Below are 112,780 nucleotides of genomic sequence, written 5' to 3' on the forward strand. Positions count from 1 at the left end.
GACAAAAACCTCAACAAAAGCGGGACAGGCCGGGCAAACCCTTGATGCGGCAGCGGATATCCGGACGGGGTATTTGCCCGCACCCGCCCTACTCCCCGCCAGAGCATGAAAAACGGGCCGAAGCTTGGCTTCGACCCGCGTTCAATCTGATCCTACATATAGGGAATCACGGCATGACCGGCAGCTTTTCCAAAGCTTGAACCAGTTCCACCTCGCTTAAACACCAATCGCTGCCCTTATCCATCACTTTGCCAAGGGAGAGCTGAAAATGCTTGCCCTTGGCCGTCATGTAGAACTCCTTGCCCAATACATATAAGGAGAGCGGCAGCAATAAGGCGTTGACCACCTTGCCCGAGCGTTGGCATGGCACGAACAAGGCGATATGTCCCGCCAGCCAAACTTGCTCAGGCGGCAAGGTAGGGTCGATCAACCTTACATCGGTTGGGCGCAATGAAGCCGCCACCGGTCTGCGGCTCAAGGTTTCAACCCCCAGATAGATCTGATCCGCCGAGTTCCGCTTCACCCGGCGCACCACGCCCAGGCTCCAACCATCCATCGATTTCTCGCGAAAGCCTATCAACGCGCCCAGGCCAACCCATTCGTTTCCCATCGCGCCCAAAGTCACGCCAAGCCCGGTTTGGCTGACATTGTCGACTTCCCAGCGCGAAAACTCTTCTTTTGCCGGTTGAGCGACGGCCTCCCCGCCCGAGGCCAGCCCCGGCATCGGCGCGCCCTTGTCCCGCTTCCGCGTGGTGACGAAGCCGTAAATACGGATATTGGCCGCATCATCGAAATTGCCGTCTTCCAGCGCGCCCGTTTGCTTGGCCTCGTCCACCACCCTAATCAAACGATGCAGCACCGGCAGACGATACGCCACCTCTATGCTCTGCCCTGAGACCGGCACCCGCTCGGCCCTCTCGAAACGCATTTGCTGGGGCGACCACTCCCGCATCAACGCGCGCAAGGTGTTGGCGTCGATGCCCGGCTCCATCATTCTTTTGATTTCAGGCGGCACTCTGCCTGCATCCAGCACGATGCTCCAGCCGTGCAGTATCTCGACCAGGTCCGTCGTCCCCCAGTAGCGTGCAGCCTCGTCCACCAGGCCGCCCGACGCCCTTGCCGCGGGATGCGGCCCCTTTAAAGAGACCACAAAGCTCGAGTGTTCCGCGCAAGCGCGAGTCAAAGACATGCGATTGCTCAGTACCTGCAACAATTGATAGGCGAAATGCAGCTGCCTGGCGCTGAGATTGCCCCCAGTCAGCACGGCCAGCATGTGCAAGATGAGGAATTGATCTTGGACCGTGGTCGCCGGTTGGCCGTCGCCGAACAAGAACACCGGGACGGAATCGCAGCCATGATGCTCGGCGAACCAATACAGCTGGTTGACCCCCAACCAAAAAGCCTCTTCCGGATTAAAGCTCCGAACCCAGTGCCAGCGGGCATGCTCGCCCAGATAGAACATCATCCGCGACAACACGATGGGCAACAGGGTCAGCACCTTGGCGCCTTCGACCGAGTCGGCGTCGACCGTCAGCACATGCTGATAGCTGTCGATAAAACATTTGCCGTACGCCAGTATCTGGCTTCTCAGTTGTGCTTCAAGCGCTTTGGGCATGCGCGTATTCAGCAAGTACTGCGCGCAGAGGTTTTCATGCAGCGACGCCGTTTCTTGGTTCAGCGCCAATAGCGCTTCGACGCGGTCCACTGAAATATTGTGCCAATCCAGCTCCAATGGCGACAGCAGCGCCACCACGCGCTCATGCGCGGCCGCGCCATGTTCCTTCTTCAAAGCCGCCACAAACTCCCTGGCTGCTTCCGCACTGGCCAATGGGTCGGAGCGACCTTTAGCCCCTCTTGAAAAAAAATCCAGCATAGCCGCCCACTCTCAAGACAATGTCAGCACATTTCAATCACTACGCGAAACAGCTTGAACGTTACATCCATTTATAGCAAGCCTCAAGCCGGACCGCTCGCCGTCGGGCAAAGAAAAAGCGCCCATGACAGGCGCTTTCGAAATTCATTGCAAACCCGCAGTTTGCTTAGATAGCCAGAGCGTCCAGGGCCTTGCCGCTGGAGATCCACTCTTGCACCCACACCGGCTTGCGGCCGCGGCCGGTCCAAGTCAGCTCCGGGCTGGCCGGGTGGCGGTACTTGGCTTCCACCGGCTTGCGCACGCCGCCGGTTTTGCCCAGCACTTCTTCCACGCTCAAGCCGTAAGCGCGAGCAAGTTCAATGATTTGTTTCTTGGCTTTGGACTTTTCTTCGCTTTCGCGGCGCTTGATTTCAGCTTCGACATCGGCGCGCAGAGCCACCAGCTGAGTAAAATCCAATTTCGACAGTTCCATTAGCATGTTCCCAAATACATTGTAAGAGTAGTGGTGCATTACAGATGATAATGTAGCCAAGCCTTTCCACTCAAGTCAAGGAAACAAAACAGAAATTATCAATTAATTCTCCAGCCCCTCATTCAAGGAATAAGGCAGGTTCCGTTGTTCAAGCCTTATTGTATGCGCCTCGTCTGCATAAATACCTTCTTCCCAAGCTTGAAATTGAACCACGGCCAAGCCTTCATATTGCTCCGACGCCACTTGGCAAACCGCCGCCACCATGCCAATCGACTGCCCCGCCACGGACGGGCTATAGAGTTTGGCGCCGATCGCTAGCGGCTGTTTAAATGCCACTTTGAACAAACGCCGCTTCAATTTCCCCAGGTACTGCGACCTGGCGACGATTTCCTGACCCGGGTAGCAGCCTTTCTTAAAGCTCACCCCGCCAATCAGTTCCATATTCGCCATTTGCGGCACAAACTGCTCTTGAGTCGCCAAACCGACCCAGGGAATGCCCGCGTCGATATCCCTCCAATCCCAAACGCCGGAGGAAATCAGGCTCGCGCCATCCGTCAGCCTTTCGCCTATTCGCTCCGCGCCCACCTCGTCCACCGCCAGCGCCCAGCCGGAGCCTGGCAGGCCGATCAGCAGACCCAACTCGACGCCAACCATTTCACGCGGCCCCGCGCTTGCCGCCAATGCGGATTCAATCGCCAGCGCATCCAGCGCCGCCGCGCCCGCAAGGCCAATCAAGGTCAGATTATCCGCAATCGACACCTTCACCTTGGAGCGCAGGACAAACATGCTCAGGCGCTTGGCCACGTAATCGGCCAAATCCGCGGATACCGCCAGGGAATAAACTCCGCCGCTACGCCAAACCAGAAAACTGGCCAGCATGCGTCCTTTGGCCGTGGAGTAACTGCTGTACTGGGCGCGGTTTTCGTCCGCCAACTCCCGCACATCGCTGGAGAGCTGGCCTTGCAAAAAGGCCTCCGCGTCTTCGCCCGCCACCTGGATGATTTTCCGATTATCCAGAACCGATATTGCGGCGCCGGCGCGCAACGCCTCCAACTGCCGCAAATGAACATTTATTTCCGCCGCATCTTTATTTGCCCGCTGCGCGCGCGCATCCAGCGTGAGCTTTCCGTCCAGATTCATTTAACCCACCTCAAAAACGCGGCTATTCCCGCATTGTCAACAAACGAAATTTTAACGCGTCGCCGCCCCCCTTCGCCAGCGGTGAATTGCCGGCGCGCGCGTCGCCTTCGCGCCGCACGGCGGGAGCGAGCGATTTTCAGCCGCGCAAGTGTTGACAGCCCGACAGGCTGAAGCTATAGTTCGCCCTCACTCAAATCCCTGATAGCTCAGTTGGTAGAGCGACGGACTGTTAATCCGCAGGTCGCAGGTTCGAGCCCTGCTCGGGGAGCCACTACGGCCCCGTTTGAGAATTGCTTGTTTTACATTCCCTGATAGCTCAGTTGGTAGAGCGACGGACTGTTAATCCGCAGGTCGCAGGTTCGAGCCCTGCTCGGGGAGCCAAAACAAGCCCGCGTTACCGCATTATGATCCCTGATAGCTCAGTTGGTAGAGCGACGGACTGTTAATCCGCAGGTCGCAGGTTCGAGCCCTGCTCGGGGAGCCAGATTTCCAAAAGCCACAATCTCAGGATTGTGGCTTTTTCCATTTCCGCTTCCGTTTTACAATCGGCCCACCCTCCCCATTGGAATAATAATGACTTCCAGACCGATTGCCTTTGCCGGCGGCGCCATCTTGCTGTGGGCCTCGCTGGCCACGCTTGGCGCCCAAACCCGCTCTCTTCCCCCTTTTTTCGTGGTCGGCGTCTGTCTGTTGATCGGCAGCCTGCTCAGCGTTCGCCGTTGCCGCGACTGGAAAGTGCCCCCGTCCACTTTGCTGGTCGGGATTTACGGCTTGTTCGGCTACCATTTCTTGCTGTTCTTCGCCTTCAGACACGCGCCGGCCATGGAGGCCAATCTGCTGAATTATCTATGGCCGCTGCTGATCGTCATGCTTTCGCCGATTTTGCTGCCCGGCACCTCGCTGCACGGCCGCCATATTCTGGCCGGCATCCTGGGCTTCTGCGGAGCGGCGCTGATTGTCAGCGGGGGCAAGCTCGCCCTGTCCGGCGGACATCTTGTCGGTTATCTGCTGGCCATCGGCGCCGCCGTGGTGTGGTCCACCTTCAGCCTGCTGACGCGCAGGTTGCCCAGCTTCCCCAATAGCGCGGTCGGCGGTTTCTGCCTGCTGTCCGGCCTGCTCTCCCTGCTGTGCCACGCGCTGTTCGAACCCAGCGTCGCGCCCAGCGCCGGCCAATGGCTGGCCTTGTTCCTGCTCGGCATCGGACCGATGGGCGGCGCCTTCTTTCTATGGGACCGCGCGCTGAAGGAAGGCGACCCCAGGCAGATAGGCTCTTTGTCCTACGCCACGCCGCTGCTGTCCACCCTGCTGCTGATAGGCTCCGGACAGGGACAGCTGAACGCCGTCGCCATGGCCGCCATCGTGCTGATCCTTGGCGGCGCCCTGCTTGGCAGCCTGCCCGTCCGCCCGCGTTCAATGGCCTGAAAACAGGCCAGCGATGGAGCTGCGGCGACTGAATGTCTTATAATGCTTAACGCTATTTAAACAGAGGTTAACCATGTCCATTATCAAAGAATTCAAAGAATTTGCCATGAAAGGCAATGTCATCGATCTGGCCGTCGGCGTGGTCATCGGCGGCGCCTTCGGCGCCATCGTCAAATCGCTGGTGGACGATGTGATCATGCCCCCCATCGGCCTGCTGATCGGCAACGTCGATTTCTCCAATCTGTTCTTCGTGCTGAAAGAAGGAAGCAAACAGCTTGGACCTTATGTGTCGGTGGCCGCGGCCAAGCAGGCCGGCGCCGTCACGCTGAACATCGGGCTGTTCATCAACGCCATGGTCAGCTTCACCATCGTGGCTTTCGCCATCTTCATGCTGGTCAAGGCCATCAACCGGCTGAAACGCGAAGCGCCCGCCGCCGCGCCGGCCCCCGCCACCAAAGAGTGCCCGTTCTGCGTATCCAGCATTCCGGAAAAGGCGTCTCGCTGCCCGCAATGCACCTCGCAACTCTAACCGCCGGATTGCCCCGCTACGCCAACTGATTTAGAATCGGCTGGTTCTGGGGGAGTAGCCTCGGCGCGATGTTCAGCGCCGGCATGCGTCAACAGGCTTGGCCGTCACGGCCATGGCGCATGCGACGATAACTTCCGTTTGGCAAGACCCATGACATGTCTGCGCAACGCGGGGCTGCGGCGCGGGCTTGTCATGGCGTATGCGCAGCCCCCGGAGTTTTCATGGAAGCCTTCCTCATTTCCACCGGCATCGTCGCCCTGGCTGAAATCGGCGACAAGACTCAATTGCTCGCGCTGATGCTGGCCGGTCGTTACCGCAAGCCGGTTCCCATCGTTCTCGGCATCTTCGTCGCCACCCTGCTCAATCATTTCGCCGCCGCCGCGGTGGGTCACTGGCTGATGAGCAAGATAGGGCCGGACCTGATGCGCTGGGGACTGGGCCTTTCCTTTCTCGCCATGGCGGGCTGGATGCTGATTCCGGACAAGCTGGATGAAGACAGCCGGCTGATGGAGCGTTTCGGCGTATTCGGCACCACCTGTATCGCTTTCTTCATCGCGGAAATGGGCGACAAGACGCAGCTGGCCACCGTCGCCCTGTCCGCGCGCTTTCCCGACGCCCTGCTGCTGGTGGTGGCCGGCACCACGCTGGGCATGATGCTGGCCAATGTGCCCGCGGTGCTCTTGGGCGAGGTGGCGGCGAAGAAGCTGCCGCAAAAACTGGTGCACACCATTGCGGCCTTGCTGTTCGCCGGCCTGGGCGTCGTCACCCTGCTGACTCCGCTGCAGATCTGACACATCGCGCAAAACAAAAACGGAGGCCGCGGCCTCCGTTTTTGTGTTCCTTCCGTCCGGCAACACCTCAGTGCCTGCCGGCTCCGCGCCCAAGCGACTCCAGCAGCTGCTCCGGGTTGAAGCCCAGGCGGAAACCGCCCCAATGCTTGCCGGACAGCATGATGGGCAGCACCACTTCCGACAACACTTCTCCGGTATCGCGGGTATAGGTCTGCAACAGGAAAGACTGGGTGCTGCGCGCCGCGCGCAGTCCGGCGCCATCGGCGAACTTGCGCTTGTCGCGGCTGTTGACCAGATCCCTGGCCGGATCCCCGCTCAAGGGCTGGCTATACCAGCTGTTGTGCGTCGGCGCGTAGCCATTGGTGTCCACTGCCAGACAGAACACCCCGCCGGGCACGGACTTGGCGGCGCGGTCGTACACCGGCTGCATCAGCTTTTCCAGTTTGGCGTCGTACTGAGTGCGGAATTTGGCCGGCTTGGCGCCGGCGATGGGCTGGTAGTTCTGATCGAACAGCGCCACGCCCGCGGCCAGTTGCGCGGCCATGACGGTTTGCAGCTCATCGCGCGCCTCGCGGGCCGTTTGCATGATCTGGTCGAACTCGCCTTCGCCCAGGATGAAGCGCGCCACCAGCTGCTGCACCTGCTCCGCCGCGCCGGACAGCTTGGTGGCCGAGTCTTCGGTATGATTCAGACGGTCCGTCACCCGGTGGCCCAGTTCGTGAATCTCCGCCACGTGCAGATTGACCTGGCCGTTGGAGGCGACAAACTCCGACATGGTGGCGGCGATCTGGCTGAGGCTGTTCGCCGTGGTTTCGAAGTCCCCCATCATCTTGCTGAAGTGCTCGGACGCCTTGGAGACGATTTCGCGCGCCGACTTGGTGTCCTCGGTGATCTGCGCGGTTTCCACCTGGGTTTCCGACACCAGCCCCAGCATGCCGTCTATATTGTGCGAAATCTCGTCGGTGGCTTTTTTGACCCGCTCGGCCAGCTTGCGCACCTCATCGGCCACCACCGCGAAACCGCGGCCGGTTTCGCCGGCGCGCGCCGCTTCGATCGCCGCGTTCAGGGCCAGCAGATTGGTTTGCTCGGACACATCCTTGATCAGGTCGACAATGGTCTTGATGCTGGAAGAGCGCTGGCTCAGGTCATCCACCGTATGGTTGAAATGGCCCACCTTCTGATTGATGTCGTAGATGCTCTCCGCCACGGACTTGAGTTCGGCGTAGGACTCCCGCGCCACATCCAGATTGGCCAGCGTAGTGGCCGAAATGGCCTGGGTCTGCTCGGTGACCTGACCCACGCCTTCGGTGCTCTGATCGCTGGCCGCGCGGACCTGGGTCGCCAGCTGATCCTGTTTGCGCGCGCCGTCCAGCGATTCGACCACGTTCTTGCGGGTGCGCGCCGAATCCATCGCGATTCTCACCGTCATCAGCCGCACATTGCTGATGATCTCGCGCATTTTCAGCAGAAAGCGGTTATACGACAGCGACAATTCGCGGATCTCATCATGGGTGATGGTGGGAATGTCTCGGGACAGATCCCCCTCGCCGGCGCCGATTTCATTGAAAATCCGGATAATCATTTTCAGCGGCCTGACGATGAGAAAACGCAAATACCAGACCATGAAGGCGATGAAGGCGACGCTGACCACCCACAGCGCCATCGTCCAAAACAACGCGCCGTCTATGCTGGATTCGATATTGGCCAACACCTGGGGCGAAGCCACCTGCCCTTTCAAGGAGCTCCGTATGTCTTCCAGCACATAATAGACATAGGCCACCATGCCCAGCTGAAACACGCTGATGAAAAAGAAACTGCACAATTTCTTGGTCAACGTATCCCAGAACGTCTTTTCCACCAGGGTATACACGCGCCAGAACCACTGCATGACTTCTCCTCTTGCTCCGCAATCCCGTTCAGCGGCTGATGCGGCTCCCGCGCCATACTGCGCTTGGGCCCGCCCGTCGCTGGTATCTAGAATTATTGTTGTTTATTGACTTCAATCAGCCATCCTAAGCGATGGCGGCCTTGTTTTTGGAATAGTTGGCGGACTATTGATTATCGTCAAACGACCAATGCCAATGTATTACAAATCCTCGTTTTCGTGTTGCCTTCTCCACACCATCCAGTATTCCTGGCCGCCGAACACCGCCACGCCGTCTTGCTGCGGATCGCAGCTCTCCAACACGAAAGCCGGCTCCAGCAGGGCGCTCAAGGCCGGCATGCTCAGGCCGAACGGCGGGCCGCGCGGCGTATCCGCGATGAAGAACACGCCCGCCAGCGCGCCGCCGGGGCGCAGCAAGCGCGCCATCTGCTCCGCGTAGCGAGCATGCAGACGAGGCGGCAGCGCGCAGAGAAAGGCCCGCTCGAACACGGCGTCGAACGGCGGCGTCTCTTCGACGGCGAAAAAATCCGCCTGCCGGATATGGGCGGCCGCCTGCGGCCATTGCCCGCGCGCGATCGCCACCGCCTGCGCGCTGAAATCGATGGCCAGCACCTGATGGCCGCAGTCCAGCAGCAAGGGCAAATCTCCGGCGCTGCCGCAGCCGGGAAGCAAGATCCGGCCAGCCGGCTGGCGCTGAAAAAATGCCAGGGCCTCGGGACTCATTCGCGCGCCCTCCCACGGCGTCACGCCATCGCGATAACGCACATCCCAAAACTCGGTCAAAGAACTGTCCTGCGCCATCTCTCCCCCTAGTTATGCTCGATCCCCGCCTGCTCGCGCAGGAAGGCGGCGACCTGAGCCGGGCTCCAGCCGGCGCAATCGCGCTGGCAAACCGTCCCCGCTTCCGCCCGCCAACGCAGGCAGTCCCCCTCCATGCGGAACCACAAGGGCAGGCAGGGCACGCTCATCCACTCGCCGTCCTGGCCTTGATGAAGCTCAGGCAGGCAGGCGAATACCGCCGCGATCTTCAATCCGCGCTGACGCGACGGCAGTTGCAGCCACACCCGCTCCCGCTCCTCCGCGTCCATGAAGCACCAATTCGAGATCTCATCGAAACTGCGCGCGCAGCCGCGGCAGATATCGTCGCCCACCGCGGTGGAACACACGGCGATGCAAGGCGAATCAGGCCGTTCCGTCGTCATGCCCTGGCCCCTGAAACAATAATGTCATATTTCTTGACGCACCAAACTAAAGTGTCAGATAAATGAATAGTCATAAAAATAAAATATCCGCTGTCATGACCCGCAACGAAACCTTGATTTTCCGCACGCTGCGCCTGCTGCAGACCATGCACATCCAATATCTGGACGAGCGCAAACTGTTTCTGGCGCTCTCGCGCGAATCCGGCGGCGAATACAGCGCGGCCGACGTCCACGAACACCTAGTCTACATGCAGCAAAACGGCTTGCTCAAACCCGTCCGCACCGCGGACAACCATACCGCCTACGCGCTGGATTGGGGCGGCTACGATTATCTGGACGCCTCCTGAAAAACAAAAGGGCAGCGCGAAGGCTGCCCGTGGCCCGCGACGCGGCGGCGCTTATAAATAATCCCGCATCCGGAAGTAAGCCATGCCCAGCACCAAGGCCGGCGTGCGCAGCCATTTGCCGCCGGGGAAGTGATTATGGCGAATCTTGGCGAACAGGTCGAAGCGCGAAGCGTCGCCGGCCACCGCCTCCGCCGCCACCTTGCCGGCCAGGCCGGTGATGTTGACCCCATGGCCGGAAAAGCCCTGCAGATAATAGACATTGCCGTCCAGCCGACCAAAATCGGGCGCGCGGTTCACCGTGATGTCGCAGAAGCCGCCCCAGGCGTAGTCGATCTTGACGTCGGCCAGTTGCGGGAACACCCGCAGCATGTCGCTGCGCATGCCGGCCGCCAGATTGGCCGGCTCGCGGCCGGAATAGCTGACCTTGCCGCCGAACAGCAAGCGGTGGTCGGCGGACAGGCGGTAGTAATCCAGCACGAAATTGGTGTCGCACACCGCCATATCGTTGGCGATCAGCGCCTCGGCCCGCTCCTTGCCCAAGGGTTCGGTGGCGATCACATAGGTGCCGGCCGGCATGATGCGCCGCTCCAGTTCCGGCACCAGCGCGCCGATGTAGGAATTGCAGGCCAGCACCACCTGGGCGCAATTGACCACGCCCCGCTCGGTCGTCAGCTGCGGCCGCGCGCCCCGCGTCAGGCGCAGCGCCGGACTTTGCTCGTAAATGGCGACGCCCGCCTCGCGCGCGGCGCGGGCCAGGCCCAAGGCGTAGTTCAAGGGATGGAGATGACCCGAGCGCGGATCGTACAAGCCGCCCTGGTAGCGGTCGCTGTCCAGGCGCGCGCGCAGTTCGGCCTTGTCCCACAACTGCATGCCGCCGTAGTCATAGACCTGAGCCGCCTCGCGCTGCCAGTCCTCCAGCTCCTGCATGTGCCGCGGCTTGACCGCCACGCTGACATAGCCGCGCCGCCAATCGCAGTCGATGCGGTGCCGGTTCACCCGCTGCTCGATGATGTCCACGGCCTCCACCGACATGTCCCACATCTGTTTGGCCAGGCCGTCGCCCAATTGCGAGCGCAGCGTGTCGACGCCGCAGGCGAAGCCGGCGATCACCTGCCCGCCGTTGCGCCCGGAAGCGCCGAAGCCTATCTGCGCGCCCTCCAGCAGCACGACGGAAAATCCGCGCTCCCGCAGGTTCAGCGCCGCCGACAAGCCCGCCAGCCCGCCGCCCACCACGCAAACATCGCAGTCGACGGCGCCTTGCAGCGCCGCCCCGGGCTCCCAGGGCAGAGCGGTGGCGGCGTAATAGGATGGCGCATGGGCTTGATGGGCAAAACGAAGCATGGAAACCTCTCATGAAAACGAATGATGCGGCGGCTGGATCAAGGGATGGACAAACGCGTCAAACCTTTCCTTTCGCGATGGAAGATGAAAAAAGCGGATGCCCGGCGGCGGGCATCCGCTTGCGGGCGCGCCTTAGCGGGTCAACACCACCGGAACATCCTGCCGCCAGCTGACGAACACCGCGTCGCCCCAGGTCGGCGCGGTTTCGCCCGCATCATACCAACGCGAAGACGGCACCACCGATTTGACGACTTTGCCGCTGGCCAGTTTCACGTGATAGATGGAATAACTGCCCAGATAGGCGATGTCCTCCACCACGCCGGCGGCGACGTTGGGGCCGGCCGGCAGCGGCTTGACGTCCAGCCGCACATCCTCCGGCCGGATGCTGGCCCAGACGTGCATGCCCTTGGGGCCGGTAATCCCGTGGTCGATGCGGATGTCACCGCCCAGCTCCGGCGAACGGACTTCGACCAGATCCGGCTCGTCCACCACCACCGCGCCCTCGAAGATATTGCTCTCGCCGATGAACTCGGCGGTGAAGCGACAGTTGGGGTAATCGTAAATTTCAGACGGAGTGCCCACCTGCAGCAAGGAGCCTTCGCTCATGATGCCGATGCGGCTGGCCATGGTCATCGCCTCCTCCTGATCATGGGTCACCATGATGCAGGTCACGCCCACCTGCTCGATGGTGTTGACCAGCTCCAGCTGGGTCTGCTGGCGCAGCTTCTTGTCCAGAGCGCCCAAGGGCTCGTCCAGCAACAACAGCTTGGGCCGCTTGACCAGGCTGCGCGCCAGCGCCACGCGTTGCTGCTGGCCGCCGGACAGCTGATGAGGCTTGCGGTTGGCGTACTTGCGCATCTGCACCAGGTCCAGCATCTTGCCCACCCGCTCTGCGATCTCCTCCCGGGACACCTTGTCCTGCTTCAGGCCAAACGCCACGTTCTGCTCCACCGTCATGTGCGGAAACAGCGCGTAGCTCTGGAACATCATGTTCACCGGCCGCTCGTACGGCTGCAGGCCCTGCATGTCCTCGCCGTCCAGAATGATGCGGCCCGAAGTCGGCGCCTCCATCCCCGCCAGCATGCGCAACAGGGTTGACTTGCCGCAGCCGGAACTGCCGAGCAGGGCGAAGATTTCATTTCTGCGGATATCCAGATCGACATGATCCACCGCGACATGGTCGCCGAACTTTTTCAGCACGCCGGCAATGCGCAGATAAGCCTTGTCTGCGTCGGTCTGCGCCTCGGCGGCCTGGACGTTTTGGGCGGAAAAAGCGGCTTGGGCCGGTTTGGCGGCAACAGCTTGCGTCATTGAGTCGTTCCCTCTATTGCAGTCCCGCAGCGGCGCGGGCCGGCTGCGTCCGCCGCGCGGCTCTCGTCTCGAGGCGGCGCGGCAGCAATCGAATGTCTTGCTTGATGGTCGCGCCGGCCGGGGCCCGCGCGCATGGATTCAAGAGTCCGTCCGGCTTCCCGCGCCGGCCGGAGGTCCCGCCGCGAGCGCGCGCGGCCATGCCGCCACCGCCTTGTCCGTTGCCAACATGATGTCTCCTCTGTGCGGCGCCGACGGCGGCCACGGCCGGGCGGCCGCGACGACGGCAAGCGCCTTTGTCGTTTTAGTCTTGAACAGAAGCCTATGCCACGTTTAATAAATTTGACAACATCTAGTGCAAGCGCTCTCGAAAAATTATCGCCGCTGTGGCGCGCGCGCCTCACCCCGACGGACCGTCCAGACCTGTCAATCCGGCCGGTGCGCGCAAGAGCGCCGGCCACCGGCGTTCAATCTTCATTGTTTAATTCGTCAAACACTTTACCCTTATCCAGGGCTTGCCGGCCGACCGCGCCGGTCGCGCGTCGGCGCGGCCCCTTCCTCTTGCGCCCGCGTCGCCAGCAAATTGCCCCGCAAGCGCCGGCTCGCTCTAGAATGAAGCATGCATGTTGACGCCGCGCAACGCCTGACCAAAGGAACAACGCCATGCCCTATGCCGAAATCGCCGGACACAAGGTCTATTACGAACTCAGCGGACAGGGCGCCCAAGTGCTGGCGCTGTTCAACGGCATCACCATGTCCACCGCGGCCTGGGCCCTGCTGCAGCCGCAGCTGGAGCCGCATTTCCAGCTGTTGCGCTTCGATTTTCTCGGCCAGGGCCAAAGCGACCGCCCCGGCGGCGACAAATACCCGCTCAGCGAACAAGCCGACCTCGCCGCCGGGCTGTTGAATCATTTGGGCATTGCCGAGGTCTATCTCACCGGCTTGTCTTACGGCGGCATGGTGGCTCAGCATTTCGCCCACCGTCATCCCGAGCGCGTGTCGCGGCTGCTGCTGGCCGCCACGCTGGCCTGGGCCGACAGCGTCAACAACCATATCAGCGACAGCTGGATTGCGGCCAACCACAGCGGCGGACTGGATTTGCGCTACGCGGTCAGCGTGCCCTGGCTGTTTTCCAGCCGTTTTCTGGCCAGCAACGCCGCCATGCTGGACGATATGAAGCTGATCGCCGGCATGGTGGATTGGGACGCGGTGATCCGTCTGATCGCCGGCGTCACCGAACACGACGCGCGCACCTGGCTGCACGAGCTGACCATGCCCTGCCATATACTGGTTGGCGACGAAGACCGCCTGACGCCCTTGTATCAAGCCGAGCTGCTGCGCGAACGGCTGCCCGGCGCGCAGCTGGAAATCCTGCCGGGCGCCGGCCATGTATTGCACATCGAGGCCGCGGACGCCTTTGTCCGCAGCATTATCCGTTTTGGCCACAGCTGAAACGCCCATCGTCTAGAACAAGGAGAACCGAATGACCGCCGAGTCCGTTTTGCTTGCCGTTGATCCAAAGGGAATCGCCACCGTCACCCTCAACCGCGCCGAGCTGCTGAACGCGCTGGACGACAGCAGCGTCGGCTTGCTGACCGCGATGCTGGAAACCCTGGCCGAAGACGCGAGCGTGCGCGCCGTGGTGCTGACCGGCAGCGGCATCAGCTTTTCCGCCGGCCACGACATCGACTGGATGCGGCGGATGGCCGGCTTCGGACGCGAAGAGCTGGAGCGCCACGCCCGCCTGCTGGCCAAGCTGCTGCGCACGCTGGACACCTTGCCCAAGCCCACCATCGCCAAAATACAGGGATCCGCCTTCGGTCTGGGCGCGGGGCTGGTCGCCTGCTGCGACGTGTCCATCGCCAGCTCGGAAGCGCTGTTCAGCTTTTCCGACGTCAAGCTGGGCGTGATTCCCGCGCTGGTGGCGCCCTATATGGTCCGCGCCATCGGCGAACGCTCGACGCGCCGCTACTTCATGACCGCGGAACGCTTCAACGCCGGCAAGGCCAAGCGCCTGGGGCTGGTGCACCAGGTGGTGGAAGGCGATGAGCTGGACATGGCGGTGGACTTCCTGATCAACCATCTGCTGATCAACGGCCCGGCGGCGATGCTGGAAGCCAAGCGCCTGCTGGCCGACATCGCCGGCCTGGGCGTCGGGGAAGAGAGCATGGAGCTCTGCATCCAGCGCATCGTCGCCATCCGCCTGAGCGAGGAAGGCCGCGAAGGCGTCCAGGCCATGCTGGAGACGCGCAAGCCCGCGTGGATGGATTAAGGCTCCGCGGACGGACGAGAACGGCGCGGCTGGCCCCGCCGCGCCATGGATGCGACAATGCGGCCAACTTCACCGCATTGTTGCCGCCATGTCCAATCACAGCTTCTTCTGGCACGACTACGAAACCTTCGGCGCCGTGCCGCGCCAGGATCGTCCTTCGCAGTTCGCCGGCATCCGCACCGACGCCGAGCTCAATGAAATCGGCGAGCCGGTCATGCTCTACGCCCGGCCGGCGCCCGATTACCTGCCGTCCCCGGTGGCCTGCCTGCTGACCGGCATCACCCCGCAATGGTGCTTGCAACACGGCGTGGCCGAACACGAATTCGCCGGCGTGATCGAACGCGAGCTGGCGACGCCGGGCACCATCGGCGTCGGCTACAACTCCATCCGCTTCGACGACGAAGTCACCCGCTTCCTGTTCTGGCGCAATCTGATGGACCCGTATGCGCGCGAATGGCAGAACCAATGCGGCCGCTGGGATTTGCTGGACCTGGTGCGCGCCACCTTCGCGCTGCGCCCGGAGGGCATCCAGTGGCCCCAGCACGAAGACGGACGCCCCAGCTTCAAGCTGGAGCACCTGAGCGCCGCCAACGGCCTGGCGCACGAAGCCGCCCACGACGCGCTGTCCGACGTGCGCGCCACCATCGCGCTGGCGCGTCTGATCAAGCGGCATCAGCCCAAGCTGTTCGACTTCTATCTGTCGCTGCGCAAGAAAGACGCGGTCAAGGTCCAGCTCAGCCTTCACGACCCCAAGCCCGTGCTGCACGTTTCCGGCATGTACGGCGCCGAACGCGGCAATATGGCCGTGGTCTGGCCGCTGGCGGCCCACCCGTACAACGCCAACGAGGTCATCGTCTGGGATTTGTCCCACGACCCTCGCGAATTGCAGGGTCTGGGCCCGGACGACATTCGCGAACGCTTGTACACCCGCAGCGAAGACCTGCCGGAAGGCGTGCAGCGCTTGCCGCTCAAGACCGTGCACGTCAATAAATCGCCGTTCGTGGTCGCCAATCTCAAGGTGCTGAGCGCCGAACGCGCCGCGCACTGGGGGCTGGACATGGAACAAGTCCATCGCCACGCCGACTACGCCGGCGCGCTGCCGGACCTGACCCCGGTCTGGCGCAAGGTCTACAAGCGCGAGACCGGCGAGCCGCGCGACGTCGACGAGAACCTCTACGGCGGCTTCGTTTCCAACAACGACCGCAAAGTGCTGACCAAGCTGCGCCGCATGTCGGCCGACCAACTGGCCGGCGAGATGGCTTTCTTCGAAGACCCGCAGCTGGCCGAACTCTTGTTCCGCTACCGCGCGCGCAACTTCCCGCGCTCCCTGTCCGGCGAGGAACAGCAGCGCTGGCAAACCTGGCGCCAGGCCAAGCTCAACGGCGGCCCCGGCCGGGATGTCCAGCAATTCCGCCAAGAAATGGCGGAAGCCCGCGCCGGCGAACTGAGCGAACAGGCACAAGGGGTGCTGGCCCAACTGGAGGCCTACGCCGCCCAGCTGTAAAGCGGGTTCCAAGCCTGGGAGGGCGCAAGGGCGAGACCAGCCCTTGCGGCTGAGAAAACGGAACGCGCACTGCGGGCTTTTGCCTTCAGACCTATAGCGTCCTCACATAACGCCTGGCGACGAACAATGCCGCCAGGCTCAAACTCACGATCACAACCATCGCCAGCGTGGATGCGCCTTCATAACCCCAATACCCGGACATGCCCTTCTCCTTAGAACCTGTTTACGATCTGCTGCACGTCGGTAGAGAGATTGTGCGATGGGCGCCGGCTTCGAAACGCTGATGTACCCCCTGTACATTCCGCTTTCTCAACCGTTTTCGCCTCGCCTCGCTCTTGTCGGCGAGGCCGCCAACCGCTTCTCAGGCCAAACCGGTCTGACGCATGCGCTCCAGCCCGAAATCGCTGACGCGATAGTTGAACAACAGGCGCGCGCCCTCCTCCTGCCAGCGCTCGCACAGCGCCACCACCAGGCCGCTGGCGCTCAGATCCGCCAGGCAGGCCCGCACCATGCCCAGCCAATAGGCGTCTTCCGGCTTGCGGTACTCCCGGCAGATGCGCCGGGCCAGCTCCACGTCCCACAAGCCAGGCTGACGGGCCAACGCCTGCAGAATGAAGCCCTTGATGTGCACCTTCATGCTCCGCCCTCCACATTGCGCACCGCGCCCGGATCGCGCTCGCTGTCCGACACCATGACGAAGCCGCCCAGAATCACCAGGGCCAGGCCAATCAGAAAATGCCACTCGGGAAAGTTCAAGGTGAACGCCGCGGTGAACAAGGTTGCGAACAGCGCGTAGAAAGCGCCTATCGCCTGGCCGCGGCCCACGCCGATCAAGGGGAAGGACTTGTACCAGGCCACCGCGCAGAAAGCGAAGCTGAGTCCGCCCACCGCCAGATAAAGCATGGGCCGCCACGACCACAGTTCGCCGGCCAGCGCATACACCGGCAAGGGGGTCAGCCAGGCCAGCGCCGGCAGAATCAGCAACACCCAATACAGCGCCTCGGCCAGATAGCGGATCGCCACCCCGCAATCGGGATCGGTCACATCCATCGCCCGTCCGACGATGGCGCCCTCCAGGCCCCAGCCCAGCGCCGCCAGCGCGCCGCCCAGATAACCCAGCCAGCGCGCGTCGCCAGCTCCGCTCAGATCGCCGGACAGGCCCGGCGCGTAAATCGCCGCTCCGCCCAGCACGATGACCGCGATGCCCAGCGCCGCGCGGGGGCCTATCCGCTCGCGATACCACAAACGCGCCAGCGCCGCGCCCACCACCGGATACAACAGGCCCGCCACCGCGGCGAACACCGCGCCGACATAGCCCATCGCCAGATAAGAGCCGAAATTGGCCATCAGGCCACCCAATACCGCGGCCAGGAAATACCATTTGGAAATGCCGCCGAAACGCCAGAGCGTGCGGAAGAAGTCGGCCAGCTTGCCCAGGGCCGCCAGCCACAATAATTGAAACGCCGCCACCAGGCAGGCGTGAAATGCCGTCAACACCGCGGCCGCCATCAGAAACCGCTCCGGCCGGCCGCCCGCCAGCCCGGCCAGCGGCGCCTCGTGCCACACCGCGGCGCCCGGCACGTACCACGCGCCCCACAGCACCGCCGCGCAAAACGCCCAGCCATAACCCCAGCGGGCCCGGCGGCGAAGATACTGCTGTCTGTGCATGCTGTTCATAGCGCGTCGGCTCCTCTTATCGGACGCCGCCGCACTCCGCGCGGCGCCCTGCTCTAGGTTCAAACGCAACAAGACTCGATCCATCCGCCTTGCCAGACGAGGAGTAAAAATTACCATAAGTTAATTTTTTTACCAATAGTAAATTTTCATCGCTCGCGCGAGCGCGCAAAAAAGCCCGCCGATAAGCGACGGGCTCTGTTCAAGCTTGGCGCACAGCCGGAATCAGCGCGGCCCCAGCGCCCCGATCAAGCGCTCCACCGCGCCGTCGCTTCCCCGCTGCGCCACCAGCGACAACACCAGCGGCAAAGTCTTGCCGCCGTCGCCATGCCACAGCACATCCAGCTGCGCGCGGCTGGAAATATTGAATATAGCCTCCAGGCTGGCCAGCCAGCCCTGCCGCGACGCGATGCGCAGACCGTCCAGCAGGCGCTGCTCGGCCGCCTCCTCCAGCGGCTCGCCGAACAACAGCCGCGCGGCCTGCGGCGACAAACGCAGCCGCCCGGCGGCGAGGTCCCACTCCCAGCTCGCCATGCCTATGGACTGCAGCGCCAGCTCGCTGCGTCGCCGGGCCTCCTCCAGCGAACGGCGCGCCGCGCGCCGCTCCGCCACCTCCTCCGCCACCGCGATCAAATGCCAGGGCTCCCCGCTCACCGGATGGCGGCTCAGCGAGACGCTGACATTCACCCAGACATGACCGCCCTGCTTGCGCAGCAGCCGCTTCTCCAGCGAAAAACTGGCCACCTCCCCGCTCAGCAGCCTATCCAGCCGCAACAGATTGTCTTCCAGGTCGTCGGGATGGGTCAGTTGCTGAAAGCTCATGCCCTCCATTTCCCCCGGCGCGTAGCCCGTCATCTCGGCCAGACGGCGGTTCACCTTGAGCCAACGCCCGTCCAGGCCCAGATGCGCCAATCCCAGCGCCGCCTGTTCGAAGATCTCGCGAAAACGCTCCTCGCTTTCGCTATAGGCCACCGCGGCCTGGCGGCTGTCGGTGACGTCCTGGGTCGCGCCTATCATCGCCTCCGCCCGCCCTTCCCCGTACAGGACCTCGCCCTCCTCGTGAATCTGGCGGCGGCGGCCGTCCGGCAACAGGATGCTGTACTCCACGCAATAGGGCTGGCGCTCGTCTATCGCCCGCCGGATGGCCTGATCGATGCGCTCTCTGTCCTCCGGCGCCATCGCGGCGAAGTAGCGCTCCATCGTCACTTTGAACGCCTGCGGCTGCCAGCCGAAAATCCGGTAGGCCTCGTCCGACCAGATGCAGTCGTCGTTGCGCACGTCCCAAAACCAGCTCCCCAGATGGGCGATGGACTGCGCCTTGTCCAGAATGGCCTGGCTCTGGCGCAGCGCCTGCTCCGCCAGGCAGCGCTGAGTGATGTCGAAGCTGACGCCTATCATCTTCACCGGCCTGCGGGCCGCGTCCGGCACGCAGGTGGCGCGCGAGGCGATCCAGCGCGTTTCGCCCGTCGGCCAACGCACGCGGAACTCCGCCTCGTAAGCGGTGCCGGCGTTCAGACAGTCCTCCAGCCGGGCGCGCAGCGCCGGCGCGTCGGCCGGATCCAGCGCCTGCCAGAAATCCGTCAACACGCGGACGGGACGGCCGAACAACTGTTCGGCGTTGGCCGAATACGCCACCGCGTCGCTCAGGATGTTCCATTCCCAGGTGACGATGCCGGACACATTCTGCGCGAACTTCATCCGCGCCTCGCTTTCCATGATCTCGGCCAGATGCTTGCGGCGGATCTCCGTCAACTGCGCGTCCGTCGTCGTCGCCGTGGCCAGGTCCAGCACCGCCTGTTCGCCGTAGCGCAGCCAGATCCAGTTCACGCCCAGAAAATCCGCCAGCACCCGCAGCTTGCGGTATTCGATCTCTCCGCCGCGCGTCCATTTGTGCACGGCGGCGGACGACACGCCCAGGGCTTCCGCCACCTGTTTGAGCATGACGCGCTTGCGCCCCAGCACATCCTTCAGACGGACGGCGAAGGTTTCCTCCCCGGCGGGAACAAGGGCTTGACTGACTTGATTTGGCGACACGGAACTGGTCGCGGCGACGGGCCGCGCCTCCTGGGTAATTGAATGCGAACAAGACGCGCGATGCGCGCGCGCCACAGCCTGCGGCTGTCGACCCGCCATGTTAACCCAGGCCGGAAAAATCCCGAAGCGAACCAAAAACGCCCGCGCCACCGCGCCGCGGCCGGTCTCCGGCCAGGTTTGAGCGCAGGCGATATAGCAAAACCAAATCAAGCGCGCGCCGCCATAGCCGATTCCGGATTGCAGCCCATCGCGAATCGACACTACAATTAAACTAAAGGTAAATTAATTTACCAATGGTTAATTTCATCTCTTGCACGAGGCTGCCATGATCTCCACCCAGCTCTTCATCGATGGCCAATGGCGCGACGCCGCCAATCGGCAAACCCGCCCGATTCTCAACCCCTGCGACGAAAGCGCGATCGCCGCCGCCGCGGACGGCGGCCGCGCCGACGCCCAGGCCGCCATCGCCGCCGCGCGCGCCGCTTTCGACCATGGTCCCTGGCGCGCCAGCACCAACCGTCAACGCAGCCGCCTGCTGCTGGACATCGCCCAATTGGTGGAGCGCGACAGCGAGGACCTCGCCACGCTGGAGACGCTGAACACCGGCAAGACTCTGAGCGAGAGCCGCACCGATATGGGCGACGTCGCCGCCACCTTCCGCTACTTCGCCGGCCTGGTCGCCACCGAGAGCGGCCAGGCCAACGCCGCGCCCGAGCATGTGATCAGCCGCACCCTGCACGAGCCGGTGGGCGTCTGCGGCCTGATCACCCCCTGGAACTACCCCTTGCTGCAAGCGGCCTGGAAGATCGCGCCGGCGCTAGGCGCCGGCAATTGCGTGGTGCTCAAGCCCAGCAGCCTGACCCCGCTCAGCAGCTGGCGCTTCACCCAGCTGCTGACCGAGCTGGACTTGCCCGCCGGCGTCTTCAATCTGGTCAGCGGCGGCGCCGAGGCGGGCGCCGAACTGGCGGAACACGTCGATGTCGATCTGCTCTCCTTCACCGGCGGCGCCCAGGCCGGGGCCAGCATCATGCGCGCCGCCAGCGGCAACTTCAAACGCATCGCCCTGGAGCTGGGCGGCAAGAACCCCAACATCGTCTGCGCCGACGCCGACCTCGACGCCGCCGTCGACTACGCGCTGAACGCCGCCTTCTTCCACGCCGGCCAGGTCTGCTCGGCCGGCTCTCGGCTGTTGCTGCAAGACGAGATCCACGACGACTTCGTGCAGCGGCTGGCGGCACGGCTGCCGCGCATCGTCGTCGGCCCCGGTCAGCAGCCGGACACCCAGATGGGGCCGGTGCAGTCGGCCCAGCAGCACGACAAGATCCTGAGCCTGATCGCCGCCGGGGTGGAGGAAGGCGCCCGCCTGGTCTACGGCGGCGGCCGCCCGGACGGCGAGCGCTACCGCCGCGGCTACTGGCTGCAGCCCACCTTGCTGGCCGACGTCCGCGCCGACATGCTCATCGCCAAGGAAGAGATCTTCGGCCCGGTCATCACCGTGGAGCGCTTCCGCGACGAGGCCGAGGCCTTGCGCCTGGCCAACGACACCCCTTACGGCCTGGCGGCGGCGGTGTGGACGCGGGACCTGGCGCGCGCCAACCGCATGAGCCGCGCGCTGCGCTTCGGCACCGTCTGGGTCAACGACTACCACCCCTACTTCCCGGAAGCGCCGTGGGGCGGCTTCAAAGCCAGCGGCATCGGCCGCGAGCTGTCCCGCATCGGCCTGGACGAGTACACCGAGCTCAAGCACAGCTACATCAATCTGGCGCCCAAGCCCATGGGATGGTTCGGCGCCTGAAACTCCATTCGTCCAGCCCCGCCATCGTTCACGTCCGAGGAGAAACAAGATGAACACCACTCAGGAATACGACTACATCATCGTCGGCGCCGGCTCCGCCGGCGGCGTGCTGGCGGCGCGGCTGAGCGAGGACAGCGACGTCAGCGTGCTGCTGCTGGAGGCCGGCGGCCCGGACTGGCGGCTGGACTGGCGCACCCAGATGCCGGCGGCGTTGGCCTACCCCCTGCAAGGCAGCACCTACAACTGGGCCTACCAGACCGAGCCGGAGCCGCATATGGGCGGACGCCGCATGGCCCAGGCGCGCGGCAAGGGCCTGGGCGGCTCCTCGCTGATCAACGGCATGGTCTATATCCGCGGCAACGCGCTGGACTATCAGGGCTGGGCCGAACTGCCCGGGCTCAGCGACTGGAGCTACGCCGACTGCCTGCCCTATTTCCGCAAGGCGGAAACCTATGACAAGGGCGCCGACGACTATCACGGCGGCGACGGGCCGCTGCACGTCACCACGCCCAAGGCCGACGTCAGCCCCCTGTTCGAAGCCTTCATCCAGGCCGGCGAACAAGCCGGCTACGCGCGCACCGACGACCTGAACGGCTACCGTCAGGAAGGCTTCGGCCCGATGGACCGCACCACCACCGCCCGGGGACGGCGCTGCAGCGTGTCGCTGGCCTATCTGGACGCCGCCCGCGAGCGCGCCAACCTTTCAGTAAAAACCCGCGCGCTGGCGGACCGCGTCCTGTTCGACGGCGCGCGCGCCGTCGGCGTGCAATACCTACAGGGCGGCCGCAGCCAGCGCGCCCGCGCCTTGCGCGAAGTCATCGTCTGCAACGGCGCGATCGCCTCGCCGCAATTGCTGCTGCGCTCCGGCGTCGGCGACGCCGCCGAGCTCGGCCGCCACGACATCGCCGTCGCCGCCCACCTGCCCGGCGTCGGCGCCAATCTGCAGGACCACCTGGAAATGTATCTGCAGTACGAATGCCGGCGACCGGTGTCCTTGTATCCGTCGCTGCGCTGGTGGAACAAGGCCCGCATCGGCGCCCAGTGGTATCTGGACGGCAGCGGTCTGGGCGCCAGCAATCACTTCGAGGCCGGCGGCTTCATCCGCAGCGACGAGCGCTTCGCCTTCCCCAATCTGCAATACCATTTCCTGCCGCTGGCGGTGAATTACGACGGCAGCCACGCCGTCAAGATGCACGGTTTCCAGTGCCATGTCGGCTCGATGCGCTCCCCCAGCGTCGGCCACGTCAAACTGGCCAGCCGCGACCCGCGCGACCCGCCGCGGCTGCAATTCAACTACATGGCCCACGACACCGACTGGCGGGAATTCCGCGCCGCGGTGCGGCTGACGCGCGAGATCATCGGCCAGAACGCGCTCTCCGCCTTCCGCGGCCGGGAAATCCAGCCGGGCGACAAGGTGAGCAGCGACAGCGAGATCGACCGCTTCGTCCAAACCCATGCCGAAACCGCGCTGCACCCGTCCGGCAGCTGCAAGATGGGCGGCGCCGACGACCCGACGGCGGTGGTCGATCATCAGGGCCGCGTGCACGGTCTGTCCGGCCTGCGCGTGGTGGACGCGTCCATCATGCCGCGCATCGTCACCGGCAACCTGAACGCGCCCACCATCATGATGGCGGAAAAGATCGCCGACCAGATCCGCCAACGGCCGCCCTTGCCGCGCTCGGACGCGCCCTTCTACCAGGCCGGCCGCGAACCCGCCGCCGCCGACGCGCAAGCGCTGCCCTTGTAAATACCGCCCCGGGAGCTTCGCCATGTACGACCTCATCGGCCTGATCGGCGTCATCAGCTATCTGGGCGCTTATCTGGGCAGCCAGCTATTGGGCCTGCGCACCTCGGAGCCGCGCTATTTCGTCCTGAACCTGCTCGGTCCGGTCTGCATCCTGATATCGCTGTCCAATCACTTCAACCTGGCCTCCTTCGTCAACCAGTGCATGTGGTTCCTGATCACCGTGGGCGGCTGGTGGCGCGCCAGCCGGCGGCGGGCGCTGCCGGCGCCCGAGTCCGGCTCCTGAGCGCGGGGCGGGCTGTCCGGGCATAGGCCGCTTATGCGACAATCCATCGATTGAACCGCAAGACCCGCTCATGAACGACCTCCCGCACGCCATCCTGTTGATGGGCCCCACCGCCTCCGGCAAAACCGGCCTGGCGCTGGAACTGGCCCGCCATTTTCCGGTGGAAATCATCAGCGTGGACTCCGCGCTGGTCTATCGCGACATGGACATCGGCACCGCCAAGCCCAGCGCGGCCGAAATGGCGCAATGCCCCCATCACCTGATCGACATCATCAGCCCGCTGCACAGCTATTCCGCCGCCCAGTTCCACGCCGACGCCAACCGGCTGATCCGAGAAATCAACGGCCGCGGCCGGCTGCCCTTGCTGGTGGGCGGCACCATGCTCTATTACAAGGCCTTGCTGGAGGGTTTATCCGACCTGCCGCGCGCCGACGCCGCGCTGCGCGCTCAGTTGGACTCCGAGGCCGCCCAGGCCGGCTGGCCGGCGATGCACGCGCGGCTGGCGCAGCTGGACCCGGACACCGCCGCCCGCCTCAACCCCAATGATTCGCAACGCATCCACCGCGCGCTGGAGGTCTGCCTGCTCAGCGGCGAACCGATGTCGCGGCTGCTGGCGCGCGGCAAGGAGGCCGCGGCGGACTTCCGCCTACTGTCGCTGGGCCTGGTGCCGGCGGAGCGCGGCTGGCTGCACCAGCGCATCGCCCAGCGTTTCGAACTGATGCTGGAGCAGGACTTCCTGGCCGAAGTGCGGCGCTTGCGCGCCGATTATCCGGCGCTGACGCTGGATCTGCCGTCAATGCGCTGCGTCGGCTACCGCCAGGCCTGGGAGTATCTGGACGGCGCCGGCGACGAGCAAAGCTTCATCGACAAGGGCGTCGCCGCCACCCGCCAGCTGGCCAAGCGCCAGCTGACCTGGATGCGCAGCCTGGACCTGGTGCCGGTCAACGCCCAGCAGCCCGGTCTGGCCGAACAGCTGGGCGCCGCCGTCGCCGCCTTCCAGGCCGGCGAGCCTGTGCCCGCCGGCCTGCGTTTCGACGGCGCCTATTAATGGCTCACCACGGCCGGCTGGCCGACGCGCACAAAGGCACCACCGGCCCGTTGCTGCCGGTGTCGAGGAAGCCGTCGCTGATCCAGTCGCCGCCGCGGGTGCGGTTCCACACATCGGTGCGGCCCCACACCCCGTCCACCGCCTCGGCGCGCACATGGCATTGCAAAGCGACGCTTTCGCCGCGATTGACCGTGCCGGTGACGCCGGCGCTCAGGCTGGGCGCGCTGCGCAGATTCACCTTCCCCTCGCCCTGAGCCGGCGTCGCTACCCCGCTGGCGCCCGCCGGCGCGCCGCCGCCGTAATTGTTCAGCAGGCCGCCGACATTGACCCGCGTCCCGTTGCGCAAGGCGTAGCCCTGGTAGGCGCGGCTGCCGGCGAAGAATTGCCAGCCGCCGAACAGCTTGCCGTTCACCGGCTCGGCCCGGCCCTGATACAGCAGGGAGAAGTGCACGTGCGGGCCGGTGGTGCTGCCGCCGCATGGCAGGCCGTTGCCTATGGTGCCGAGATAAGCGCCCGGATTGACCCGGGTCCCGTCCGCCAGCGTGTTCAGATTGATCATGTGGTAGTAGGTGGACGAGAAGCCGTTGTCGTGCACCAGCTTGACCAGGCCGCTGCCGCCGCGCACGCAGCTCTTGTAGATCACCCCGGCCTGCGGCGCCAACACCCTGCCGTCGCCGCCGGCGAAGTCGATGGAATCGTAAGGCTGGCTTTCGCCGCTATAGCCATGCGGGCCGCCGGTCATGCGCCAGGCCGCGCCCTGCCGCCACGGCAGGCCCAGGCCAGTGCTGTTGGGGGCGAACGGCTGTCCGGGCTGAGCCAGCTGGCTGCGCCAGGCGCGGCGCTCGTCCGCGCTGAGCCAGTCCGCCGGCGCCAGGGTCAGCATCGCGGCGAAGCCCGGGTTGCCTTCCAGCTCCAGCGTCCAGCCCTGCGCGTCGCGGCGCGCCAGAAACAGCCGGGACACCGGCACATGGTCCATCGCCGCTATCGTCGTCATCACCGGCAGCGGCTGGGTCACCGACCCCAACACCCAAGCGCCGTCGGCGCTGTCGCGGTTGACCTCCACCAGCATATCCAGCGCCGCCTCCCCCTTGGCCAGCGGCAAGATGGGCTGCAAGGCCTTGACCGCCGCCTGACGCAACAGCGGTTCCGCTGGTTTCGACTCCGCCTGCGCGCCGCCGGCCAAGGCCGCCAACGCGGCCATCACTAAGGCTGCTTGTTTCATTTCGGGCTCCGTTCCTGGTTGGAAAAAACCAAAGCGACGCAATGACAATGACATTGCGCCGCGACCAATAGGGTTATAGAAACGCCCATCCTTATTTCCTGCTGGCCTTTGGCCCAGCAGACAGCCGGCTAAAATCGATAAAAAAAACCCACGTCCAATGACGTGGGCGGCAGGCGGAGCGACGCGTTCTCAGCGTTCGGCCACCAGCTTGATCTCCACCTTCCAGGCCGGATTGGCCAGCTTGGCCTCCACCGTGGCGCGCGCCGGCACATGGCCGGCCGGCACCCAGGCGTCCCAGGCGGCGTTCATCGCGTCGTAGTCGGCGAGGCTGGCCAGGAAGATGGTGACGTCGACGATCTTGCTCTTGTCCGAACCCAGCTCCGCCAGCAGCGCGTCGATCTGGCCCAGCACGTTCTCGGTTTGCGCCTTGGCGTCGGCGTCGGTGTTTTCCGGCACCTGGCCGGCCAGGAAGACCAGGCCGCTGGTGACCACGGCTTCGGCCAGACGCGCGCCCTGCTTGTGACGATAAATGCTCATGCGGATTCCCCTTGGGTGAGTCGGATCAAGACCAAGATTCTAACCCGGCCGCGCCGGCTATTGCCATGCCTGGCGCAAGTCCTCGATCAGCGCCGCCTCGCCCTCTATGCCCACCGACAGGCGGATCAGATTGTCGGCGATGCCCAGCTCGCGCCGGCGCTCGAGCGGAATCGACGCATGCGTCATCGCCGCCGGCAGGCACACCAGGCTCTCCACTCCGCCCAGGCTTTCCGCCAGCGTGAACAGCTTCAGGCGCGCCAGCACCCGCCGCGTCTCCTCGGCGTCGCCTTTCAAATAGAAGGACACCACGCCGCCGAAGCCCTGCATCTGCCTGCGTGCCAGCTCATGCTGCGGATGGCTGGTCAGGCCCGGATACAACACCCGCTCCACCTGCGGCTGAGCCTCCAGCCAACGCGCCACCGCCAGCGCATTGCTGTTGTGGCGCTCCACCCGCAAGGCCAGCGTGCGCAGACCGCGCAGCACCAGGAAGCTGGCGAAGGGGTCCAGCACCGCGCCCACCGCGTTGTGCAGGAAGGCCAGCTGCTCGGCCAACTCGGGCCGCTGGCGGCTGACCACCGCCGCGCCGGCGATCACGTCGGAATGGCCGTTCAGATACTTGGTGGCGGAATGCACGACGATGTCGAAGCCGAAAGCCAGCGGCCGTTGCACCACCGGCGAGGCGAAGGTGTTGTCCGCCACCGTGATCAGGCCGTGCCGCCGCCCCAGCTCGGCAACCGCCGCCAGGTCCTCCAGCTGGGTCAAGGGGTTGGACGGCGTTTCCACCCAGATCATGCGGGTATTCGGCCGGATCGCCGCCCGCAAGGCGTCGAGGTCTTCCGAGGCCACATAGCTGATCTCCAGCTGCGCGCTTTGCTTGCGCACCCGCTCGAACAGCCGGTAAGTGCCGCCGTACAGATCATTGACCGCGATCAGATGACTGCCGGCCGGCAACAGCTCCAGCACCGTGGCGATGGCCGCCAGGCCGGAGGGGAAGGCGTAGCCGCGCGCACCGTCCTCCAGCTCCGCCAGCGCGCGCTCCAGCGCCTCCCGCGTCGGGTTCTGCGAGCGGGAATACTCGTAGCCGCTGTGTTCGCCCGGCGCGTGCTGCCGATAGGTGGAGGTGGCGTAGATAGGCGGGATCACCGCGCCGAACGCATCCTGATGCAGGCCGGCGGTGATGGACAAAGTGTTGAAATCGGTCATCGCGTGTTCTCTCAATGCGAATGGCCGGCCCGGTTCGGGCCGGCCTGGGTTGGGGCGGGCTTAAATGGAGCGCGAGCGCGGCTGGCGGCGCCAGAACGCCAGCAGATCCGCCTGGGTGATCAGGCCCAGATAGCGTTCGCCGTCCACCATCAGGGCGACGTGGCCGTCGTTGAAAATATGCAGCAGATCCTGCAGCGAAGCGCGCGGCGACAGGGTGCGCACCTCGCTGGTCATCGCGCTGCGCACGTTCTGACGGAAGTTTTCCGGCTCGCCGTGAACCGACAACAACAGGTCCCACTCGTCCAGGATGCCGACCACCTTGTCGTCGGCCAGCACCGGCAACTGCGACACATCGTGCAGACGCATGCGCTGGTACACCACGTTCAAGGGCTCGTCCGGGAGGCAGGAGACGGTGCTGCCGTCGGCGTGGCGGCGCACGATCAGATCGGTCAGATCGCCCAGCCGCGGCAGTTCCACCAGGCCGTTGTCCACCAGCCAGTCGTCGTTGTACATCTTGGACAGATACTTGTTGCCGCTGTCGCACACCAGCGTCACCACGCGCTTGGGCTCGGTCTGGGCGCGGCAATAGCGCAAGGCCGCCGCCAGCAGCGCGCCGGACGAGGAACCGGCCAGAATGCCCTCCCGGCTCAGCAGCAGCCGGGCGCTGTCGAAGCTTTCCTGATCGCTGATGCGGTAGGCGCGCTTGACCAGGCTGAAATCGGTCTGCGGCGGGATGAAGTCCTCGCCTATGCCTTCTATCAACCAGCTGCCGGCCTCGCCGTGGCGTCCGGTCTCGACGTGGTCGGCCAGCACCGAGCCCACCGGGTCCGCCAGCACGATTTCCACCTGCGGCGCCTCGCGGTTGAAGAAACGGGTCAGCCCGGTCAGCGTGCCGCTGGAGCCGACGCCCACCACCACCGCGTCCAGCTCATGGCGCGTCTGCTCCCAGATCTCCGGCCCGGTGCCGGTTTCATGCGCCAGCGGATTGGCCGGGTTGTTGAATTGGTCGATGTAGTAAGCGTCCGGCGTTTCCCTGGCGATGCGCGCGGCCAGGTCCTGGTAATACTCCGGATGCCCCTTGCCCACGTCGGAACGGGTCAGCACCACTTCCGCGCCCAAGGCCTGCAGATGCAGAATTTTCTCCCGGCTCATCTTGTCCGGCACCACCAGCACCAGCCGGTAGCCTTTTTGCGCGGCCACCAGCGCCAGGCCCAGGCCGGTGTTGCCGGCGGTGGCCTCGACGATGGTGCCGCCCGGCTTCAGCTTGCCCTCGCGCTCGGCCGCGGCAATCATGGACAACGCCACCCGGTCCTTGATCGAACCGCCCGGATTGTGGCTTTCCAGTTTCAAATACAGCTCGCACAGGCCGGTGTCCAGATGCGCCACCTTCACCAGCGGCGTGTTGCCGATCAAGGACAAAACGGATTGGTCTTGCATATTGAAATCTCCTAGCTACCGCATATAAATATTGTTTTTAACAACTTGTAGTTATATCGAAAATAAAAAAAACGCCGCCTCACACCACGGCGGTGGCTTGCAGAAAACTATAGAAAAACACCAGCTCGGGATTGCTGCGCAACTGTCTCAGCTCCCGCGTCATCGCCGCCACCAAGGCGGCGTCCACCCGGCCCGCCTCGATCAGCTGATCCGCGGCCGACAGCAGCAGCTCGGTCCAGTAATCCAGCACTTGCTGGCGGCGGTGCGGATCGCGGCTGTCCAGATGCCAGGTCTTGACCTGGGTTTCGACATGGCGGAAGCCCAGCCGCAGCAGCATATTGCCCAGCTTGGCGCCGACGAAGGGATCGCCGCCCACCGCCAGCTGATGGTCGTTGAAGGCCAGCCAGTATTGCTGCAGATGAGAGGAATACGGCGACAGGAAGAAGGAGGCGTTCATCGCCTCGGTGGCGTACAGCCGCGCGCCCGGCTTCAAGACGCGGCGCACCTCGGCCAGCACCCGCTCCGGCGACAGCACATGCTCCAGCACCCAGCACAGAAAGGCGGCGTCGAAGCTGGCCGGCTGGAAATCCAGGTCCTCGGCGTCCATATGCAACAGCCGGGCGCGGTCCTGCCACGGGCTGCCTTGCAAGCGCTGACGCGCCACCGCCAGCTGGCGCTGGCTGAAGTCGACGCCGGTGACTTCCAGGTCGGGGTAACGCCGCAACAGGATCTCGGTCTGCGCGCCGACGCCGCACCCCACTTCCAGCAGTTGGCCGACGCCGGAGAAATCGATGTCCCGGTACACCACGGACTCGGAGAAGCGCGCCTGGCGCACCAGCCGCGCCTGCTCGGTGGCGGAAAAACCATGAATATAGGGCAGATCGCTCGCCCCCTCGGTCAATTGCAGTGTGGCCATGTCCATCTCGCAGAGTTGCATCAACATGGCCACATTATATTTCCAATTATTATTACAAATATAAATTTTATTTCTTATTTTTATATAAAAAACGAGTCTATCCGTCCGCTTCCTCCAGCCCGCGCGGACGCAAAAAAACCCGCAGCGCGCTGCGGGTTTTCATCTAGCCTAAGCGGCTTAAACGATCGCGGCCTGACGCAAGCTCATCGAGAAGCGCTGCAAGGCGGCGATGCCGGAAGCCTCGGCGCGGGTGCACCAATCCTGCAGCTCCTTGAGCAGTTGCTCGCGGCTCAGCGTGGAGCGCTCCCACAAACGGGTCAGTTCCTGGCGCATCGAATACACCGTGGCCAACACCTGGCTGTGCTCCAGCAAGGTGGCCAACTGCAGGCGCTCGGTCTCCGGCGTGTCCTTGGCGTCCTGCTTCAGCCACACCTTCATCTTGCCGCTCAGCTTGTTGCAATCCGGCAGATTGATCTTGTCCAGCTCGCTGCGGTACACCTCCTTCAACTCCCGCGCGTAACGGGAAGCGATGGCGTAGCGATTGGAAATGATGGCCTGCAGATGCTCCAGATCCAGCTGCGGACGCGAAGCGTCCTCGGCCAGCCGCGGCGCCACCTTGCGCACCTTGGCCAGGCCCAGGATTTCCAGAATGCGGATATACATCCAGCCGATGTCGAACTCGTACCATTTATACGACAGCTTGGCCGAGGTGCCGAAGGTATGGTGGTTGTTGTGCAGCTCCTCGCCGCCCACCAGGATGCCCCAGGGGAAGATATTGGTGGACGCGTCCTCGTTCTCGAAGTTGCGGTAGCCCCAGAAGTGACCGATGCCGTTGATCACCCCGGCCGCCCAGAACGGAATCCAGATCATCTGCACCGCCCAGATCGTCAGCCCCGCCGGCCCGAACAGCACCAGATTGATGATCAGCATCAACACGATGCCCTTGGCGCTGTGGCGGGTGTAGACATTGCGCTCCAGCCAGTCGTCCGGCGTGCCGTGGCCGAACTTGTCCATGATGGCCTGATCCTTGCAAGCGCCGCGGTACAGCTCAGCGCCTTCCCACAACACCTTCTTGATGCCCAGCACCTGCGGGCTGTGCGGATCGTCCGCGGTCTCGCACTTGGCGTGGTGCTTGCGGTGGATGGCCGCCCATTGCTTGGTGACCATGCCGGTGGTCAGCCACAGCCAGAAACGGAAGAAGTGGCTGGGGATGGGATGCAGATCGAGCGCGCGGTGCGCTTGGTGACGATGCAGAAAGATGGTGACCGATGCGATGGTGACGTGGGTCAGCGCCAAAGCGACCACGATATAGCCCCACCAGGGGAGGTCAAGCACGCCGTTTATCCAATTCATGTACTAATCGCGCCTCGTAAATCAATCTAGAAGAAAGACTCTATTCTATACAAGCGGTCCGCCGATGTCAGACCGTTTTGCGGTTGTTCCGGCGGCCCGCCGCCGCAAACGCGAATTTGGACCGCGCAAACGCCCCTCGGTTCACGCGCCGCCAGTAACGCAAGCGCCGGACGATGGTGTACCATAGGGCCTCATTCCATCCTAGTTAAGAAAAAGCGCTAGTGTTGCCAAATCGTCGTCTGATCATTGCCGGCGCCACCCTCGGTGGCCTGTTCGTTCTGTATGGAGGCGCGACCCTGTGGGCCGGCGTCAAGGCGGAGCAGACCTTGCAGGAACAGCACAAGATGCTGGCCGACCTGCCGCTGTTCAAAGTCAAATCCCACAGCTACCAACGCGGTTGGTTCTCCTCCACGGAAACCACGGAACTGGTGTTCAACCGCCACTTGTCCGGCCCGTATGAAAACATGCTGCCCGACAATGTGAAGCCCTTGTTGAACGCCACCATCAAGTTCACCAACCACGTCAAGCACGGCCCCCTCCCCGGCATCGGCGATTTCGACTTCCGGCCCGGCCGCGCGCTGGTGCGCACCGAGTTCGCGATGAGCGACTCCACCCGCAAGACGCTGGCCAGCTTCTTCGGCGACAAGGAACCCATCACCATCTTCAACCGCCTGGGCTTCGGCGGCGGCGGCGAACTGGACGTCAAGGTCCCCGCCTTCGACTACGAGGAAGCGCTGTCAGGCGTGAAGATGAAATGGAAGGGCTTCGACCTGAAGCTCGACTACGCCAACGGCTACAAAGAATACAAGACCGAGGCGCTGTCGCCCGGCTTCCTGCTGGAAGCCGCCAGCAAGGGAACCGTCGCCTTCGACGGCGTGCGCTACGTTTCCGACATCCGCCCTGGCAGCACCGGCGTCAAGCTGGGCACCAGCGAGCTGACCGTGGGCAATGTCCGGCTCAACTCGCGCGAAAGCGTGCCCTACAGCATCAAGCTCAATGAGCTGGTCTATCTGATGACCCGCGTGCGCGTCGGCGAATTCATCAACCCCTCCGGCGAATTCAAGCCGTCGGCCGTGACGCTGAAGGATTTCCGCTACCAGATCGTCACCAGCGAGCAGGACGACTACGTCAACACCCGCGGCAAGCTGAACTTCGCCGAGTTCAACTTCAACGACCACCGCTACGGTCCGATGCGCCTGGACATTTCGGCCAACCATCTGCACGGCCCGACGCTGGTCAAGCTGGACCAGGCCATCGGCCAGATCCCTTTCGAAGGCGTGGACCCGGCGCTGCTGCGCAAGCAATACATCGACACCATCAAGAAGAACGGGATTCCGCTGCTGCAGAACGACCCCAAGCTGGTGATCAACGAGTTCTACCTGAAAATGCCCAACGGCGAAGCCAAGCTGGAAGGCAGCCTGGGCGTCAAGGGCCTGCAGCCGGCCGATCTCAACGACGCCGCGCAGTTCATCAGGCGCTTCGAAGTGGACGCCAAGCTCAGCCTGCCGCGCCAGACGCTGGAAGACCTGGTGATCGCCCAGGCGCGCACCCTGTTCACCGTCGACCAGAGCGCCGAAGACCAGCCCAATATGAAGGAAGTGGAAGACCTGGCCAAGAACCTGCTGGACAGCCAGTTGGCGCAGTGGAAGAGCGAACAGTACCTCGTGGAGGACAAAGGCCAGCTCAACACCGAACTCAATTACGGCGGCGGCGTGCTGACCATCAATAAGAAGAAAGTGGCCTTGCCCTGGGAGGAAATCGAGGCGGAAGCGCCGCGCGACGCCTCTCAGCCCAGCGCCGACAAGAGCGCCGGCAAGAAGAAATAAGGCGGCGGACGCCGCACGCAAAAAGGGCTGTCTTGCGACAGCCCTTTTTCTTTTCCGACCCGGTCTAAACCCAGCGGCGCTCAGTCGTTGTCGTGCATCTGGCTTTGCAGGTAGTTCTGCAGGCCCACGCTTTCGATCAGGCCCAGCTGCGTCTCTAGCCAGTCCACGTGCTCTTCCTCGCTCTCCAGGATGTCTTCCAACATGTCCCGGGTCACGTAGTCCTTGGCGCTTTCACAGTAGGCGATGGCTTCGCGCAACAAGGGCAGCGCGTCCATCTCCAGCTTCAGATCGCACTCCAGCATTTCCTTCGGATTCTCGCCGATATGCAGCTTGCCCAGGTCCTGCAAATTCGGCAAGCCCTCCAGAAACAGCACGCGCTCGATCAAGGTATCGGCGTGCTTCATCTCGTCGATGGACTCGTGGTACTCGTGTTCGTTGAGTTTCTTCAAACCCCAGTTCTTGTACATGCGGGCATGCAGGAAGTACTGGTTGATCGCGGTCAGTTCGTTCTTGAGGATCTGGTTCAGATACTTGATAACTTTTTTATCGCCTTGCATCGCGCTCTCCGGGAAGAAATGATTCTTCCATTATGACATAGCGCGCGCCAGTCTCAAGTTGTCAAAGCCAAAATAAGGGACTTCGCCCCGCTTGACGCGGTGCGTGGGGGATTTGCAGTTCGCCCGGCCTTGGCCGAGACTAAGCAACAGGCGGGGGTCAGGAATTAAGCGGCGCTGCGCGCGGTCGAAGCCGGACCAAGCGCGTGGACAGCCTCCTTGCGAAGTTGGTTAGCCATGCAGGCGCATTTGCCGCAATCGGTCGCCACCCCAAGCTCGCGGCTCAGATCGCACATGCGGGTCGCGCCGTTGTGCACCGCTTCGCGGATTTGCTTGTCAGTTACGGCGTGGCAGAGGCAAACGTACATGGCAGTTCCGGTGGTGAATTAACTCGTGATTGAGTTAAAGTAATCGAGAATCGTTATCAACGAATATAGATTCAAACAAGAATCATTGTCAACAAGAAAGCGCAGACCATGACGCAGTGGAAACCAAATGCGACAGTTGCGGCAGTCATTGAGCTGGACGGGCGCTACCTGATGGTGGAGGAGCTGACCAGCGACGGCATCTGCTTCAACCAGCCCGCCGGCCACCTGGAATACGGCGAAACGCTGGAAGACGCGGTGAAGCGCGAAGTGCTGGAGGAAACCGGCTGGCACTTCCGGCCCTTGGGCCTGGTGGGCATTTACCTGGTGGACCGCCCCAACAGCGACATCACCTATCTGCGCTTCGCCTTCTACGGCCACCCCTTGCGCCGCGAGGACTACCCGCGGCTGGACGAGGGCATCCTGTCCGCGCAATGGCTGAGCCACGAGGACATCGTCGCGCTGCGCGGCCAGCATCGCAGCCCGGTGGTGCAGCAATGCCTGGACGACTACCGCTCCGGCAAGCGCCACCCCTTGGCGCTGATCCACCATCTGGGCCGTTAGCGGCCGCCTCAGCCCACCGCCCGGAGCCGGCATGTCCTTGAGATCATTGTCTTTCCTATTGGCTCTGCTGGCCGCCTTCCCATGGGCCGCGCAAGCCAGCGCTATCAATATCTGCTACCATTACGGCTGTTCCAGACATGCCTACGTAGACATCTCCGCCGAGGCCGACGCCTGGCTCGCCGCCCGCCTGTCCGCCGCCGACAGCCCGGAAACCGAACGTTCCGCCGTCAGCGACGCCGTCACCGCGCTTTACCACATCGCCGCGCGCACGCTGCCGATCTGGCAGGACAAGGGCGGCAATTTCCGCGACGGGCCCGCCGAAGGCCGCATGGACTGCGTGGACCACAGCAGCAACGTCACCACCTTCCTCACCTATCTGCAGGATCACGGCTGGCTGCAATACCACACGGTGGGCAAACCGGCCTGGCGCGCGCCGCGCCTGCTCGACCTGCATTACACCGCGGTGCTGCGCGACATGCTCTCCGGCCAGGACTGGGCGGTGGACAGCTGGTTCAAGGACTTTGGGCAAGCCCCGGTGGTGCTTGCCCTCGATATTTGGATGGAAGGATATTCCCCGTGACGGGTAAGAAAAGAATTGTCGTCGGCATGTCCGGCGGCGTGGACTCCTCGGTGACCGCCTCGCTGCTGAAGCAGCAGGGGCACGAGGTGATCGGCGTCTTCATGCAGAACTGGGAAGACGACAACGACGACGAGTACTGCTCGATCAAGCAGGACGCGCTGGACGCGATGAGCGTGGCCGACATCGTCGGCATCGACATGGAAATCGTCAACTTCGCCAAGGAGTACAAGGACCGCGTGTTCTCCTACTTCTTGAAGGAGTACTCCGCCGGCCGCACGCCCAATCCCGACGTGCTGTGCAACGCCGAAATCAAGTTCAAGGCCTTCCTCGACTACGCGATGGAACTGGGCGCCGACTGCATCGCCACCGGCCACTACGCGCGCAAGTTGGAACAGGACGGCACCCACTATCTGATGAAGGCGGTGGACCACACCAAGGATCAGAGCTACTTCCTGTACCGGCTGCAGCAGCATCAGCTGGCCAAGGCCATTTTCCCGCTAGGCGACATCCGCAAGACCGAGGTGCGCAAGCTGGCCGAGGAAGCCGGCCTGCCCACCGCGGCCAAGAAGGACTCCACCGGCATCTGCTTCATCGGCGAGCGGCCGTTCCGCGAGTTCCTGCAACGCTATCTGCCCACCAAGCCCGGCGAGATGATCCTGCCGGACGGCAAGGTGGTGGGCGAGCACATCGGCCTGATGTATTACACCCTGGGCCAGCGCAAGGGGCTGAACATAGGCGGCGCGCGCGACGGCACCGGCGAGCCGTGGTTCGTCGCCGGCAAGGACATTCCCGGCAACAGACTGATCGTGGTGCAAGGCCATGACCACCCGCTGCTGCTGAAGCCGACGCTGGCGATGGCGGACCTGAGCTGGACGCTGCCCGCGCCGCCGGCGGCCGGCGAATACGCGGCCAAGAACCGCTACCGGATGGCCGACGCCGGCTGCAATCTGTCCGCCATCGTCGACGGCCAGGCCACGCTGACCTTCCGCGACAAGCAATGGGCGGTCACCCCCGGCCAGTCCGCCGTGCTCTACGACGGCGACGTCTGCCTGGGCGGCGGCATCATCCAGTAAGCCTCCCGCATGTCAAAAAACCCCGCGCCGAATCATCGCCGCGGGGTTTTTCCGTTTTCATCATCAAGCTTGCGGCAAGGGCTGCAGCCGCCGCAACCCCAGGCTGATCGCCAGCATCGCCGTCAGGCTGGCCGCCAGCACCGCGGCCACGCCCTGCCAGCCGCCCCGCCCCCACATCAGGCCGGACAAAGACCCCACCAGGCTGGAGCCCAGATAGTAGGCGCTCAGATAAATGGCCGAGGCCAAGGCCCGCCCCTGCCGCGCCCGCAGCCCCACCCAGCTGCTGGCCACCGAATGGCCGGCGAAGAAACCGAAGGTGAACAGGGCGATGCCGGCCACCAGCGCAACGATGTGGTCGCTCAAGGTCAGCGCCAGCCCCAGCAACATGGCCAGCACCATCAGCCACAGCACATTGCGCCGGCCCAGACGGTCCGACAACTTGCCGACCCAGGCCGACGACCAGACGCCGACGATGTACAGCGAGAACACCAGCCCCAGCAGGCTCTGGCTCATATTGAACGGCGCGGCCAACAGACGGAAACCCAGGTAGTTGTACAAGCTGACGAAGCAGCCGGACAACAGAAAGGCGCTGACGAACAGCCAGGGCAGACCGGCGTCGCGGAACAAGGCCTTGGCTTCCCGCCACATGCGGCCCAGATCGTGCCGGCGCGGCTGGAAATGGCGCGACGGCGGCAGGTTGCGCCAGAACAGCCAGGCGCCGGCCACGCCGAGCAAGGCCAGCGTCAGCAGCGCCCAGCGCCAGCCCAGGTGATCGGCCAGCAAGGAGGCGATGAAACGGCCGCTCATCCCGCCCAGCGCGTTGCCGGCGATGTACAGGCCCATCGAGTGGCCCAGCGATTTGGCGTCCACCTCTTCGCTCAAATACGTCATCGCCACCGCCGGCAAGCCGGCCAGGGCCACGCCGAAAGCCGCGCGCAGCCACAGCAAATGCTGGAAGCTGTCCGCCAGCGCCGACAACAGCATCAGCAACGCGCCCAGCGCCAGCGCCGCGTTCATCAAGGGCCGTCGGCCCAGCCGGTCCGCCAGCAGGCCGGCGGGAATCAGGCTCAGCGCCAGGCTGCCGGTGGCCAGGGACACCACGCCGCTGGAGGCGGCCGGCGACAGGGCGAAATCCTGGGCGAACATGGGCATCAGCGGCTGAGCGCCGTAGAGCATGGCGAAGGTGCAATAGCCGCCGACGAACATCGCCCGCGCCGTGGCGCGGAATTCGGCGGTGCCGGCCTGCAGCTTGACCGGGGGAAGACGAGGTTCGGACGACGGCGGCGCGACGGCGCAAACGCAGGAAGAAGACGAATCGGCGGACATGAAAAGCTTTCAATGCGAAATATGACTTCGAGCTTAGTCTTGGCTTGAGACGCAGTCCAATATATATTTACCCATCATTTGATACGTTTAAAATATCAATTATGGAACTACGCCATCTGCGCTACTTCGTCGCCGTGGCCGAAGAGCTGCACTTCACGCGCGCCGCCCAGCGCTTGCACATCGGCCAGCCCCCGCTCAGCCAGCAGATCCAGGCGCTGGAAGCGGAATTGGGCGTGCGGCTGCTGCGCCGCCACCAGCGCAAGGTGGAGCTGACCGAGGCCGGCCGCCAATTCCTGGGCCGCGCCCAGCGCATTCTCGCCGACGCGGAATTGGCCGCGATGGAAGCCCGGCGCGCCGCGCGCGGCGAGATCGGCGAGCTGAGCATAGGCTTCACTTCCTCGCTGCCCCTGTCCCCCATCCTGCACGCCGGCCTGCACGACTACCGCCAGCGCTTTCCTGAAGTGCGGCTCAAACTGCGCGAGATGTTCACCGCCGACCAATACCAGGCTTTGCAGCAACGGCGGCTGGACATAGGCTTCGTGCGCTTCAGCGGCCTGGAGCTCATGGCGGACATCGCGGTGGTGGAATTGCAGCGAGACGCGCTGCGGGTGGTGATCAGCGCCGACCATGCCCTGGCCGGCCAGCCGGCGCTGCGGCTGGAGCAATTGCGCGGGGAAAGCCTGATCGGCTACCCCCAGGAGGCCGGCACCGGCTTGAACACGGTGCTGCGCGAACTGGCGCGCCGCCAAGACATGGATTGGCGGCCGCGGCAGGAGGCAGGCGAAGCGATCACCCAGATTGGCCTGGTGGCCGCCGGACTCGGCATCGCCATCCTGCCTTCGCCGCTGGAATGCGTGCGGCTGCCCGGCGTGCGCTATGTGCCGCTGCTGGACGAAGGCGCGTATCTGGCGATGGGGCTGGCCACCCGTCAGGACGAAGACGCGCCGCTGGTGACCCAGTTTCTGAACTTGATGCGCGAGCGCTGGCTCAGCGACCGCCGCTGACGTCCAGCAGGCTGCCGGTGCAAAAGGAGCTGGCGTCGGACAACAGCCAAACGATGGCGGCGGCCACTTCCTCGGCCTCGCCGCCGCGCCCCATCGGCACGCTGCCGGCCAGACGCTCCACCCGGCCGGGCTCGCCGCTGGCGGCATGAATGCCGGTATGGATCAGGCCCGGGCGCACCGCGTTGACGCGGACGCCTTCGGCGGCCACCTCGCGCGCCAGGCCCAGGGTCAGGGTATCGATCGCGCCCTTGCTGGCGGCGTAGTCGACGTACTCGCCGGCCGAGCCCAGCCGCGACGCGGCGGAAGAAACGTTGACGATGGCTCCGCCTGCGCCGCCGCGACGGGTGGACATCCGGCGCACCGCCTCGCGGCAGCAGAGAATGGGGCCCAGCACATTGCTGCGCAGCACCCGCTCCACCCGTTCCGCCGAATAGTCCTCCAGCCGCCCTATCGGCGCGGTGACGGCGGCATTGTTGACCAAGGCGTCGAGGCGGCCGTAATGCGCCGCCACCGCGTCGAACAAGCTAACGATTTCCGCCTCCAGCGCGACGTCGGCGCAAAACACGGCGGCATCGGCGCCCGCGCTCTGCAGCTCGGCCGCCACCGCCTCCGCTCCGGCCCGGTCGCTGCGGTAATTGACGGCGACGCGCCAGCCCTCCGCCGCCGCCAGACGCGCGGTCACCGCGCCTATGCCGCGCGACGCGCCGGTGATCAACACCACTTTGCCGTCCATGTTCAGCCCTTGCGCATGAATTGCTGATGCCAGCGCGTGCGCGCGCCGCGCGCCGCGCCGAAGCGTTCCGCCAGCCGCTCGCCGTCGCCGGCCGCCAGCAGCTGGCGCAATTGGTCCAGCCCGGCGCGGTAGCGGTCCAGCTCCTCCAACAGCGCCTCGCGGTTGGCCAGGCTGATGTCGGTCCACATTTCCGGATGGCTGCCGGCGATGCGGGTGAAATCGCGAAAACCGGTGGCGGCGAAATCGAAGCAACGCTCGGCGTCGGCCTTGCCCGCCACCATGTCCACATAGGCGAAGGCCAGCAAGTGCGGCAGGTGGCTGACGGTGGCGAACACCGCGTCGTGCTCCTCTGCCGTCATCTGATGGATTTCCGCGCCGCAGGCGCGCCACAGCGCCGCCACTCGCTCGGCGACGGCAGGCTGCGTCTCCGGCAAGGGCGTCAGCACCACTTTGCGGTTTTCGTACAAACCGTACTGCGCGGCGGTGGCGCCGGACAGATCGGAGCCGGCAATGGGGTGGGCCGGCACGCAATGCGCCAGTTGCTTCGGCAAATGCCGACGGTACAACTCCACCACGTCGCCCTTGGTGCTGCCGGCGTCGGTAACCACCGCCTCCGGCCGCAGCCGCGGCGCCATCGCCGCCATCAGCGCGCCCATCTGGCCTACCGGTGAAGCCAGCAGCACCAGATCGGCGCGTTCGGCCACCTCAGCCAGATCCTGGCTGATCTCGTCCACCACGCCCAGCTCCAGCGCCCGCTCCAGGTTTTCCCGGGTGCGTCCAACGCCGATCACATGCCGCGCCAAGCCCGCGCGCTTCAGCGACAAGGCGAAAGAGCCGCCGATCAGGCCGACGCCCACCACCACCAGGGTATCCATCCCTTGCTGCACCGCTTCTCCTCTATCCATGGCCTTGGAACACAGAACAGCTATCATACCTGCCTAACGATGGCTGACAACCATGCTGTTGCGGCGCGATGGCGTCCGCCCCACCCAAGGAGCCCGGAATGAGCCACAGCTTGTATTGCTATTTCAAGACCGACGCCGGCGACGCGGCGCTGCTCGCCCGCCTGCGGACGCTGCAGTCCGCGCTGCTGACGCGCACCGGCGTCGCCGGCCGCCTGCTGCGCCGCCGCGACGACGCCAGCACCTGGATGGAAGTCTACGAGGGGATAAGCGACGCCGACGTTTTCCGCCGCGTCTGGCTGGAAGCCAGCGCCGAGTGCGGGCTGGCGGCGCTGAGTCGTCATGAGGAGTGGTTTCAGCCGCTGAATTGAGAACCTGTTTACGCTCCGCTGCGCGTCGTGAGACCTTGCACGGCGAGTAGCGCTTCGAAATGCGCATCTACTGTAAGACAGCTGTTTTCGCCTTGCCTCGCCTTAGCTCGCGAGACTTTGAACAGGCTCTAAGAACTAGGCCAGCTCAGGCTGTCCGCCGGCCGCGCCAGATGGAAGCCCTGGACGAAGTCGCAGCCGGCGGCGCGGGCGATGTCCAGCTGCATCTCGCTTTCTATGCCCTCGCCCACCACCTTGGCGCCGTGCAGCTTCAGGATGGCCACCAGCTCGGCCAGCTTGTCGCGCAGCGCGGGACGCATCAGCGCGCGCCGCATCAGCACCTTGTCCAGCTTGACGTAGTCCGGCTCCAGCAGCCACACCCGTTCCAGATTGGACGCGCCCTGGCCAAAATCGTCCAGGGAGATCAGGAAGCCGAGGTCGCGATAGCGCTGCACCGCGCCGTGCAGCCGCACTGGGTCGCTGACCGCGTCCTCGACGATTTCCAGGCAGACATGGCGCGGCTCCACGCCCAGCAGCTGCAAGGCCTCGGCGAAGAACCGTCCGTGCGCCTCGCTGACGTTCACCAGGTGCTGGGCGTTGACGTTGAGCGACAGCACCAGGCCCGGCGGCGGCGCCTGCAGCAGGAAATTGAGCAGATGCAGACAGCGCAGCTGCCGGTCCACGTAGACGGTGCGGCGCGGCGTGGTTTCCGCGGCGAACAGCACCGTGGGGATCAGCTGGCCGCCAAAGCGGTCCGACACCCGCGCCAGCGCTTCCACCGACCACAGCTTAGGCTCGCCGTCCTGCAAGCGGTACACCGGCTGGAACACGCTGCGAAAACGCCAGTCCTCGTGGCGGCCGCGCACGCGCGCCTCGCGCCAGGACAAGGGCTCCGCCTCGAAGCCGTGCCGCGCCAGCATCTGATTCAGCTGCGGCAAGGCCGCCTGCACGCGCTGCGCGCCCAGATCCCAAACCGCCGCCTCACACTCCGCCATCGCCGACATCGCGCCTCCCGGCATGCGCCAAGAAAACCAAAACAAGAAAAAGGGCCGAACATCGTTCGGCCCAAACAGGATACGAGAGAAACCTGCATGCGGTTCCGTTGAACCGGCAAACAAAAAGAGGCCGGCTTCCCGGCGACAGCGCCGCCGAAGCCGCCAGCGCTCTACTGCGCCAGAAAGACCCGCTCAATATACATGGCTCTCTTTATCTCTAAAAATAATTAAATGCTCGTTGTATAGTTCACATAAATCTATGAATCGGATTCAGGCCTGCTGCGAAGCCGGCTTGGCTTCCGCCTCCTCCGCCGGCCGGCCCATGATGCGGTCCAGCCACAGCGCGATCACGCCGTCGCCGGTGACGTTGCAGGCGGTGCCGAAGCTGTCCTGCGCCAGATAGAGCGCAATCATCAGAGCCAGGCTGGCTTCGGGGAAATGCAGCATGCTGGCCAGGATGCCCAGCGCCGACATCACCGCCCCGCCCGGCGCGCCCGGCGCCGCCACCATGGTCACGCCCAGAAGCAGGATGAAGGGGAACATCACGTCCCAACTCGGCACGTCCAGGCCGGCCGTCATCAGCATCACCGCGGTGGCGCAGGTGACCAGGGTGATGGTGGAACCGCACAGGTGAATGGTGGCGCACAGCGGCATCACGAAATCCGCCACCGGGCCGGACACCTTCATCTGCTTGGCCGAACGCAGCGCCACCGGAATCGTCGCCGCCGACGACATGGTGCCCAGCGCGGTCAGATAGGCCGGCAACATATTGCGGATCAAGGACCAGGGATTGCGGCCGCTGGCGAGACCGGTCACCGTGTACAGCAGGGTCAGCCAGATCCAGTGCATGGCGATGGCCAGCACCAGCACCACGCCGAAAGTTTTCAGCGTGGAAAACACCGAGCCGTCCGCCGCCATCTCGGCGAAGACGCAGGCGATATAAGCCGGCAACAAGGGAATCAGCACCTTGGCCAGCACCAGCTCCACGATGTCCTTGCCCTGGTCCACGACTTCCTTGAGACGCTGCGCGCGGGTGACGGCGATGCCGAGACCGAACACGAAGGCCAGCATCAAGGCGGTCATCACGTCGAACAGCGGCTTGATCTCCAGGGTGAACAAGGCCTTGATCGCCGCCGGCTTGTCGGTGGCGTGCACGCCCTGGGCGATCAGCGACGGCAGCGCGCCGGAAGCGACGGCGAAAGCCGCCAGTCCGGACAGGATGGTGGAGCAGTAGGCCAGGCCCACGGTCCAGCCCAGCATCTTGCCGGAGTTGGACTCCAGCGCGGCGATGCCGCTCATGATGTAGAACACGATGATCAGCGGAATCATGAAGCCGATGAACTGCCCGAACAGGGCTTTGAAAGTCATCAGCAGGGCCAGCGGGCCGTCGGGGGCCCATAGCCCCAGCGCCAGGCCAACCGCCATGCCGGCCAGTAGTTTAAGGATCAATTTCACGGCAACCTCTCTGAGCTTGGTCTAATGTTGTTCGCGATCCGCGCGTGCGCTTGCCGCCATGCCCGGTCCGGACACGGCGCGCCAGTCGGAAGAATGGAGATCCGCCCGGCAAGGGCGGCATGGGACAAGGGAACAGACGCGGTCTGGGCAGGCCTGCCTGCGGGCCGGGAACTGCCCTCCCGGCGCCAAGCTTCAGCCTTCAGGCTTGAAGCGACAGGCTGTGTTGCAGGGCGCGCAGCAGCGGATGAGGAGTCCAACCGCGTTCGCCCAAGCGGGTAATCTGCCAGATACCCATTAGGCTATTGGAGAGAAACACCGCATCGGCGTCAATCAAGCGCCGCGCGGAAAGTCGCGTTTCAGTAAAAGGGCGTCCGATATCCAAACAATGCGCGGTCAACCAATCCCGCACCGCGCCGTTGACGCCGCAGCGGTCCAGCCTGGGCGTAACGATCGCCTCGCCTTCCAGTAGGTAGACATTGCTCATCGTGCCTTCCGCCACCCAGCCTTCCATGTCCAGCATCAGGCCTTCGGCGATGGCGGGATCTTGCCACTCCGAGCGCGCCAGCACGTTCTCCAGCCGGTTCAAATGCTTGATCCCGGCCAGCGCCGGCTGCAAGGCCAGGCGGGTTTCGCACCAGCGCGCCGTCACGCCCTGTTCCTCCCGCTCCCGCGGATAGCCGTTCCAGGCCGCGGCGCTGACGATGCGGGTGCACGACGCCGTCTCCGGCATCGCGTAGCCGCGCGCGCCCGCGCCGCGGGTCAGCACGATCTTGGCCGCGGCGCGCGACATGCCCTCGCCCGCCGCCGCCAACTCGGCCAACAGCAAAGCCTCCTCGGGCGGCGGCAGCCGCAGCCTGCGCGCGTCCTCGCACAGCCTCGCGTACTGCCAGGTCCACAAGCGCGGCCGGCCGTTCAGCAGCTCCAGGGTGCGGAACACGCCGTCGCCGTAGGCCAGGCCGCGATCCGCCGCGGCTATCCTATCGTCGGGCCGGCCGTTGATCAGCATCGCCATCAGGCCTGCTCCACGCCCAGCGCCCGCAGCAGGCCCCGCGCCTTGTGGCGGGTTTCCTGCAGTTCGCGCTCGGGGTCGGAATCGGCGACGATGCCGCCGCCGGCGCGAAAACGCAGCGCGCCGCCCTCTTGCATGAAGGTTCGGATCAGGATGTTCAGGTCCATGCTGCCGTCGCGGTTGAGATAGCCCAGGCTGCCGGTATAGGCGCGGCGCGCGCTGTTTTCCAGCTCGCGGATGATTTGCATGGTGCGCACCTTGGGACAGCCGGTGATGGTGCCGCCGGGAAACAAGGCGCGCAGCGTTTCCGCCGGGCCGACGCCGGGGCGCAGGCGGCCGCGGACGTTGGATTCGATGTGATGGACATAGGCGTAGCTGGCCACCGCCATCAATTCATTGACCTCGACGCTGCCGGGCTGGCAGATGCGGCCCAGGTCGTTGCGCTCCAGATCGATCAACATCACGTGCTCGGCCCGCTCCTTGACGCTGGAGATCAGCCGCTGCTTCAAGGCGGCGTCTTCCGCCGGGTCCGGCGAGCGCGGATGGGTGCCGGCGATGGGCCGCGTTTCCGCCCAGCCGTCGCGCACCCGCACCAGCCGCTCCGGCGACGAGCTGACGATCTGCGCGTCGCCGAAATCCGCCAAGGCGGAAAACGGCGCCGGGTTGGCGCGGCGCAGGGCGAAGAACAGGTCGGCCGCGGCGATGCCGGTTTCCAGCTCGGCGCGCCAGCCGCGCGAAATATTCACCTGGAACACATCGCCTTCGTAGATGTAGCGCTTGAGGCGAACCACCGCGTCGGTATACCACTGCGGCGGATCTTCCTCCAGATCCCGCAACACCACCGGGCGCGGCGCGAAGGCCGGCGCCGCCTGGGCCAGGCTCAAGGCCCGCTGCCACAATTCGGCGCTTTCCGCCACGATCCAGCCGCAGCCCTCGCGGCGGTCCACCAGCACCGCCGCCGGGGTGCGCGCCAGCGCCGCCAGCGGAAAGCTGTCCGGCAGCGCCTCGGCCACGCTGGGCTCGAACTCGGACAGCAGGTCGTAGCCGAGGTAAAGGAAATGCCCGCCGACAAAGGGCAGTTGATGGCGGTTGTCGACCGGCTGCGGCTTGAACTCCGCCAAGCGGCGCATGAAATCGCCGCCCTCGCCGGCGTAAAACAGCTCGCGCCCTTCTTCCAGCAGCAACAGGTCCCAGCCGGCCTCGCCGGAGGACATCATCAAGTACGGAAAGGTTTGCGGATCCGCCGCATGCATCGCCAGCAGGTCCGGCGCAAAATCCAGTTTCTGAGTGAACATCGAGAAGTCCCGGGCCGGCAGCCCGGCGCAGCTTGCCGCCCGCTTTCAGGGCGGACGACGTGAAAACAAAGAAAAACCGCTGCGAGTGTAGCGCAGCGGTTCGGACTGTCAATCGACAAGACGGCGATCAGACGCGCTTGAACACCAGCGTGCCGTTGGTGCCGCCAAAACCGAAGGAGTTGGAGATGCCGATGTCGATCTTCATCTCGCGCGCGGTATTGGCCACATAATCCAGATCGCAGCCGGCCTCCACATCCTGATCGTGCAGGTTGATGGTGGGCGGCGAGATTTGGTTATGCACCGCCAGAATGGTGTAGATCGCCTCTACGCCGCCGGCGCCGCCCAGCAAGTGGCCGGTCATCGACTTGGTGGAGTTGACCACCAATTTCTTGGCGTGGTCGCCGAAAGCCATCTTGAGCGCCGTGGTCTCGTTGGCGTCGCCCAAGGGCGTGGACGTGCCGTGAGCGTTCACGTACTGCACCTGGTCGGCGTTGACGCCGGCGTCGCGCAGCGCGTTGCTCACGCCGCGCGCCGGGCCCTCGGCGCTGGGCGCCGTGATGTGGTGCGCGTCCGAACTCATGCCGAAGCCTATCAGCTCGGCGTAGATCTTCGCGCCGCGCTTGACCGCGTGCTCGTAGTCTTCCAGCACCAGCACGCCGGCGCCCTCGCCCATCACGAAACCATCGCGGCCCTTGTCCCAGGGACGCGAGGCCGTGGCCGGGTCGTCGTTGCGCGTGGACAAGGCCTTCATCGCGGCGAAGCCGCCGATGCCCAGCCGCGAAACCGCGCCTTCGGCGCCGCCGGCCACCATCACGTCGGCGTCGCCGTACTGGATCATCCGCGCCGCGTCGCCGATGCAGTGCGCGCCGGTGGTGCAGGCGGACACGATGCCGTAGGTCGGACCCTGATAACCTTTCAGGATGGAGACCTGGCCGGCGATCAGATTGATCAGCGAGCCCGGGATGAAGAACGGACCGATCTTGCGCGGGCCGCCTTCTTGCAAGGCCACGCCGGTTTCCTCGATCAGCGGCAGGCCGCCGATGCCGGAACCGATGTTGACGCCGACCCGGGTCTTGTCCAGGCTCGGAATGTCGTCCAGGCCCGCGTCCGCCACCGCCTGCAAGGCCGCGGCGATGCCGTAGTGAATGAACAGGTCGTTGCGGCGGGCCTCCTTCGGCGAAATATAGTCGCTGATCTCAAAGCCCTTCACTTCGCCGGCGATCTGGCAAGCCATGTCGCTGGCGTCGAAACGGGTAATCTTGGCGATGCCGCTGTTGCCGGCCAGCAAATTGGCCCAACCGGTGGCGACATCATTGCCGACCGGGGACACATGGCCCAGGCCGGTTACTACAACTCTGCGTTTTGACACGAAGAATCTCCGTGAGAAATGGGAGGGCAGTCTCCCCCACGAGACCGTCCGCGCATTGCGATGCCCTGCGGTTTGGCAGGGATCAAACGCGCGTTTGGCATCCTCTTGGCAAAAGACCTCTGCGAAGAGACCAGAAGGCTCCGGGCAGAGGTCCTAATACCCCTCGAAAGGGAAGGAATTACTTGTTCAGGTGGGCAGTGACGTAGTCGACGGCTTGCTGAACGGTGGTGATCTTCTCGGCCTCTTCATCCGGAATTTCGCACTCGAACTCTTCTTCCAGAGCCATTACCAGCTCAACGGTGTCGAGGGAGTCGGCGCCCAGATCGTCCACGAACGAAGATTCGATTTTCACTTCGGCTTCGTTCACGCCCAGTTGTTCGGCAACGATCTTCTTAACGCGCGCTTCGATGTTTTCCATTTGTTTAAACCCTTGACCTTTCTGATTCGGGATAACAAAACCCCGGTATTCTACAAAAAAAAATTAGAGCAGCCTACCTAAATCTCCAGGCGGGCCGCAAGCTCGTTCACGGCATCAACATGCCGCCGTTGACATGCAGCGTCTGGCCGGTGATGTAGCCAGCGCGATCCGACGCCAAAAACGCGGCGGCGTCGGCGATATCCTTGGCGTCGCCCAGGCGACCCAGGGCGATCTGTTCGACCAGCGCCGCGCGTTGCGCCTCCGGCAGCGCGCGGGTCATGTCGGTGTCGATGAAGCCGGGAGCCACGCAATTGACGGTGATGTTGCGGCTGCCCACTTCGCGCGCCATCGACTTGGTGAAGCCGATGATGCCGGCCTTGGCCGCCGAGTAGTTGGTCTGACCCGGATTGCCGGACACGCCCACCACCGAGGCGATATTGATGATGCGGCCGAAGCGCGCCTTCATCATGCCGCGCAGCACCGCCTTGGACGCCTTGAACACCGATTTCAGATTGGTGTCCATGATGTCGTCCCAGTCCTCGTCCTTCATCCGCATCAGCAAGCCGTCGCGGGTGATGCCGGCATTATTGACCAGGATCGCGATCGCGCCGAATTCTTTCTCGATGGCTTCGACCAGCGCGTCGATCGCGCCGGCCTCGGTCACATTCAACACCCGGCCGGCGCCGCCCTGTGCGGACAGACGCTCGTGGATGCTCGCTGCGCCGGCCTCGCTGGTCGCGGTGCCGATCACCACGGCCCCTTCGGCGGCCAGCGCCGCGGCGATCGCCGCGCCGATGCCGCGCGACGCGCCGGTGACCAATGCCACTTTGCCTTGCAGGCTCATTGCAGTCTCCTTATCGTTATCCCGGCCCCGTCTTCGCGAGGCCGCATTGCATTCAGTTCAGTTCGCCGCGGGCGGCTTCCAGCGCCGCCACATCGGTCAGCGCCAGGCATTTGACGTTGCCGTCGATGCGCTTGGCCAGGCCGGCCAGCACTCTGCCCGGACCGCATTCCGCCATCTGCGTCACGCCGTCGGCGGCCAGCTTCTGGATGGTTTCGGTCCAGCGCACCGGCATGTACAGCTGGCGGGTCAGCGCGTCGCGAATCTGCGCCGGCTCGTTGTAGCTGGCCACGTCGGCGTTGTGCAGCACCGGGATGGCCGGCGCGCTGATGTCCGCCTGCTCCAGCGCCGCGGCCAGTTGTTCCGCCGCCGGCCGCATCAGCGCGCAATGCGAAGGCACCGACACCGGCAAGGGCAGCGCGCGCTTGGCGCCGCGGGCCTTGCACTGCTCCATCGCCCGCTCCACCGCCCCTTTATGGCCGGCGATCACCACCTGCCCAGGCGAATTGAAGTTGACCGCTTCCACTACTTCGCCCTGAGCCGCTTCCGCGCAGGCGGCGCGGATGTCCTCGTCGGACAGGTTCAGGATGGCGGCCATCGCGCCGACGCCGACCGGCACCGCGGACTGCATCGCCTCGGCGCGCAGGCGCACCAGCTTCACCGCTTCGGCGAAGGGCAAGGCCGCCGCCGCCACCAGGGCGGTGTATTCGCCCAGGCTGTGGCCGGCCACCAGCGTCGGCTGCCGGCCGTTCAACTCCTGCCAGGCCAGATAAGTGGCGTAGCCGGCGGCCAGCATGATGGGCTGGGTGTTGACGGTGGCGTTGATCTCGTCGGCCGAGTCCGCCTGCAGCATCGCCCACAGGTCGACGCTCAAGGCGTCCGATGCTTCGTCAAAAGTGTGTTTCACCACGGGCAGGTCGGCAAAGCCGTCCATCATTTTCAAGCTTTGCGAGCCTTGGCCCGGGAACAGAAATGCAAACGCCATAGTCGACTCCTGAGAATTCGACGCAAGAATGACGCAAACCGGCGACGTCTGCCAAGCCTAACGATCAAATATCGCTGAGGCTAGTGACCTCACGGTCAGCCGTCGGCGGCTTGCGCGCCAATGTTTGGATCAGATCTTCAACAATACAGCGCCCCAGGCGAAACCGCCGCCTATGCCTTCCAGCAATACGGTCTGGCCTGGACGAATGCGCCCGTCGCGCACCGCGCAGTCCAAGGCCAGCGGAATCGACGCGGCGGAAGTATTGCCCTGTTGCGGCAATGTGACGATCACCCGTTCCATCGGCAAGCCCAAATGCTTGGCGGTGGATTCGATGATGCGCAGATTGGCCTGATGCGGCACCAGCCAGTCCACTTCGCTCTTGTCGACGCCGGCTTCCGCCAGCGTCTTGGCGGCGATGTCGGACAAGGCCTTGACCGCGAATTTGAACACCGCCGGGCCGTCCATGTGCAGATAGGGCATGCCCTGGATCTTGCCGCCGGAAATCTGGGCCGGGGTGTTGAGAATGTCCTTGTAGCGGCCGTCCGCCGCCAGCTTGGCGTGCAGGATGCCCGGCTCCTCGGAGTCGCCGAGAATCACCGCGCCGGCGCCGTCGCCGAACAGCACGCAGGTGCGGCGGTCGTCCCAGTCCAGCACCCGCGACATGATTTCCGCGCCCACCACCAGGGCGCGGCGGGCCATGCCGCTCTTGATGTAGTTGTTGGCGGTCACCAGCGCGAACATGAAGCCGGCGCACACCGCCTGCACGTCGAACGCCGCGCAGCCGGGAATGCCCAGCTTTTCCTGCAACAGACAGGCGGTGCTGGGGAAGACCATGTCGGGCGTGGTGGTGGCGACGATGATCAGATCGATCTCGCGCTTGTCGATGCCCGCGCTCTGGATAGCGGCTTCCGCCGCCTTGAGCGCGAGATCGCTGGTTTTGTGTTCTTCTGCGGCAATATGGCGCGCGTGGATGCCGGTGCGCGAGACTATCCACTCGTCGCTGGTATCCACGCGTTCGGCCAACTGCGCATTGGTGAGCACCTGCTCGGGCAGAAAGCTGCCGGTGCCTAGAATGCGGGAATAGCCCATGGTTGTCAGTTCGCTTCCGCCTCGGACTGCTTGAGATTGTTTAATTGGTGCGCAATCCGGTCGGCGATGTGACCAATCACGTCGGAGCCGGCTTCCTCGCAAGCCTGCTCCAGCGCGTAACGGAATCCTGTGACATCGGTCCCGCCGTGGCTTTTCACCACGATGCCGCGCAGCCCCAGCAAGCTGGCGCCGTTGTAGCGACGGGGATCGATGCGCTTCTTGAACAGTTTTAGCACCGGCAGCGCGGCCAACGCGCACAAACGCGTCCACCAACTACGGCCAAACTCTTCGCGCAGGAACACGGCGAACATGTGAGCCAGCCCCTCAGCTGTCTTCAAAGCCACGTTGCCGGTGAAACCGTCGCAGACTACCACATCCACCGTGCCTTTACAGATGTCGTCGCCCTCCACGTTGCCGTGGAAATTGAGTTCGGACTGGCGCAGCAGTTCTGCGGTCTTCTTGATGTTGTCGTTGCCCTTGATGTCTTCCGAGCCGATGTTCAGCAGGCCGACGCTGGGACTGGCGTTGCCGCTGAGGCACACCACCAGTTCGGACCCCATGATGCCGAACTGCAACAGTTGTTCCGGGGTGCAATCGACGTTGGCGCCCAAATCCAGCACGCAAGACGAGCCCTTGACGGTGGGCAGCATTTTGGCGATGGCGGGACGGTCGATGCCGGGAATGGTCTTGAGCACGAAACGCGCGGTCGCCATCAGCGCGCCGGTGTTGCCGGCGGACACGGCGGCCTGAGCCTCGCCCTCTTTGACCAGATTGATGGCCACCCGCATCGACGAATCTTTCTTGTTCTTCAAGGCGAGCTGAGGCGCCTCATCCATGCCCACCACTTGGGTGGCGTGCTGGATGCGGATGCGTTCACGCGCGACGCCTTGATGCGCGTCCAGTTCCGCCTCTAGGGCCGGCTGGTCGCCAACAAGAATCAAACGGGTGTCGGGATGGTTCTGCAGGAATTGGATCGATGCAGGGACGGTAACCTTGAGGCCAACGTCACCGCCCATTGCATCAACCGCGACGGTGATAGTCATCAACGAGTGCGGTAATAGTGCTGCCTAATCAGTGGGGAAAGTAGGAAAACGGGGAGATTACTCGCCCTTGGTCTTCACAACTTTGCGGCCGCGGTAGAAACCGTTCGGGCTGATGTGGTGGCGCAGATGCGCTTCGCCGGTGGTGGCTTCTACAGCCAATGCCGGGGCGGTCAGAAAATCGTGTGCACGATGCATGCCGCGCTTGGACGGGGACTTTTTGTTCTGTTGAACAGCCATGGTCGACTCCTAAGAAATTCAAGTAGATTCGGTTCGAATCCGGGTTTTACTCGGACTTGGGTCTCTTAAGCGCCGCCAGCACCGCAAACGGATTGGGCTTGTCAGCCTTGGCGAGCGAGAGAGTTTCCCTGCCGCAGTCGTCGTGTTTCGGCGATAGCGGCAAGCCCATAATGATTTCGTCTTCGATCAGCGCCGTCAGGTTCAGTTCCGGTTCGGCGATGATCGCGTCCAGCTCTTCGTCTTGCTCGCAAGCTTCTTCCAGCTTGTCCGGGTCGGTAAACAAGGTGACCACCGAATCGGTGTCCAGGCTGTAAGGCATGCTTTCCATGCAGCGCTGGCAGGTCACTTTGAGTTCCGCCGACAAATGAAGACGCAGCGACAAACGGTTCAACCGGTCGCGAAAACCGTCCAGGGCGTATTCCACGTCCCCGGAGGTGTCGGACAGGTCGCTGTGCACACGCTCATCCAGCTCGCCAACCGGCAGTTTGCCGGCCTGCGAACGCCCTTCCCGGGCGAACTTGAGCGGATCGATCAAAATCGGTTTAGACATAAACCTCGCATGGTACAATCCATTCCCCTGATTTGTCAAAAGAAACAAGGAGCCCTCCGCGCGCGCCGTCAGGCCGCCCCGGCTCCGCAACAAGCGACGTCCACATCATGCAGATCGTACTGGCCTCCACTTCCCGCTACCGCCAAGAAATCATCGCCCGCCTGGGCCTGCCCTTCCACGCCGAACCGCCGGTGTGCGACGAAACCCCGCTGCCGGGCCAGACCGCGCTGGAAACCGCGGTGAGGCTGGCGCGCACCAAGGCGCAATCGCTGGCGGACAAGCACCCGCAAGCGCTGATCATAGGCTCCGACCAGGTGGCTTTGCTTGACGGACAGCAGATAGGCAAGCCAGGATCGTTTGAAAACGGCGTCAAGATGCTGCAATGGATGAGCGGCCGCACCGTGGTCTTCCACTCGGCGCTGGCCTTGTACAACAGCGCCGAGGACCGCCTGCAGGAAGCGGTGGGCATCACCCGCGTCACGCTGCGCGAACTGAACGAAGCGCAGATCCGCAACTATCTGGAACGCGAGCCGGACGCGCTGCACTGCGCCGGCAGCGCCAAGAGCGAGGGCCTTGGCGGCTCGCTGCTGGAACGCGTGGAATCCGACGACCCCAACGCGCTGATCGGCGTGCCGCTGTTCAAACTGATTACGATGCTGGCCAACGAAGGCGTGGAGATTTTGCGATGAGCGGCACCCTGTTTCTGATCCCCGCCCCCTTGGGCGACGAATCCATCGCCTGGCTGCCCGAAGCCGAGCGCGCCAAGGTGTTGCACCTGACCCGCTTCGTGGTGGAAGCCGAAAAAACCGCGCGCAGACATCTGAAGGCGCTGGGCGTCAGCGCGCCCATCCGCGAACTGGCCATGAGCACGCTGAACGAGCACACCCCGGCCGCCGACGTCGCCGCCCTGCTGCAGCCGCTGCTGGACGGCCACGACCTGGGCCTGATTTCCGAAGCGGGCTGCCCGGCGGTGGCCGACCCCGGCGCGCAACTGGTGGCGCTGGCGCACGAGCGCGGCTTGCGGGTGGAGCCCTTGATCGGCCCCTCCTCCATCCTGCTGGCGCTGATGGCCAGCGGCGCCAACGGCCAGTGTTTCGCCTTTCACGGCTATCTGCCGGTGGACGCCGCCGACAAGGCCAAAACCGTCAAGGAGCTGGAGCAGCGTTCGCGCCAGCGCAACGAGACCCAGGTCTTCATTGAAACGCCGTACCGCAACAACGCGCTGCTGCAACAATTGCGCGACACCCTGTCCCCGGCCACCCGGCTGGCGGTGGCCTGCGACCTGACCCTGCCGAGCCAGACCATCGTCAGCCGCCGGGTCAAGGACTGGCCCAAGGACGCGCCGGACCTGCACAAGCGCCCGGCCATTTTCATCATTCACGCCGCCTGAGCCCGACCATGGCCAAGATTCCGCCGCTGATCCACTCCCTGCTGGACACTGACCTTTACAAGTTCACCATGCTGCAAGTGGTGCTGCACCAATTCCCCGCCTCCCACGGCGAATACGAGTTCAAGTGCCGCAACCGCCCGGACATGCCGCTGACCCAGTTGAAGAAGGAATTGGAAGCGCAGCTGGACTGGCTGTGCCAGTTGCACTTCACTCAGGAAGAGCTGGCCCACCTGCGCACGCTGCGCTTCATCAAGAGCGATTTCGTCGATTATCTGGAGTTGTTCCATCTGCAGCGGCGCTTCATCACCGTGTCCTGCCAGGATGAGGAGCTGGTGATCCGCATCAAGGGCCCGCTGGTGCAGGCGATGTTCTTTGAAATCTTCGTGCTCGCCATCGTCAACGAGCTGTATTTCCGCCGCCTGGATTCGGCCGAGGTCCGCGCCGAGGGCCTGCGCCGGCTGGAAGCCAAGATCGCCGTGCTGGAACGCTTCCGCGACGGCGAGGCCGAGCGGCAGCGCTTCCCCTTGCTGATCGCCGACTTCGGCACCCGCCGCCGTTTCAGCCGGGAATGGCAGCAACACGTGGTGGAGCGCCTGAACAACGCGCTGCCGGACATCTTCCGCGGCACCAGCAACGTCTACCTGGCCTGGAAGCTGGGCATCACCCCGATAGGCACCATGGCCCACGAGTTCTTCCAGGCCTTCCAGGCGCTGGGGGTGCGGCTGCGCGATTTCCAGAAGGCGGCGCTGGAGTCCTGGGTGCAGGAATACCGCGGCGACCTCGGCATCGCGCTGACCGACGTGGTGGGCATGGACGCCTTCCTGGCCGACTTCGACCTCTACTTCGCCAAGCTGTTCGACGGCCTGCGTCACGACAGCGGCGACCCCTATCAATGGGGTGAAAAGGCGATCGCGCATTACCGCAAGCTGCGCATCGATCCGGCCACCAAGATGCTGACCTTCAGCGACGGCCTGAGCGTGGACAGCGCGCTGGACCTGCACCGCCATTTCAGCCCGCACATCCAGGTCAGCTTCGGCATCGGCACTCATTTCACCAACGACATGGGGCTGGAGCCGCTGCAAATCGTGCTCAAACTGGTCAGCTGCAACGGCCAGCCGGTGGCCAAGCTGTCCGACAGCCCGGGCAAGACCATGTGCAGCGACGAAACCTTCCTCGCTTACCTGCGCCAGGTGTTCAAGGTGGGTCTACCGGCCTGAGAGCCCATTCAAAGCCTGCTGCGCGTCGGAAGGGAAATGGTGCGCTGAGTGCCGGCTTCGAAACGCTCATGCAGCACTCGCGCACTCCGCTTGCTCGGCCGTTTTCGCCTTGTCTCGTCCTAGCCCGCGAGACTTTGAACAGGCCCTGAGTCCTCCGCGGCCCCCAACGCGCTCAGCACTTGCCGGCGCGCCGGCTCGGACAGGCGCTCGCCGGCCAGCGCCGCCGTCTGCCGGCCCAAGGCTTGATAGACGGCGCGCAAGCCCTCGTCGTCCAACACCTGCAGATGCAGCGCCACCGTCGACGCGTCGCCGCGCGCGATGGGCCCGGTCAAGGCCGCTTGCGGCCCCAAGGCCAGCGCGTTCTCCAAGGTCTGCCGCATCAGGCCGCCCAGCAAGGGCGTAATCAATTCTTCCGGCACGCCGCCCTGCCCGGCCAAGTGCCGCGCAATGGCGGTCAGCGTCACCAGATAATTGGACGCCACCGACAAGGCCGCGTGATAGGCCGGCTTGCCGCCGTCGGCCAGTTCAAACGGCCGCCCGCCTATGGCCTGCGCCAACTCTCGCAAAGCGGCGCACGCCTCGGCGTCGCCCTCCAGCGCGCACAGCACGTCGGAAAAATTCTCCAGCGCGACAGCGGGATCGGCGAAGGAGAACGCCGGATGCAGGCTGCCGATGTGCGCGCCGCGCGCCGCCGCCGGCCGCAACAATTCGGAGCCGCTGACGCCGCTGGCGTGGAACACCACGGCGCCGGCCGGCACGCCCGCCGCCGCCAGCCGCTGCGCGCAATCGGCGATCGCCGCGTCCGGCACCGCCAGCAAATAAAGATCGGCGGCGGACACATCCGCCCACTCGGTCACCGCTCGGCCCATGCCGATGAAGGCGCAGGCGGCGGCGGCGGAATCCGCGCCGCGCGTCATCACGTCCTGCACCCGGTAGCGGCCGGAACGCCGCGCCAGCGCCGCCAAGGTCTTGCCCAGACGCCCCGCGCCTATGATGTTGATCCGAATCACGCTTCCCCCTGCAAATTCCAAACCGCCCGCGCGAGGTCGAATCCGGGCGCAGACAAAAAAACGGCCTTGCACGATAATGCCGGCAAGGACGCCGCGCATCGGCGACGCCTGCCTCCGGAGAGACCCATCATGCAGCTCGCCGTTTTTCTCGGCGTCATCGCCGTCGTCTTTCTCTACCTGATCACGCTTTACAACGCGCTGGTCAATTTGAAGCACCAGTTGACGCAAAGCTGGGCCAATATCGACGTCATCCTCAAGCAGCGCCACGACGAACTGCCCAAGCTGGTCGAGGTGTGCCGGCAATACGCCCAGTTCGAACAGGAAACCCTGAGCCAAGTGATGGCCGCCCGCGGCGCGGTGGCCGACTCCGCCCGCGCGCGCGACCCGGAAGCCCTCGGCGCCGCGGAAGGCCGCTTGCACGGCCTGATCGCTCAGCTGTACGCGGTGGCCGAGGCCTATCCGGCGCTGCAGGCCGATCAGCAATTCTCTCAACTGAGCGCGCGCATCAGCCAGCTGGAAGAAGCGCTGGCCGATCGCCGCGAACTGTACAACGAGGCGGTCAAACTCCACAACGCCCGCATTGAACAGTTCCCCGATGTGCTGCTGGCCCGCCTGTTCCACTTCCCGCCGGCCCGGCCGCTGCGCTTCGCCGCCGCGGAAACCCGCGACGTGGACATGAAAGCGCTGTTCGCGCGCCACTGACATGCCGGCGCCGTCCTCCCTGCTGCCGGGCCTGGGCCTGGCCCTATATTTGTTGGCCGTCGCCGCATCGCTCCTTGGCGGCGAAGCTCGCCACGGCCTGCTGATCGCCGCCGCGGTCGGACTGATAGGCTGGCGACTGAATTACCGCCATTATCGCCAAATAGCGGACACGCCCACCTCCAGGCTGGCCAGCGCGGCGCTGGGCCAGGTCGAATTATGCGGCCAGGCCCGCTGCCATCCGGGCGCGCCCAACCACAGCCCCTTGAGCGGCCGGCGCTGCGCCTGGTACCGCTGCTGGCGCATAGACGAGCGCGGCAAGCTGGATTGGGAAGACTGGCTGACATGGGCCATGCAACGCTCCAACCGGCTGGCGACCCGCACCAACCCGCCAGCGGTCAGCAGCGACGACAGCTTCCTGCTGGTGGACGGCGACGCGGAAGCCACCATCCTTCCCGAGGCAGCGCAAGTGGCCGTCCGCCGCCGGCGCCGCTGGCACGAGGACGGCATGCTGCTGATAGAGGAATGGATAGACGAAGGCGAGGCCATCTATGTCCGCGGCCAGCTGCGCCGGCTGGAGCCCCGCGCCAGCGCTCTGGACTTGCGCCTGGACATCGGCGCCAAACTGGCGGAATGGAAACACGACAAGGAAGACCTGCTGCGCCGCTTCGACCTGGACGGAGACGGCCAGCTCAGCGAGCAAGAGTGGTCGCTGGCGCGCGCCGCGGCGCAAGGCGAAGTCCTCGCCCTGCAGCAGGAGCTGGCGCGACAGCCCGCCTCCCTCTTGCTGCAGGGCGACGACCAAGGCGGGCCCTTGATCATCACCACCCTGTCGCCGCAGCAGAGCGCCCGACTGTTCCGCCGCCGCGCCTGGCTGCACGCCGCCGTGGCGCTCGCCTGCGCCTTGGCTTGGCTCAAGCTGACGCGGTTCTGAACCGCTATACTGAAACAAGAGCACTCGCCACGCGGCAGGAGCGCACATGATCCGCCTGATCTACAGCAGCGCAGCCCAACACCCGGTTTCCGCCGAGACCATGCAAAACCGCATCCGTCGTTTCCGCGACCACAACCGCAGCCAGGGCGTCGTCAGCGTGCTGCTGATGCTGAACGACGACTTCCTGCAAATCCTGGAAGGCCCGGAAGACATCATCGACGCGCTCTATCAACGCATCGCGCGCGACCCGCTGCACCATCAGCTGACCTTGTTGTCGCGCGAGGAAATCGACCACCCTATGCTGGCGAACCACCCGCTGGAATACCTGGCCCCTACGCCTCAAGCCGACGGCAAGCCGCTGTCCGCGGCCGCCATCGCCCGAGACGCCGGCTGGACCCTGCACGGCAAGGTCCAGCAAGTAATCCAAAGCTTTCTCGACGGCAAATGGCACCACCACCTGCCCAACGGCATGAATCCGCAAGTGCTACGCCGCGGCTGAGAACCTGTTCACGATCTGCTTCGCCTCCGAAGCGCGACACGGCGAGCCCGGCGTCGCAATGCTCATGCATCCTCAGCGCATTCCTCTTTCTCAATCGTAAACAAGTTCCCACAAAGGCTTAAGACGCGGCAGCCGCCAGCGCCTGGTCGACATCGGCCAGGATGTCGTCGATGTGTTCGATGCCTATCGACAAACGCACCATTTCCGGCCGCACCCCGGCGCGCAATTGCTCTTCGGCCGACAACTGGCGATGGGTGGTGGTGGCCGGGTGGCAGGCCAGCGACTTGGCGTCGCCGATATTCACCAGCCGGGTCACCAGTTGCAAGGCGTCGATGAAACGCCCGCCGGCGGCCGCGCCGCCGCGGACGCCGAAGGACAGTACGCCGGAAGCCTTGCCGCCGAAGTAACGCCGCGCCAGCCCGTGGTCCGGGTGATCCTCCAGCCCGGCGTACTCGACCCACTCCACCGCCGGATGAGCCCGCAGATGCGCGGCCACTTGCAGCGCGTTGGCGCAGATGCGGTCCATGCGCAGCGCCAGCGTTTCAATCCCCTGCAAGATCAGGAAGGCGTTGAACGGCGCCAGCGCCGCGCCCATATTGCGCAAGGGCACCACCCGCGCCCGCGCGATATAGGCCGCCGCGCCCAGCGCTTCCACATAGTTGACGCCGTGATAGCTGACGTCCGGCGTGTTCAAGCGCGCGAAGCGCTCAGCGTGCTCCGCCCAGGGAAAGCGGCCGCTGTCGACGATGGCGCCGCCTATGCTGTTGCCGTGCCCGCCCAGATACTTGGTCAGACTGTGCACCACGATATCGGCGCCGTGCTCGAACGGCCGGCATAGATAAGGAGACGGTACCGTGTTGTCGACGATCAGGGGCAGACCATGACGATGCGCCTGCTCGGCGAAGGCGGCGAAATCGACCACATTGCCCAGCGGATTGCCGATGGACTCGCAGAACACCGCCTTGGTGCGCGCGTCCACCAACTCCGCGATCTGCTCCGGCCGGCGATAGTCGACGAAGCGCACCTCGATGCCCAGTTGCGGCAAGGTGTGGGCGAACAGATTATAAGTGCCGCCGTACAAGGTACTGGTCGCGATGATGTTGTCGCCGGCCTCGGCGATGGTTTGTATCGCATAGGCGATCGCCGCCATGCCGGAAGCCACCGCCAAGGCGCCAATCCCGCCTTCCAACGCCGCCACCCTCTTTTCCAGCACGTCGGTGGTTGGGTTCATGATGCGGGTGTAGATATTGCCCTGCACCTTGAGATCGAACAGATCCGCGCCGTGCTGGGTGCTGTCGAAAGCGTAGCTGGTGGTTTGGTACAAAGGCACCGCCACCGCCTTGGTTGTCGGATCCGGCGCATAGCCGGCATGCACCGCCAGGGTTTCCAGTTTCATCTCGTCAGTCCTTCCTTCTATAGAGTGAGTCGCGCGGCGTCCGCCTATGCCACCCGCCTACCTTAACCGGGAACCGAAACCAACAAAAGAAGCGAAACCTAAAACCGCCAAACCAAACAATCTATGCGGAAGCGAGCACAGACAATAGCCAAGGCATTGGTCATCAACCAGACCAAACAAATCAAATTATATTTTTGCAAACAAGGAGTTAGCGCTCACACACGAAATCACAGCGATGCGTAAAAACGTCGGACCTCAAGCTATTTACATAGCCAATGCTTTCTATTATGATTCAGATACGAATTCATTTTGATGTGCTTCTTGCAGCATCGTGAATTCTCTTCAAGTCACGTTGATTTTTGAGCCCGCCTCCCGCGGGCTCATTTTTTTTCACGCCACACACTGCTTTCCTCTCATCCAAACCCCGGCATACCCGCACGTCATCACGCTTTCCGCTTGATAGTGTTTTTTTACAACAGTGACCGCCAATGAGTGAATTTCATAATTTCCCCATTTGCTTCATTGACTTATGCAGACATTCGCATGTAAAACCACACATACAAAGCAACAATTGGTTGTTGATTTGCAACACAGCGTTTACCGAAAAGTTGCATTTAAACAACTTAGCCAATAGCATTTGCTCACATTCCTAAACCCATATAAAAGGATGACTTGACCATGAAAAAGAGTCTGATCGCCCTGCTGGTAGCTACTCTGCCGGCTGCAGCTTTCGCTGACGTGACCATCTACGGCAAAATCAAAGGCGGCGTTGAATACGTTGACGATGGCGCTACCAAGACCACCAACATCGACGATCTGGGTTCCCGTATCGGCTTCAAAGGCAAGGAAGACCTGGGCAACGGTCTGAAGGCTATCTGGCAAGTTGAAACCGGCTTTGGCATCGACGGCCAAACCCGTACCGGCTCCAGCAGCGGCACTTTCGCTAACCGCAACTCCTTCGTGGGCCTGCAGAGCGATCTGGGCACCCTGCGTCTGGGCAACGTGTCCAACTTCCTGGACAGCGATATGGGCATCGTTGACAGCTGGGAATACAACAACAACGCACTGGGCCTGGGCGTGTTCACCCGCGACGGCACCCGTCTGAAGAACTCCGTGCGTTACGACCTGCCGAGCATCGCTGGCTTCAGCGCCGCTCTGCAATACGGCACCAAAGAATCCAAAGGCGGCCTGACCAATGATCGCGAAACCAGCATCGTTGGCCTGGGCTACGAGAACAGCGGCTTCTTCGGCAAATACGCTTACATTCACGAAAGCAAAGCCGTTTCCAAAGTTGCTAGCCCGATCGCTAACGTAACCGTTAAAGATTCCGCTAACGACAAACATCGTCTGGAAGTTGGCTACAACGCCAACAACCTGCTGGTTGCTTTCGGCTACCAGCAAGCCAAGGGCGGCGTTGATGTAGTAGGTGCTGACTGGGTTGGCTACGTTTCCAAAGGTCTGCCGGCTGTAGCTACTCCGATCTCCGTAGAAAAAGTGAAAACCCGCGAATACGCTCTGACCGCGGCTTACACCATCGGCGCTTTCACCCCGAAATTCACCTACGCTCACGGCGACAAGGTTGAAGTTGGCGGCGAAAAACTGAACGACAGCGGCTACAACCAGTACATCCTGGGCGTTGACTACGCGATCTCCAAACGCACCACCTTCGGCGCGCAATACGGCCAGATCGACGTTAAAGGCGGCGTGAACAACGCCAACAAGGATCTGAAGGCTTTCGGCCTGAACATGATCCACGCATTCTAATTTGTCGGTTCGACGCAAGAACCCACGAACAGAATGAGAAAAAGGCCCGCGCAAGCGGGCCTTTTTCATTGCTTCAAAAGCGCCCCAGCCGCCCACACACCCGCATCCGGCAAAGTGGAGACAGCCTCGGGAAAAACATAAGAAGATCAACGCGAATACAGCTGCAGCGGCGCACCCTTGCATCCATTTCACCATGTGGGACAAAACTTGCCCCACTCTCACCCCGCCAAAGCCTCATAAGCAAAAGCGCCGCCAAACCTTGCTGCGGAAGAAGAGGCGCACACAACTCACGGACATTCTTGACGACGGGCTCAACGCCCTAGCCCCATCCCGCCACAGCGCAGCGGACATAGAATAGGCTCTTCGCCCCAAGTTGCAGGATGCGACCTCCCGGCCTTCCCCTGCATGCGGGCGCAAAAAAGGGCAAGCTTGGCTTGCCCCCGATCTAACAACTACCGCAACACCCTCAAGCCGAAGCGGCCTCGAACGCCCAGGTGTCCTCCAGCCCGAACTCCGCCCAGCACTCGCCGTTAGACCTGGCTTGCTGGCCAAAGGCGCGCAAACGCAGATCGCCGTGCTGCAACAGGTATTCCCAGCGGTCGCCCAGATACATCGATGCGATCAGGCGCGCCGGCAGGCTGTTGCCGCCGGGCTCGTCCTGCACCCGCAGCCGCTCCAGCCGGATCACCGCCTCCGCCTGCTGCCCCACCTGCAATGCCTGCCGTGCGGTGGCTCGCAGCTGCCAGCCCTCGCCCTGCAGGATCACGCTGTCGCCGTCCCGGGCCGCCACCTTGGCTTGCAGCGTGTTGTTGGCGCCCATGAATTGCGCGGTATAAAGGGAAGCCGGCGCGGAATACAGCTCGGTGGGACTGCCGGCCTGCTCGATGCGGCCGTTCTTCAACAACAAAATCTGGTCCGACATCGCCATCGCCTCGCCCTGATCGTGAGTGACGCACAAGGCGGACAAATTCATCGACACGATCAATTCGCGCAGCCAGGCGCGCGCCTCTTCGCGCAGCTTGGCGTCCAGATTGGACAAGGGCTCGTCCAGCAGAATCACCGGAGGGTTGTAGACCAGCGCGCGGGCGATGGCCACGCGCTGCTGCTGGCCGCCGGACAGTTGATGCGGATAGCGCTCGGCCAAATGCCCGAGCCCGAGCTTGTCCAGAATCTGCCTCACCCGCGCGGCGATTTCCGCCGACGGAGTCTGACGCAGCTTCAAGCCGTAGCCGACGTTCTGCGCCACGGTGCGATGCGGCCACAAGGCGTAAGACTGGAACACCAGGCCCAGCGAGCGTTGCTCCACCGCCAGATTGCAGCCGGCGGACGCGTCGTACAAGGGGCGGCCGTCCAGCAGGATTTGGCCGGCCGACGGCTGCTCCAGCCCGGCGATGGCGCGCAGCAAGGTGGTCTTGCCGCTGCCGGAAGCCCCGAGCAGGGATACGACCTGGCCGGCGGCCAGATCAAAGGAAACGCCCTTCAAGATTGGATTCTGCTCGTAATTCAGATGCAGATCGCGCACGCTCAGCTTAGTCATGAAGTTTCACTCCCAGACGCAAGGCCAGCGCCAAGCCGGCGCCCACCATCAAGATATTGATCACAGACAGCGCCGCCACCTGGTCCACCGCGCCGGTGGCCCACAGGGACACCAGCAGGGAACCGATCACCTCGGTGCCCGGCGACAGCAAATACACCGCGGTCGAATACTCCCGCTCGAAAATCATGAAGATCAGCAGCCAGCTGGACAGCAGGCCGAAACGGATCAAGGGCAGCGTCACGTCCAGGCTGGTCCGCCGCTGGCTGGCCCCCGCGGTGCGGGCGGCCTCCTCCAGCTCCGGCCCCACCTGCAGCAAGGCGCTCTGCACCAAGCGCATGCCGTAGGCCAGCCAGACCACGGTGTAGGCCAGCCAGATCGACAGCATGCTGTTCTTGGCGCCCTGCAAGCCGGGCACGAACAGGAACACCCACAGGAAGGCCAGACCGGCCAGGATGCCCGGCACGGCGCGCGGCAACAGCACCAGATAGTCCAGCAGACGCGCGCCCCAATCGTGGCGGCGGTGGCCGGCGAAACCGACCAGGGTGTAGAAGCCCACCGCCAGCGCGCCGCCTATAATACCGACGCCCAGGGTATTGACGATGGCGCGGACGATGTTGTCCTCCTCGAACACCAGCGCGTAATGATCCAGCGTCAGCGTTTCCAGCAAGGACACGCCCTCGCCCCAGTGGCTGACCACGGAGCGCAGCGCGATGCCGGAAATCGGCACCACCACGGTGAGGAACAGCCACAGCAGCACGATGGCCAAGGCCAAATAGCGCCACGGCCCCAGCGACAAGGGGTGCTGGCGGCCGGCCTTGCCCTTGAGCGCGACGAAACGCTGGGCGCTGCGCAACAGCCGGCGCTGCAACAAGACCAGCGGGAAGGTGATCGCGATCAGACATACCGCCACCGCCGCCATCAGGTGATAGGACGGCACCCCCAGTTTATTGGTCAGCTTGTACAGATAGGTGGCCAACACCAGATGCCCTTCCGGATCGCCCAGCACCAGCGGCAGGCCGAACACCTCGAAACCGAGGAACACCACCAGCACGCCGGCGAACAGCATCGATGGCATCACCATGGGCAAGCTGACGTCGCGCGCCACGCGGAAGGGGCTGGCGCCGGCCACCCGCGCCGCCTCCTCAACGTCCGAGCCCAGATTGCGCAGCGCCGCCGACGCGTACAGATAGACATGCGGCACATGGGTCAGGCCCGCCACCACCGCGATGCTGAGCAGGGAATAAATATTCCAAGGCACCTCTTCCACGCCGAACCACTGCTTGAACCACAAGGAGTAAAAGCCCACCGGACCGGCCGCCACCACATAGCCGAAAGCCAGCACCATCGGCGACACGAACACCGGCGTCAGCAGCAAGGGCTCCAGCCAGCGCCGGCCGGGCAAATCGGTGCGCGCCATCACAAACGCCAGCACGCCGCCCAGCGGGATGGCGATCAAGGCCATGCCGGCGGCGATCACCAGCGAGTTGCCGAGCGCGGACCAGAAATCGGGGTCGGCGAACACAAAGCGGTAAGCGGCCAGCCCCATGCTCTTGTCCGCCATGAAGAAAGGCTGATCCAGCAGGCTTTGGTAGATCACCAGCGATAGCGGGGCCAGCACCAGCAGGGCCAGCGCGCCCAAGACCAGCCAGCGGCCGGCGGCGCTCCAACCCGGCCGGCCGCCGTGCGCGGCGGCGCCGACGGCCACTGCGGGGGCTGTCGGATTAATGGAGGAATTCATGCTTGCTCCCAGGCCTGCGCGCAGGCCTCTGCGCCGTCCGCGCGCGGCGGACGGCTGATTGAGTCATCGGAAACGCCGGCCGCGGCGGCCGGAGGGAGTCGCTACTTCTTCAGCGCCTGCTGCCAGCTGCGCATGAAGTCCAGCCGCTTGGCCTGGTCCAGATAGACCAGCAGGCCGGTGCCCACCTGAATGGGCTTGGCGCTGCCGCCCAATTGCTGATTCAGGGCGGCGATGGAGGTCGCGCCGCTCACATCGCTGCGCAGCGAGAACAGATCCGACTGGTTGGCCAGCACGGTCTGGCCGCGCTTGGACAATAGATAGTCCAGCCACAGCCGCGCCGCGCTGGGATTGCGCGCCTTCTTGGAGACGATGGCCAGCCGGCTGACCACCTGGGTGTAGTCCTTGGGATAGACGTAGCCGATGGCCGGGTCCTTCTTCGCCTTGGCGTAAGCGTAGGAGCCGAGGATGTTGTAGCCGATCAGGTTCTCGCCCGAGGAGATCCGCTCCATCATCGCCCCGGTGGACGTTTGCAGCTTGACGCCGCTGGCGCCCAGCGTACGCGCCAGTTCCCAGGCGCCGTTGGCGTTGTGACGCACGTCCTGGGTCAGGAAGTTGAAACCGACGCCGGACTTCTCCACATCGTAGGTGGTGACCTTGCCCTTGAAGCGGGCCGGGTTCGCCTTGAGGATGCGCACCAGGTCGGCGCGGGTCTGCGGGATTTCTTCCGGCTTCAGCAAGCGCTTGTTGTAGACGATGGCCACCGGCTCGTAGGTGGTGCCGTAGGCCTGCTGCTGATAATGCGCCCAGGACGGCAGATTGGCCGCCTCCGGCGAAGCGTAGCTGGCGGCGTAGCCGTCATTGACGAACTTCACCTGCAGATCCATCGCCGAACTCCACACCACGTCGGCGCTGGCGCTGTTGGCCGCGTTCTCGCTGATGAAGCGGTTGTAGATCTCGGTGCTGTTCATATCGTGGTATTCCACTTTGACGCCGGGATACAAGGCCAGGAAGTCCTTGATCAAGGGCCGCGCCGCGGCGCTGTCGGTGGCCGAATACACCACCACCTTGCCTTCCTTGACGGCGGCGTCCACCAGGTTCTGGTAACTGGCGGGATAGCCGGCGGGCAATGCGGCCCAGACGGCGGCGGAACCCAGCGCACAGCACAGCGCGGACAGGCTTCTGACTCTATTCATGGTGTTGCTCCTAGGTAGATGAAGATGTTGGCGACATCTTTCGAATCGCGCGGCTCTATTGGCTTCGCTTGCCCAGCCATGATATTAGAGTAAAGCTTTCAATCCGCTTTCAGTGACTCAACCATGCGCCTGCTCTTGGTGGAAGACAATCCGGCCTTGTCCGAATCGCTGGCCCAGGCCTTGCGCCAGGCCGGCTTCGCCGTGGACTGCATGCTCAACGGCAGCGACGCCGACCATGTGCTGCGCACCCAGGACTACGCGCTGGCCATCCTGGATCTGGACCTGCCCAAGCTCAACGGCTGGGAGGTGCTGCGCCGGCTGCGCGGCCGCAAGCAAACGCTGCCGGTGCTGATCCTGACCGCGCACGGCTCGGTGGAAGAACGGGTGCGCGGCCTGGATCTGGGCGCCGACGACTATCTGGCCAAGCCCTTCGACCTCAACGAGCTGGAGGCGCGGGTGCGCGCGCTGATCCGCCGCAGCCACGGCCGCGAAAGTCCGCTGCTGCAGCTCGGACCGCTCAGCTACGACAGCGTCGGACGCCAGTTTCAACTGAACGGCGACGCGCTGCACCTGACCCCGCGCGAGCACGCGGTGCTGGAAGTGCTGATGCTGCAAGGCGGCAAGGCCATCGGCAAGAACCAGTTGTCGGAAAAAATTTTCGGCCTGGACGAAACCGGCAGCGCCGAAGCCATCGAAATCTATGTGCACCGCTTGCGCAAGAAGCTGGCCGGCCAGCCGGTTTCCATCGTCACCTTGCGCGGGCTGGGCTATCTGCTGACCTCTCCGTAAATGCGAACCGCCCTCTCCCGTTTCAAACCCGCCAGCTTGCGCAAGCAATTGCTGCTGGGCCTGTCCGTTCCGCTGCTGCTGATGCTGGCGCTGGACGGCTGGATGACTTACGACCGCGCCCTGCAGGCGGCCAACACCGCCTTCGACCGCATGCTGCTCAGCTCCGGCCGCGCCATCGCCGACGGCGTCGCCGCCCATGACGGCGCCGTCAGCGTGGACATTCCCTATTTCGCCCTGCAGATGTTCGAGTCCAACGCTTCCGGCAAGGTGTTCTATCGCGTCAGCCGCGCGGACGGCGCGCTGCTCACCGGCTACGACGATTTACCGTTGCCGCCGCCGCGCCGGCGCGAGGCCATCCGCTACCAGCCCGATTACATGGACATCCCCTATCACGGCGAAACGCTGCGCTTGCTGACCCTGCGGCTATCGGTGCGCGACATGAGCACGCTGCGCAGCCAGGACGTGTGGATACAGGTGGCGGAAACGCCGGAATCGCGAGAGCAACTGGCGCGCACCCTGCTCGTCGGCTCCCTGGCGCAGGAAGCGCTGCTCGGCGTCATCATGCTCGCCATCGTGCTGCTGGCGGTCGGCCATAGCCTGCGTCCCTTGCGCCGCCTGTCGCGCAATGTGGTGGCGCGCAAGGAAACCGATCTCAGCCCCTTGCCCAGCCGCGAGCTGCCCACCGAGCTGACCCCCTTGGTGGAGGCGCTGAATCAACAAGGCGTGCGCTGGCATAAATTGCAGGCCGCGCGCCGCCGCTTCATCGACGATGCCGCTCATCAATTGAAAACGCCGCTGGCGGTGATGCGGACGCAGGCGGAACTGGCGCGGCGCCAGGCGCCGGAGCCCTCGCTGCGCCAGCAACTGGACAAGCTGCTCGCCTCGCTGGACAGCGCCAGCCACGGCGTGCACCAGCTGTTGCAACTGGCTAGAGTGGAGCCGGACAACGGCCAGGCCATCGAGCTGGACGACATGGACCTGGCCGCCTGGGTCAGGGAATGGGCGCTGGAGCAAGCGCCCTGGGCCCATGGCCAAGGCGCGGATCTGGGCTACGAGGGAGAGGAAACGGTATGGATACGCGGCAACGCCGGCCTGCTGCGCGAATTGCTGGGCAATCTGCTGGACAACGCCATCCGCTACCACCCAAAAGAGAACGGCGCTCGCGTCACCATCGCGGCCGGCGCGTTGCCGGCACCGTGGCTGCGCGTCGACGACAACGGCCCCGGCATCCCGGAGGCGGAGCAAGACAAGGTATGGCTGCGTTTTTACCGCGTCGCCGGCGCCGCCAGCAGCGGCAGCGGCCTTGGGCTCGCCATCGTCAGGGAAATCGCCCACCGGCACGGGGCGACGGTGGAGCTGAGCCGCAACGCCGGGGGCGGCCTCAGCATCAAGCTGCAGTTTCCCCCCGCCGGCGGCGGAACGGCCTAGACCCGCCCCCCCTTGATCCTTACGGGTACTGCCTGCGTCGGCGCGCCCTGACTCAGCTTCGCTGCGAGGTTTTGTCAGCGGCTCTTGGAGCCTGTTCACGGTCTGGCCCGCGTCGTGAAACGCGGCATGGCGAGCGCGGCGTCGAAATGCTCGCGCAGCGCGCGCGGCGCAATCTTCAGCCGCTCTCGCCTTGTCCCGCCCTAGCCTGCGGGCTTTGACGGGCGCTTTAGAACGGCAGCTGGTACAAGGGGTTGCGGCTGTCGGCGCCTTCGGCGCGAATGCGCTCCAGCTCGCTGCGCAAGGCGGTTTGCAACCACTGTTCCCGCATTTTGTCGCCTTCGGGATGCTCGTTCAGCATCCGGTACAAGGCCATGCCGTGGAAGGTGGTCATCATGGTCAGCAAGGTGGCGAAGAAGCCGGTGGAGATCGCGTATCGCGGGAACAGCGACGCCATCAGCGCGACGAAGCGGTCGCGGAAATAGTTGCTGGAACTGGCCAGGAAGATCTCCCTCAGATCCGCGGTGGTGCGCGCCGCCATCAGCAACTCCATCAGCACGATGTGGCGCGGCGACAGCACCAGGGCCTTCATCAGCGCGACGATCCGCTCCTCCTCCGGCATCGTGCTGGGCATTTCCGCCGCCAGCTTGAGGCCGGCTTCGAAAATATCGTCGACCACCTTGCGGCCCACCGGCAACATCAGTTCGTTCTTGGTGGCGAAATGACGGAATAAGGCCCCCTGAGAGACGCCGGCCCGGCTGCAGATCAACTGCACGCTGGTGCCGTGATAGCCAAACTCCAGCAGACACTCGATGGCCGCTTCCACCAGTTTCCCAATGGTGGACTCCCTACGACTTTGTTGTGTTCGTCTAGTTTGCATTATATTCTTATGTCATGTTTATCCCAACCAAGGTTTGATGATACGCGAAACTTTTGCCATAAGCGAGGGTGAGCGCACGCTAAATAGGCCAGTGAGTAGTTTCAACTAGGGACATGTGGAAAAATGCTGTTCTTTTTAAGATTACTTCCCATTAATACTTAAAAAGAGGTCGCAAAAATTAAAATAATTATTATTAAATTGCGTAGTTCTGATGGTTTGGAACATTTTGCGCGGCCTACTGTCTTTTCAGCCGCCGGAATCCAGCTCGCGCGCCCGGCGTGGCGTCCGCGCAACGTCGGAAAATAGCGGCAAGATCACCGCCGATGTTGGCAGAATCCGGCCAGCGCGACGACGATGGCCGACAGCGCTCCTTGATGTTTCCGCATTCTATCCACCGCTCTTCCGCGCTTGGCGGCCAGTCTCAAGATAACAAGCAAGCACTCAAGCAATCTCGCCCTTAGGAAGCAGCCGGTTTCTAATCGAAAAAATAAATACGCTAAAACAACATTTCAACAAAAATACGCGGTTGAATTACTCCGGACGGGAAAATATGCACGGCCAAGTTCGTATTCGAACATTACCCGGCATTTCCCGTCCGATGCTGACAAAAACTGACGGCCCGGCCGCAAGCGGCCGGCCCGCCGGGTTCAATTCAACTGCGCGCGTCCAAAGTCCACCCGCCCGAACGGGCTGACCGCGTAAGCGCTCAAATCCTTGCTCGCCAAGGCGTAAGCGGTGGGGTGCGCCAAGGGCAGCCACAGCGCCTGTTCCTGAATCAACTTCTGCGCCGCCAGATACAGCTTGGCGCGCTGCGCGAAATCGCTGCTCTTCTTGCCGTCGCCGATCAGCTTGTCCAGCTTCGCGTCGCAAAAACGCGCGAAATTGGTGCCGGACTGCACCGCGGAGCAGGAAAACTGCGGGGTCAGGAAATTGTCCGGGTCGCCGTTGTCGCCGGCCCAACCCATGAACAATAGCTCATGTTCGCCGGCCTTGGCGCGCTTGATCAGCTCGCCCCACTCGATCACCTTGATCTGCACCTTGACGCCTATCTTGGCCAGGTCTGACTGCAGCAGCTCCGCGCCGGCTTTGGGATTGGGGTTCAGCGTGCTGCCGCTGGGCCGTACCCACACCGTGGTTTCGAAACCGTCCGGATAGCCGGCCTGAGCCAGCAGCTTCTTGGCGCGCGCCGGATCGTAAGGATAGGGCTTCGCCCCCTTGTTGTAGCTCCAGGTGTTCGGCGGATAAGGCTGGTCCGCCGCGATGGCGGTATTGTCGAACACCGTCTTCAGATAGCTGTTCTTGTCGAAAGCCAGGTTGAGCGCCTGCCTCACCAGGGGATTGTTCAGCGGCTTTTTCTGGCTGTTGAAGGCGACGAAGGCGGTCATGAAGGCCGGCGTCTGCAAAACCCGCAGCTTGGGATCGCCCTTGGCCGCCAATACGTCCTGCGGCTTGGGCGACAAGGCCAGCTGGCACTCCCCGGCCTTCAGTTTTTGCGCGCGCACCGCCGAATCCGGGGTGATCGCGTAGATCAGCGCGCCTATCTTGGGTTTGGCGCCCCAATAGCCGGGGTTGGGCGCATAGCGCACCACCGCGTCCTTCTGGAAGCTGCGGAAAACGAAGGGACCGGTGCCTATGGGCTTGGCGTTCAAGTCCGCCTGGCGGCCGGCCGCCAGCAACTGCCCCGCGTACTCGGCCGAATAGATGGAGGCGAAACCCATGGTCAGGCTGGACAGGAAGGTGGCTTCCGGATAGTTGAGCTCGAAGCGCACGGTATTGGCGTCGACCTTCTGCACCGCCTTGATCAGCTTGGGAAACTGCATCGATTGCGCGTGCGGATAGCCGTTGGGCGCGCTCTTGTGCCAAGGATGCGCCGGATTGAGCATGCGCTCGAAGGTGAACACCACGTCGTCCGCCGTCAGCTTGCGGCCAGGCTTGAAGTAATCGGTGGCGTGAAACGCCACATTGGGGCGCAGCTTGAAGGTGTAGCTGAGTCCGTCGTCGCCGATCTGCCAGCTGGCGGCCAGGCCGGGCACCACTTTGCGGGCGGCCGGATCGTATTCGACCAGGCGGTTCATCAGCACGTCCGCCGACGCGTTGGTGGTGACCAGGGAGTTGTACTGCACCACGTCGAAACCTTCCGGATTGGCGTCGGTGCACACCGTCAACGGGCGAGCGGCCAGCGCCAGGGTCGGCGCCAGGGCCAAGGCCAACAACGTCAATTGCTTGTTCATCGGCATTTCCTTATCAAACTGCATGGCATCTTCGGTATCAGAAACGAAGGTTAAGCGAATAAGCGGAAAAAACAAACCATCGATTATGCATATTCATATTCGCGCCGCGGGCAAGGACGGAATTTGAGCCTGGCGCAAATTGCCGCTACAGTCAAAGCGGACAGCCAGAATACAAAGCGCCATCGACATGACACGCCGCCACTGCCTGCTTGCCCTGTTTTTGACCTGCCTCGCCGTCGCGCAAGCGCGGGCCGCGCCGGGCCCCGCGCTGGACATCCTGACCGAGGATGACCCGCCGCTGACTTTCGAGCAAGACGGCAAGGCCGCCGGCCTGGTGGTGGAAGTGGTGCAAGGCATTCAGCGCCGCGTCGGCAACCGCGACCCCATTGCGGTGGTGCCCTGGGCGCGCGGTTACCGCCAGGCGCAACAGCAGCCGAACACCGTGCTGTTCAACACCAACCGCACCCCGGAACGGGAGCGCATGTTCAAGTGGGTGGGCCCGGTCACCGAAACCCTGGGCTGCCTGTTCGTGCGGCGCGACAGCCCGATCAAGCTGCAGACGCTGGACGACGCCCGCAAACTGCCACAGATCATGGTGGTGCGCGACTGGTATCTGCAGCAGTTGCTGAGCGCGCAGAACTTCTCCAACCTGGCCACCGTGGCCACGCCGGACCAGTTGCTGAACATGTTGATGCGCAAGCGCGCCGACGTCATCGTCAGCGAAAACACCACCCTGCCCCACCAGCTGCGGCAGCAGGGCTTCGACCCGTCCCAGGTGCGCAAGGCGCTGACCTTCTCCCACACTTACGGCTACATCGCCTTTTCCCGTCAGACACCGGACGCGGTGATCAAGGCTTGGCAGCAGGCGCTGGACGAGATGAAGCGCGACGGCAGTTTCGCCGCGCTGTACCGGCGCTGGCTGCCCGGCGAGGCGCCGCCGGGCATCAACCCGCCTTCGCCGTGAGTCACTCGAAACGGCCGCGCCACCAGGACACCAGCTCCTCGGGCGGCAAGGAGCGCGAATACAGATAGCCCTGGGCGCTGTGGCAGCCGCGCGCCAGCAGCAAGGCGTGCTGGGATTCGGTCTCCACGCCCTCGGCCAGCACTTGCAGGCCCAGGCTCTCCGCCATGGACACGATGGCCGCCACCATCGCCAGGTCGCGCTCGTCGCTGTCCAGCCGCATGATGAAGCTGCGGTCTATCTTCAATTCATCGATGGGCAGCCGCTTGAGGTAGGACAGCGAGGAAAAGCCGGTGCCGAAATCGTCGACGCTGATATGGAAGCCCATGCGCTTGAGCGTCGGCAAGGCCTTCATCGCGCTGTCCGCGTCCATCAGCGTGCCCTCGGTGATTTCCAGGCACAGCTGATCCGGCGGCGCCCCGCTTTCCTCGGCGATCGCTCGCAAGCGCGCGACGGCGTCCGGCAGGCCGAAGAAGCGCGCCGACAGATTGACGCTGACGCGCCAGGGCGGCAGGCCCTGTCCTCTCCAGGCCATGACCTGGGCGCAGACATTGCGAAACACATACTCGTCGATATCGATGATCAGGCCGGTTTTTTCGGCGATGGCGATGAACTCCGCCGGCGACTGCTTGCGCCCGTCCAGCTCCCAGCGCAACAGCGCCTCCATCCCCAGCATGTCCTGGCCGCGCAAGGTCAGCTGCGGCTGGTACTCCAGCCTCAGTTCCCGTCGCTGCAAGGCCTGACGCAAGCCGGTCTCCACTTGCAGGCGCTGGCGCACGCCGTCGGCCATGTCCTCGGAGAAGAAGCAATAGCCGTTCTTGCCCGCGTACTTGGCGCGGTACATCGCCATGTCCGCGTCGCGCATCAGCCCTTCCGGCGTGTCGGCGTCGCCGGGATAGCAACTGATGCCTATGCTGGCGGACAGGAAATAACGGTGCTCCCCGTCCTGATACGGCGCCGCCAGAGCCGCCAGCACTTGCTCGGCCAGGCTGTCGGCCGCGCCGTCGGCGGCGTTCTCGGCCAAGGCGACGAATTCGTCGCCGCCGATGCGGAACAGGCTATCGCGGCCGCTCGCGCAGGCGCGCAGCCGTTCGGCCACGATGCGCAGCAGGCGGTCCCCCACCTCATGCCCCAGGTTGTCGTTGATGAAACGAAAGTCGTCCAGATCCACCAACAGCAAATACAGGCGCTGGCCCGAGCGCTGATGCTGCCCCAAGCTCCATTGCAGCCGCTCATTCAGCTGCACCCGGTTGGGCAGCTGGGTCAGACTGTCGTGCTTGGCGAGAAACTCGATATTGAGCTGAGAACGCTTCAGCGTGGACACGTCGCGGGCAAAACCCATCGCCCGCCGCGGCCGTCCCGCCTCGTCCCGCCACAGGCTGGCGCTCACCTGCATCCACACCGGATCCTCGCCCGGCATGGAGATCCGGAACTGACATTCGTGCAGGCTTTCGCCGGCCACGGCCGGCAGGCCCTGCCAGCGCCGGCGCAGTTCGTCCAGGTCCTCGGGATGGATTTGCCCCAGCAAGGCGTCCAGGCTGTCGTGGCGGTAATCGTCGGCCCGCCCGAAAATCCGCCCCACCGGCCCCTCTTCGTGCAACACCCCGTCGCTCAGGTCCAGCTCCCAGGCGATTTGCTCCGCCGCGTACAGCGCCTGCGTCAAGCGCAGCGCCGAGCGGCGGCGCTCTCCGATCAAGCGGCCCACCCGCGCCAGCAGCTCCGCCACCGAAAACGGCTTGAACAGGAACTCCTGCACGCTGTTCTGCAGCATGCGCAGCCGCAGCGAATCGTCGGCGCGCGCCGACAGCATCACTACAGGAATGTCCTCGGTCTGGCGGTTGCCGCGCAGCGCGGACACAAACGCTTCTCCGCCCATCCCCGGCATCATCAGGTCGCTGATGATCAGGTCAGGCTGCTCGCTCTGCGCCAGCTGCAGGCCGCGGCCGCCTTCCGGCGCCGTCATCACCCGGTAATGCCTGCCCAAGGCTCCGGCGATGAAGGCGCTCATATCCGTGTTGTCCTCCACCAGCAAAACCAGCGCTTGCGCGCCCATGTCCGGCAAGCCTCCGGCCTCGCCCTGCTGCGACGCGGGCGCGGGCACGGCGCCGCCGGCCAGCAAATCGTCCAGGCGCAGGTCTTCCGACTCTATCGGCGTTCCCGCCGGCGCCCGCAAGGGCAGGCTGAGACGGAACAAGGCGCCGCCGCCCTCGGCGGCGGACAAGCGCACCTCGCCATGGTGCAGCTCGATGAACTCCTTGACGATGGCCAGGCCAAGCCCGGTGCCGCCGTGTCGGCCGTAATCGCCGTCCTCCACTTGCACGAAGCGCTCGAAAACCTTGTCGCGCATCTCGGCCGGCACGCCCGGCCCGTTGTCCTGCACCCGGATGCCGGCTTGCGCCCCCCGCAGCTCCAGCGCGATCTGGATATGGCCGCCGTCCGGGGTAAACTTGAAGGCGTTGGACAGCAGGTTCAGCAAGACTCGCTGCAACTTGATCGCGTCCACCTGCGCCGACGCCGTTTTCGGCGCAGCCACTTGGTAATCGATGCGCCGGTCGCTGGCCAGAGAGCCGAAGTAAGAGGCTACGTGGCGCACCAGTTCGGCCAGGTCCAGCTGCACATAGCGCAGCTTCAGCTCCCCGGCGTCCAGCTTGGCCACGTCCAGCAAATCGTTGACCTGCTGCAGCAACATCCGCGCCTGTCGCTGGATCAGCAATAGATTGGGGCTCTCCCCCGGCTCGACCTGCCCGGACAGAAAGCGTTCGACCTGCCCCAGGATCAGGGTCAGCGGCGTGCGCAACTCATGGCTGACATTGGCGAAGAAACGGGTTTTCATCTGGTCCAGCTCGCGCATCTGCTGATTCAGGCGCGCCAGTTCGCTGTTGGATTCCTTTAGATCGGTGTTGGCGCGAGCGATCTGCGCGTGCTGGTTCACCATTTCCGCTTCCAGCGCCGCCGCGTCCATTGCCCGCCATTCCGCCGGCTGACTCTGCTGCGGCTGGCTCCGTTTTAGCCGCACAAATTCGCTGACGTCCTGCGCGCTGTGGATGATGCAGGCCACGCTGCCGTCTGCACGCTTCACCGGCCAGTTGGTCGGGCTCCAATAGCGCTCTTCAAAACTGCCGTCCTCTCTGGGAATATCGTATTTCTGCATGGCCATGCTGTCTTCCTGCCCGGTGGCCAGCACCCGTTGCAGGGAAATGCGCAGATTGCGCGAGCCCTCGCCTTCCGGTTCGTCGGGATTGACCGGAAAGATGTCAAACATATTGCGTCCCAGAATGGACTCGCGCCGAGTCAGCGTCGCCTGCAGATAAACATCGCTGGCGGCGAGAACGTTGAAATCGGTATCCAGCACCAAGTACAGGCCGGGAGCCCGTTCGAACAGCAGCTGAAAATCCGGGGCGGCAATCGCAGCCTGCGCGTTCAACACCAACGCAGCCTCCTATGAATAGGGTTCGCGGACCAACGGCAGCCAGACTGCCGTCATATTCTTCATTAAATATGATAGCCGTATATCCGCTCAACTCCAGTGCCCGATCGCCAGCCATGGGCGTAAAAAAACCCCGACCTTGGCCGGGGTTGCTTGGCGCGGGTCCGCGCGCTCAGGCGTAGCTGTCGGTGGACGGGCAGCTGCACACCAGATTGCGGTCGCCATAGACGTCGTCGATGCGGTTGACGCTGGGCCAGAACTTGTTTTCCAGCACATAGGGCAAGGGGAACAGGCCGGTTTCGCGGCTGTACGGGCGCTGCCAATCGCCGGCGATGTCCGCCTTGCTGTGCGGCGCGTTGCACAAGGGATTGTTGTCCGCCGGCCACACGCCGCTCTGCACTTGGTCGATCTCCTGGCGGATGGCCGCCATCGCCGCGATGAAGCGGTCCAGCTCGGCCTTGGGCTCGGATTCGGTCGGCTCGATCATCAGCGTGCCCGGCACCGGGAAGCTCATGGTCGGCGCGTGGAAGCCGTAATCCATCAAGCGCTTGGCCACGTCCACCTCGGTCACGCCGCTGGCGGCCTTGAGCGGGCGCAGGTCGATGATGCATTCGTGGGCCACCCGGCCGTTGGCGCCGGTGTACAACACTGGGAAGTGCTCGGCCAGCCGCGTCGCCACGTAGTTGGCGGACAGCAGCGCGTTCTCGGTGGCCTGCTTCATGCCTTCCGCGCCCATCATCGCGATGTACATATAGGAAATGGGCAGGATGGAGGCGGAGCCGAAAGGCGCCGCCGACACCGCGGTCTGGCCCGGCTGGGCGGTGGGCACCGAAGCCACCACGTGGTTGGCGATGAACGGCGCCAGATGCGCTTTCAGGCCGATCGGCCCCATGCCCGGGCCGCCGCCGCCGTGCGGGATGCAGAAGGTCTTGTGCAGGTTCATGTGCGACACGTCGGCGCCGATGTCGGCCGGACGGCACAAGCCCACCTGGGCGTTGAGGTTGGCGCCGTCCATATACACCTGGCCGCCGTGCTGATGGATGATCGCGCAGATTTCGCGGATAGGCTGCTCGAACACGCCGTGGGTGGACGGATAGGTGATCATCAGCGCCGCCAGCTGCGCCGAATGCTGCTCGGCCTTGGCCTTCAGATCGGCGACGTCGACGTTGCCGGCCTCGTCGCAGTCCACCACCACCACCTGCATATTCATCATCTGCGCGGTGGCCGGGTTGGTGCCGTGGGCGGAGCGCGGAATCAGGCAGATATTGCGCTGGCCGTCGCCGCGCGACTCGTGGTAGCGGCTGATCGCCAGCAGGCCGGCGTATTCGCCCTGGGCGCCGGAGTTGGGCTGCATCGAAATGATGTCGAAGCCGGTGATCGCGCGCAGCTGGGTTTCCAGGCCGGCGATCATTTCCAGATAGCCCACCGTCTGTTCGCGCGGCGCGAACGGATGCATATTGGCGAATTCCGGCCAGGTGATCGGGATCATTTCGCTGGTGGCGTTCAACTTCATCGTGCAGCTGCCCAGCGAGATCATCGAATGATTCATCGCCAGGTCGCGGCTTTCCAGCTTTTTCATATAGCGCAGCATCTCGTGCTCGCTATGGTGGGTGTTGAACACCGGATGGCTCATGAAGGCGGATTCGCGCTTCAAGCCGGCCGGGATCGCGTCGGCGGCCGCGGCGTCCAGCGCGGCGATGTCGGCGCTCTTGCCGGTGAAGATTTCGATCAGGCGCTCCAGATCGGCCTCGCTGGCCGCCTCGTGGAAGGCCACGCCCAGCACATTGCCGCCGGCGCGGCGCAGATTGTAGCCGGCGGCCAGCGCCGCCTGATACACCGCGTCGGCCTTGGGCGCGTCAACTTGCACCGTGTCGAAGAAGCGGTCGAACACCAGCTTGCCGCCGGCGGCCTTGACCGCGTACGCGAAAATGGCGGCCAGCCGGTGGATGCGGGCGGCGATGCGCTTGACGCCTTCCGGGCCGTGGTAGACCGCGTACATGCCGGCGATATTGGCCAGCAGCACCTGGCTGGTGCAGATATTGGAGTTGGCCTTTTCGCGGCGGATGTGCTGCTCGCGGGTCTGCAGCGCCATGCGCAGCGCGGTCTTGCCCTTGGCGTCGACCGACACGCCGATGATGCGGCCCGGCGCCGAGCGCTTCATCTCGTCCTTGAACGCGAAATAGGCGGCGTGCGGGCCGCCGAAGCCCATAGGCACGCCGAAACGCTGGGTGTTGCCGATGGCCACGTCCGCGCCCATCTCGCCCGGCGACTTCAAAGCCACCAGCGCCATGATGTCGGCGGCCACCACCGCCACCGCGCCCTTGGCCTTGACCGCGGCGATGTGCGGGGTCAGATCGATCAGGTCGCCGGCTTCGCCCGGATACTGGAACAAGGCGCCGAAGTATTCGCCCTTGCCCGCTTCTTCCGGGTGGCCCAGCACCAGCTCGAAGCCGAAATACTTGGCGCGGGTGCGCATCACGTCCAGGGTTTGCGGCAGCACGCGGCTGTCGACGAAGAACTGGCCGGACTTGGCCTTGGACACCCGGCGCGCCATCGCCATCGCCTCGGCGGCGGCGGTGGCCTCGTCCAGCAGGGAGGCGTTGGCCAGCTCCAGGCCGGTCAGATCGATCACCATCTGCTGGAAGTTCAGCAAGGCTTCGAGACGGCCCTGGGCGATCTCGGCCTGGTACGGGGTGTAAGCGGTGTACCAGCCCGGATTTTCCAACAGATTGCGCAGGATTACCGTCGGGGTCAGCACCGGGTAGTAGCCCTGGCCGATGAAGGATTTGTTGACCACGTTCTTGGCGGCGACGGCCTTCAGCGCGGCCAGCGCCTCGGCTTCCGGCATCGGGTCCGGCAGCTCCAGCTTGCGGTTCAGACGGATGTCGGCCGGCAGCGTCTGCGCCACCAGCTCGTCGATGGAGGCCACGCCGACGGCGGCCAGCATTTGCTCGCGCTCGGCGTCGGACGGGCCGATGTGGCGGGAGAGGAATTCTTTGCGGTTGAACAGTTCGGAGAGAGACATGAGTACGGGACCTTCTATGCTTGCCGTCCGCGCCGCGGCTTGCGCGGCCAATCGGGTGTTGCTGGATATCCGGGCGAAAAAAACGCCTCGCTGCCGATTAGGGCTGCGAGGCGGTTTTCACCATCAGGCGCCAATTTCCTTGGCGTAGGCGGCGGCGTCCATCAGGGCGTCCAAGTCCGCCGGATCGACCGGCTTGATCTTGAAGAACCAGCCGGCGCCGTAAGGCTCGCTATTGGCCAGGTCCGGCGCGGCCTCCAGCTCCTCGTTGACGGCCAGCACTTCGCCGGCGATCGGACAGTAGATGTCGGAAGCGGCCTTCACCGATTCCACCACGCCGGCCTGCTCTTCCTTGGCCAGCTTGGCGCCCACTTTCGGCAGTTCGACGAACACGATGTCGCCCAGCAGTTCTTGCGCGTGCTCGGTAATGCCCACGGTCACGGAGCCGTCGGCTTCCAGGCGCAGCCATTCGTGGCTTTCAACGTATTTGAGTTCGGCGGGGATGTTGCTCATGAGTGTCTCCAGTCAAATCCAGGTCTTAACGATATTCCCGGCCGCGTCGCGCGGCCTGCCAGGCCAATCGGCTCAGGCGAAAACTTTCTTGCCGTTGCGCACAAAGGGCATCTTGACCACGCGCACCTCGGTCAGGGTGCCGCGCAGGTCCACCAGCGCCTTGTCGCCGGTGCCCGCCGGCACGCGCGCGATCGCGATGGAGTGCTTGAGGGTGGGCGAGAAGGTGCCGCTGGTGATCACGCCTTCGCCTACGCCGTCCACCACCACCTTCAGGCCTTCGCGCAGCACGCCGCGCCCTTCCAGCACCAAGCCCACCTGCTTGCTCTTCACGCCGGCGGCTTTCTGCGCCTCCAGCGCCTTGCGGCCGATGAAGTCGCGCTCGGCCGGCTCCCAGGCTATGGTCCAGCCCATGCCGGCTTCCAGCGGAGACACGGTTTCGTCCATGTCGTGGCCGTAAAGATTCATGCCGGCCTCCAGGCGCAGGGTGTCGCGCGCGCCCAAACCGATGGGGGCGACGCCGGCGGCCTGCAATTGCTGGAAGAAGGCCGCGGCCTCAAGGCCGGGCAGCATCACTTCCAGGCCGTCCTCGCCGGTGTAGCCGGTGCGGGCGTAGAACCAGTCGCCGACGGGCTGGCCCTGGAACGGCTTCAAGGCCTGGATGACGGAGGCGAGCTCGGGCTTGACCGCACAGACCTTGGCGATGGCTTGCGGGCCTTGCACCGCCAGGATGGACAGATCGCGGCGCACTTTGATGTCCACGTCGAAGTCCGCCTTGCGCCCTTCCATCCAGGCCAGGTCTTTGTCGGTGGTGCCGGCGTTGACCACCATGCGGTAGCCGTAGGAAGTCAGGTAGACGATCAGATCGTCCACCACGGTGCCGTCGGGGGTGAGCATGCCGGAATACAGCGCCTTGCCTTCGAAGCCTAGCTTGGCCACGTCGTTGGCGATCAGGCGCTGCAGCCAGACCTTGGCGTCCGGGCCGCTGATGTCCAGCACCGTCATGTGGGAAACGTCGAACATGCCGGCGTCGCTGCGCACGATTTCATGTTCCTTGAGCTGGGAGCCGTAGTGAATGGGCATTTCCCAGCCGGCGAAATCGACCATCTTGGCGCCGGCGGCGATGTGGGAGTCAAACAGGGGGGTGCGTTTCGGGGCCGTCATCGGTGCGTCCTTAGCAAAAGCGTGTAGTGTTGCTCTATTCCCTACACCCCTCTGTCCCTGCACCTGAGATTTTCCGGCCTTGCGGCCGTTAGCCCCTTCGGTGGGCATCCGCGGATGCCGCTCTCCAGATTCGGCGAACTGGCTGCGGCCAGTCCGATGATGCAGTCCTTTTGCCTGAGCGATTGCGGGTGCGCTTGCGCCTTCGGCGGTGGCGCGGGCGGCCACTCTCTCCTGCATGACGAGCCAGATTATGGTTGCTGGGCCGGGGCTTGGCAAGCCGTGTTTATCTTCAACTTAAACAAAGACTTGAAATATTCGAAACCGCAAAACATTGAACTGACATTGCTTCGTTTCAGAGCGATTACGAACATATTTTGCTTCTTTATCGATCATCCCATCGACAAACTCCCCGTCCGGCCGGCGCTGATCGTAAGATGACATCCGTCTTGACCAAGCACGATCTCTATCCGATATGGAAAGGAAGCCGCGATGCGAAAACTGATCAACGATCCGCGCCATGTGGCGCGGGAGATGCTGGAAGGTCTGGCCGACACCCTGCCCGGCCTGGCGCTGCTGGAAGAGGAAAACGTCTTGCTGCGGGCGGACCTGCCGGCCGGCGGCCTGCGCGACAAGGTGGCGCTGATCTCCGGCGGCGGCAGCGGCCACGAGCCGGCCCACGCCGGCTATATCGGCCACGGCATGCTGGACGCCGCCGCGGTGGGCGATGTGTTCACCTCGCCCAGCGTAGACACCGTGCTGGCGGCGATCCGCGCCGTCGCCGGCCCCCGGGGCGTGTTGCTGATCATCAAGAATTACACCGGCGACCGGCTGAATTTCGGCCTGGCGGCGGAGCTGGCCCGCGCCGAGGGCATCGCCGTCGACAGCGTGGTGGTGGCCGACGACGTGGCGCTGCGCGACACCGTGGAGCCGGCGCGCCGCCGCGGCATCGCCGGCACGGTGCTGGTGCACAAGATCGCCGGCGCGGCGGCCGCCGCCGGCGCCGGCCTCGCCGAAGTCGCAGCCGCCGCGCGACGGGCGGCGGAACAGGTGGCCACCATGGGCGTAGCGCTGGGCGCCTGCACGGTGCCGGCCACAGGCCGCCCCGGCTTTCAACTGGACGAGGACGAAATCGAGCTGGGCCTGGGCATCCACGGCGAAGCCGGCGTGCGCCGCGCGCCGCGCCAATCCGCCGACGCCTTGTGCGCGACGCTGCTAGACGCCATTGTCCAGGATAGGGATTGGCGGCCCGGCCAGCGGGTGGCGATGCTGGTCAACGGCCTGGGCGGCACCCCGCCGATGGAGCTGGCCATCGTGGCGCGCAGCGCGCTGGCCTCGGCGCGGCAGCGCGGCTTGCGAGTGGAACGGCTGTGGAGCGGCAATTTCATGACCGCGCTGGAAATGCCCGGCTGCTCGCTGTCGCTGCTGGCGCTGGACGAGCAGCGCCTCAGCTGGCTGGATCAAGCCACCCAGGCTCCGGCCTGGCCCGGCTCCGGCCGCCTGCCGGCGCAACGCCAGCTGCGGCCGGCGCCGCCGCGCGCCGAAACGGCCCCCTCCTCCGCCAAGGCCGACCCCAGGCTGCGCGCCGCGGCTTGGGCCGCGGCCGACGCGCTGGACGCCGCCGAAGCCCTGCTGACCGAGCTCGACGGCGCCGCCGGCGACGGCGATCTGGGCGTCAGCATGCAGCGCGGCGCGGCGGCGATCCGGGCCTTGCCGGACAGCGCCTGGAGCGAGCCCGCCACGGCGCTGCGCGCGGTCGGCCAGGCCTTGCGCCAGGCCATTGCCGGCAGCTCCGGCCCGTTCTACTCCACCGCCTTGCTGCGCGCGGCTCGGCGCTTGGACGCGGCGAGCGCTCCCGGCCCGCGCGACTGGGCCGCCGCCTTCCAGGACGGCGTCGCCGCCATCGCGGAACTGGGCGGCGCTCAGCTGGGCGACCGCACCATGCTGGACGCCTTGTCCCCGGCCGCCGACGCCTTCGCCTCTGCGCTGGACGCCGGCCAGGACCCCGCCTCGGCCTGGCGCTCGGCGCTGGAGGCGGCCGAGCGCGGTTGCGCCGCCACCGCCGCCATGCGCCCGCGCCTGGGCCGGGCCAGCTATCTGGGCGAGCGGGCGCTGGGCGTGCCCGACGCGGGCGCCAGCGCCGCGCTGGTCTGGCTGAAGGCGCTGGCAGGCTAAGGCTTGACGATGGGCCGCCGCGCCGGCGCGGCGGCCATCTCGATCAGGCCGGCTCGGCCTCCATCGACGGATAGATCCAGTCCACGCCCAGCGCCTGGCCCCACAGGCAGTCGCCCAGATCGTAATGCCACCATTCCTCGGCGTAATTGCTGAAACCGGCCTGCTTCATCAGATTGAACAAGACGCGGCGATTGTGGCGCGCCGTCAGCCAGCGTTCGGACGAAAAGCCCTGCGCCGGATCGTGCGGCGCCTCGAAGAAGTCGGTGCGCGACGCCGGCTCCGCCGCGTCGAAGCCGGTGCCGAAATCGCAGATCTCGCCGCTGTCCCGCCGGCAGATGGCCAGATCGATCGCGCCGCCGGAGTTGTGCGGCAACACCGCGAAGCGGGCGGTGTCGTCCGGGTGGGCGGCGAACAAGCGCGCCTGCCGCTCCACCGCCGCCGCGTCCCAGTCCGGATGCGCGGCGCGCACATCATCCAACACCATCTGAAACAGATCGGCCTGGGTCTCGCGGCTGCGGTAGGCGTCGAACAGCAACAGGCCGTACTCCGGCGCCAGCCGCGCCGCCGCCTCGCGCAAGCGGCGCGCGACGAAGGCCCGCGCCGACATCCCTGCGGCGCAGCCTTTGCGGCCGGCGCGGTAATAGCTGTTTTCCGGAAACAAACCGTCCGCGCGCTCCAGCGCGCAAGGCTGGCTTTCCGCCCGCATCCGCTCCAGCGTCCGCGCGTCCGGCGTCGGATAAGCGAAATCGATGGCGACAAGCAGGCTATCGGCGGCGGCAATCCTCATGACAACTCCCAGTCTGAAACCAAAGCGCCCTAGTAGGCCACCAGCCGGCGGCATAGGCAAGCCCATTTCGCCATGACGACAGCCTTGCGCCCAAAGAAAACGCGGCCTGAGCCGCGTGTTGGATTCCGGATCGCCGCAGGTTCACGAGGGATCGGCGTAACGCTCCTTCACCTGCCAGACATAGACCGGCAGACCCAGCAGCAGCAAAATCATGCCCCACATCACGATGTCGGCGCCGGACCCGTACAAGGCCCACACCGAATAGGCGAAGCCCACGCCGGCGAAGCACAAGGGCGCCAGGTAGTCCTTGCGCTGGAACTGCTGGGGCCGCATCAACATGATGGCCAGCAGCGCCATCGAACAAAAGGCGTAAGGCAGCAAGGTGGTGGCGGTGGCCAGCAGAATGATGAACTCGAAAATCTTGACGCCGCCGTCGCCGCCGGCGTACTTCATCGCCATCAGCACCGTCACCAGCCCGCTGGACAGCAGCAGGCCGAAAATGGGCACGCCTTCGCGGTTCATCTGGGCGAAGCGACGCGGGAACAAGCCGTCGTGCGCGGCGGCGGCCGGCACGTGCGCCTGCATCAGGCTCCAGCCGTTGAGCGCGCCGAAGCAGGAAACGATGGCGCCGAAGCCCACCAGGTAATAGCCCCAATCGCCCCACATCAGCCTGGCGGCGTCGGCGAACGGCGCCTGGGAGGCGGCCAGCAGCGCCGGCGGCATCAAGCCCATCAAGGCCACCGTGGACAGAATGTAGAGCACGGTGGCGATCAGGGTGCCCAGCACCGTGGCGCGCGGAATGGTTTTTTCCGGCGCGATCACGTCGCCGGCCGGCACCGACGCCGACTCCAGACCCAGGAAGGCCCACAAGGTCAGCGCCATGGTGGCGGACACCGAGCTGAGCAGGGGCTTGTCGTGGGGATTGAACACGATATTGTCCGGCTGCAGGTGGAAAAAGCCGAAGAAAGTGACGGCGGCCAGCGGCAGCAGCTTCAGCAAGGTGGTCGTCACCGCCACCAGGCCGGAGCTGCGCGCGCCGCGGCTGTTGATCCAGGTGACGATCCAGATCAGGCTGATGGCGAACACGCCGGCCAGCAGATTATTGTGCCCCAGCGCCGGAACGAAGACCTGCATATAACTGGTGGCGGCCACCGCCAGCGCCGCGTTGCCGGCCCACAGCGCGATCCAGTAGCCCCAGGCGATCCAGAAACCGGCAAAGCCGCCGAAAGCCTCATGGATGTAAGCGTACGGGCCGCCCTCCTTGGGCAGGATGGACGCCAGCCGCGCGAACACCAAGGCCAGGCAGATCGCGCCGGCGGCGGTGAGCAGCCAGCCTATCATCGACACGCCGCCGAACGGCGCCAGCGACGCCGGCAGCAGGAACACGCCGGAACCGATCATATTGCCCACCACCAGGGCGGTGCACATCCATACGCCCAGCGCCCGGGTCTTGGGCTTGCTGTCTAAATTGGTATTGCTCAAGGCTTGGTCTCCATCGGCCCTGCCGATTGACGAGCGCGCCGCGCGCGCGTGTTTCTACGATCATGCGATGGCGCCGGCGGAACGGGCTTGGCCGATTCCGTTCGCATTCAGACTGATGCGGCTGAAAAAGCGCCCATGATAGAGGGCGACGCTCGCAAGCCGGGCATGCTTTCTTCAGACCGCTTGACCGGAGTCAACTGAAGCGGGACTTTGCGCCAGTGCGCGCGCATGAAAAAAAGGCGGCATTAGAACACAAATTCGACATAAAAACATGTCGCATTTTCCGCATGTCAACGGGAAGGCGATGGCGGCCCGTTTGCCGCGGCCGATGATGCGCAACAAGCGCGTGCGCAGATGCCAATATAGGCCAGCCGGGATGGAAAAAAAGACGTCAAACGCATAATTTTGGCATAAAACAGCGCAATTCAGCCGACGACCACCGGTCCGGCCGGCACCCGCGCCAGCGACCAGTGCGCGCGCGCCCACTGCCACAACTCGGCCAGGCCGCCGCACTCCTCCGGCGGCGCGTGTCCCAAGCGGCCCAAGGCCAGGCGCAGCGCCGCGGCGGCGTCCTCCGCCGCCACCGCCGGCGCCAGCGTCTGCTTGGACAGCTTCTCCCCCGCGGCGTTGACCAGCACCGGCAGATGGCAATAAGCGGGCGCGGCCACGCCCAGCGCCCGCTGCACCGCGAGCTGGCGCGGCGTGGACACCAGCAGGTCGGCGCCGCGCACCACATCGTTCACCCCTTGCTCGGCGTCGTCCACCACCACCGCCAATTGATACGCCCAATAACCGTCAGCGCGCAGCAAGACGAAGTCGCCGATGTCCGTCGCCAGATTCTGCCGGTACGGTCCCTGCAGGCGGTCCTCCACCACGGTGTCGCCGGGCGCCACCCGCAGCCGCCAGGCGCGGCCGCCCTCTTCCGGACGCCGCTGCCGGCAATGGCCGGAATACACGTAGCCGTCCAGGCCGCGCAGCGAGGTTTCGGCGATCTCCTTGCGCGTGCAATTGCACGGATAAGCGTGGCCGGCGGCGATCAGCCGCTCCAGCGCGTGCCGGTACAAGTCGTGGCGGCGGCTTTGGTACGCCACTTCGCCGTCCCATTCGAAGCCGTAGGCTTCCAGCGTGCGCAGGATGGCGTCGGCGGCGCCGGCCACCTCGCGCGGCGGGTCCAGGTCCTCCATCCGCAGCAGCCACTCGCCGCCGCGCGCGCGCGCCTCCAGATAACTGCCGACGGCGGTGCATAGGGAGCCGGCGTGCAACAGGCCGGTGGGGCTGGGGGCGAAGCGCCCGCGATAGGGAGAAGCGTTCATGAGGGATAGGAAATTTACGGCGGCGATGCGTTGTGAAGGGAATTTCTGGCTAATAATATTGACTGATACGCTCAAATCCTCGCCCCGCCGCCGCGCCAAACGGCGCCGCCGACTTTCGACGACCAAGGAGCCGAACATGGCCTACGTTGTAACCGATGCCTGCATCAAATGCAAATACACCGATTGCGTCGATGTCTGCCCGGTGGACTGCTTTCACGAAGGCCCCAATTTCCTGGCGATCGACCCCGAGGAGTGCATAGACTGCACGCTGTGCGTGGCAGAATGCCCGGTGAACGCGATCTACGCGGAAGACGACGTGCCGTCCGGACAAGAAGGCTTCGTCGCGCTCAACGCCGAGCTGTCCCGGCTCTGGCCCACCATCACCGAGAAGAAGGATCCGCTGCCGGATCACGCGGACTGGGCGGAGGTCGAAGGCAAGCTGCAGCACCTGGAGCGCTGAGAACCCGCTCACAATCTGCCGCGCGTCGTGAGCCGTCAGATAAACAGCTCGATATCCCCGGACTTGCCGGCCCCCTCCGGCCGCATCACCTGCTCGCGATAGCGGTTTTCCTCGCTGATCAGGCTGCGGCTGCGCTTAAGCTTCTTGACCAGCACCTTGCCGCTGTCGGTGAAGAAATACACTTTGCGCGCGCAGTCGCCCAGCAGGTCTTCGGCCAGGATGGGGATCCTCTCCGCGTCCAGATAGCCGTGGATGAAGCGGCGATTGCGCTCGCCGACGTTCATCACCGACATGCCCTCCAGCACATTGCCGCCGCCGAACACCTTGGCCTCCATCCGGTGGCGCATCGCGCCCAGCTTTTGCATCTCGGTGATCATCAACTCCATCGCATGCACGCCGAAACGCGCGGCGGACGCGCCCTCGCCCACCTCGATGCTGCCCTCGGGCAGCAGGAAATGGTTCATCCCGGCCACATTGGCCGCCCGGTCCAGCATGCACACCGCCACGCAGGAACCCAGCAGCGTCACCAAGAGCTGAGGCTGGCTGGTGACGTAGAAGCCGCCGGGAAACACTTTCACCGCCGGGCTTTGAAAATGCTTGTCGAAATAGGAATGGCTGCTGAAATGCACCGCGCCGTTCTTCATAACATCGCCTTTTCCGCCTTGCCGTACAGGCAGGCCATGATTTTGGAGGACAGCGCTTCCAGCGGCCACTCCTGTTGCACCCCGCCGGCCTTCATCGCCTCGCGCGGCATGCCGTACACCACGCAACTGGCTTCGTTCTGGCCGAAAGTGACCGCGCCGGCGTCGCGCATCTTGCGCAGGCCGTCCGCCCCGTCCCGCCCCATTCCGGTCAGGATCACGCCGACGGCGCGCTTGCCCAGGCAGCGCGCGGCGGAGTCGAACAGCACGTCCACCGACGGCCGGTGCCGGTTCACCTTGTCGCACTGCTCCAGCTCGATGCGGAAGCCATCCGCGGCGGCCTGCACCCGCATATGCCAATCGCCCGGCGCGATGTAGGCCACGCCCTGCCGCACCGGCTCGCCCGCCTCGGCCTCCTTCACCCGCATCGGACAGCTCGCGTTCAAACGCGCGGCGAAGCTGGCGGTGAAATGCTCGGGCATGTGCTGCACCACTAGGATGGGCGGGCATGTCGCCGGCAAACCGCTGAGCAGGGCCCGGATCGCCTCGGTGCCGCCGGTGGAGGCGCCGACGAACAGCATCGCCTGCTGAGCGCCCCCCGGCAGCGGCGGCGGCGGACTCGCCTCGGCGGCGCGATGAAAACGATGCGGCGCCCGCACCTTGGCCGCGGCGGCGGCGCGGATCTTGTCGCGGATCTCGTCGGCGTAATCGCCCATGCGCCTGGCGATATCGTGCGCCGGCTTGGACAGGAAGTCGATGGCGCCCAGCTCCAGCGCCGTCAGCGTCGCCTCCGAGCCTTGCTGGGTCAGCGAGGAGATCATCAACACCGGCGTCGGACGCAGCCGCATCAGCCGGCGCAGAAACTCCAGGCCGTCCATGCGCGGCATTTCAACGTCCAGCGTGATCACGTCCGGGTCCAGCGCGCGGATGCGCTCGCGCGCGATCAGCGGATCGGAAGCGGTGGCCACCACTTCCATGTCCGGCGCTTCGTCGATGATGGAGGTCAGCAGATTGCGGATCAGGGCCGAATCGTCCACCACGATCACCCGAATTTTCTTTTCAAGCGCCATCCACGCTCCCGGATCGATAAACAAGGCTCACAAACACGCGCCGCGGCGGCCTCACGCAAAGCAGGCGTGAACTAGGCCAGCCGGTAACTGGTCTTGCCGCAGGGGACGAAGGCGTCGCTCAGGTGCAGGATGTTTTCCGAATGCCCGAGCAACAGCAAGCCGTCGGGAGCCAGGTGCCGCGCCATATGATTGAGTATGGCCGCCTGCGTCGGCTTATCAAAATAGATCAGCACATTGCGGCAGAAAATGACGTCGAACTCCCCTAGCGGCGGCCATTCCTCCGCCACCAGATTCATCTGGAAAAACGTCACCGCCTCGCGCAAGCGCTTCTTCAGCCTCACCTTGCCGTCATTGGCGCCCACGCCCTTGTCGAAGAAGCGGCGCAGCTGCGGCTCCGGCAACTGGCTGACGCGCTCGCGCAGATACACGCCGCGCATCGCCTGCTGCAGCACATGGGTGTCGATGTCGGACGCCAGCAACTCGCAGGGGAAGGGCCGCAAGGACTCGGCCAGTTCCGCCATGGTCATGGCGATGGAGTAAGGCTCCTCCCCCGTCGAAGACGCCGCGCTCCACACCCGATACGGCCGGCCGCGTTTTTTCCAGCGCTCGGCATGCGCGCGCAACATGCCGAAATGATGCGGCTCCCGAAAAAACGAGGTCAGATTGGTGGTCAGCGCGTTGACGAAGTTCTGCCACTCGTCCGACAGTTCGTCGCGATCCAGCCGGTCCAGGTACTCGGCGAAGCTTTTCAAGCCCAGCGAGCGCACCCGCTTGGCCAGCCGCGCGTACGCCATATGGGTCTTGCTGTCGTTGAGGGCGATGCCGACTCGCCGATACACCATGTCGCGGATGCGGCGGAAATCCTCGGGCGTGAACTTGAGGTCCAACTCCAGCCCCGTCAACGCGGCCCCCTAGGCGCCGCGTCCGGCCCAGGCCGCGTCAAAACTCCTCCCACTCGCCGTCGCTCAGGTCCACCTGCGGCCGCAGCCGTTCCGGCACCACGATCTTGCCGGCCGGCTTGGGCGGCGCGGTCTTGACGCCGACGGCGTGCGCGACGTGCTCCGCCGCGGGCGCGGCGCGCGCCAGCGCCGGCGCCGGCCGCGGGCGCTGGCCGTGCTCGCCCAGCTTGAACACCTGCACCGCGTCGTCCAGATAGCGCGCCTGCTCTTCCAGCGACTCCGCCGCCGCGGCCGCCTGTTCCACCAGCGCGGCGTTCTTCTGGGTGTTCTCGTCCATCTGCGTCACCGCCAGGTTGACCTGCTCGATGCCCGAGCTTTGCTCGATCGACGCGGCGGAAATGTCGCTCATGATGTCGGCGACGCGGCGGATGGAAATCACGATCTCGTCCATGGTGCTGCCGGCCTCGTCCACCAGCTTGGAGCCGGATTCGACCTTGGCCACCGAGTTGCCGATCAATCCCTTGATCTCCTTGGCGGCGGCGGCGGAGCGCTGCGCCAGATTGCGCACCTCGCTGGCCACCACGGCGAAGCCCCGTCCCTGCTCGCCGGCCCGCGCCGCCTCCACCGCGGCGTTGAGCGCCAGGATATTGGTCTGGAAGGCGATGCCGTCAATCACGCTGATGATGTCGACGATCTTGCGCGCGCTGTCGTTGATCTCGTTCATGGTGGCCACCACGTCGCCCACCACCTTGCCGCCGCGCGCGGCGATGTCGGAGGCGCCGGTGGCCAGGGTGTTCGCCTTCTTGGCGTTTTCGGCGTTCTGCCGCACCGTACTGGTGATTTCCTCCATGCTGGAGGCGGTTTCCTCCAGGCTGGCCGCTTGCTGCTCGGTGCGGCTGGACAGATTGGCGTTGCCGGAGGCGATCTCGCGCGCGGCGGTGTTGATCGCGTCGGTGGATTCCTTGATATTGGACACGATCTCCTTCAGGCGCTCCACCGTGGTGTTGGTGTCGTTCTGCAACTGGCTGAATAGGCCCTGGTAATCGCCCTTGATCGCGTGCGTGAGATCGCCCTTGGCCAGCGCCGCCAGCACGGTGGCGATGTCGCCCAGGCCCTGGCTGGTCACCGCCAGCAGCTGGTTGACGCTTTCGCCCAGCTGACGGAAAAAGCCGTCCTTGCCTTCCAGATTGATGCGGCGGTCGAAATCGCCGGCCGCGGCCGCGGAGATGATGCTGGCCACCTCTTTCTCTATCTCCACCTCCCCGGTGCGGTCCTTCCATTCCACCACCGTGCCCAGCCGGGAGCCGTCGGTGCCGAACACCGGATTGGCCACCAGGCCGAAAATGCGCTCGCCGATGGTGATCTGCGCGCGATAGGTGGACCGCAGATTGGCCAACAAGTCGCGCTGATGCGCCGGATTGCTGTGGAACACGTCCATATTGCCGCCCAGCAAGGCGCGCGCGTCGAAATTGGGCAAGGCCTTGCGCAGATCAGCCTCGGCGCGGCGCATCATCTCCAGTACGCTGTGATTGGTGTAGATGATGTTGCGATCGTTGTCGGCGATCATCACATTGGTGGAGGCGTTGTCCAGCGCGTTGCGCACCCGGATGTTCTCGATCGCCTTCTCCGCCAGCAAGCTCATCGACGCGAACAGGCTGTGCTTGTCGCCCGGCTTGACCTTGATCTCGGAGCGCACCTGGCCCTCGGTCAGCTCTCGCATCACCTTGACCAGTTCCGCCGGCTCGCCGCCCAACTGGCGCATCAAGGAGCGGATGATGAAGGTGCCGAAGCCTATGCCTATGACCAGCGCCAGCAGGGTGAACGCGAACAACAGCTTGTAGGCCTGCCGGGAGTCGTCGCTGGCGTCCTGGCCCGCCTTGCGCATCAGCCCTTCTTCAAACGCGATGTAGCGGTCGATCGAGGCCATGTACTTGAGTTGGGTGTCGCGCAGGGTGACGAACAGGTAGTCGCGGGCCTGCACGTCGCGGCCCTGCGCCTGCATGCGCCTAAACACGTTCAGCTCGGAACGGTAATTGGCCTCGTCGGAACGCATCGCCTCGAACAGCGGCCGGCCGGCGCTGCCGACGTTCGGCTCCAGCGCCGTCATCCGCTGCGTCAGATTGGCCAGGCTGTCGTCGATCTGCTGGTTGAATTCCTTGACCAGCTGAGCGTCCTTGGTCAACAACAGGTTGCGCACGTCCCGCGACGCCAGATCGACATTGGCGGCGATCTTGTGCGCGGCGCTGACCTGAGGAATATGCACGCCGGAGATATTGACCAGATCGCCGGCCAGCCCCTGCAACTGCCTGACCGCCAGCGACATCGCCACCGCCAGCAGCAGGATCAGCAGACCGAAGCCCAGCACCAGTCTATGGATCACTTTCATATTGTTCATTCTTCGCCCCTAAAACACGCTTACGCCCGGCCCGCGGCGTCAGTCAACGCCATTTCCTCGCTGCCCATCAAACGCTCGATATCGACCACGATGATCATGCGCTCGTCCAGCGTGCCCAGTCCTTCGATATAGGCGGTGTCCACCGCCGCGCCAAACTCCGGCGCGGCGCGAAGCGCTTCCCGCTCCAGCTGAATCACGTCCGACACCCCGTCCACCACCGCGCCGATCACCCGCCCACACACGTTCAGCACGATCACCACGGTGAACTCGTTGTACACCGGCGCCCCGATGCCGAACTTCAAGCGCAAATCCACGATGGGCACGATGTGGCCGCGCAGATTGACCACGCCCTTGATGAAGTCCGGCGCGTTGGCGATGCGGGTCACCGCGTCGTAGCCGCGGATTTCCTGCACCTTCAGAATATCGATGCCGTATTCTTCCGCTCCCAGCGTGAACACCAGCAGCTCATTGCCCGAGCGTCTTTGCGCCAGCCCCGGGCCGTCCCGTTCCGCCACCATTTCTTTTCCTTGTTGTTTCATGCGTCCAGCGCCATCCGCTGGTTGTGCCGCGCAATCGCGGCGATGTCCAGGATCAAGGCCACCTGGCCGTCGCCCAGAATCGTGGCGCCGGAAATGCCGTCCACCTTGCGGTAATTCGTTTCCAGGTTTTTCACCACGAACTGCTGCTGGCCGATCAGATCGTCCACCAGCAGCGCCAGCTGGCTGTTGCCGGCCTCCACGATCACCAGGATCGCCTCGCTCGGCGCCTGCTTCGCTTCCGGAATGGAGAAAAAACGGCCCAGCGGCACAATCGGCAGGTATTCGCCGCGAATGCCCACCACCATGCCGCGGGCGGCCACCGTCTTGATGTCGTCCGGCGCCGGCTGCAGCGACTCCAATACCGCGCCCAAGGGCATCACATAGGTTTCCGCGCCGATGCGCACCGACATGCCGTCCATGATCGCCAGCGTCAGCGGCAAATGGATGCTGATGGTGGTGCCGATGTCGGCCATGGAGTCGATTTCCACGCGGCCGCCCATGCTCTGGATATTGCGCTTGACCACGTCCATGCCCACGCCGCGGCCGGACACTTCGGTCACCTCGGCGGCGGTGGAGAAGCCGGCCTCGAAAATCAGGTTCCACACCTCGGCGTCGCTGAGCGAATCCGGCGCCGCCAAACCGCCTTGCCGCGCCTTGGCCAGGATGCGCTCCCGGTTCAGGCCGGCGCCATCATCGCTGACTTCGATGACGATATTGCTGCCCTGATGAAAGGCCCGCAGCGTCAGACGCCCCACCGGGTCCTTGCCGCCCGCCTGCCGCGCTTCCGGGGATTCGATGCCGTGATCCAGGCTGTTGCGCACCAGATGGGTCAGCGGATCGGACAGCTTCTCGATGAAGCCTTTGTCCAGCTCGGTGCTCTCGCCCATCATCGTCAGTTCCACCCGCTTGCCCAGCCGGCCGGCCAGATCGCGCACCACGCGCGGAAAGCGATTGAACACGAAGGCGATCGGCGTCATCCGGATCGACATCACCGCCTCCTGCAATTCCCGCGCGTTGCGCTGCAAGGCGCCGATGCCGCCGAGCAGACGCTCGTGCTCCACCGGGTCCAGCCCCGCGCCGGACTGCGTCAGCATGGACTGGGTGATCACCAACTCCCCCACCAGATTGAGCAGCAGGTCCACTTTGTCGATATTGACCCGGATCGAGCTCTCGCTCAGCGCGCCGCCGCGCGCGGCCGGTTTGGCGGCGTCGGACTCCTGCGCCGGCGACAGCGCCTCGTCCCGCTTCGCCGCCTCGGCAGGCGGCGGCTCGAACAGGCCGAATCCGTCGCCTTCCAGCCAGACCGAGGCGTCCGGTTCCGGCTCCGCCTCGAGAAACAGGCCGAAGCTGCCTTCCTCCTCCACGCCGTGATCGACGTTGATGCGGAAGCGCTCCTGCGGCAGCGCGAACGCCAGCGACTCCGCCACCTCGGCGGCGTCCAGCTGCGAGGTGAACACCGCCACCCAGGGCAGCTTGTCGGCCTCCTCGCCGCGCTGCACCACGCTCAAATCGCCGTGCTCGGCCAGCGACTCCAGCAAGGCGTCGATGTCTACGCCGTCCACCACGTCGATTTCCAGATACAGCGTCCAGTGCCGCGCTTCCTCCGGCGCAGCCCGTCGCGCCGCCGCCTCCGCCGGCGCCGCGGCCAGCGCCTCCAGTTGCGCTTTCAGCTCGCCGGCCTGCGCCGCGTCGGCCTCGCCCTTGCCCTTGTGCGCGGCCAGCATTCCGTACAGCACGTCCTTGGCCCGCAACACCAGGTCCACCAGATCCGAACTCAAGGCGCGCGCGCCGCGCCTCACCTCGTCCAGCAATCCTTCCAGCACATGGGTCAAATCCGCCATGTCGGCGAAGCCGAAGGTGGCGGCGCCGCCCTTGATCGAATGCGCGGCGCGAAACACCGCGTGCAAATCCTCCTGCTGCGGACAGGATTGATCCATGCCCAGCAGCAGGCTCTCCATGCTGGACAAATGCTCATCCGCCTCATCAAAGAACACTTGATGAAACTGCGACATGTCGATTGCCAAAAACTCGCTCCTCGCCGTGCTCTGAATCAGCCGATCACGCGCTTGACCACATCCAGCAGCTTCTGCGGATCAAAAGGCTTGACCAGCCAGCCGGTGGCGCCGGCCGCGCGGCCGAGCGCCTTCATCTGATCGCTGGACTCCGTGGTCAGCATCAGGATGGGCGTCGTCGTATACGACGGCAACTTGCGCAAGGAGCGGATCAAGGTCAGGCCGTCCATGCCGGGCATGTTCTGGTCGGTCAGCACCAGATTGAACTGCCCGCCCTGCGCCTTGGCCAGGCCGGCGTTGCCGTCCCCGGCCTCCACCACCTCGTAGCCGGCGCTTTTCAAGGTGAACGACACCATCTGTCGAATCGAAGCGGAATCGTCAACCGTCAGTATTTTTTTGTGCATAACATCCCCGTATCAGGAAGCCGCCCGACGCGGCGCGCGCTTCCCATTCTTTACCTTGCTCACTCGCCGCCTCGTTCCGCCACGGAGAAACGGCCAACTCGCCCAAGCGCTGAAATTTGCGCAGATATTAATGATTGATCAACTAAAAAGCCCGCCGATTCAAGCCGGAATCCGCGCGGGGCCGACGCCCGCGGCCAAGCTTCCTCAAGCCGGCGACGCCGGCGACGGCACGGCGAAAGCCAGCGACGACATGTCGTCATTGTATGGGCTGCTGAAGCCTAGCGGAATCGACGGCAAGGGGCCATAGCCCAACGCGCCGGCCGGCGAAACGCTGGACCAGCGCAGCAAACGCGACAACAGATAGGGCAGATCGGACTCCTCCATGCCGTCGCTGTGCGCCAGGAAATGCTGGCCCTCGGCCCAGGGCAGCGCCAGCGGCCGCCGCAACTCGATGTCGGCGCGCAGCCCCAGCGGACTGCACATGGAGGAAAAACGCTGCTCAAGCCGGGTGGACAGGAACAGCAAGACGTCCGGCATGCCGGCGTTGACCAGCCTCACCTCGCGGACGCGCCAGTCTATCTCCAGCAAGGCGCTGCCGACGTAGCGCCCGTCGGCCACGTGGCGATGCATGAAAGCGTTGAGCTCCCGCAGCGCCGACAAGGACAGCGGCTGCCCCAGCAACACCCGCGACGCGCCCAGCGCCAGCAGCGCGGCGTCCAGCGCCGAACCCTGGCCATGGCCGGAGGCGTCGCCCAGTATCAGCAAAGTCCGTTCCGGCAAGTCCGCGCGCAGCACCACGTCGCCGCCCACCGCCTCCACCGGCTTGACCGAGACCTCCAAGGGAAACACGCGGACCGGCGCCTGTTTCGACGGACGGTACAGGGACATGGCGCCGTTGACGACGTCGAAGGCCGCCGCGCCGAACAAACACGGGCAGAGCGCGTGTTGCTGCCAATGCCAGGCCAGCAGGCGGCTGCGTAACAAGTCCGCATCGAAATCGCCGCGCAGGAAATGAATATTGGGCGTGGCCAGCCAGGGCGCCGGGCGTCCCGACGAAAACACCCACAAGGGCTTGTCGCCCTCCCACTGCTCGAACAGCGCGGCGGGAGCGTCCGCCAGATTCGTCAGCCAAAGATCCTGCTTGCCGCCCACCGCGAAGTCGGCGCCACCGCAAAACCACCAATCCAGCGCCGACAACCAAGGATCCCCACGAACCCGTGCCTCGGCATCAGCGGACAACCAGGCCCGGATGCGCACAGACGCTCCAATGCTTGAACTTACTTAATGGTGAACATCTTGTTGAAGCAGGCGATTTCGAACACCTGCATCACCGCTTCGCGACAATTGATCAAGGTCATGCTCTTCTTCTGCCCGGCCGCGCGCTCCTTCAGCAACAGCAACATGCCCAGCGCGGAACTGTCCAGAAACGGCACCTGGTCGAAATCGATCTCGATCTCCTGCACTTCCGGATTGTCCAGCAGCTCCTGGCTGGCCTGACGGAATTCCCGATGCAGGTTGAAGTCGAACTGTCCGATCAGGATCATCTTCCCAACTCTGCCCTCTACTTTGACAATGGGTCTCATGCGGCGTCCTCGGCTTTCTTCTGAATAAACGGCACATCCATCACGATTGCATCATCGGAAGGCTGAGCTCGAAACAGGCCCCGCCCTCCCCCTTGTTGAAACAACGCACTTGCCCGCCCAGCTCGTCCACCACCTTCTTGACGATGGCCAAACCCAGGCCGGTGCCGCCCGGGCGGGTCGTGAAGAAAGGCTCGAACATCTTCTCCAGCTCCTCCGGGTTGAATCCGGGACCCGAGTCCTCCACCCGAAACAGCAAGGCCGTCTCGCCTTCCTCCACCGATAGACGCACCACATCGCCGGCCGCTGAAAAATGCCAGGCGTTCTCCAGCAGATTCACCAGGGCCCCCTGCAGCGCTTTGCGGTCCACCAAAACCTTTATGGCAGATGACACCACCACATTGCAATCAAAAAGCACACCTTTTTCATGACATTGTGGTTGCATGACCGCACGCAAATCCTCCAGCAAACCGTCCAGTTCCAAAGGCTCCAGCGTCGTCACCTGGCCGCGGACGAAACCCAGCATGTTCTGGATCAGGCTCTCCAGCGCCCGCATCCTGGCCAGGCTCTTGTCGACGAAGCGCGCGCGGTCCTCCGCCCGCGGGATGTCCTGCTTCAGATTCGCCGTGTACAGCATCGCCGTGGCCAGCGGCGTGCGCAGCTGATGCGCCAATGCCGCCGCCATGCCGCCCATGGACGCCAACTTCTGCTGGCGGGCCAATTCTCCGGTCAATTGATGCAAACGCGATACATCGTGAATAAGCACAATCTGTTCGCCTACGGACGGTAGATCCTGGCATTGCATCGTCAACACCAGACCCGGTTCGCCATGCCGATGGCAATAGGTGCCGTCCAGCTCCGAGCGCGCCAGCCCCTCCAGCATGTCCCGCCATAAAGCGCCTACAGAACAACCATTTAGCATCCGACTGGCGGCCGGATTCACCGCGGTGACCGCGCCTTCGGCCGAGACTTGCACCACGCCCGCGGGCAGCGCCTCCAGCAACAAGCCCAGCCGCTCGGCCAGCATCGCGTTCTCATCGCGCTGTTTGCGCAGCTGATTATTGGCTTCGTCCAGCTGCGCGTTGAGAACTGTCACTTGGCTCTCAAGTTGTCTATATGCATCAATAAGTTGGCCGGACACCGCATTGAATTGCTCGAACGCGGCTTCCAGCTGCTGCTGATCTTTGAGGCTTGAAACCATATGCCGAATCGCTTGCGAGTTATTTGTAAAAACCACTTAAACAGTATGATAATGAATGGGTATCGCTGAGCCAAGCTGTTATCTGGCATGCAGCTCAGCAAAAAAAACCGGGCAAAACCGATATCTGGCGTATAAAGGGTAGTAGTACGCCACTTCAAAAGAATGCAGCGGAGGTTTCTGTGTCAGAGCTTCTCAAAAAAATCGACGCCAGGACGAAACTGGCCGGCACCAACAAGCTGGAAATCCTGCTGTTCTCGTTGGGCCAGGATCAGCGCACGGGGCGCAAGGAAATCTTCGGGATCAACGTGTTCAAGGTGCGCGAAGTCATGCGCACGCCGGAAATCACTTCCGCGCCTGAAATGCCCTCCTCGGTGGAAGGCATGGTCAGCCTGCGCGGCGCGCTGGTTCCGGTCATCGACCTGGCCAAATACACCGGCGTCGTCACCAGCAACAAGCCGGAAATCATGATCGTCACCGAGTACAACGCCCACACCCAGGGCTTCCTGGTGGAGGCGGTGGACACCATCCTGCGTCTGGACTGGTCCGCGATGCGCGTGCCGCCGGAAATGATCACCAACCGCATGGCAGGTCTGGTGACGGCGGTGACCGAACTGGACAACGGCACGCTGGTGATGATGATGGACGTGGAAAAAGTGCTGGCGGAAACCACCATCATCGACGACGGCCACACCTTCCTCGGCATCGAGCCGGTCAAGGAACCGCGCCGAATCTTCTTCGCCGACGACTCCGCCGTGGCGCGCAAGCAGATCGAACGCACGCTGGAAGCGATGAACATCCAGTACACCTCCGCCATCAACGGCATGCGCGGCTGGGAAGAGCTGCAGAAGATGGCCAATCAGGCCGATTTGGCCGGCAAGAAGCTGTCGGACTCGCTGCACCTGGTGCTGACCGACGTGGAAATGCCGGAAATGGACGGCTATATGCTGACCAAGATGATCAAGAGCGATCCGCGTTTCAACGGCATTCCGGTGTTGATGCACTCCTCCCTTTCCGGTTCCTCGAATCAGAAGCTGGGCGAATCGGTCGGCGTGGATTCCTACGTCGCCAAATTCGAACCGCAGAAGCTGTCGATGAAACTGCGCCAGATGCTGAATCTGGAACCCAAAGACTAAAGATCAAGTAAGCAAAAGCATTAAGGGAGAGGGACAGATATGGCAGCCACAGACGCCTCCTTGCTTGCAACCGTTGACGCCAGAACCAAGCTGGCGGGTTCCAACAAAATGGAGATTCTGCTGTTTTCGCTTGGAACGCGGGAAACCTTCGGCATCAACGTTTTCAAAGTGCGCGAGGTGTCGCAGACCCCCGCCATCACCAAAACGCCGAACATGCCGTTTGGCGTGGAGGGCGTGCTGTCGCTGCGCGGCAATATCATCCCGGTCATCTCGCTTGGCAAGTTCATCGGCGCCGATCAAACCCGCAGCTACGAAACCATGATCGTCACCGAGTTCAACAAGAGCACCCAGGCCTTCCTGGTCGACTCGGTGGACCGCATCATCCGCGTGGACTGGGACAAGGTGCGCGCGCCGGAAAACATGATGGCGGCGAGCGGCACCAATCAGAACCTGATCACCGCGATTACCGAACTGGAAAACGGCAAGCTGGTGTCCATTCTGGACGTGGAGCAGATCCTGGCCAGCGTGGTCGGCGAACCACGCCTGCCCGACGTGCCCACCGCCCAGCTGGAAAACGACCAGTACATCTTCTTCGTCGACGACTCGGTCGTCGCCCGCAAGGAAATCACCGGCGTGCTGGAAAAAATGGGCATCAAATTCCAGCAGGCCACCAACGGCCGCGAAGCCTGGGACCGGCTGCAAACGCTGGCCAACCGCAATTTCGGCGAGGACGAGTGCCTGCACGACCACCTGAAGATCATCCTCGTGGACGCCGAGATGCCGGAAATGGACGGCTATGTGCTGACCAAGCTGATCAAGTCCGATCAGCGTTTCCGCGGCATTCCGGTCGTGATGCACTCCTCGCTGTCGTCCAACGCCAACCGCGCGATGGGCTCCAGCGTGGGCGTGGACGCCTACGTCGCCAAGTTCGACCCCGGCGTGCTGGCCGAAACTTTGATTCCATTCCTGCAGAGGTAGTCGCTACAATATGCGGCTCGATGAATTTCAGATAAATCAGGACACACCTCAATGGCAGACAAGAATATTCGCTTCCTAGTCGTAGACGACTTCTCCACCATGCGGAGAATCGTGCGCAACCTTTTGAAAGAGCTAGGATTCACCAATGTCGACGAAGCCGAAGACGGCATGGTTGCGCTGCACAAGCTGAAGACCCAGCACTTCGACTTCATCGTTTCCGACTGGAACATGCCCAATATGACCGGCATCGAGCTGCTCAAGGCAGTCCGCGCCGACGCCCAGCTCAAACACCTGCCCTTCATGATGATCACCGCGGAAGCCAAGCGCGAAAACATCATCGAAGCGGCCATGGCCGGAGCCAGCGGTTACATCGTGAAGCCTTTCACTGCCGCCACCATGGAAGAGAAAATGAGCAAGATCTTCCAGAACATGAATAAACCAGCCTGAGTGCCGAAAAAAAACGGTCTGCGTCAGTATTGAGGAGGATTTACCGTGTCCAATCACATCCTGGAAAGCGGGGATAACCCGGAGCTTGAGGCTCTGTTCGACAGCATTTCGATGCAGCAGAGCGAAGCCCCTCCGGCGCCGGAGCCCGCCGCCGCCGCGCCCGAAGCCGCGGCAGCCGCTCCGCAGCCGACCGGGACTGCCGGCAGTCCTACCTCGATGTACGAACAAATTGGTCAGTTAACCCGCAAAATGCATGATGCGCTACGCGATCTAGGCTACGACAAATCTCTGGAAAAAATGGCGGACGCGATTCCGGACGCCAAAGACAGGCTGACCTATATCGCCACCCTGACGGAAAACTCGGCCGAACGCGTGCTCAACGCCACCGATCTGGCCAAACCGTATCAGGACCAGCTGGAAAGCAAGGCGCTGGAGTTGTCCTCGCGCTGGGAACGGCTGTACGCCAATCTGTTGACCGTGGAAGAGTTCCAGCAACTTGCGGCCGACACGCGCGGCTACTTAAATGAAGTGCCGGCCCAGACCCAGGCCACCAGCACCCAGCTGCTGGAAATCGTCATGGCTCAGGACTTCCAGGATCTGACCGGCCAGGTCATCAAGAAGATGATGGGCATGGTCAAACTGCTGGAAAGCGAGTTGGTCAACTTCCTGATCGAGTTTTCGCCCGAGGCGAAAAAAGAAGAATTGGGCATGGGCACCAATCTGTTGAACGGCCCCGTGATCAATCCGGAAGGCCGCACCGATGTGGTCAGCAGCCAGCAACAGGTCGACGACCTGCTGGAAAGCCTGGGCTTCTAACGAACAACACGCAGAACAAAGCACGCGAGCAAGGCGTGGCGGGAGTGGAAAATGAGCGAATTTGCCGGCATGGAAGAGCTGCTGCAAGACTTCTTGATGGAGTCTACGGACCTCCTTTCCGATGTAGACAATAAATTGGTCGAACTGGAAAAACGTCCGGAAGACAAAGCACTGCTGAACGACATTTTCAGAGGTTTCCACACCATCAAGGGCGGCGCGGGCTTTCTCAACGTCGGTCCGATGATCAATCTATGCCATCGCACCGAAAACCTGTTCGACAAGCTGCGCAACGGCCAGTTGCACATCACCGCCGGCATCATGGATGTGATTCTTGACGCCACCGGCATTGTGCGCGACATGTTCGGCACCATGGGCCAGGGCCTGATGCCCAGCGAAGCCGACCCGCGCATCCTGGCGGCCTTGGACGCCGCGCTGGCTGGCGAGGAACTGTCCGAGAATGCCGCGGCAAGCGCGCCGGCAGCTGCCCCTGCCCCGGCGGCAGCGCCTGCGCCGGCCCCCGCCGCCGCAACCCCGCCCGCCGCCGGCAACGGTCAAGGCCCGGACTGGAATCAGTTGTATCAGGCCGTCGCCCCCGGCGGCGCGCCGGCGGCTCCCGCTGCTGCGCCGGCCGCCGCGGCGCCCGCGCCCCAAGCCGCTCCGGCGGCGGCGCCAGCTCCCGCTCCGCTTGCGGCGGCCCCGGCGGCCAAGCCCGCGGCCAAACCCGCGCCGAGCAAACCGGCCGCCAGCGCGCCCAGCAGCAGCGGCCCGCAGGAAAACACCATCCGGATCGACACCGTACGCCTCGACATGGTGCTCAACCTGTCCGGCGAAATCGGCCTGACCAAAAACCGCCTGACCACGCTGCGCACCGAAATCCTGCAAGGCAACCGCGACACCAATACCCTGCGCTCTCTGGACGAGGCGATCAGCCAGCTGGACCTGCTGGTCGGCGATCTGCAGAACGCGGTGATGAAAACCCGCATGCAGCCGATTGGCCGCCTGTTCCAGAAATACCCGCGCTTGGCGCGCGACCTTGCCCGCCAGTTGGGCAAGGAAGTCGAACTGGTGCTGTCCGGCGAAGAGACCGAGCTGGACAAGACCATGATCGAGGACTTGAACGATCCGCTGGTCCACTTGGTGCGCAACGCCGTGGACCACGGCATCGAACAGCCCGAAGACCGCATCGCCGCCGGCAAGAAGCCGCAGGCGCTGGTGCAACTGACCGCGGAGCAGGTGGGCGACCACATCCTGATCGAGATCACCGACGACGGCAAAGGCATGAACGCCGACGCGCTGCGCCGCAAGGCGATCGAAAAAGGCCTGATCGACCAGGAAAGCGCCAACTCCCTGGATGAGAAGCAGTGCCTGCAGCTGATCTTCTTGCCCGGCTTCTCCACCAAGGATCAAATTTCCAGCGTGTCCGGCCGCGGCGTGGGCATGGACGTGGTGCGCACCAACATCCAGAAACTGAACGGCCGCATCGACATCAACTCGGTGCCGGGCGAAGGCACCCGCATCAGCATCTCGCTGCCGCTGACCCTGGCCATCCTGCCGGTGCTGGTGGTGCGCGCCTGCAACCAGCCGTTCGCGGTGCCGCTGGCGATGGTGCGCGAAATCATCACCATCGATCCGAACGCGATCCAGGAAGTGTCCGGCAAGCCCACCATCGTGGTGCGCGACGAAATCCTGCCGCTGAAGACCCTGGCCGGCCTGCTGGGCTGGGAGCCGACGCAAAAGCCTTACTTCGGCGTCTTGATGCAGTCCGCGGAAAAGTCCTTCATCCTGGCCATCGACTCCTTCGTCGGCCGCGACGACGTGGTGATCAAGCCGCTGCAAAACATTCGCCCGAAAGGCGTGGCCGGCGCCACCCTGTCCGGCGACGGCTCCGTGGTGCTGGTGCTCGACATGGAAGACCTGCTCTCCTCCAGCGAAGCCAGCAACACCGTCACCCGATCCGCGGACCTGATCGCCACCTGAGCAAAGGCATACCGGGACAATGACCTCGACGAGCGCCTTCATAGGCAGGCAGGCCGTTCTCAACCGCAACCAGCAGCTCATTGGCTATGAGCTGCTTTTTCGTCCCAGCGGCGAGGCCTCCGGCGTCGGCAAGCACACCGAGCTGCAAGCCGACACCCAGGTGCTGGTCAACACCCTCAACAATATGGGCACCAGCTGGCTGATCGGCAGCAAGCTGGCCTTCATCAACATCGGCGAAGCCATGCTCAGCAGCGAGTTCCTCGAGCTGCTGCCGCCGCGCCGGGTCATTCTCGACATCTCGCCGCGCATCGTGCCCTCCAACGAACTGCTGTCGCGCGCGCGCCATCTGCGCTCGCTGGGCTTCGGCATTTCTTTGGACGACTTCAGCTTCGAATCGCCGGCAGCGGCGTTTCTGGAACTGGCCAACTACGTCAAGCTGGACATCCAGCACCAGGACACCAACCGCTTCCAGATGCTGGCGTCGCGCTTGCGCAGCTACCCGGTGATCCGCATCGCCGAACGCGTGGAAACCCACGCCCAGTTCCATCTGTGCAAGGAACTGGGCATGGACGGCTTTCAGGGCTTTTACTTCGCCCAGCCGGAAACCTTGTCCGCCAAGGTCATCCACCCATCCTTCCGCAACACCCTGGAGCTGCTCAACCTGCTGCGCCTGGACGCCGACATCCGCGACGTCGAGCAAGTGCTCAAACGCGACCTGGCCTTGTCCTACAAGCTGCTGCGCTACGTCAACTCCGCCGCGGCCGGCCTGAACACCAGCATCAGCTCCTTCTCCCACGCCGTCACCGTGCTGGGCTATCAAAAGCTCTACCGCTGGCTGACCCTGCTGCTGGTCACCGCCTCGGACGAGGGCCACGCGCCGCCGGCGCTGCAAAAAACCGCGGTCACCCGCGGCCGCTTCATGGAGCTGCTGGGCAAGGCTCACGGCGAGCGCCACGACACCTGCGACAATCTGTTCATCATCGGCATGTTCAGCTTGCTGGACGTGCTGTTCGACATGCCGATGGCCAACATCATCGAACACCTGCAGCTGCCGGAAGCCATCACTGAAGCCCTGCTGCACGAAAAAGGCACGATGAGCCGCTTCCTCAAGCTGGTCAAAGCCTGCGAGGACGGCCAGCTGACCGGCGTGCCGGAACTTTGCGCCCAACTGAACCTCAGCAGCGAGCAGTTCAACCAGGCCCATGTCTCCGCGCTCGCCTGGGTGGAAGAACTCGGCTTATAATTCGCAGTCTTGCAGCACGCGCTAAAGCTTGAGACCGAATTCCCCGATGAAATTGCTTGCCATTGATTGCTCCACCTCGTTTCTATCCCTAGCCGTTGACAACGGTTCGCGCATTTTCTCCTTCCACGAGAAAGTCGAGCAAAAGCACGCCGAGCGCGCGTTGCCGGAATTGGCTCGCCTGCTGGAACAGGCGGAACTGCGCCTGGAGCAACTCGACGCCATCGCCTTCGGCCAAGGCCCCGGCTCCTTCACCGGCTTGCGCATCGCTTGCGGACTGGCCCAGGGCCTGGCTTTCTCCGCCGGCGTTCCGGTGATAGGCATTCCCACGCTGGACAACGTCGCCCAACAAGCCGGCGCCGGCACGGTGCTGGTCTGTCTCGACGCCAGGATGCAACAGGTTTACAGCGCCGGCTATCGCGTCGCCGACGGCGGCGCGCCGGAGCGCCTGGGACCGATAAGCGTCGGCGCGCCGGAAGCCGTGCTTTGGCCGGAGCGGGCGGACATCGCCGCCGGCGACGGTTTCGAACGCTACCCCGCCCTGCGGGAGCACGCCGGCGACGCCATCGTCCGCGCCGACTTGCTGCCCCATGCCGCCGCCTACTTCCCGCTGGCGCGCAGCGACCGCTATCCGCAAACCCATCCGCGCGAAGCGGAGCTGCTGTACGTACGCAATAAAGTCGCCCTGACCGCGCAGGAACAACAGCAGGCGCGCCAGAAATGAGCCCGGACTACCGCACCTTCCTGCCCGACGACGCCGCGCTGCTGGCCGAGCTGGAGAGCCGCGCCTGCGCTCACGGCTGGTCCGCCGCCCAATACCGGGACTCCGTGCGCTGCGGCCACCAGTTCCACGGCCTGTTCGCCGCGGAACGGCTGCAGGGGTTCGCCGTTACCCAGAGCGTGCTGGACGAGGCGGAACTGCTCAACATCGTGATAGACCCGCAATGGCAAGGCCAAGGCCTGGGCAAGCGACTGCTGCGGGAGCTCCGCGCCACCCTGGCCGCCGCCGGCGCGCGACGCCTGTTTCTGGAGGTGCGGGCCGGCAACGCCGTCGCCCGCGGCCTGTACGCCGGCCAAGGCTTCGTCGAAAACGGCCGCCGCAAGAATTACTACCCCTGTCCCGACGGCCGCGAAGACGCCATCCTGATGGAGACCGAGCTATGAGCCGCGCCGTGCTGATTCAAAGCGTGATCGGACTGGGCCCCGGCTGGGAAGCCCGCCCCGGTTGGTTCGACCAGCACCCGGCGGCCTTGAGCCGCCAGCTGGCCGCGCCGACGGAAACCGATCTAGAGCCGGCGGAGGCGCTTGCCCCGCCGCGCCCGGAAGTCGCCGCGCCGCTCCAGCCGGCCGCGCCCTTCCTTCCCCCGCCCGCCGCCGACATCGCTCCGCCCGTCGCCCCTCCCCCGCCCAGCATCCCGGCCTCGCCGCTGCTGGAATGGGACGCGCTGGAACGCGCGGTGCGCGACTGCAGCGACTGCCGGCTGTGCCAAACCCGCACTCAGACCGTTTTCGGCCGCGGCAACAAGCAGGCGCGCTGGCTGTTGATAGGCGAAGCGCCGGGCGAGCAGGAGGACAGGCAAGGCCAGCCCTTCGTCGGCCGCGCCGGCCAGCTGCTGGACAATATGCTGGCAGCCACCGGGCTGGACCGCGACCGCGACGTCTACATCGCCAACGTGCTCAAATGCCGTCCGCCCGGCAACCGCAACCCCAGCGGCGACGAGATCGCCGCCTGCCAGAACTATCTGATCCAACAGATTCGCCACATCCAGCCCACGCTGATCCTGGCGCTCGGCCGCTTCGCCGCCCAAACCCTGCTGCAGACGGAAAAGGGCATCGGCCAATTGCGCGGCAAGCTGCACAGCTATCAGGAGATTCCGCTGATCGTCAGCTACCACCCGGCCTACCTGCTGCGCAACCAGCCGGACAAGCACAAGGCCTGGCAAGATCTGGTGTTCGCCAAAAACACCTTCGGCCGCCTAAGCGGCGATTGAACGCGAAAAACCCCGCCAAGCGAAGCTGGCGGGGTTTTTTGTTCAAGGACGCGCCGCAAATAAAAAACCCTTCTCCGTGCACCAGAGAAGGGCTCTTTAGCTTTACGCGTTCCCGCGGAAACCGGCTTATTTCAGCTTGGTTTCTTTGTACAGAACGTGTTTGCGAGCAACGGGATCAAATTTTTTGATCTCCATTTTTTCCGGCATCGTACGCTTGTTCTTCGTAGTCGTATAGAAATGGCCGGTGCCAGCAGTGGACTCAAGCTTGATTTTATCGCGCATGTTATTACCTCAGTAGCTTTCTGGTTGACCGCAATCAGATCTCGCCGCGAGCGCGCAGATCAGCCAGCACTACATCGATGCCAACCTTGTCGATGGTACGCAGTGCCGCGTTGGATACGCGCAGACGCACCCAGCGGTTTTCGCTCTCAACCCAGAACTTGCGATATTGCAGGTTGGGCAGGAAACGACGTTTAGTCTTATTGTTGGCGTGGGAAACATTGTTCCCGGTCATCGGACGCTTGCCGGTGACTTTGCAAACACGCGCCATGTTAAACACTCCCAAAACCGGTAAAAGCTGGCTTTATATCATAGACAAAGCCAGACACTCAAGCAGAAAACGCACCCTTTTGCAGCATGGGCGCGATCGTGTATAAAACAGTCGGCGGCAATTGTACCGTATTCGCCACAGAGATGCGAGCACTTCTTTGCCAAGCGGCGCGACGCGTCCGGCGGCCGGCGCTCGGGGACGGCGGCGCCACTTGCAACAACATGGTTCGAAGCGATTCAAATCGCAACGATTTCAGGGTAGAATCCCGGATTCCCATAGAGCCGTAATCTCATGACCAAGTACATCTTCGTAACCGGCGGTGTGGTGTCCTCCCTGGGTAAGGGCATTGCCGCTGCGTCCATCGCTGCCATCCTCGAGTCTCGCGGGCTGAAAGTCACCATGCTGAAGCTCGATCCCTACATCAACGTCGATCCGGGCACCATGAGCCCCTTCCAGCATGGCGAGGTGTTCGTCACCGAAGACGGCGCGGAAACCGACCTCGACCTGGGCCACTACGAGCGCTTCATCCACGCGAAGATGAAGAAAAGCAACAACTTCACCACCGGCCAGGTGTACGAGTCCGTGATCACCAAGGAGCGCCGCGGCGACTACCTGGGCGGCACCGTGCAAGTGATTCCGCACATCACCGACGAAATCAAGCTGAAGATGCATGAAGGCGCGGCCGACGCCGACGTCGCCATCGTCGAGATCGGCGGCACCGTGGGCGACATCGAATCGCTGCCTTTCCTGGAAGCCATCCGCCAGATGCGCTCCAACCTGGGCCGCAAGAACACCCTGTACGTGCACCTGTCCTACGTGCCCTACATCGCCACCGCCGGCGAGATCAAGACCAAGCCGACCCAGCACTCAGTGAAAGAGCTGCGCGAGATCGGCATTCAGCCGGACGTGCTGCTGTGCCGGATGGACCGCGAACTGCCGGAAGACGAAAAACGCAAGATCGCGCTGTTCTGCAACGTGGAGGAAAACGCGGTCATCGGCTGTTACGACTCCGACTCCATCTACAAGGTGCCGGCTATGCTCCACGGCCAGGGCATCGACGACATCATCGCCGAACAGCTGCAGCTGGACCTGCCCAAGGCGGATCTGTCGGTGTGGGGCCGCATCATCGACGCGATCGAGCACCCGGACCACAGCATCAACATCGCCATGGTCGGCAAATACGTGGACCTGACCGAGTCCTACAAGTCGCTGACCGAGGCGCTGAAACACGCCGGCATCCATACCCGTACCAGCGTCAACATCATCTACGTGGACTCCGAGGAAATCGAGCGCGACGGCGCCGACTCGCTGAAGGACATGGACGCCATTCTGGTGCCGGGCGGCTTCGGCAAGCGCGGCGTGGAAGGCAAGATCAAGGCGGTCAAGTTCGCCCGCGAGAACGATATCCCCTACATGGGCATCTGCCTGGGCATGCAGATCGCGCTGATCGAATACGCTCGCGACGTGGCCGGCATGGCCGGCGCCAACTCCACCGAATTCGACCTCGACACCAACTTCCCGGTGGTGGCGCTGATCGACGAATGGGTCAACCACGACGGCAAGGTGGAAAAGCGCGATGAAAACTCCAACCTGGGCGGCACCATGCGCCTGGGCGGCCAGCAGTGCGACCTGGTTCCGAACTCCCTGGCGGCGAACATCTACGGCGACAGCGAGATCGTCGAACGCCATCGCCACCGCTATGAAGTGAACAACTACTACATTCCGCGCCTGGAACAGGCCGGCCTGACCATCAGCGGCCGCTCCGCCGGTCATGAGAAGCTGGTCGAAACCATCGAACTGGCCAATCACCGCTGGTTCTTCGCCTGCCAGTTCCACCCGGAATTCACCTCGACGCCGCGCGACGGCCACCCGCTGTTCATCTCCTACGTGAAAGCGGCGCTGCAATACCAAGCGGACAAGCAAGGACCCAAGGCATGAAACTGTGCGGATTCGAAGTCGGCCTCAACCAGCCGCTGTTCCTGATCGCCGGCCCCTGCGTGATCGAGAGCGAACAGATGGCGATGGACACCGCCGGCCAGCTCAAGGAGATCACCGCCGAACTGGGCATCAACTTCATCTACAAATCGAGCTACGACAAGGCCAACCGCTCTTCCGGTTCCTCCTTCCGCGGCTTCGGCATCGATGAAGGCCTGCGCATCCTCTCGGAAGTGAAGCGCCAGATCGGCGTGCCGGTGCTGACCGACGTGCACAGCGAAAACGAAATCGTGCAAGTCGCCAGCGTGGTCGACGTGTTGCAGACCCCGGCTTTCCTGTGCCGCCAGACCGACTTCATCCGCGCCGTCGCCCAATGCGGCAAGCCGGTGAACATCAAGAAGGGCCAGTTCCTGGCTCCGGGCGACATGAAGAACGTCATCGACAAGGCCCGCGCCGCCGCGCAAGAGGCCAACCTCGAACCGGACAGCTTCATGGCCTGCGAACGCGGCGTGTCCTTCGGCTACAACAACCTCGTGTCCGACATGCGTTCGCTGATGATCATGCGCGACACCCAGTGCCCGGTGGTCTACGACGCCACTCACTCGGTGCAGCTACCCGGCGGCCAAGGCACATCGTCCGGCGGCCAGCGCGAATTCGTGCCGGTGCTGGCGCGCGCCGCAGTGGCCTCCGGCATCGCCGGCATTTTCATGGAAACCCATCCGGACCCGGCCTGCGCGATGTCCGACGGCCCCAATGCCTGGCCCTTGCCGCGCATGAAGGAACTGCTGACCACGCTCAAGGCGCTGGACGAGTTGGTCAAGCACAATCCCTGGCCGGAACACACCCTGTAAACCGGCAGGCGCAGATCGCAACCGGCTTCGGCCGGTTGCGCGCCCTCCGCCCGAACACAACCCAGCCTTTGAAGGAAATGTAAATGAGTTCGATCATCGATGTGGTAGCTCGTGAGATTCTGGATTCGCGCGGCAATCCGACCGTGGAAGCAGACGTATTGCTGGAATCCGGGGTCATGGGCCGCGCGGCGGTGCCCAGCGGCGCCTCCACCGGCGAAAAAGAAGCGCTGGAACTGCGCGACGGCGATAAAAGCCGCTACCTGGGCAAGGGCGTGTTGAAGGCGGTGGAAAACATCAACACCGAAATCTGCGAAGCCATCATCGGCCTCGACGCCAGCGACCAGGCCTTCATCGACAAGACCCTGATCGAGCTGGACGGCACCGAAACCAAGTCCCGCCTCGGCGCCAACGCGCTGCTGGCCGTGTCCATGGCCGTGGCCCGCGCCGCCGCCGAAGACGCCGGCCTGCCGCTGTACCGCTACCTGGGCGGCGCCGGTCCGATGGCCCTGCCGGTGCCGATGATGAACGTGATCAACGGCGGCGCGCACGCCAACAACACCCTGGACATCCAGGAATTCATGATCATGCCGGTGGGCGCGCAAACCTTCCGCGAAGCGCTGCGCTGCGGCGCCGAAATCTTCCACAGCCTGAAGAAGATTTGCGACCAGAAAGGCTACGCCACCACCGTGGGCGACGAAGGCGGCTTCGCGCCCAACCTGAAGAGCCACGAAGACGCGATCAAGCTGATTCTGGAGGCCATCGACGCCGCCGGCTACGTGGCCGGTCAGGACGTGATGCTGGCGCTGGACTGCGCCTCCTCCGAGTTCTACAAGGACGGCAAATACCAGCTGACCGCCGAAGGCCTGCAGCTCACTTCCGAGCAGTTCGCCGACTATCTGGAAACCCTGGTCAACAACTACCCCATCCTGTCGATCGAAGACGGCATGAGCGAACACGACTGGGACGGCTGGAAACTGCTGACCGATCGCCTGGGCTCCCGCGTGCAGATCGTCGGCGACGACCTGTTCGTCACCAACCCCAAGATTCTGGCCAAGGGCATCGAAGGCGGCCTCGCCAACTCGTTGCTGGTCAAGGTCAACCAGATCGGCACGCTGTCGGAAACGCTGAAAGCGGTTGATCTCGCCAAGCGTTCCCGCTATACCAGCGTTATGAGCCATCGTTCCGGCGAAACCGAAGACAGCACCATCGCGGATCTGGCCGTTGCCACCAACTGCATGCAGATCAAGACCGGCTCGCTGTCCCGCTCCGACCGCATGGCCAAATACAATCAGTTGCTGCGCATCGAAGAAGAATTGGGCGACGCCGCTTACTACCCGGGCAAAGCTGCCTTTTACCACCTGAAGTAATCGTATGCGCTGGCTGACCCTGACTCTGGTGACAGTAATACTGGCCCTGCAATGGCCGTTGTGGTTTGGCAAAGGTAGCTGGCTCAGAGTCTGGCAGCTGGACAAGCAACTACAGGAACAGCGGGCGACCACCCAAAAGCTGGTGGCCCGCAACGCCGCGCTGGACGCGGAAGTGCGTGATTTGAAACAGGGGACGGACGCCATTGAGGAGAGAGCCCGCAATGAACTTGGCATGATTCGGAATGGTGAAGTATTTTTCCAATTGCTGGATCCGGTGAAGCCAACGCCTCGCTAAATATCCGCCCGGACCGCACTGTAGAGCTGAACAGACAACAAGAATGACGTCCGGTCTAAAAAAGTCCAAGGTTTGGGCAATGACAACACAAAACCCCATCGAAGTCGCACGAGAAACGCTCAAACAGCTGACGGTGCGCAAGCTGTTGCCGACGCCGGAAAACTTTGAGCGGGTCTATCACGAGCTGACGCAAACGCCGGTCGATCGCGACAACAAGCTTGCGGTGCTGCTGCTGCGCGCATTGGAAACCCTGCCTCAGGAAAGCGTGCAGGCCAAAGTCACCCTCACCCGCCTCAAGCAAGTCTGCGACGAAAACCGCTGGGAACAAGCCCCGCAACTGATCATCGACTTCCTGCGCGCCTCGCTCAGCGCTAGCCAGCAGCAGCACAGCTGGGGCACGCTGATCCAGAACCTGATCCGCAACTGGGACCTGCGGCTGCCCAATATGCCGCAGCACCACAAGCAGTCCACGCTGGAGCGGGTGCTGATCAATTACGGCAACCAGCCGGACGAGCTGAACCAGAAACTGGCCACCCTGATCCAGAACTGGACCCAATCCGCGCCGCCGTCCAACGGCAACGGCGCCGCCGCAGAAGCCCCCGCTCCGACAGCCGCCTCCGACGAAGACGGCGCCGACGCCCCCAACGACAGCTGGCTGGCCTGGCAGCGCACGCTGAGCTTCGCGCTCAAACACGGCCTGGAGCCGCGGCTGATCAACTACCCGGAATTGGTGGACGCGCTTGAAGCGCTGCTGAGCGAATTGAACCAGGTGGCCGACGACCCCGCGCTCAACGCCTACATGCCCAAGCTGCGGGCCTTCATGATCAAGCTGGAACTGCAATCGCAGCAAGACGACCGCCTGGTGTCGGCGATGACCAATCTGCTGCGCCTGCTGCTGGAAAACATCGCCGAGCTCAACCACTCGGACACCTATCTGGTGGGCCAGGTCCATTCGCTGCAGGACATCCTCAGCCACGAGCCGCTGTCCATGCAGCAGGTCTACCAGATGGAGTCCAGCCTCAAGGACGTGATCCGCAAGCAAGGCCAGCTGAAAACCTCGCTGGACGAGGCGGCCAGTTCGCTGCGCTCCTTGCTGGACCGCTTCATCTCGCGGCTGGCGATGATGACGGACAGCACCGACGATTTCCAGAACAAGATCAAGGACCACAGCGCCCGCATCAAGCAGTCGCAGAACGTCGAAGAGCTGGGCAACATCATCGGCTCCCTGATGGAAGACACCTCGCTGATGCAACTGGATCTGACCCGTTCCCGCGACGAACTGTTGTCCGCCAAGGAACAGGTGGAGGCCGCCGAACAAAGAATCGCCGAACTGGAAACCGCGCTGGAGGCCGCCAGCGCCAAGGTGCGCGAGGACCAGCTGACCGGCGCCTTCAACCGCCGCGGCCTAGCCGAACATTTCCAGCGCGAGATCAGCCGCGCCGAGCGCACCGGCGCGCCGCTGTCGGTCGCCCTGCTCGACGTGGACAACTTCAAGCAGCTGAACGACAAATACGGCCACCTGGCCGGCGACGACGCCCTGAAATATCTGGTGGACACCATCAAGCACAGCCTGCGCCCGGCCGACATCGTCGCCCGCTTCGGCGGCGAGGAGTTCGTGATCCTGATGCCGGACACGCCGGAAGAGGAAGCCGTCGCCACCGTGCAGCGGCTGCAGCGCGAGCTGACCAAGACCTTCTTCCTGGCCAACAACGACCGTCTGCTGATCACCTTCAGCGCCGGCGTCGCCAAATGGCATCTGGGCGAACAAGAGGCCGACGTGCTGGAGCGCGCCGACCAGGCGATGTATCAAGCCAAGCTCAACGGCAAGAACCGCGTGCACTCGGCGGAGGAACAACCGCCTTCCCTGATGGCGCCTCAGCTATAAAGCCTGAGTGGCGCTTAAGCATCCTCTCGGCGGCGGCTAGTCAGCGCCGCCTTTTTTCATCTGCTTGCCGGCCTCGGCGCGTTGACGCCTTACCGTTTTAGGATCGGCGATCAAGGGTCGATAAATCTCCACCCTGTCATGCTCGCGCAGCAAGGCGTCTTCCTTGACCGCCTTGCCGAATATCCCCAGCTTCAGCGGCGCGGCGTCCAACGACGGCAAGCTCGCCAACAAGCCGGACAGCTCCGCCGCCTGACGCGCCGTCGTGCCCGGCGCCACCTGCAACACCACCAGCTCTTGGCGTTCGGGCAGGGCCAGCGCCACTTCCACCTGCAAAGTCTCAGTCATCGCCGTACACCTTGTCCGCTTCCTTGATGAAGGCGTCCACCAGCGTGCCGGAAATATGCCCGAACACCGGACCGATGATCATTTCCAGTATCTTGCTGGAAAACTGGTAGCTGAGGCGGAACTCCACCTTGCAGCCGATCTCGCCCAGAGGCTTGAAATGCCAGCGTCCTTCCAGGTGCTCGAATGGGCCGTCCACCAGTTCCATCAGAATGGATTCACCCGCCTGATTGGTATTGCGGGTGGTGAAATGCTGCTTCACCTTCAGGTAATCGATGTGCAGGCTGGCCACCACCTGATCGCCCTCGCGCGACAA

At 64.1% G+C, this 112,780-nt stretch carries 105 protein-coding genes, 3 tRNA genes and 3 riboswitches (1 of these 111 cut by a window edge); of the genes, 46 read left to right on the forward strand and 62 right to left on the reverse strand.

Annotation, left to right across the window (positions count from 1 at the left end):
* Positions 1-166: 166 nt before the first annotated feature.
* The 3 genes from VK98_RS15660 to VK98_RS15670 form a co-directional block, all read right to left on the reverse strand.
* On the reverse strand, positions 167-1,873 hold the full coding sequence (locus VK98_RS15660; RefSeq protein WP_048414937.1) for a hypothetical protein: 1,707 nt from the start codon (positions 1,871-1,873) through the stop codon (positions 167-169).
* Between the two features lie 166 nt (positions 1,874-2,039).
* Positions 2,040-2,345, reverse strand: a complete 306-nt coding sequence (locus tag VK98_RS15665) for an H-NS family nucleoid-associated regulatory protein (RefSeq protein WP_048414938.1) — start codon at positions 2,343-2,345, stop codon at positions 2,040-2,042.
* A 102-nt stretch (positions 2,346-2,447) separates the two neighbouring features.
* The gene (locus tag VK98_RS15670) at positions 2,448-3,485 is read right to left on the reverse strand and encodes a folate-binding protein YgfZ (protein WP_048414939.1); all 1,038 of its coding nucleotides are present in this window, start codon (positions 3,483-3,485) and stop codon (positions 2,448-2,450) included.
* 195 nt (positions 3,486-3,680) lie between these two features.
* On the opposite strand from VK98_RS15670, the gene VK98_RS15675 reads away from it, so the two are divergent.
* The 6 genes from VK98_RS15675 to VK98_RS15700 all read left to right on the forward strand — a co-directional run bounded on the left by VK98_RS15675 (position 3,681) and on the right by VK98_RS15700 (position 6,227).
* Positions 3,681-3,756 (forward strand) — tRNA-Asn (locus tag VK98_RS15675).
* 34 nt (positions 3,757-3,790) lie between these two features.
* Positions 3,791-3,866, forward strand: a tRNA-Asn gene (locus tag VK98_RS15680).
* 27 nt (positions 3,867-3,893) lie between these two features.
* A tRNA-Asn gene (locus VK98_RS15685) sits at positions 3,894-3,969 on the forward strand.
* A gap of 89 nt (positions 3,970-4,058) precedes the next feature.
* Positions 4,059-4,907: a DMT family transporter gene (locus VK98_RS15690; protein WP_048414940.1), complete on the forward strand. Its 849-nt coding sequence runs from the start codon at positions 4,059-4,061 to the stop codon at positions 4,905-4,907.
* A gap of 73 nt (positions 4,908-4,980) precedes the next feature.
* Complete coding sequence (gene mscL, locus VK98_RS15695; RefSeq protein WP_048414941.1) at positions 4,981-5,436, forward strand: large conductance mechanosensitive channel protein MscL; 456 nt, start codon at positions 4,981-4,983, stop codon at positions 5,434-5,436.
* A 37-nt stretch (positions 5,437-5,473) separates the two neighbouring features.
* Positions 5,474-5,654: riboswitch (yybP-ykoY riboswitch) on the forward strand.
* 3 nt (positions 5,655-5,657) lie between these two features.
* Complete coding sequence (locus VK98_RS15700; RefSeq protein ID WP_048414942.1) at positions 5,658-6,227, forward strand: TMEM165/GDT1 family protein; 570 nt, start codon at positions 5,658-5,660, stop codon at positions 6,225-6,227.
* A 67-nt stretch (positions 6,228-6,294) separates the two neighbouring features.
* On the opposite strand, the gene VK98_RS15705 is transcribed toward VK98_RS15700, so the two are convergent.
* The 3 genes from VK98_RS15705 to VK98_RS15715 form a co-directional block, all read right to left on the reverse strand.
* Complete coding sequence (locus tag VK98_RS15705) at positions 6,295-8,115, reverse strand: methyl-accepting chemotaxis protein (RefSeq protein ID WP_048414943.1); 1,821 nt, start codon at positions 8,113-8,115, stop codon at positions 6,295-6,297.
* 198 nt (positions 8,116-8,313) lie between these two features.
* The gene (locus tag VK98_RS15710; RefSeq protein ID WP_048414944.1) at positions 8,314-8,913 is read right to left on the reverse strand and encodes a methyltransferase domain-containing protein; all 600 of its coding nucleotides are present in this window, start codon (positions 8,911-8,913) and stop codon (positions 8,314-8,316) included.
* A gap of 8 nt (positions 8,914-8,921) precedes the next feature.
* Positions 8,922-9,314, reverse strand: coding sequence for a DUF1289 domain-containing protein (locus tag VK98_RS15715; RefSeq protein WP_082159066.1), 393 nt, complete (start codon positions 9,312-9,314; stop codon positions 8,922-8,924).
* Between the two features lie 95 nt (positions 9,315-9,409).
* Between VK98_RS15715 and VK98_RS15720 the strand changes: the two genes are divergently transcribed.
* Positions 9,410-9,661 carry a hypothetical protein gene (locus tag VK98_RS15720; protein ID WP_048414946.1) on the forward strand — a complete coding sequence of 84 codons (252 nt, stop codon included), beginning with the start codon at positions 9,410-9,412 and terminating at the stop codon, positions 9,659-9,661.
* A 51-nt stretch (positions 9,662-9,712) separates the two neighbouring features.
* Here VK98_RS15720 and VK98_RS15725 read toward each other — a convergent pair whose 3' ends face one another.
* Positions 9,713-11,002, reverse strand: coding sequence for an FAD-binding oxidoreductase (locus VK98_RS15725; protein WP_048414947.1), 1,290 nt, complete (start codon positions 11,000-11,002; stop codon positions 9,713-9,715).
* A 132-nt stretch (positions 11,003-11,134) separates the two neighbouring features.
* Positions 11,135-12,313: an ABC transporter ATP-binding protein gene (locus tag VK98_RS15730; RefSeq protein WP_082159067.1), complete on the reverse strand. Its 1,179-nt coding sequence runs from the start codon at positions 12,311-12,313 to the stop codon at positions 11,135-11,137.
* A 660-nt stretch (positions 12,314-12,973) separates the two neighbouring features.
* Between VK98_RS15730 and VK98_RS15735 the strand changes: the two genes are divergently transcribed.
* The 3 genes from VK98_RS15735 to sbcB all read left to right on the forward strand — a co-directional run bounded on the left by VK98_RS15735 (position 12,974) and on the right by sbcB (position 16,086).
* A complete protein-coding gene (locus VK98_RS15735) occupies positions 12,974-13,762 on the forward strand; it encodes an alpha/beta fold hydrolase (protein WP_048414948.1) in 789 nt (262 codons plus the stop codon).
* 31 nt (positions 13,763-13,793) lie between these two features.
* Positions 13,794-14,582 (forward strand): enoyl-CoA hydratase-related protein, encoded by a 789-nt coding sequence (locus VK98_RS15740; RefSeq protein WP_048414949.1) that lies wholly within the window; start codon positions 13,794-13,796, stop codon positions 14,580-14,582.
* A gap of 88 nt (positions 14,583-14,670) precedes the next feature.
* Positions 14,671-16,086: an exodeoxyribonuclease I gene (gene sbcB / locus VK98_RS15745; protein ID WP_048414950.1), complete on the forward strand. Its 1,416-nt coding sequence runs from the start codon at positions 14,671-14,673 to the stop codon at positions 16,084-16,086.
* Positions 16,087-16,447: 361 nt separating this feature from the next.
* Here the strand turns inward: sbcB and VK98_RS15750 are convergent, their stop codons facing one another.
* The 3 genes from VK98_RS15750 to VK98_RS23440 all read right to left on the reverse strand — a co-directional run bounded on the left by VK98_RS15750 (position 16,448) and on the right by VK98_RS23440 (position 19,794).
* A complete protein-coding gene (locus VK98_RS15750; protein WP_048414951.1) occupies positions 16,448-16,723 on the reverse strand; it encodes a hypothetical protein in 276 nt (91 codons plus the stop codon).
* Complete coding sequence (locus VK98_RS15755; RefSeq protein WP_048414952.1) at positions 16,720-17,763, reverse strand: DMT family transporter; 1,044 nt, start codon at positions 17,761-17,763, stop codon at positions 16,720-16,722. Before VK98_RS15755 ends, VK98_RS15750 begins: the two co-directional genes overlap by 4 nt.
* Before the next feature lie 222 nt (positions 17,764-17,985).
* Positions 17,986-19,794, reverse strand: coding sequence for a PAS domain-containing protein (locus VK98_RS23440; protein ID WP_156187904.1), 1,809 nt, complete (start codon positions 19,792-19,794; stop codon positions 17,986-17,988).
* Positions 19,795-20,119: 325 nt separating this feature from the next.
* On the opposite strand from VK98_RS23440, the gene VK98_RS15765 reads away from it, so the two are divergent.
* The 4 genes from VK98_RS15765 (at position 20,120) to miaA (ending at position 24,667) form a co-directional block, all read left to right on the forward strand.
* Positions 20,120-21,589, forward strand: a complete 1,470-nt coding sequence (locus tag VK98_RS15765; protein WP_048414953.1) for an aldehyde dehydrogenase family protein — start codon at positions 20,120-20,122, stop codon at positions 21,587-21,589.
* A 49-nt stretch (positions 21,590-21,638) separates the two neighbouring features.
* On the forward strand, positions 21,639-23,336 hold the full coding sequence (gene betA, locus VK98_RS15770; RefSeq protein ID WP_048414954.1) for a choline dehydrogenase: 1,698 nt from the start codon (positions 21,639-21,641) through the stop codon (positions 23,334-23,336).
* A 22-nt stretch (positions 23,337-23,358) separates the two neighbouring features.
* The gene (locus VK98_RS15775; protein WP_048414955.1) at positions 23,359-23,619 is read left to right on the forward strand and encodes a hypothetical protein; all 261 of its coding nucleotides are present in this window, start codon (positions 23,359-23,361) and stop codon (positions 23,617-23,619) included.
* 70 nt (positions 23,620-23,689) lie between these two features.
* On the forward strand, positions 23,690-24,667 hold the full coding sequence (gene miaA / locus VK98_RS15780) for a tRNA (adenosine(37)-N6)-dimethylallyltransferase MiaA (RefSeq protein WP_048414956.1): 978 nt from the start codon (positions 23,690-23,692) through the stop codon (positions 24,665-24,667).
* A 4-nt stretch (positions 24,668-24,671) separates the two neighbouring features.
* On the opposite strand, the gene VK98_RS15785 is transcribed toward miaA, so the two are convergent.
* The 6 genes from VK98_RS15785 to VK98_RS15810 all read right to left on the reverse strand — a co-directional run bounded on the left by VK98_RS15785 (position 24,672) and on the right by VK98_RS15810 (position 31,335).
* Entirely contained in the window at positions 24,672-25,889 is a 1,218-nt protein-coding gene (locus tag VK98_RS15785) for a M23 family metallopeptidase (protein WP_197083071.1), read from the reverse strand.
* Between the two features lie 189 nt (positions 25,890-26,078).
* Positions 26,079-26,426, reverse strand: a complete 348-nt coding sequence (locus VK98_RS15790; protein WP_048414958.1) for a RidA family protein — start codon at positions 26,424-26,426, stop codon at positions 26,079-26,081.
* 57 nt (positions 26,427-26,483) lie between these two features.
* Entirely contained in the window at positions 26,484-27,629 is a 1,146-nt protein-coding gene (locus VK98_RS15795; RefSeq protein WP_048414959.1) for a PLP-dependent aspartate aminotransferase family protein, read from the reverse strand.
* A gap of 60 nt (positions 27,630-27,689) precedes the next feature.
* Positions 27,690-29,066 (reverse strand): cystathionine beta-synthase, encoded by a 1,377-nt coding sequence (locus VK98_RS15800; protein WP_048414960.1) that lies wholly within the window; start codon positions 29,064-29,066, stop codon positions 27,690-27,692.
* A 79-nt stretch (positions 29,067-29,145) separates the two neighbouring features.
* On the reverse strand, positions 29,146-30,009 hold the full coding sequence (locus tag VK98_RS15805; protein WP_231589297.1) for a class I SAM-dependent methyltransferase: 864 nt from the start codon (positions 30,007-30,009) through the stop codon (positions 29,146-29,148).
* A 150-nt stretch (positions 30,010-30,159) separates the two neighbouring features.
* Positions 30,160-31,335: a fatty acid desaturase gene (locus tag VK98_RS15810; RefSeq protein ID WP_048414961.1), complete on the reverse strand. Its 1,176-nt coding sequence runs from the start codon at positions 31,333-31,335 to the stop codon at positions 30,160-30,162.
* A 221-nt stretch (positions 31,336-31,556) separates the two neighbouring features.
* Between VK98_RS15810 and VK98_RS15815 the strand changes: the two genes are divergently transcribed.
* Positions 31,557-33,161 carry a YdgA family protein gene (locus VK98_RS15815; RefSeq protein ID WP_048414962.1) on the forward strand — a complete coding sequence of 535 codons (1,605 nt, stop codon included), beginning with the start codon at positions 31,557-31,559 and terminating at the stop codon, positions 33,159-33,161.
* An 80-nt stretch (positions 33,162-33,241) separates the two neighbouring features.
* On the opposite strand, the gene bfr is transcribed toward VK98_RS15815, so the two are convergent.
* Positions 33,242-33,718, reverse strand: coding sequence for a bacterioferritin (bfr, locus tag VK98_RS15820; RefSeq protein WP_048414963.1), 477 nt, complete (start codon positions 33,716-33,718; stop codon positions 33,242-33,244).
* A gap of 164 nt (positions 33,719-33,882) precedes the next feature.
* Positions 33,883-34,083: a bacterioferritin-associated ferredoxin gene (locus VK98_RS24500; protein WP_019103980.1), complete on the reverse strand. Its 201-nt coding sequence runs from the start codon at positions 34,081-34,083 to the stop codon at positions 33,883-33,885.
* Positions 34,084-34,191: 108 nt separating this feature from the next.
* On the opposite strand from VK98_RS24500, the gene VK98_RS15830 reads away from it, so the two are divergent.
* From VK98_RS15830 to mnmA, 3 genes are read left to right on the forward strand one after another with little or no spacing between them, the layout of a single operon-like run.
* Positions 34,192-34,644, forward strand: a complete 453-nt coding sequence (locus VK98_RS15830; RefSeq protein ID WP_048414964.1) for an NUDIX hydrolase — start codon at positions 34,192-34,194, stop codon at positions 34,642-34,644.
* Positions 34,645-34,675: 31 nt separating this feature from the next.
* Entirely contained in the window at positions 34,676-35,224 is a 549-nt protein-coding gene (locus VK98_RS15835) for a hypothetical protein (RefSeq protein WP_231589299.1), read from the forward strand.
* The gene (mnmA, locus tag VK98_RS15840) at positions 35,221-36,297 is read left to right on the forward strand and encodes a tRNA 2-thiouridine(34) synthase MnmA (protein ID WP_048414966.1); all 1,077 of its coding nucleotides are present in this window, start codon (positions 35,221-35,223) and stop codon (positions 36,295-36,297) included. The genes VK98_RS15835 and mnmA overlap by 4 nt, the downstream gene beginning before the upstream one ends.
* A 63-nt stretch (positions 36,298-36,360) precedes the next feature.
* Here mnmA and VK98_RS15845 read toward each other — a convergent pair whose 3' ends face one another.
* Positions 36,361-37,623 (reverse strand): MFS transporter, encoded by a 1,263-nt coding sequence (locus VK98_RS15845; protein ID WP_048414967.1) that lies wholly within the window; start codon positions 37,621-37,623, stop codon positions 36,361-36,363.
* A 101-nt stretch (positions 37,624-37,724) separates the two neighbouring features.
* On the opposite strand from VK98_RS15845, the gene VK98_RS15850 reads away from it, so the two are divergent.
* The gene (locus tag VK98_RS15850) at positions 37,725-38,627 is read left to right on the forward strand and encodes a LysR family transcriptional regulator (protein ID WP_048414968.1); all 903 of its coding nucleotides are present in this window, start codon (positions 37,725-37,727) and stop codon (positions 38,625-38,627) included.
* Here the strand turns inward: VK98_RS15850 and VK98_RS15855 are convergent.
* Together VK98_RS15855 and VK98_RS15860 are read right to left on the reverse strand one after the other, a co-directional pair.
* Entirely contained in the window at positions 38,611-39,360 is a 750-nt protein-coding gene (locus VK98_RS15855; protein WP_048414969.1) for an SDR family oxidoreductase, read from the reverse strand. The genes VK98_RS15850 and VK98_RS15855 overlap by 17 nt on opposite strands.
* Positions 39,361-39,362: 2 nt before the next feature.
* The gene (locus tag VK98_RS15860) at positions 39,363-40,265 is read right to left on the reverse strand and encodes a prephenate dehydrogenase/arogenate dehydrogenase family protein (RefSeq protein ID WP_197083072.1); all 903 of its coding nucleotides are present in this window, start codon (positions 40,263-40,265) and stop codon (positions 39,363-39,365) included.
* 98 nt (positions 40,266-40,363) lie between these two features.
* Here VK98_RS15860 and VK98_RS15865 point away from each other — a divergent pair, with 98 nt between their 5' ends.
* The gene (locus VK98_RS15865; protein WP_048414971.1) at positions 40,364-40,633 is read left to right on the forward strand and encodes a DUF4936 family protein; all 270 of its coding nucleotides are present in this window, start codon (positions 40,364-40,366) and stop codon (positions 40,631-40,633) included.
* 128 nt (positions 40,634-40,761) lie between these two features.
* Here the strand turns inward: VK98_RS15865 and VK98_RS15870 are convergent, their stop codons facing one another.
* From VK98_RS15870 to VK98_RS15925, 12 genes are all read right to left on the reverse strand, one after another.
* A complete protein-coding gene (locus VK98_RS15870; protein ID WP_053077424.1) occupies positions 40,762-41,634 on the reverse strand; it encodes an EAL domain-containing protein in 873 nt (290 codons plus the stop codon).
* A 261-nt stretch (positions 41,635-41,895) separates the two neighbouring features.
* Positions 41,896-43,080 (reverse strand): dicarboxylate/amino acid:cation symporter, encoded by a 1,185-nt coding sequence (locus tag VK98_RS15875; RefSeq protein ID WP_048414972.1) that lies wholly within the window; start codon positions 43,078-43,080, stop codon positions 41,896-41,898.
* A gap of 199 nt (positions 43,081-43,279) precedes the next feature.
* A complete protein-coding gene (pabC, locus tag VK98_RS15880) occupies positions 43,280-44,092 on the reverse strand; it encodes an aminodeoxychorismate lyase (RefSeq protein WP_048414973.1) in 813 nt (270 codons plus the stop codon).
* Entirely contained in the window at positions 44,092-45,384 is a 1,293-nt protein-coding gene (locus tag VK98_RS15885) for an aminodeoxychorismate synthase component I (RefSeq protein WP_048414974.1), read from the reverse strand. Before VK98_RS15885 ends, pabC begins: the two co-directional genes overlap by 1 nt.
* Before the next feature lie 127 nt (positions 45,385-45,511).
* The gene (gene fabF, locus VK98_RS15890) at positions 45,512-46,753 is read right to left on the reverse strand and encodes a beta-ketoacyl-ACP synthase II (RefSeq protein ID WP_048414975.1); all 1,242 of its coding nucleotides are present in this window, start codon (positions 46,751-46,753) and stop codon (positions 45,512-45,514) included.
* Positions 46,754-46,931: 178 nt separating this feature from the next.
* Positions 46,932-47,171, reverse strand: a complete 240-nt coding sequence (gene acpP / locus VK98_RS15895) for an acyl carrier protein (RefSeq protein ID WP_019103041.1) — start codon at positions 47,169-47,171, stop codon at positions 46,932-46,934.
* 106 nt (positions 47,172-47,277) lie between these two features.
* Positions 47,278-48,015 carry a 3-oxoacyl-ACP reductase FabG gene (fabG, locus tag VK98_RS15900; RefSeq protein WP_048414976.1) on the reverse strand — a complete coding sequence of 246 codons (738 nt, stop codon included), beginning with the start codon at positions 48,013-48,015 and terminating at the stop codon, positions 47,278-47,280.
* A gap of 52 nt (positions 48,016-48,067) precedes the next feature.
* Positions 48,068-48,997, reverse strand: a complete 930-nt coding sequence (gene fabD / locus VK98_RS15905) for an ACP S-malonyltransferase (protein ID WP_048414977.1) — start codon at positions 48,995-48,997, stop codon at positions 48,068-48,070.
* Positions 48,998-49,126: 129 nt separating this feature from the next.
* A complete protein-coding gene (locus tag VK98_RS15910) occupies positions 49,127-50,086 on the reverse strand; it encodes a beta-ketoacyl-ACP synthase III (RefSeq protein WP_048414978.1) in 960 nt (319 codons plus the stop codon).
* Between the two features lie 5 nt (positions 50,087-50,091).
* Entirely contained in the window at positions 50,092-51,129 is a 1,038-nt protein-coding gene (plsX, locus tag VK98_RS15915; protein ID WP_048414979.1) for a phosphate acyltransferase PlsX, read from the reverse strand.
* Between the two features lie 57 nt (positions 51,130-51,186).
* Positions 51,187-51,366 carry a 50S ribosomal protein L32 gene (rpmF, locus tag VK98_RS15920; protein WP_048414980.1) on the reverse strand — a complete coding sequence of 60 codons (180 nt, stop codon included), beginning with the start codon at positions 51,364-51,366 and terminating at the stop codon, positions 51,187-51,189.
* Positions 51,367-51,412: 46 nt separating this feature from the next.
* Positions 51,413-51,916, reverse strand: a complete 504-nt coding sequence (locus VK98_RS15925; RefSeq protein ID WP_048414981.1) for a DUF177 domain-containing protein — start codon at positions 51,914-51,916, stop codon at positions 51,413-51,415.
* A gap of 107 nt (positions 51,917-52,023) precedes the next feature.
* Between VK98_RS15925 and VK98_RS15930 the strand changes: the two genes are divergently transcribed.
* The 3 genes from VK98_RS15930 to pncB are packed head-to-tail and all read left to right on the forward strand — an operon-like array spanning position 52,024 to position 54,523.
* Positions 52,024-52,605 carry a nucleoside triphosphate pyrophosphatase gene (locus tag VK98_RS15930; RefSeq protein ID WP_048414982.1) on the forward strand — a complete coding sequence of 194 codons (582 nt, stop codon included), beginning with the start codon at positions 52,024-52,026 and terminating at the stop codon, positions 52,603-52,605.
* Positions 52,602-53,306: an SAM-dependent methyltransferase gene (locus VK98_RS15935; RefSeq protein WP_048414983.1), complete on the forward strand. Its 705-nt coding sequence runs from the start codon at positions 52,602-52,604 to the stop codon at positions 53,304-53,306. The genes VK98_RS15930 and VK98_RS15935 overlap by 4 nt, the downstream gene beginning before the upstream one ends.
* A gap of 17 nt (positions 53,307-53,323) precedes the next feature.
* Entirely contained in the window at positions 53,324-54,523 is a 1,200-nt protein-coding gene (pncB, locus tag VK98_RS15940) for a nicotinate phosphoribosyltransferase (RefSeq protein WP_048415106.1), read from the forward strand.
* 119 nt (positions 54,524-54,642) lie between these two features.
* Here the strand turns inward: pncB and VK98_RS15945 are convergent, their stop codons facing one another.
* Positions 54,643-55,533: a Rossmann-like and DUF2520 domain-containing protein gene (locus VK98_RS15945; protein WP_048414984.1), complete on the reverse strand. Its 891-nt coding sequence runs from the start codon at positions 55,531-55,533 to the stop codon at positions 54,643-54,645.
* A gap of 129 nt (positions 55,534-55,662) precedes the next feature.
* Here VK98_RS15945 and VK98_RS15950 point away from each other — a divergent pair, with 129 nt between their 5' ends.
* The 3 genes from VK98_RS15950 to VK98_RS22895 are packed head-to-tail and all read left to right on the forward strand — an operon-like array spanning position 55,663 to position 57,665.
* Positions 55,663-56,235 carry a LemA family protein gene (locus tag VK98_RS15950; protein WP_048414985.1) on the forward strand — a complete coding sequence of 191 codons (573 nt, stop codon included), beginning with the start codon at positions 55,663-55,665 and terminating at the stop codon, positions 56,233-56,235.
* Position 56,236: 1 nt separating this feature from the next.
* Positions 56,237-57,166, forward strand: coding sequence for a hypothetical protein (locus VK98_RS15955; RefSeq protein ID WP_053077425.1), 930 nt, complete (start codon positions 56,237-56,239; stop codon positions 57,164-57,166).
* 46 nt (positions 57,167-57,212) lie between these two features.
* Complete coding sequence (locus tag VK98_RS22895) at positions 57,213-57,665, forward strand: BLUF domain-containing protein (RefSeq protein ID WP_053077426.1); 453 nt, start codon at positions 57,213-57,215, stop codon at positions 57,663-57,665.
* Between the two features lie 118 nt (positions 57,666-57,783).
* On the opposite strand, the gene VK98_RS15965 is transcribed toward VK98_RS22895, so the two are convergent.
* Positions 57,784-59,061: an O-acetylhomoserine aminocarboxypropyltransferase/cysteine synthase family protein gene (locus VK98_RS15965; protein WP_048414986.1), complete on the reverse strand. Its 1,278-nt coding sequence runs from the start codon at positions 59,059-59,061 to the stop codon at positions 57,784-57,786.
* Positions 59,062-59,739: 678 nt separating this feature from the next.
* Between VK98_RS15965 and VK98_RS15970 the strand changes: the two genes are divergently transcribed.
* Complete coding sequence (locus VK98_RS15970) at positions 59,740-60,825, forward strand: porin (protein ID WP_048415109.1); 1,086 nt, start codon at positions 59,740-59,742, stop codon at positions 60,823-60,825.
* Positions 60,826-61,291: 466 nt separating this feature from the next.
* Here VK98_RS15970 and VK98_RS15975 read toward each other — a convergent pair whose 3' ends face one another.
* The 3 genes from VK98_RS15975 to VK98_RS15985 all read right to left on the reverse strand — a co-directional run bounded on the left by VK98_RS15975 (position 61,292) and on the right by VK98_RS15985 (position 65,293).
* Positions 61,292-62,362: an ABC transporter ATP-binding protein gene (locus VK98_RS15975; RefSeq protein ID WP_048414987.1), complete on the reverse strand. Its 1,071-nt coding sequence runs from the start codon at positions 62,360-62,362 to the stop codon at positions 61,292-61,294.
* The gene (locus tag VK98_RS15980; RefSeq protein WP_082159070.1) at positions 62,355-64,100 is read right to left on the reverse strand and encodes an iron ABC transporter permease; all 1,746 of its coding nucleotides are present in this window, start codon (positions 64,098-64,100) and stop codon (positions 62,355-62,357) included. The genes VK98_RS15975 and VK98_RS15980 overlap by 8 nt, the downstream gene beginning before the upstream one ends.
* Before the next feature lie 101 nt (positions 64,101-64,201).
* On the reverse strand, positions 64,202-65,293 hold the full coding sequence (locus tag VK98_RS15985; RefSeq protein ID WP_048414989.1) for an ABC transporter substrate-binding protein: 1,092 nt from the start codon (positions 65,291-65,293) through the stop codon (positions 64,202-64,204).
* A 123-nt stretch (positions 65,294-65,416) separates the two neighbouring features.
* On the opposite strand from VK98_RS15985, the gene VK98_RS15990 reads away from it, so the two are divergent.
* Both VK98_RS15990 and VK98_RS15995 read left to right on the forward strand, forming a co-directional pair.
* The gene (locus VK98_RS15990; RefSeq protein WP_048414990.1) at positions 65,417-66,082 is read left to right on the forward strand and encodes a response regulator; all 666 of its coding nucleotides are present in this window, start codon (positions 65,417-65,419) and stop codon (positions 66,080-66,082) included.
* Positions 66,083-67,510 carry a sensor histidine kinase gene (locus tag VK98_RS15995; protein WP_048414991.1) on the forward strand — a complete coding sequence of 476 codons (1,428 nt, stop codon included), beginning with the start codon at positions 66,083-66,085 and terminating at the stop codon, positions 67,508-67,510.
* Between the two features lie 226 nt (positions 67,511-67,736).
* Here VK98_RS15995 and VK98_RS22900 read toward each other — a convergent pair whose 3' ends face one another.
* Positions 67,737-68,333: a TetR/AcrR family transcriptional regulator gene (locus tag VK98_RS22900; protein WP_053074441.1), complete on the reverse strand. Its 597-nt coding sequence runs from the start codon at positions 68,331-68,333 to the stop codon at positions 67,737-67,739.
* Positions 68,334-69,034: 701 nt separating this feature from the next.
* Positions 69,035-70,618: an ABC transporter substrate-binding protein gene (locus VK98_RS16005; protein WP_048414992.1), complete on the reverse strand. Its 1,584-nt coding sequence runs from the start codon at positions 70,616-70,618 to the stop codon at positions 69,035-69,037.
* Positions 70,619-70,805: 187 nt separating this feature from the next.
* Here VK98_RS16005 and VK98_RS16010 point away from each other — a divergent pair, with 187 nt between their 5' ends.
* A complete protein-coding gene (locus VK98_RS16010) occupies positions 70,806-71,582 on the forward strand; it encodes an ABC transporter substrate-binding protein (protein ID WP_082159071.1) in 777 nt (258 codons plus the stop codon).
* Between the two features lies 1 nt (position 71,583).
* On the opposite strand, the gene VK98_RS16015 is transcribed toward VK98_RS16010, so the two are convergent.
* The 4 genes from VK98_RS16015 to gcvT all read right to left on the reverse strand — a co-directional run bounded on the left by VK98_RS16015 (position 71,584) and on the right by gcvT (position 79,702).
* The gene (locus VK98_RS16015) at positions 71,584-75,003 is read right to left on the reverse strand and encodes an EAL domain-containing protein (protein WP_231589300.1); all 3,420 of its coding nucleotides are present in this window, start codon (positions 75,001-75,003) and stop codon (positions 71,584-71,586) included.
* A gap of 175 nt (positions 75,004-75,178) precedes the next feature.
* Positions 75,179-78,031, reverse strand: coding sequence for an aminomethyl-transferring glycine dehydrogenase (gcvP, locus tag VK98_RS16020; protein ID WP_048414993.1), 2,853 nt, complete (start codon positions 78,029-78,031; stop codon positions 75,179-75,181).
* Between the two features lie 123 nt (positions 78,032-78,154).
* Positions 78,155-78,541 (reverse strand): glycine cleavage system protein GcvH, encoded by a 387-nt coding sequence (gene gcvH, locus VK98_RS16025; RefSeq protein WP_048414994.1) that lies wholly within the window; start codon positions 78,539-78,541, stop codon positions 78,155-78,157.
* Between the two features lie 72 nt (positions 78,542-78,613).
* Complete coding sequence (gene gcvT, locus VK98_RS16030) at positions 78,614-79,702, reverse strand: glycine cleavage system aminomethyltransferase GcvT (RefSeq protein ID WP_048414995.1); 1,089 nt, start codon at positions 79,700-79,702, stop codon at positions 78,614-78,616.
* A 41-nt stretch (positions 79,703-79,743) separates the two neighbouring features.
* Positions 79,744-79,840, reverse strand: a riboswitch (glycine riboswitch).
* 14 nt (positions 79,841-79,854) lie between these two features.
* Positions 79,855-79,946: riboswitch (glycine riboswitch) on the reverse strand.
* 245 nt (positions 79,947-80,191) lie between these two features.
* Between gcvT and VK98_RS16040 the strand changes: the two genes are divergently transcribed.
* Positions 80,192-81,874 (forward strand): dihydroxyacetone kinase family protein, encoded by a 1,683-nt coding sequence (locus VK98_RS16040; protein WP_048414997.1) that lies wholly within the window; start codon positions 80,192-80,194, stop codon positions 81,872-81,874.
* Between the two features lie 43 nt (positions 81,875-81,917).
* On the opposite strand, the gene VK98_RS16045 is transcribed toward VK98_RS16040, so the two are convergent.
* The 3 genes from VK98_RS16045 to gluQRS form a co-directional block, all read right to left on the reverse strand.
* Positions 81,918-82,661, reverse strand: a complete 744-nt coding sequence (locus VK98_RS16045) for a M15 family metallopeptidase (RefSeq protein WP_053077430.1) — start codon at positions 82,659-82,661, stop codon at positions 81,918-81,920.
* Between the two features lie 141 nt (positions 82,662-82,802).
* Complete coding sequence (locus tag VK98_RS16050) at positions 82,803-84,143, reverse strand: amino acid permease (RefSeq protein WP_231589301.1); 1,341 nt, start codon at positions 84,141-84,143, stop codon at positions 82,803-82,805.
* 425 nt (positions 84,144-84,568) lie between these two features.
* Positions 84,569-85,456, reverse strand: a complete 888-nt coding sequence (gene gluQRS, locus VK98_RS16055) for a tRNA glutamyl-Q(34) synthetase GluQRS (protein WP_048414998.1) — start codon at positions 85,454-85,456, stop codon at positions 84,569-84,571.
* A 136-nt stretch (positions 85,457-85,592) separates the two neighbouring features.
* Between gluQRS and fdxA the strand changes: the two genes are divergently transcribed.
* Positions 85,593-85,916, forward strand: a complete 324-nt coding sequence (gene fdxA / locus VK98_RS16060) for a ferredoxin FdxA (protein ID WP_048414999.1) — start codon at positions 85,593-85,595, stop codon at positions 85,914-85,916.
* A 35-nt stretch (positions 85,917-85,951) separates the two neighbouring features.
* On the opposite strand, the gene cheD is transcribed toward fdxA, so the two are convergent.
* The 10 genes from cheD to VK98_RS16110 all read right to left on the reverse strand — a co-directional run bounded on the left by cheD (position 85,952) and on the right by VK98_RS16110 (position 96,657).
* On the reverse strand, positions 85,952-86,560 hold the full coding sequence (cheD, locus tag VK98_RS16065) for a chemoreceptor glutamine deamidase CheD (protein WP_048415000.1): 609 nt from the start codon (positions 86,558-86,560) through the stop codon (positions 85,952-85,954).
* The gene (locus VK98_RS16070; RefSeq protein WP_048415001.1) at positions 86,557-87,627 is read right to left on the reverse strand and encodes a chemotaxis response regulator protein-glutamate methylesterase; all 1,071 of its coding nucleotides are present in this window, start codon (positions 87,625-87,627) and stop codon (positions 86,557-86,559) included. Before VK98_RS16070 ends, cheD begins: the two co-directional genes overlap by 4 nt.
* 71 nt (positions 87,628-87,698) lie before the next feature.
* Entirely contained in the window at positions 87,699-88,529 is an 831-nt protein-coding gene (locus VK98_RS16075) for a protein-glutamate O-methyltransferase CheR (RefSeq protein ID WP_048415002.1), read from the reverse strand.
* Between the two features lie 37 nt (positions 88,530-88,566).
* Positions 88,567-90,921 carry a methyl-accepting chemotaxis protein gene (locus tag VK98_RS24445; protein ID WP_197083073.1) on the reverse strand — a complete coding sequence of 785 codons (2,355 nt, stop codon included), beginning with the start codon at positions 90,919-90,921 and terminating at the stop codon, positions 88,567-88,569.
* A 20-nt stretch (positions 90,922-90,941) separates the two neighbouring features.
* Positions 90,942-91,460 (reverse strand): chemotaxis protein CheW, encoded by a 519-nt coding sequence (locus VK98_RS16085; RefSeq protein ID WP_231589302.1) that lies wholly within the window; start codon positions 91,458-91,460, stop codon positions 90,942-90,944.
* Positions 91,457-93,472 (reverse strand): chemotaxis protein CheW, encoded by a 2,016-nt coding sequence (locus tag VK98_RS16090; protein WP_231589303.1) that lies wholly within the window; start codon positions 93,470-93,472, stop codon positions 91,457-91,459. The genes VK98_RS16085 and VK98_RS16090 overlap by 4 nt, the downstream gene beginning before the upstream one ends.
* A gap of 38 nt (positions 93,473-93,510) precedes the next feature.
* Complete coding sequence (locus VK98_RS16095; protein WP_048415005.1) at positions 93,511-93,876, reverse strand: response regulator; 366 nt, start codon at positions 93,874-93,876, stop codon at positions 93,511-93,513.
* Between the two features lie 204 nt (positions 93,877-94,080).
* Positions 94,081-95,073 (reverse strand): SpoIIE family protein phosphatase, encoded by a 993-nt coding sequence (locus VK98_RS16100; protein ID WP_048415006.1) that lies wholly within the window; start codon positions 95,071-95,073, stop codon positions 94,081-94,083.
* Positions 95,074-95,153: 80 nt separating this feature from the next.
* Positions 95,154-95,459: an STAS domain-containing protein gene (locus VK98_RS16105; protein ID WP_039754785.1), complete on the reverse strand. Its 306-nt coding sequence runs from the start codon at positions 95,457-95,459 to the stop codon at positions 95,154-95,156.
* A 40-nt stretch (positions 95,460-95,499) separates the two neighbouring features.
* Positions 95,500-96,657 carry a PAS domain-containing sensor histidine kinase gene (locus VK98_RS16110; protein WP_048415007.1) on the reverse strand — a complete coding sequence of 386 codons (1,158 nt, stop codon included), beginning with the start codon at positions 96,655-96,657 and terminating at the stop codon, positions 95,500-95,502.
* 179 nt (positions 96,658-96,836) lie between these two features.
* Between VK98_RS16110 and VK98_RS16115 the strand changes: the two genes are divergently transcribed.
* The 9 genes from VK98_RS16115 to VK98_RS16155 are packed head-to-tail and all read left to right on the forward strand — an operon-like array spanning position 96,837 to position 105,239.
* On the forward strand, positions 96,837-97,790 hold the full coding sequence (locus VK98_RS16115; RefSeq protein WP_019103159.1) for a chemotaxis protein: 954 nt from the start codon (positions 96,837-96,839) through the stop codon (positions 97,788-97,790).
* A 39-nt stretch (positions 97,791-97,829) separates the two neighbouring features.
* Entirely contained in the window at positions 97,830-98,768 is a 939-nt protein-coding gene (locus VK98_RS16120; RefSeq protein WP_019103158.1) for a chemotaxis protein, read from the forward strand.
* 51 nt (positions 98,769-98,819) lie between these two features.
* Positions 98,820-99,215: a chemotaxis response regulator CheY gene (gene cheY / locus VK98_RS16125; RefSeq protein ID WP_019103157.1), complete on the forward strand. Its 396-nt coding sequence runs from the start codon at positions 98,820-98,822 to the stop codon at positions 99,213-99,215.
* A 45-nt stretch (positions 99,216-99,260) separates the two neighbouring features.
* Positions 99,261-100,031: a protein phosphatase CheZ gene (cheZ, locus tag VK98_RS16130; RefSeq protein WP_048415008.1), complete on the forward strand. Its 771-nt coding sequence runs from the start codon at positions 99,261-99,263 to the stop codon at positions 100,029-100,031.
* A gap of 51 nt (positions 100,032-100,082) precedes the next feature.
* Positions 100,083-102,008, forward strand: a complete 1,926-nt coding sequence (locus VK98_RS16135) for a chemotaxis protein CheA (protein ID WP_048415009.1) — start codon at positions 100,083-100,085, stop codon at positions 102,006-102,008.
* A 19-nt stretch (positions 102,009-102,027) separates the two neighbouring features.
* Positions 102,028-103,251, forward strand: a complete 1,224-nt coding sequence (locus VK98_RS16140) for an EAL and HDOD domain-containing protein (protein ID WP_048415010.1) — start codon at positions 102,028-102,030, stop codon at positions 103,249-103,251.
* 46 nt (positions 103,252-103,297) lie between these two features.
* Entirely contained in the window at positions 103,298-103,972 is a 675-nt protein-coding gene (tsaB, locus tag VK98_RS16145; protein WP_048415011.1) for a tRNA (adenosine(37)-N6)-threonylcarbamoyltransferase complex dimerization subunit type 1 TsaB, read from the forward strand.
* A complete protein-coding gene (gene rimI, locus VK98_RS16150; protein WP_048415012.1) occupies positions 103,969-104,412 on the forward strand; it encodes a ribosomal protein S18-alanine N-acetyltransferase in 444 nt (147 codons plus the stop codon). The genes tsaB and rimI overlap by 4 nt, the downstream gene beginning before the upstream one ends.
* On the forward strand, positions 104,409-105,239 hold the full coding sequence (locus tag VK98_RS16155; RefSeq protein ID WP_048415013.1) for a uracil-DNA glycosylase family protein: 831 nt from the start codon (positions 104,409-104,411) through the stop codon (positions 105,237-105,239). Before rimI ends, VK98_RS16155 begins: the two co-directional genes overlap by 4 nt.
* A gap of 126 nt (positions 105,240-105,365) precedes the next feature.
* Here the strand turns inward: VK98_RS16155 and rpmG are convergent, their stop codons facing one another.
* Together rpmG and rpmB are read right to left on the reverse strand one after the other, a co-directional pair.
* A complete protein-coding gene (gene rpmG, locus VK98_RS16160; protein WP_017506994.1) occupies positions 105,366-105,521 on the reverse strand; it encodes a 50S ribosomal protein L33 in 156 nt (51 codons plus the stop codon).
* Positions 105,522-105,555: 34 nt separating this feature from the next.
* Positions 105,556-105,789, reverse strand: a complete 234-nt coding sequence (rpmB, locus tag VK98_RS16165) for a 50S ribosomal protein L28 (protein ID WP_011137003.1) — start codon at positions 105,787-105,789, stop codon at positions 105,556-105,558.
* 291 nt (positions 105,790-106,080) lie between these two features.
* On the opposite strand from rpmB, the gene VK98_RS16170 reads away from it, so the two are divergent.
* From VK98_RS16170 to VK98_RS16190, 5 genes are all read left to right on the forward strand, one after another.
* Positions 106,081-107,727, forward strand: coding sequence for a CTP synthase (locus VK98_RS16170; protein WP_048415014.1), 1,647 nt, complete (start codon positions 106,081-106,083; stop codon positions 107,725-107,727).
* On the forward strand, positions 107,724-108,575 hold the full coding sequence (gene kdsA / locus VK98_RS16175; RefSeq protein WP_048415015.1) for a 3-deoxy-8-phosphooctulonate synthase: 852 nt from the start codon (positions 107,724-107,726) through the stop codon (positions 108,573-108,575). The genes VK98_RS16170 and kdsA overlap by 4 nt, the downstream gene beginning before the upstream one ends.
* An 83-nt stretch (positions 108,576-108,658) precedes the next feature.
* On the forward strand, positions 108,659-109,942 hold the full coding sequence (eno, locus tag VK98_RS16180) for a phosphopyruvate hydratase (RefSeq protein WP_048415016.1): 1,284 nt from the start codon (positions 108,659-108,661) through the stop codon (positions 109,940-109,942).
* Between the two features lie 4 nt (positions 109,943-109,946).
* The gene (gene ftsB / locus VK98_RS16185; RefSeq protein WP_019103546.1) at positions 109,947-110,237 is read left to right on the forward strand and encodes a cell division protein FtsB; all 291 of its coding nucleotides are present in this window, start codon (positions 109,947-109,949) and stop codon (positions 110,235-110,237) included.
* A 79-nt stretch (positions 110,238-110,316) separates the two neighbouring features.
* Positions 110,317-112,122 carry a GGDEF domain-containing protein gene (locus VK98_RS16190; RefSeq protein ID WP_048415017.1) on the forward strand — a complete coding sequence of 602 codons (1,806 nt, stop codon included), beginning with the start codon at positions 110,317-110,319 and terminating at the stop codon, positions 112,120-112,122.
* Positions 112,123-112,158: 36 nt separating this feature from the next.
* On the opposite strand, the gene VK98_RS16195 is transcribed toward VK98_RS16190, so the two are convergent.
* Complete coding sequence (locus VK98_RS16195; RefSeq protein WP_048415018.1) at positions 112,159-112,467, reverse strand: RnfH family protein; 309 nt, start codon at positions 112,465-112,467, stop codon at positions 112,159-112,161.
* On the reverse strand, positions 112,460-112,780 hold the 3' portion of the coding sequence (locus VK98_RS16200; protein WP_048415019.1) for a type II toxin-antitoxin system RatA family toxin. Its footprint extends 117 nt past the window's final position; only the last 321 of its 438 coding nucleotides appear in the window; its start codon lies off the right edge, out of view; the stop codon is at positions 112,460-112,462. Before VK98_RS16200 ends, VK98_RS16195 begins: the two co-directional genes overlap by 8 nt.

This window comes from Chromobacterium sp. LK11, from assembly GCF_001043705.1.
GTDB lineage: Bacteria > Pseudomonadota > Gammaproteobacteria > Burkholderiales > Chromobacteriaceae > Chromobacterium > Chromobacterium alkanivorans.

Excerpts from the sequence above, each read along its gene's own strand:
- VK98_RS15660 (WP_048414937.1), bottom strand. The coding sequence starts at position 1,873 with ATGCTGGATTTTTTTTCAAGAGGGGCTAAAGGTCGCTCCGACCCATTG.
- VK98_RS15665 (WP_048414938.1), bottom strand. The coding sequence starts at position 2,345 with ATGGAACTGTCGAAATTGGATTTTACTCAGCTGGTGGCTCTGCGCGCC.
- VK98_RS15670 (WP_048414939.1), bottom strand. The coding sequence starts at position 3,485 with ATGAATCTGGACGGAAAGCTCACGCTGGATGCGCGCGCGCAGCGGGCA.
- VK98_RS15690 (WP_048414940.1), top strand. The coding sequence starts at position 4,059 with ATGACTTCCAGACCGATTGCCTTTGCCGGCGGCGCCATCTTGCTGTGG.
- mscL (WP_048414941.1), top strand. The coding sequence starts at position 4,981 with ATGTCCATTATCAAAGAATTCAAAGAATTTGCCATGAAAGGCAATGTC.
- VK98_RS15700 (WP_048414942.1), top strand. The coding sequence starts at position 5,658 with ATGGAAGCCTTCCTCATTTCCACCGGCATCGTCGCCCTGGCTGAAATC.
- VK98_RS15705 (WP_048414943.1), bottom strand. The coding sequence starts at position 8,115 with ATGCAGTGGTTCTGGCGCGTGTATACCCTGGTGGAAAAGACGTTCTGG.
- VK98_RS15710 (WP_048414944.1), bottom strand. The coding sequence starts at position 8,913 with ATGGCGCAGGACAGTTCTTTGACCGAGTTTTGGGATGTGCGTTATCGC.
- VK98_RS15715 (WP_082159066.1), bottom strand. The coding sequence starts at position 9,314 with ATGACGACGGAACGGCCTGATTCGCCTTGCATCGCCGTGTGTTCCACC.
- VK98_RS15720 (WP_048414946.1), top strand. The coding sequence starts at position 9,410 with ATGACCCGCAACGAAACCTTGATTTTCCGCACGCTGCGCCTGCTGCAG.
- VK98_RS15725 (WP_048414947.1), bottom strand. The coding sequence starts at position 11,002 with ATGCTTCGTTTTGCCCATCAAGCCCATGCGCCATCCTATTACGCCGCC.
- VK98_RS15730 (WP_082159067.1), bottom strand. The coding sequence starts at position 12,313 with ATGACGCAAGCTGTTGCCGCCAAACCGGCCCAAGCCGCTTTTTCCGCC.
- VK98_RS15735 (WP_048414948.1), top strand. The coding sequence starts at position 12,974 with ATGCCCTATGCCGAAATCGCCGGACACAAGGTCTATTACGAACTCAGC.
- VK98_RS15740 (WP_048414949.1), top strand. The coding sequence starts at position 13,794 with ATGACCGCCGAGTCCGTTTTGCTTGCCGTTGATCCAAAGGGAATCGCC.
- sbcB (WP_048414950.1), top strand. The coding sequence starts at position 14,671 with ATGTCCAATCACAGCTTCTTCTGGCACGACTACGAAACCTTCGGCGCC.
- VK98_RS15750 (WP_048414951.1), bottom strand. The coding sequence starts at position 16,723 with ATGAAGGTGCACATCAAGGGCTTCATTCTGCAGGCGTTGGCCCGTCAG.
- VK98_RS15755 (WP_048414952.1), bottom strand. The coding sequence starts at position 17,763 with ATGAACAGCATGCACAGACAGCAGTATCTTCGCCGCCGGGCCCGCTGG.
- VK98_RS15765 (WP_048414953.1), top strand. The coding sequence starts at position 20,120 with ATGATCTCCACCCAGCTCTTCATCGATGGCCAATGGCGCGACGCCGCC.
- betA (WP_048414954.1), top strand. The coding sequence starts at position 21,639 with ATGAACACCACTCAGGAATACGACTACATCATCGTCGGCGCCGGCTCC.
- VK98_RS15775 (WP_048414955.1), top strand. The coding sequence starts at position 23,359 with ATGTACGACCTCATCGGCCTGATCGGCGTCATCAGCTATCTGGGCGCT.
- miaA (WP_048414956.1), top strand. The coding sequence starts at position 23,690 with ATGAACGACCTCCCGCACGCCATCCTGTTGATGGGCCCCACCGCCTCC.
- VK98_RS15785 (WP_197083071.1), bottom strand. The coding sequence starts at position 25,889 with ATGAAACAAGCAGCCTTAGTGATGGCCGCGTTGGCGGCCTTGGCCGGC.
- VK98_RS15790 (WP_048414958.1), bottom strand. The coding sequence starts at position 26,426 with ATGAGCATTTATCGTCACAAGCAGGGCGCGCGTCTGGCCGAAGCCGTG.
- VK98_RS15795 (WP_048414959.1), bottom strand. The coding sequence starts at position 27,629 with ATGACCGATTTCAACACTTTGTCCATCACCGCCGGCCTGCATCAGGAT.
- VK98_RS15800 (WP_048414960.1), bottom strand. The coding sequence starts at position 29,066 with ATGCAAGACCAATCCGTTTTGTCCTTGATCGGCAACACGCCGCTGGTG.
- VK98_RS15805 (WP_231589297.1), bottom strand. The coding sequence starts at position 30,009 with ATGTTGATGCAACTCTGCGAGATGGACATGGCCACACTGCAATTGACC.
- VK98_RS15810 (WP_048414961.1), bottom strand. The coding sequence starts at position 31,335 with ATGAATTGGATAAACGGCGTGCTTGACCTCCCCTGGTGGGGCTATATC.
- bfr (WP_048414963.1), bottom strand. The coding sequence starts at position 33,718 with ATGCAAGGCGATAAAAAAGTTATCAAGTATCTGAACCAGATCCTCAAG.
- VK98_RS24500 (WP_019103980.1), bottom strand. The coding sequence starts at position 34,083 with ATGTACGTTTGCCTCTGCCACGCCGTAACTGACAAGCAAATCCGCGAA.
- VK98_RS15830 (WP_048414964.1), top strand. The coding sequence starts at position 34,192 with ATGACGCAGTGGAAACCAAATGCGACAGTTGCGGCAGTCATTGAGCTG.
- VK98_RS15835 (WP_231589299.1), top strand. The coding sequence starts at position 34,676 with ATGTCCTTGAGATCATTGTCTTTCCTATTGGCTCTGCTGGCCGCCTTC.
- VK98_RS15845 (WP_048414967.1), bottom strand. The coding sequence starts at position 37,623 with ATGTCCGCCGATTCGTCTTCTTCCTGCGTTTGCGCCGTCGCGCCGCCG.
- VK98_RS15850 (WP_048414968.1), top strand. The coding sequence starts at position 37,725 with ATGGAACTACGCCATCTGCGCTACTTCGTCGCCGTGGCCGAAGAGCTG.
- VK98_RS15855 (WP_048414969.1), bottom strand. The coding sequence starts at position 39,360 with ATGGACGGCAAAGTGGTGTTGATCACCGGCGCGTCGCGCGGCATAGGC.
- VK98_RS15860 (WP_197083072.1), bottom strand. The coding sequence starts at position 40,265 with ATGGATAGAGGAGAAGCGGTGCAGCAAGGGATGGATACCCTGGTGGTG.
- VK98_RS15865 (WP_048414971.1), top strand. The coding sequence starts at position 40,364 with ATGAGCCACAGCTTGTATTGCTATTTCAAGACCGACGCCGGCGACGCG.
- VK98_RS15870 (WP_053077424.1), bottom strand. The coding sequence starts at position 41,634 with ATGTCGGCGATGGCGGAGTGTGAGGCGGCGGTTTGGGATCTGGGCGCG.
- pabC (WP_048414973.1), bottom strand. The coding sequence starts at position 44,092 with ATGGCGATGCTGATCAACGGCCGGCCCGACGATAGGATAGCCGCGGCG.
- VK98_RS15885 (WP_048414974.1), bottom strand. The coding sequence starts at position 45,384 with ATGTTCACTCAGAAACTGGATTTTGCGCCGGACCTGCTGGCGATGCAT.
- acpP (WP_019103041.1), bottom strand. The coding sequence starts at position 47,171 with ATGGAAAACATCGAAGCGCGCGTTAAGAAGATCGTTGCCGAACAACTG.
- fabG (WP_048414976.1), bottom strand. The coding sequence starts at position 48,015 with ATGAGCCTGCAAGGCAAAGTGGCATTGGTCACCGGCGCGTCGCGCGGC.
- fabD (WP_048414977.1), bottom strand. The coding sequence starts at position 48,997 with ATGGCGTTTGCATTTCTGTTCCCGGGCCAAGGCTCGCAAAGCTTGAAA.
- VK98_RS15910 (WP_048414978.1), bottom strand. The coding sequence starts at position 50,086 with ATGGGCTATTCCCGCATTCTAGGCACCGGCAGCTTTCTGCCCGAGCAG.
- plsX (WP_048414979.1), bottom strand. The coding sequence starts at position 51,129 with ATGACTATCACCGTCGCGGTTGATGCAATGGGCGGTGACGTTGGCCTC.
- rpmF (WP_048414980.1), bottom strand. The coding sequence starts at position 51,366 with ATGGCTGTTCAACAGAACAAAAAGTCCCCGTCCAAGCGCGGCATGCAT.
- VK98_RS15925 (WP_048414981.1), bottom strand. The coding sequence starts at position 51,916 with ATGTCTAAACCGATTTTGATCGATCCGCTCAAGTTCGCCCGGGAAGGG.
- VK98_RS15930 (WP_048414982.1), top strand. The coding sequence starts at position 52,024 with ATGCAGATCGTACTGGCCTCCACTTCCCGCTACCGCCAAGAAATCATC.
- VK98_RS15935 (WP_048414983.1), top strand. The coding sequence starts at position 52,602 with ATGAGCGGCACCCTGTTTCTGATCCCCGCCCCCTTGGGCGACGAATCC.
- VK98_RS15950 (WP_048414985.1), top strand. The coding sequence starts at position 55,663 with ATGCAGCTCGCCGTTTTTCTCGGCGTCATCGCCGTCGTCTTTCTCTAC.
- VK98_RS15955 (WP_053077425.1), top strand. The coding sequence starts at position 56,237 with ATGCCGGCGCCGTCCTCCCTGCTGCCGGGCCTGGGCCTGGCCCTATAT.
- VK98_RS22895 (WP_053077426.1), top strand. The coding sequence starts at position 57,213 with ATGATCCGCCTGATCTACAGCAGCGCAGCCCAACACCCGGTTTCCGCC.
- VK98_RS15965 (WP_048414986.1), bottom strand. The coding sequence starts at position 59,061 with ATGAAACTGGAAACCCTGGCGGTGCATGCCGGCTATGCGCCGGATCCG.
- VK98_RS15970 (WP_048415109.1), top strand. The coding sequence starts at position 59,740 with ATGAAAAAGAGTCTGATCGCCCTGCTGGTAGCTACTCTGCCGGCTGCA.
- VK98_RS15975 (WP_048414987.1), bottom strand. The coding sequence starts at position 62,362 with ATGACTAAGCTGAGCGTGCGCGATCTGCATCTGAATTACGAGCAGAAT.
- VK98_RS15980 (WP_082159070.1), bottom strand. The coding sequence starts at position 64,100 with ATGAATTCCTCCATTAATCCGACAGCCCCCGCAGTGGCCGTCGGCGCC.
- VK98_RS15985 (WP_048414989.1), bottom strand. The coding sequence starts at position 65,293 with ATGAATAGAGTCAGAAGCCTGTCCGCGCTGTGCTGTGCGCTGGGTTCC.
- VK98_RS15990 (WP_048414990.1), top strand. The coding sequence starts at position 65,417 with ATGCGCCTGCTCTTGGTGGAAGACAATCCGGCCTTGTCCGAATCGCTG.
- VK98_RS15995 (WP_048414991.1), top strand. The coding sequence starts at position 66,083 with ATGCGAACCGCCCTCTCCCGTTTCAAACCCGCCAGCTTGCGCAAGCAA.
- VK98_RS16005 (WP_048414992.1), bottom strand. The coding sequence starts at position 70,618 with ATGAACAAGCAATTGACGTTGTTGGCCTTGGCCCTGGCGCCGACCCTG.
- VK98_RS16010 (WP_082159071.1), top strand. The coding sequence starts at position 70,806 with ATGACACGCCGCCACTGCCTGCTTGCCCTGTTTTTGACCTGCCTCGCC.
- gcvP (WP_048414993.1), bottom strand. The coding sequence starts at position 78,031 with ATGTCTCTCTCCGAACTGTTCAACCGCAAAGAATTCCTCTCCCGCCAC.
- gcvH (WP_048414994.1), bottom strand. The coding sequence starts at position 78,541 with ATGAGCAACATCCCCGCCGAACTCAAATACGTTGAAAGCCACGAATGG.
- gcvT (WP_048414995.1), bottom strand. The coding sequence starts at position 79,702 with ATGACGGCCCCGAAACGCACCCCCCTGTTTGACTCCCACATCGCCGCC.
- VK98_RS16040 (WP_048414997.1), top strand. The coding sequence starts at position 80,192 with ATGCGAAAACTGATCAACGATCCGCGCCATGTGGCGCGGGAGATGCTG.
- VK98_RS16045 (WP_053077430.1), bottom strand. The coding sequence starts at position 82,661 with ATGAGGATTGCCGCCGCCGATAGCCTGCTTGTCGCCATCGATTTCGCT.
- gluQRS (WP_048414998.1), bottom strand. The coding sequence starts at position 85,456 with ATGAACGCTTCTCCCTATCGCGGGCGCTTCGCCCCCAGCCCCACCGGC.
- fdxA (WP_048414999.1), top strand. The coding sequence starts at position 85,593 with ATGGCCTACGTTGTAACCGATGCCTGCATCAAATGCAAATACACCGAT.
- cheD (WP_048415000.1), bottom strand. The coding sequence starts at position 86,560 with ATGAAGAACGGCGCGGTGCATTTCAGCAGCCATTCCTATTTCGACAAG.
- VK98_RS16070 (WP_048415001.1), bottom strand. The coding sequence starts at position 87,627 with ATGGCGCTTGAAAAGAAAATTCGGGTGATCGTGGTGGACGATTCGGCC.
- VK98_RS24445 (WP_197083073.1), bottom strand. The coding sequence starts at position 90,921 with ATGAACAATATGAAAGTGATCCATAGACTGGTGCTGGGCTTCGGTCTG.
- VK98_RS16085 (WP_231589302.1), bottom strand. The coding sequence starts at position 91,460 with ATGAAACAACAAGGAAAAGAAATGGTGGCGGAACGGGACGGCCCGGGG.
- VK98_RS16090 (WP_231589303.1), bottom strand. The coding sequence starts at position 93,472 with ATGTCGCAGTTTCATCAAGTGTTCTTTGATGAGGCGGATGAGCATTTG.
- VK98_RS16095 (WP_048415005.1), bottom strand. The coding sequence starts at position 93,876 with ATGCACAAAAAAATACTGACGGTTGACGATTCCGCTTCGATTCGACAG.
- VK98_RS16105 (WP_039754785.1), bottom strand. The coding sequence starts at position 95,459 with ATGAGACCCATTGTCAAAGTAGAGGGCAGAGTTGGGAAGATGATCCTG.
- VK98_RS16110 (WP_048415007.1), bottom strand. The coding sequence starts at position 96,657 with ATGGTTTCAAGCCTCAAAGATCAGCAGCAGCTGGAAGCCGCGTTCGAG.
- VK98_RS16120 (WP_019103158.1), top strand. The coding sequence starts at position 97,830 with ATGGCAGCCACAGACGCCTCCTTGCTTGCAACCGTTGACGCCAGAACC.
- cheY (WP_019103157.1), top strand. The coding sequence starts at position 98,820 with ATGGCAGACAAGAATATTCGCTTCCTAGTCGTAGACGACTTCTCCACC.
- VK98_RS16135 (WP_048415009.1), top strand. The coding sequence starts at position 100,083 with ATGAGCGAATTTGCCGGCATGGAAGAGCTGCTGCAAGACTTCTTGATG.
- VK98_RS16140 (WP_048415010.1), top strand. The coding sequence starts at position 102,028 with ATGACCTCGACGAGCGCCTTCATAGGCAGGCAGGCCGTTCTCAACCGC.
- tsaB (WP_048415011.1), top strand. The coding sequence starts at position 103,298 with ATGAAATTGCTTGCCATTGATTGCTCCACCTCGTTTCTATCCCTAGCC.
- rimI (WP_048415012.1), top strand. The coding sequence starts at position 103,969 with ATGAGCCCGGACTACCGCACCTTCCTGCCCGACGACGCCGCGCTGCTG.
- VK98_RS16155 (WP_048415013.1), top strand. The coding sequence starts at position 104,409 with ATGAGCCGCGCCGTGCTGATTCAAAGCGTGATCGGACTGGGCCCCGGC.
- rpmG (WP_017506994.1), bottom strand. The coding sequence starts at position 105,521 with ATGCGCGATAAAATCAAGCTTGAGTCCACTGCTGGCACCGGCCATTTC.
- rpmB (WP_011137003.1), bottom strand. The coding sequence starts at position 105,789 with ATGGCGCGTGTTTGCAAAGTCACCGGCAAGCGTCCGATGACCGGGAAC.
- VK98_RS16170 (WP_048415014.1), top strand. The coding sequence starts at position 106,081 with ATGACCAAGTACATCTTCGTAACCGGCGGTGTGGTGTCCTCCCTGGGT.
- kdsA (WP_048415015.1), top strand. The coding sequence starts at position 107,724 with ATGAAACTGTGCGGATTCGAAGTCGGCCTCAACCAGCCGCTGTTCCTG.
- eno (WP_048415016.1), top strand. The coding sequence starts at position 108,659 with ATGAGTTCGATCATCGATGTGGTAGCTCGTGAGATTCTGGATTCGCGC.
- ftsB (WP_019103546.1), top strand. The coding sequence starts at position 109,947 with ATGCGCTGGCTGACCCTGACTCTGGTGACAGTAATACTGGCCCTGCAA.
- VK98_RS16190 (WP_048415017.1), top strand. The coding sequence starts at position 110,317 with ATGACAACACAAAACCCCATCGAAGTCGCACGAGAAACGCTCAAACAG.
- VK98_RS16195 (WP_048415018.1), bottom strand. The coding sequence starts at position 112,467 with ATGACTGAGACTTTGCAGGTGGAAGTGGCGCTGGCCCTGCCCGAACGC.